The sequence below is a fragment of the Paenibacillus sp. J22R160 genome (assembly GCF_059692135.1).
In genome coordinates, this window is record NZ_JCAUAU010000004.1 from 460110 (window position 1) to 573753 (window position 113644).

The following is a 113644-nucleotide window of genomic DNA, read 5'->3' on the forward strand; positions in this document are numbered from 1 at the left end:
TCATGAAGTTAATCACTTCCGGCGTCGTTTTATCCGCCAGTGCGATAAAATCCCCTTCGTTCTCGCGATCTTCATCATCCACAGCGATAATTATTTTCCCTAAACTGAGATCCTTCAGTGCCTCTTCGATTGTACTGAATTTAATTTCTGTCATATTCACCTCTCCTAACCAAACTATCTTTGTAAGCTAGCCGCCATTACATAAAGCCATGATCCGCCAGAAAGCTCGCGGTAAGTGTGCTTTGCTTTTTACCGCCACCTTCTGAGGCATCAGCAGGACCGAACTTTAGCAGTCGTTCCATATATTTGCCCAGAACATCGCATTCCATGTTAATCGTATCTCCTGCTTTTTTATCATGCAGAACGGTTTGAGCCAGTGTATGCGGAATGATCGAAACGGCTAGGTCACGCTCTGTGACATCGACAACCGTTAGGGAGATCCCGTCAATGGTGATCGAACCGCCAGCTATGATATATCGGAAAATGTGTTTATCCTCTGGTTCGAACCGATAAACAACCGCATTTTCTTCTGGAATACGCGAAATGATCGTTGCTGTTGAATCCACATGTCCTTGCACAATGTGACCGCCGAAGCGGCCGTTCGCCGCCATCGCTCGCTCCAAATTCACGCGCGTGCCGGCTTGCAGCTTGCGCAAATTCGTCTTCCGGTACGTTTCCGGCATCACGTCTACGGAGAAAGATTCCTTATCAAACGAAATGACTGTCAGACAAACGCCATTCACCGAAATGCTGTCCCCCAGATGGACGTCCTCCAGGATTTTACTCGCACCAATCGTTAATACCATAGCTTGACCTACGCTATGAATGCGGCGCATGTGGCCGATTTCTTCAATAATGCCGGTAAACATGACAGCCCTCCACTCGTTAGCTCTGATAAATCGGATACCCGGTTAGGCATACATCCGGTCCGAACTGCTCGACCTTTAACCGGTCGAGCGTAATTGCATCATCCATCTTCGCGAAGCCTTCGAAGGTGATGTTCATGGGTGCTGCCTGCCCGCCGCCGATAATTTTCGGCGCAAACATCAGCACCAGCTTATCCAGCAGGCGCCGCTCCAGCATGGCGCCGCTAAGCTTGCCTCCACCCTCGAGGAGGATGGAGCCGATCTCGCGCTCGCCGAGCTGCCGCATGGCGAGCGTCAGGTCCACCTGCGGGCCGTCCCCGCAGGTGAGGACCGTGATGCCGCGCGCTTCCAGCGCGGCACGCCGCTCTGCGGGCGCCTGTGCGGTGGCGAGCAGGATCGTCGGCTGACGCTCCTGCTCGGTGAGCACCTGGGCGCCCAGCGGGACTCGCAAGCGCGAGTCCGCGACGATCCGTACCGGCTGCACAGCCGGTACGTCGCCGCGCGCGCTTAAGCGCGGGTCGTCGGCGATGACGGTATCGACGCCAACCATGATACCCTGATGCCGATGGCGCAGGGTATGCACGAATGCGCGCGATGCAGGCGACGTGATCCATTTGCTGTCGCCTGTTTTGGAGGCAATGCGGCCGTCGAGCGTGCTAGCCGTTTTCAGTGTCACGAAGGGCATACGCGTGACAATGTATTTATTGAAAGCCTCATTCATGGCTGAGGCTTCCTCTCCCAGTAGCCCAAAAGACACGTCTATGCCATGGGCACGCAGTTTGGCGATCCCCGTGCCCGCAACCTGCGGGTTCGGGTCGGTGCGCGCGACGACAACACGAGTAACACCGGCTTCAATGAGACGGTCGCTGCAGGGCGGCGTCTTACCGTAGTGGCTGCAAGGCTCGAGTGTGACATACGCCGTACTGCCCCTTGCTTCCTCGCCTGCCATCTGCAAGGCAAGAACCTCAGCATGGCCATGTCCGCGCTTTAGATGCGCCCCCATTCCCACGATACGTCCCTCTTTCACCAGCACGCATCCGACAACGGGATTAATCCCTGTTTGGCCAAGAGCACTCTCGGCCATTTGCAGAGCCAGCCTCATGTAAGCTTCATCATTCAAGACATGCATGTGTGTTCACTGCCTTTCCAAGCTAATTTGAAATAGAATGCAAAAAGACCCCTCCGTATATCGGATAGGGGCCAGAGATTGTTTAGGTAACACGAAGAAGCTTCATCCATTCACACTTGCTGCATTTTTGATCAAATCAAACAAGCACGACGTATCCATGCGAAAGCATAGACCTGCCGAATTTTTGTTCTCGTGAAAAAATGTACAAGCATGCATAGCGAATCTAATGTTCGCGTATTCCTTCTCCCATCCAGACTATACTGTCGGTCCCGGATTCTCACCGGGTCAGCCGTAGCGAAGCTGTATATCAGGTACCGCTAGCTTCAAAACGGGTCACGGACTAATCGTTAGCAGATAAATGATCCTGCCGTCGAATCACCGCCGGTGTGGAATTTCACCACGCCCCGAAGGTTTGCACACATATGAAAAGTAACTTATGAAAAATTTATCACTCAGTCATCGAAAAAGCAAGGCCTTTTTTGCCTCGCCCAACAAAAAACGACTCTTTTTGCACCTGTTCAACCCGATTTTGCCCTATAAGTAAACACCCCCCAAACCCTTTACAAGGCGGGAGGTGTTCAGTTCTTATAACCAAATTATAGCCCTACAGCTTTACCATCCAAGTTCCAAGATGGGTTAATTGGGATGCCCAGATGTTTAAGGGCCGTTATCATGACATCTGTTTGATTCGGTGCAGGCGAGATTAAGCCTGGAGTCGCTGCATTTCCGCTAACAATCACAAAAATCGTGCGCTCTTGAAGGCTATTGCCGCCATGGCTCGTTCCCAGACCGCCGTGATCCGTCGTCAAAATGATTATCCAGTCTTCTTGCGCGTACGTACTGCGGTTATGAATCGAATTAACAATCGCACCAATTCTTGCATCCGTCTGCTCGATAGCCGTCATGTACGGTGGTATCGTAGGTGAGAATCCATATGTATGCCCAGCATGGTCAACATCATCGAAGTGAATGAATGTTAAATCCGGACTGCCGTTTTGCATCAAACTAACGGTGTTGTCTCTCACTAAATCATCTGAGGTTACACTGAGTTCCGAGTCGATTCCAGCTATTATGTTGTCGTTAATTGGTGCCCAAGCAACAATGGAATTTGTAGATAGATTAGAGGCATATTGTTCGGCGCGCACCATCAGGGATGGATATTGCGTGAAGTTGCTTCCTGTGAAAGTATTGCTTGTTACGCCGTGTTTGTTCAGCCAAACACCCGTTTGAACCGTAGACCAGCCTGTCCCACTCCATGTATAGTTAGAATTGGCCATTGCGTTGAAACTGTAAGCGCCACTTGCGGTAAGTGCATCTATATTTGGTGTATTAGCTGCTTGCAGAGCGTCCGGACGGGTGCCGTCAATGCCAATTACAAGCACTTTTTTGCTACTGGAGCCTATTGCTGCCGATTGATACATATCTCTGATTTCATTTGCGCTAAGCGCCCTTTTGAAAATTTGAAGATGATCGAGATTTGCATTTAATTTACTTGGATAATTAAGCGTGCCATCTTGCGCAACAACAGTGGGGTAAGTCGTATTAATCGTAGTATTTTTTTGTGAGATATCAACAGAGGTTACTTCGACGCCATCCTTATAGAGTCGGGCCGAACCGTTCCGTTGATGAGATACGGTAATGAAGTGCCAACTGTTATCAGCCACTCCGGGTATGTAAGCGTCACTGCGAGTTTTGCCTTGAGGTGTGAAGTTCCATTTGATTCGCCCATCGGAGAGGAGGGAAACCATCCAACCCGTATTGGCACCGGTATTCCAATTTTTGTTACTAATAATCGATGGATCTCCTGTTACCCCGGAAGAGCGTATCCAGAAGGAAACGGTGAAATCGGCAGTTCCAAATGTCGTGGCGGGGGTACTGCCCAGATTTAAGTATTGCAAAGTTCCATTAAAGCCAATCCCTTGATTCATACGTCCGGCTGCAAAACTAGGAGAACCTTGCAAAGTGACTGGCACATTGTTCGGGGAAGTGTCTAATAGATTTCCATCAAGCTTGAGTTGAAGAGACGGATCGGTGGGCACAGAAGCACTTGCTGCAGGTACAAACGTAAGCACGCTTGTTAGCAGTGTAGCACTGAACAAAACCGACCTGATTTTACCTTTAAAAACACTTGCAAACATCATTAATTCACTCCATTGATCATAAATTCCAACAAAAACATAGGGTATAATGTATAAAGTGTTATGTGTTTAGTTTTTATTTGTTGGTAATTTCAGGTTAACATAGATAATCTCAGTTGTGTGTTAAGTTATTATGGAGCTTTGACAAGCAAAAAAAGAACCTGCTGATGGTTATCAGCAGGTTCTTCTCTATGCTTAGCTGTTTGAATTAAACTTCTACAACTTCTACTTTTTCCATCAAATCTCTGCCTTTGAAAGCATCGACTAATTCCATACCTTTGGATACTTTACCGAATACAGTATGTTGTCCATCAAGGTGAGGCTGCGGTTGGTAAGCGATGTAGAATTGGCTTCCACCTGTGTTTCTGCCTGCATGAGCCATAGCCAAGGAGCCGCGCTCATGTTTGTTAGGGTTGATTTCACAGTCAATTTGGTAGCCTGGGCCGCCAGTTCCTGTGCCGGATGGACAACCGCCTTGTGCGACGAATCCTGGAATTACACGATGAAAAACAAGTCCGTTGTAGAAACCGGAGTTTGCTAATTTTTCAAAGTTGGCAACGGTATTTGGCGCGTCTTTTTCGAAAAGATCGATAAGAACTTCGCCACCGCCTGCTAGTTTAATTTTTGCTTGTTTGGCCATTGTGGTCCACTCCTTTAGACAATAATATCTTATTCTACTATGAAACCATGCATTTCACAAACCTAGCTACATCTCGAGTATAATTCGGCCTTGGCCATGGCCGGTTTGACTGAAGATATGTGCATCCCGGACAGCATGAAGAGGGAAGGAATGGCCGATGACAGCTTTCCAATGCCCCTCCTCCATCCTCTGTGCGATTTCCACCATCGTCTCGGATGGCAGCAAGGCATTGGAAAATTCGGCTCGAATTCCAAGCTCCTGTGCCTTCTCCTGCGAGGGCTGCCCTGCAATAGAGAGGAGCAAGCCGCCTTTTTTTATTACAGCATATGAACGTTCTAGCGTTGTACCGCCAACGGTATCTAAGACGAGATCTACCTCACTGACGATATCTTCAAACTTACTCGAAGTATAATCAATGACCTCAGCAGCCCCAAAGGATTTAACCAGCTCAACATTGGCAGCGCTGCAGGTACCTATCACCTGGGCACCTGCCCAGACCGCCATCTGAACTGCAAATGAGCCTACTCCCCCTCCAGCCCCATGTATAAGCACTCGCTGTGCTCTCTGCAAGTTCCCGTGGTTAAACAATGCTTGCCAGGCTGCTGTCGCACCACCAGAAATCGTTGCCGCCTCTGCGAAGCTTACGCCAGACGGTTTGAGCGCTATACGCAGGACGTCTGTTGTGAGGTATTCGGCATACGCACCGTTGGAGCTGCGTCCAAACACGGCTTGCCCCTTCTGAAACTTCGTGACCCTTGCACCCACCACTTCAATCACCCCGGCAAAAGTCGATCCAGGCATATAAGGAAACTTCGTGGGGCGTATAGCTTTGAACAAACCTTGACGCCCCTTCCAATCAACTGGTAATACCCCAACCGCATGTACATGAACAAGCACTTCATCCTCCTTTGGCGAAGGACGATCCATCGTCTCTACCTGCAATACTTCAGGCCCTCCGTGCTGGTACACCGTTACCCCTGTCATCTTCAAGTTTTCCATCTATCGATCCCCTCTCTTCCGCTGAATTTGCTATCGCCCTCCCCTCATTGTAGAATGTATTTTACATAAAATAAAATATATCTAATGTCAATTATATATAACCTTGAGTATATGAATGATACGGAGGGACATCCTAAGATGGAGATGCTGCAGCTTCATTATTTTCAAGTGGTTGCCAAATTAGAACATATGACGAAAGCGGCTGAAATCCTGCGAATCGCGCAGCCAGCTCTTAGTAAGACGATTTCGCGGCTAGAAGCTGACTTGGGAGTTCCATTGTTTGATCGGCAGGGTAGACAGATTAAGCTGAATTCCTATGGCAAAGCCTTTTTAGTCAAAGTGAATGCCGCACTTGGTTTGTTGGAAGAAGGCAAGCGCGAAATTGCGGACTTGGCCGGTCTCGAGCATGGCCAGCTTTACATTGCAACTACCGCAATCAGCCGCTTTTCCGATCTGTTTGGCTCTTTTGCCGCTGAGCACCCCACGGTGAATTTCAAGCTAACTCAATCAACCTCGGAAGAGTCCAAAATGCATCTGCTCCTAAGTGGTGAAGTGGACTTCGCGATCACCTTCTGCTTGCCTTCTGATTTTGAAAACCAAGGAATCGCGAGTAGGCCATTTTTGACAGAACAAATATGGCTAGCTGTCCCACCCGGACACCGGTTAGTTGGTCGCGAAAGCATACATTTGCATGAAGCTGCTCAAGATTCGTTCATTGTTATGAAAGAGGGGCATCGCTTTCGTCAAAAAACGGATGCTTTATGCCAGCAAGCCGGCTTTTCGCCGAAAATCATCTGCGATGTGAATGACTTTTCCGCCATTAGCAGTCTCGTGCAAGCGGGAATGGGCGTATCCTTGGTCACTTCTTCACCTTCTGCCGTACAACGCAAAGACAATACTCCCCACCTGCTTCGCATCCATGAGCCGGTAAGCCAGCGCACCTTCCAGCTAGCGTGGCTGCGCAATCGATACTTATCCCAAGCGGCAGATGCTTTCCGCGACTATGTAACTTCCTATTTTCCGGATAAGAATCCCCGCAGCTAATAAAAAAACTATCCCTCAGGTCGTGAATGACCTAAGGGATAGCCCTTAATCAGCCTGGAATTCCAGGCTGTTTTCTATTTAAACAGTTTTACTCACTTGTTTCATTCTTGCAGGAATTAGATCGTTGCCGACAATATTGTCGAACGTTTCACGCTTCACGACAAGATCGCTTTGCCCCTCGCTCACGAAAACAACGCCTGGACGGCGAATACGATTATAGTTGCTTGCCATCGCGTAGTTATATGCGCCTGTGCAAGACACAGCAAGCACATCGCCCGAGTTCACTTTCGGAAGGTTCAAATCCCAGATCAACATATCGCCGCTCTCACAGCATTTGCCGGCAATGGATACGACCTCGGTCGGCTCCTCGGTAGCACGGTTCGCCAGCATAGCCTCATATACCGCCTCATACAAGGCAGGACGCGGATTATCCGTCATACCGCCATCAACGGAAACATATTTGCGCACACCAGGAATATCTTTCGTTGTTCCAACGGTGTACAGGGTCGTTCCTGCGTCGCCAACGATGCTGCGGCCTGGCTCTACCCAGATTTCGGGAAGCGGATATTCGTTGCGTCCAAAATTATCTTTAATCGCATCCGTAATAGCTTTCACATAGACGGAAACCGGAAGCGGAGTATCTTCATTCACATAACGGATCCCAAAGCCTCCGCCAAGGTTAATAACTTTGAAAGTAACGCCAATTTCTTGACGAACTTGAACGGCAAAGCTTGCCATTTTCTCAGCAGCCATGCGGAAGCCTTCCACTTCAAAAATTTGCGAGCCAATATGAGAATGAATGCCCAGCAGCTCCAAATGACTAAGCTTGGAAGACTCTTCTACCGCTTGGAATGCGGAACCATTGCCTAGATCGAAACCGAACTTGGAGTCCGTTTGGCCAGTGGAAATATATTCATGCGTATGTGCCTCAACGCCTGGCGTAATACGCAGTAAAATCTTCACTTTCTGACGCTTCTCACCAGCAATGGCGTTCAGCATTTGAAGCTCGATAAAGTTATCTACGACGAAACAGCCGATCTTCGCATCAATTGCCATTTCCATTTCATCAATTGTCTTGTTATTGCCATGAAAATGAATCCGCTCGGCTGGGAATCCAGCTTGAAGAGCCGTATACAGCTCGCCATCGGAGACAACGTCAAGGGACATTCCTTCTTCTTCAACAATACGGCACATCGCCATCACACAGAAGGCTTTACTCGCGTAAGCCACTTGGAATTTGAGACCTGACGCTTTGAAAGCATCTACAAACTCGCGGCAACGCTCGCGCACAAGAGCTTCGTCAAATACATATAAAGGTGTACCATATTCAGCAACCAGCTTCGTTGCATCGACACCACCGATTTCAAGGTGACCTTGACCGTTAATTTTACTTGTACCATGCAAATACATAGCTTCATTTCCCCCTCACCCTGAACCTGCTGCTACTCATATTCCGCTCAAACGGCCGAATGCGCATTACTATTTAAAGTAACATAGGAAAAGCGCATTTGACAATATCCTTCCTGCCCTAAATCGTAAAAAGGACAAGATGAAATCCCTTGTCCTTTTAGTTTATTACGGTTTGGGTTGACGTGTGCCATCGATCGGTTTTGTAAGGCTTAAGCGCGTTTTGGCTGCCAGCACAGGTCGGCGAAGAAGAATCGCAAAAAAGCTTTTCGCATTGAATGGAATGAGCGGCCACATGTAAGGGGCATTGTAGGACTTTCTTGTAGCGAGCCAGATCAGCCACACGGTCGATCCAACAACAAAACCCGGGACATGGAAGATAGCCACAGCAATGAGCAGTCCCAGCCGGACAACCCGGTTGGCAAGTCCCAACTCATAGCTAGGTGTAGCAAACATCCCAATAGATGCGAGGGCCAGATACAGGATCACTTCATTGATGAACAACCCCGTCTTAACGGCAATATCCCCCACCAGAATGGCGGCCACCAAGCCCATCGCAGTAGCGAGAGGAGACGGGGTATGCACCGCCGCCATCCGCATCAGATCGATCCCGATATCGGCAATTAGGAATTGAACAATCAGCGGCAGTGTTCCTTCTTTCTGTGGCCCAAGAAACTCTAGACCGGCAGGTTTTAAAGAGGGATCCATCACCATCATAAACCAAAGCGGAAGCAAGAAGATGGAGGACATAATGCCAGCAAACCGCACCCACCTTAAATAGGTGCCGATAAATGGCGTTTGTCGATATTCTTCAGCATGCTGGACATGATGAAAAAAGGTCGTTGGCAATATCATGACGCTTGGCGATGTATCGACAAACAAGCAGACGTGACCTTCTAGCAAATGGGCGGATACTACATCCGGACGCTCTGAATAGCGCACCATCGGATACGGGTTCCAGCCTTTATTAATAATAGCTTCCTCCAACTGCTTTTCAGCAAGGGGAAGACCATCAATCTTCAATTGGCTAATTTTCTCCTTAACAGCATCAACAAGATCCGCATTGGCAATATCATTAATATAACCGATGCAGACATCCGTTTTGGTTCGCTTGCCAATTTGCATAATTTCCAGCTTCAAACGCTCATCGCGGACTCTTCGTCTGACAAGTGTCACATTCATTAATAAGGTTTCTACGAAACCATCCCGAGACCCTCTGACTACCCGCTCCAAATCTGGCTCGCCAATCGAGCGGACAGGAAAGCTCTTGACATCGACGGCGATAGCAGCCGTCTCCCCTTCAATGAAGAAGGCAGTCCCGCCCATTAACACCTGTCCAACGATTTCGGACATTTTCTTGTAGGACTTCACTTGATTATGCGGGATTAGCTTATCCATGAAGGCTTCGAGCGTGTGGTGTGAAACACTTTCTTCACCGGCATAAGACAGACGTGTCAGAATATCGGTCAAAACGGTATCCTTAACGAACCCATTGCAGTAGAAGATCCCTACTCTTTTAGCACCGAACACCATTTCTCTGAGTACAAGATCGAAGCTTCGGTTGAGGCCAACGCGCTCCTCTAGAACTCGAGTTACATCCTTTAAATTATCTGGAATGTCCTCCTGAATTTTCAACTCCTTTTCCTCAGGAGTCATGTCCGTAATCGGATTATACTCAGATAAATTCCCTTCCTCATCAATCGCTAATTTGTCAGATTCTTCTCTAGATTCATTCTTATTCTCATGGTCATGGTCATGTTCGTTGTCATTCCCAGTTTTGACAATCACCTTCACGTCCTTACGCCTCCTTCAATGCTTAATAAAACAACCACTCAAACAAGGATCCAAACACTTTGCCGAAAATCATCGCCATGAGCAGCAATATCATATAGGAACCCATGCCCACCCGCTTGGCAAGGATTGGCAGCACGTTAATAATTTCAGTGAGCGCAGCTGCAAGCATACCAACAAAACAACCAGCGAATAGTCCTACAAAAGCAGTACTAATTGGAAATAGGGGGACCTTCATATCACTGAAATCTACCCAAGTAAACAAAAGAGAACCCAAAACAACCGCAACTTCATAGGCATGTATTTTTGAAAATGATCGTGTAATCTGCGCCAGCCTCGGGATAATGTCCAGAACCACAAGGAATGCCACCATACCGCTTCCAACGGCAATCCCTCCTGCTAAACCGATAAAAGCAATCAAAAGGACTTCCCCAAGGAGAGTCATCACTTCGACTCCCCTTCCTCATGAATTTTCATATACTCTTCGGTAATCACATAATGGTTTATATTTTCTTGGTACATAAACATTTCAACTTCAAGCGGACTTGGTTCTTCATTGAATTTCTTTTTAAACAAATGGTTGAAGAAAATAACCATCCCAACACCTATGCCCAAGGAATATGGAATTTGCAGAATGAGCGGGTGCTCTACCTTTTTGCCCGTCATCAGCTCGTAAATCCTTTGATGAACCTCCAACATGGAGACATCTGCATGGAAATTCATGATGGCCAGCCCTGAGCCAATGAACAAGAGAAGCCAAACCAATCCGATAAGTACTGGGCTTGCTTGTTTATTATCAGATAAAATCTCTAAGAGCACATGAGGTTCCCCGAAATGCTCAATTTGCAGCTCCGGGTACCGTTCTTTCACTTTTCGAACGATCAGCATCATATCAATCAGGACGCGATTGCCATCCTCCTGCTGCGGCCTATGAATAATAAGCTCGTTCAAGGCTGATTCATATTCAGGTTCCACAATAATTTGGGCGATATGCCGAAGCTGCACCACATTTCCCTTGCGAACATTCGCTTTCCGCCTGAGCCGGATATACAGATATGGAGCTCCATTATTAACCATGGTCTCACTCCCTTCACGACTTACGGGTATCATCCATGTATAGGAGTAGTATGCAAAATGTTTCCTCTCCATAATCGCCTGCTTGAATGGTAAATTCTCCAGGAATAAAGCCCTCCTCAATTTGGCATAGTAAGAATGAATAACGATAACTTATTCCATACAAAGAAGGTGATAACATGGCAAAACTAGCGTTAACACTAGTCATTATTGGTGCGCTGAATTGGCTTTTAGTTGGGCTCTTCGAATGGGATTTAGTTTCAGCTATACTGGGTGGGGATTCTCATCGGGAATCTTCGGCTTTAAGTCGAATCATCTATACCATCGTTGGCTTATGCGGAATTTACTGCGTAAGATTTTATTCCGACACCAGATATTCTGCACGATAGGCTTATAGGTGAATAAGAGAAAGCCGCCATACCCACTGGATCGACGGGTAAATAGCGGCTCTTTTCATGTTTTATGATAGTTGCATATTTCGCATGTTTAGCTTGCTTGTTTCACCAAAAGCTTGCTTTCTTCATTCAAACCCATGCAAATCACCGTCTTGCCCAGCTGTTCATATTTTGCAATCGTTTTGGCAATGGCGGTAACAGCGGAGTGATCCCATACGTGTGAGCTGCTGAAATCAATTGTTATCGTGTCGGGGTCATTTCTATAATCGAATAAATCAATAAAGTAGGTCATTGTGCCAAAAAATAACTGGCCGGATACACGATATATTTTGCCCCCATTAGAATCTATTGAGGTGAAGGCCTTAATCTTTGCCGATCTCCAACCAAAAATGAGAGCACTTAGCGCAACCCCGGATAAGACCCCAATTGCTAAGTTAGAAGTTGCAACAACGATGGCAACAGTAATCACCATGACCAAAGCATCGCTTCTTGGAATTTTGGCAATGTTTCTTAGGGATTTCCAATCGAAAGTGCCAATGGACACCATGAACATGACACCGACTAATGCCCCCATCGGAATTTGCTTAACGACATTGCCAAGAACCATAATCAAGAAAAGTAAAAAGACGCCTGACACAAAGGTGGATAGACGCGACCTTCCTCCTGATTTCACATTAATCACCGTTTGACCGATCATCGCACAGCCTGCCATCCCGCCAAAAAAACCAGAGAATACATTGGCAATCCCTTGCCCGCGAACTTCTTTGTTTTTATCACTTTTTGTTTCCGTCATTTCATCTACGATTGTAGCTGTCATTAAGGATTCGGTTATACCGACCACAGCCAATGCCAGGGAAATGGGTAGAATTACTCCGATCGCTTGCAGAGACAGGTGGAAGTCAGGGATATGGAAGAACGGCAGCGTCTGTGTAATTTCCCCCATATCTCCTACTGTGCGCACATCCAGATGCAGATTAATCGAAATGATTGTCATCACAATTATTGCGACTAGCGCAGAAGGAACGGCTTTGGTAATCCGCGGCAGTCCATATACGATGACCAATGTACCTGCTACCATGGCGTACATCTGCCAATTTGCACCTGCGAAACTAGGGAGTTGAGCCATGAAAATAATAATGGCGAGGGCATTTACAAACCCTATAACAACAGAATGCGGAATGAATGTGATAAATTTGCCGAATTTAAACACGCCCATGAGGTATTGGATGATACCTGTTAAAATGCTGGCAGCGAATAAATATTCAATGCCATATTTTGCTACCAAAGGCCCCATCAGAGAAGCCATTGCGCCTGTTGCTGCGGAAATCATCCCCATTCGCCCACCGGTAAATGAGATCACTAGTGCAATGATAAACGAAGCATACAAACCAACCATCGGGTCTACGCCAGCCAAAATGGAAAAAGCAATGGCCTCGGGAATTAATGCTAAAGCTACCGTTATGCCGGACAAAACATCCTTTCGAACATTAAAAAACCACGAATCCTTCCATTTCCCGTACAACAAGACTCACACTCCCTAACTGATAAAAGCATTGATTGATTTTCCACTTTCAGAAAAATCCATACCGTTATTGGCAGTACTTATTATACATAAATCTTGCAAATGTCTCTACCTACAAAAAATAACCGTCCCCCTAATGGAGAACGGTTATTTCTTTGATCGCACCCGTTATTGAGCAATCTGATCTTTGATCGATTGCAAGATCTTCTTTTCCAATCGCGATACTTGCACTTGGGAAATACCCAGTCTGCTTGCAACCTCCGACTGTGTTTGATCCCTGAAATAGCGGAGATAGACAATGAGCCGCTCCCTCTCAGAGAGCGTTCCGATTGCTTCGTTGAGCGCAAGCTTCTCGAACCACTTCTCACCGCTTTCGTCGGAGATTTGATCCATTAACGTAATGGGGTCACCATCGTTTTCAAAAACGGTCTCATGAATCGATGAAAGCGGCTTATTCGCTTCTTGCGCGAATACAACTTCCTCCGCCGTGATCATAAGCTCTTCTGCCACCTCTTTAATCGTAGGAAGCCTGCCAAGCCTTTTAGATAACTCGTCCTTCGTCTTGCGAATTTTATTAGCCAGTTCTTTGAGTGAACGGCTAACTTTGAGTGTTCCGTCATCCCGAAGGAAGCGCTGAATTTCGCCGATAATCATCGGCACCGCATAGGTTGAAAACTTCACATCATAGGACAGATCGAATTTGTCAACGGACTTGAGCAGTCCGATACAACCGATCTGGAACAAATCTTCGGCTTCGTATCCCCGGTTCAAAAAACGTTGAACCACAGACCAGACCAAGCGGATATTGCAGCTGACGAGTGTTTCTCTGGCGAGTCCATCTCCGGATTGGCTGAGGGCGATTAACCGTTTGACTTCCGAATCGTCTAAATAACTGTGAGAAGCATGCTTCAGATCGACATCCATAGATCAAACCCCTAATTGTATAAAGCTTTTTTAGATTCAATTCGCTTCAACATGTTTATTTTGGTTCCGATTCCGACGGCCGTCACAACTTCCACTTCGTCCATGAAATTTTCCATTATCGTGAATCCCATTCCGGAACGTTCAAGTTCTGGCTTGGATGTGTAGAGAGGCTGCTTCGCTTGTTCCAAATCATCAATGCCTGAACCCTGGTCCTCAATCGTAATTCGGACTACGTCATCATCAATTTTCGTTGTAATGGTGATTACACCATCCGGTTTATTGTTATACCCATGAATAATCGAATTCGTCACAGCTTCTGAAACAACCGTTTTGATATCGGTTAGTTCATTCAAGGTTGGATCCAATTGTGAAACGAAAGCAGCAACGGCGACACGCGCAAAGGCCTCATTCTCCGAACGACTGGCAAACTGCAGCGTCATAAAATTCTGTTCGCTCATAGTGCAACCTCCAGACTGGACATTGCATTACGCTCGTTATCCTGAATAGAAACGATCTTGAACATTCCGGAGAGCTCGAACAAGCGATAGACAGCAGGCGAAACATCACATACGACCATCTTGCCGCCTTTACTCGTGATTTGCTTATAGCGACCGAGAATGACGCCTAGACCTGAACTGTCCATGAAAGTTAGATCTTTCAAGCTCAGGATCAAGTGATGCGTATGCTCTTTGGCAATCGCTTCCTCCATCCTAGCTTTGACCACATCGGCAGTATGGTGATCCAGCTCGCCTTTCAGTCTAACAATCAGCGCTCTTCGGCCTTGCTCGAATTCAATTTGCAGGCTCAACCTGTTCACTCCCCTCAGCTGAGAGACTTTGAGCTACACTCAAAGATCCCTATATTAAGTCTTGAAACTTAAGTTTCTACAACTGAGTTGGGAACTCCTGCCCCCCCGACAAAACTAGAAGAAAAGCGCTAAAACTAGAAGAAAAGTCTGTTTATTCGCGAAATCTCATCATTTATCTGTATGGAACATGTGCGAGGTCGTCCGCTTGAAAAGCTTCCACCAGGACGCTTTATCCACAGCAACCGGTGACTCCAGAGGATACTCGGTCAGCACGTTATCCCCGCTGTACACGACAATTTTACCAATCGGTTGGCCCATCGTAATTGGCGCTCTCAAGTTTGGCTCCAGCTGCAGCTCATGTCGAATGTTATCTGTGGCGGTGCCCTTTTTCATTAAAATGCTATAATTTTGCTTCGCAACTAACGGTACTGTCGAAACCTGGCCTTTGTTTATCGTAAAATTCCCAAGACTATCTCCTGATTTGAATAAAGGATAGTTGGTATATTGGGCAAAAGCGTAGTCAAACAGCTTCGTGACCTCAGCATTCCGCGTTTTGGTGTTCGGTTCGCCGAGCACCACAGCCACGACGCGCAAATTATCCCGTTTGGCCGTTGCGGATAAACAGAATTTCGCTTCGCTGGTATAACCTGTTTTGAGGCCGTCTGCTCCGCTATAGAAGCGTACAAGCTTATTCGTATTTACCAACCAGAACGGGTTTGGCGTTTCTTTCCGCAGATAATCCTGATAAGCACCAGTGAACTTCGTAATCTCTTCATGCTTAAGCAGCTCTCTGGACATGACAGCAATATCATTGGCTGTTGTATAGTGATTGGCAACTGGCAGCCCATTGCAGTTTGAAAAATGCGTATTTTTCATTCCTAGCTGCTGCGCACGCTCGTTCATCATTTGCACAAAATTTTCTTCGGATCCTGCGATTTTCTCGGCCATAGCCACCGAGGCATCATTACCAGATGCCATTGCAATACCCTTCAGCATTTCCTGAACCATCATTTCTTCGCCTGGCTCCAGAAAGATTTGTGAGCCTCCCATAGAGGCTGCATACTCACTGACCCGGACTTTCTCATCCATTTTAATATTGCCTTTGTCAATAGCTTCCATAATGAGAAGCATCGTCATGATTTTCGTAATACTAGCTGGCGGAAGTTTGGTGTCTTTGTTTTTCTCCGCAATGACTGTACCCGTGTCTGCATCCATCAATACCGCGGACTGCGCATTCGGCGTTAAATCGACCGCAGGCGCTTTCTTCTCTTCCGCAAAAGCAACCGGTAAGATCAGCATCACACATAACTGTAAACAGATTAAACTTATTAGCCCTTTTTTTCGCATAGCCTTTGTACCCCTCCTGTGAGATTATGAAGTGAAAACCAGACACTTGCAGCTTGAATGACTGCTAATCAGTGTTGACGATTTTCCATCAAAATATTCCAAAGGAAGGAAAATAAGCATAAACAAAAAATACCTACCTGCTCTATATCCAAACCCACGCAGTCGGCAAAGAAGATGTAAAATGTACAGCAATTTTGTTGGGCTGACCTCCAGCCGGAACTTTACCTGTAAAACCTACATCAAATTTCCTGATTGTCATGAAAGTCGCGATATCGCGGATATTTCCTGTACTTTTTACATCAAAATGCTTCCAAACGACCTGTTTGCACTAAATTACCTGCACCTTTTACATCAAAAATCTCACCTATGCCATAATGCCCCTTACCATTGATCAGGTCTCTATAAAAAAAAGCTATCTCAAAGGTTTGAAAAACCTAAGAGATAGCCCCTTACGTGACCGTATGCTAGACAACTACATCATAAATCAAATGAACAGGAGCTGGCTGACCAGGCGCGATACGATAAGCCCCTTGAATCATCGTCGTGACTTCCTTCACGTCCTCCCGATTCGCGTGAATGGTGCAAATCGACTCCCCTGCCTGAACAGCGTCACCGATCTTCTTATTCAAGGTTAGACCAACAGCGTAGTCGATCTGATCCTCTTTCTTGGCGCGACCCGCCCCGAGCAGCATTGCGGCGATCCCGATTTGTTCCGCATCGATTTGATTCACATAGCCATCGCGCTCGGCAAGCACCTCAAAGTGATAACTCGCTGTCGGCAGCAGCTCTGGTTGATCCACCACCCTTGGATCTCCCCCTTGGCTCGCTACAAACCGTTTGAACGTGTCCAGTGCCTTCCCGTTCATTACAATGTCGCTTACGGCCTCTTGCGCCTCTTCAAAGCTCTCAAACACTTTACCTAGCAGCGACATATATGCGGCTACGGAAATCGCGACTTCGGTTAGCTCCTTGTCGCCAGTGCCGCGCAGCACTTCGATGGATTCGCGAATTTCATTGGCATTGCCGATTTCGCGGCCGAGCGGCTGCTCCATATCCGTGATCATCGCAATCGTATTGCGACCCAGTTTGACGCCGATATCAACCATCGTCCGGGCAAGGACTCTTGCGTCATCAACGGTTTTCATGAAGGCGCCTGAACCGATTTTCACATCAAGGACAATCGCGTCGGCGCCTGATGCAATCTTCTTACTCATGATGGAGCTGGCAATCAGCGGAATGGAATCAACTGTCGCTGTTACATCCCTCAGCGCGTACATCTTCTTATCGGCAGGAGCCAAGTTGCCGCTCTGGCCAACAATAGCAATTTTATTGGTATTGACTGCTGTAACAAAATCTTCCTTCGATAGTTCAATTTGGAAGCCTGGAATCGATTCCAGCTTATCCACAGTTCCGCCTGTATGGCCGAGACCCCTTCCTGACATCTTAGCGACCGGTACCCCGAGAGAAGCGACGATTGGCCCAACAATCAAACTAATTTTGTCCCCCACTCCGCCTGTCGAATGCTTATCTACTTTAATTCCGGCAATCTCCGACAGATCAATCATTTCTCCTGATCCAGCCATCGCCATCGTTAACGCAGAAATTTCCTCGCTTATCATGCCATTAAAGAAAATCGCCATCAACAGAGCTGACATCTGGTAATCCGGGATATCTCCTTTTGTGTAACCATGAACGATAAATGTGATTTCTTGTTCGGTTAACACCTCTCCGGACCGTTTCTTATGTATTAAATCAACCATTCTCATGCTAATTCCTCCTCCAATGATAAATCGAAAAAAGGGAGCTGCTTGAGCCCCCCTCTGTACTATTATTCTCTTTTATTGGACAACTAATTTGGATTTCATTTTGGCATGACCTTCACCACAAGGTAGTACGCACTCAATCTCATAAGTTCCTGGTTTGTCGAACGTAATTTCTTTTGAAGGGTTTTCTTTATCCAGCTTGATATCCAAACCTTTGATTTCAATCGCATGTACGCCTTCTTTTAGAGACAAGGAAACTTTCGTAGGTTCACCCTTTTTGATCGTGTAGTCCGTAGCGTCAAATTGCCAGTTAGAAGCTGCAATCTTAAGCTGTTGAATTTTGCTGCCGGCTTCCTCTGCCGCTTTCGCCTCTTGGCGATCAGAGATATCTTGAAAGAGGACTCCCAGCCCCAGTGCGCCCGCAAGTATAAATAACACAAAGAAAATCCACTTTTGCATGCATATCCCCCTCATAATGTGTTCACTTCATCTATTCTACCTAACATCGCGAGACAATCCCATACAGGTTTAGTGGCAAATCTTTGAATATTTTGTGACGGAATTGTGAATGGATCCTCGTAAAAACATCCCCCTTATCGGGGGATATTACCCTTACTATTTCCCATACGAATATAAATTACACACCATTCAGTCTGTCTCGAATTTGGAAGCCGCCGGACCATGTTGTTTGCTTCGTTTTCGATGCAGGTTGTAAGTTTTGTTGCTTTTCACCCAGCTCTTGAATGTCTCGGTTGATTCGGTAAGTACAATCCTGACAAAGCTTATGTTGACGAATCGGCTTCATGCAGGATCCACATGGATAGCTTAAATTTGGATAATCCGTGAGCATCAGCTTTCCTTCTTTGATCCATGCAAACATCTGCTCGCTAGTCATACCTACAGCAGCTACTAATTGCTCATTCGAAGAGCGATAATTTCGGCGTAAATAATCTAGACAGCTCTGAAGCTGGGAATCCAGACTCCTACTGCAATCTGTACATTGGTTTCGCAAGTTTTTCTGAAACACTTTTCCGCAGCGCGGACAGTTGGCTACCATTAATTGTTGGACTGACATGCTCCATCACATCCCCGGAACGGGTAACCTTACCTAGATCACCCTCATATATAGTTCTAATTAACTATATATTAACATGACTTCGGCCAGTTGTGTAGGTCCTAAGATGTGTATTTACATTAAAAATCAACAAAAAAACGATCCATTTTATCCCAATTGGACGTCGCGCACAAATGCTTTGACCAAAGCGATGAACTTCGGTTTCGTCCGATTGGCTACCGCTACAACCTGCTCATGCGTCAGAGGCTCAAGCTCTTCACCAACTGCCATGTCAGTAATACACGAAATACCAAGCACCTTAAGTCCTGCATGACGAGCCGCGATGACTTCACCTACAGTTGACATACCGATTGCATCGCCGCCAATACGAGCCAGCATCATTAGCTCAGCCGGTGTACAGTAGGTAGGTCCTGTTATCCCTGCGTATACACCCTCCTGGAGCTGCAGAGGCACGCCATCTTCCCCAACTACCGTTTGTGCCAGCTTATGCGCAAGTGCCCGATATTCGCGGCTATATGCCTCGGACATATCCGGGAAACGAACACCCAGATCGCTGTGATTAGGCCCGATTAACGGGTTATCGCCTGTCATGTTGAGATGATCGCTAATCACCATGAGATCACCGGCTTTGAAGCCGCGATTCATGCCGCCCGCCGCGTTCGTCATAACAACAGAATGAACGCCAATCGCTTTCATCACATACACAGGGAAGACAACCTTTTTCATATCATAACCTTCGTAATAATGAAAACGACCCTGCATCACGATAACTTGCTTACCTTCAAGCGTTCCTGCGACAAAACGACCTTCATGCCCTTCAACCGTTGAAACGGGGAAATGCGGCACTTCACTGTAATCGATCGCAATCGGATTCTCCACCTGATTCGCCATATCGCCAAGACCCGAGCCTAATACTAAACCGATAACGGGAGATACCTCACCTAATTTTTGCTTAATAAACGCTGCTGCCTCATTAATTTTCTCTATGTACGTCAATTCCATGTTGATCTCCTTATCTGATAAGTAGCCTCAATTTCTGATTAAATAGCCTCAATAATGCCCAGTACTAATTTCAAGAACTTAGGTTTAACTTTCTCCGTAGTTTCCATCACTTCTGCGTGGGAAAGCGGTTGATCCAAAATTCCGGAAGCCATATTGGAAATACAGGAGAAGCCAAGCACCTCAATGCCGGCATGACGGGCAACGATAACTTCAGGCACTGTAGACATACCTACGGAGTCACCGCCCAATGTACGGAACATGCGGATCTCAGCAGGGGTCTCATAGTTAGGACCAAGAAGTCCAACATAAACACCTTCCTGCAGTTTAAAATCTTGCGATGCCGCTACCTCATGCGCCAATTTACGCAGACGTTTGCTGTACGCTTCCGACATATCCGGGAAACGAACGCCTAGGGCAGCGTCATTGGGTCCGATCAATGGATTGCGGTATGTCAAATTCAAGTGATCGCTTATGACCATCAAATCGCCGACTTGATAAGACTCGTTAATGCCTCCAGCTGCATTCGTTACGATCAACGTTTCCACACCCAGCTCTTTCATAACGCGAACAGGGAAAGACACCGTTTCAGCACCATATCCTTCATAGGCATGGAAGCGCCCTTTCATGACTAGTACTTGCTTACCTTTAATCGTACCAACGACCAACTCTCCCGCGTGACCTTCTACTGTTGATACTGGAAAGTGCGGAATGCGCGAGTAGTCAACGACGGTCGGCTGCTCGATCAAATCTGCAAGTACGCCGAGCCCTGAGCCTAAAATAAGTCCGATTTGCGGTTTAATATTCGTTTCCTTCGAAATAAAGGCAGCAGCCTCTTGAATCTTTTGAATCATGGATGTTTCTGACATGTCATATTCCTCCTTGGCATTTTCAGTTCAGCAGTCGCTTTATTTGAGAAGATGCAGGAAACTCTCGCCCTGATCTATCGCTTTTACACCGAAATTATCGGCAATTGTAGCCCCTAGATCGGCAAATGTTCCGCGAATTCCCAGCGAAACAGGCGCCTCAAAGCTTGGGCTGTACAACAAAATAGGCACATACTCGCGCGTATGATCTGTTCCCGCATGCACGGGATCATTGCCGTGGTCTGCTGTCAGGATCAGCAGGTCTTTGGGACCTAGCTTCGCTTTAAGCTGTGGTACGAAGCTGTCGAATTCCTCCAACGCCCGTCCATAGCCCTCAGGGTCACGACGATGACCGTATAACGAGTCAAAATCAACAAGGTTTGTAAATGCCAACCCTTTGAACGGCTCGCCAAGCACTTCGATGGTCTTCTGAATGCCATCTAAATTACTCTTTGTGGATGTAGCTTTCGTAACGCCCTCGCCGTCAAAAATATCATTAATCTTCCCGATGGCGATCACGTCATATCCTGCATCCTTCAAGTGATTCATCACTGTCGGCTCCGGCGGCTTCACAGCATAATCATGCCGATTCGGCGTACGTTTGAAAGTTCCAGGCTCGCCTAAATAAGGTCTTGCAATGACTCGACCTACGGCAAATTCGCCTTGCGTTAAACGTCTGGCAATTTCACAAGCGCGATACAGCTCTTCCAGTGGAATCACATCTTCGTGAGCCGCTAATTGAAATACACTATCGGCTGACGTATAGACGATCCAAGCCCCTGTTCTCATCTGCTCTTCGCCAAGCTCATCCAAAATCTCTGTCCCTGAGGCTGGTTTATTGCCAATCACTTTGCGACCTGTCTCCTGCTCAAACTGTGAGATCAATGCTTCCGGAAATCCATCCGGATATACGTTAAACGGCGTAGAAATACGAAGCCCCATCAATTCCCAGTGCCCTGTCATCGTGTCTTTTCCAACGGATACCTCGGCCATTTTTCCATAATAAGCTTCTGGCGCTTCAACTGCCGGGATGCCTTTGATTTCAGCAATGCTGCCCAGACCCATACGCTGTAAATTAGGAAGCGAGAAGCCGCTCACCTTCTCAGCAATATGTCCAAGCGTGTGGCTGCCTGTGTCGCCAAACTCTTTGGCATCCGGTAATTCGCCGATGCCTACGCTATCCAATACGATTAAACCTATTCGTTCAAAGCGCACCCTTGTCCCTCCAAATTGTTCACAATGTTATCCACCCTTGATTATCGCACTTCCACTCTATGAATGCAAAACAGCAGCTTTCCCTCAAGGAAATCGCCGCTGTCATCGGTTACATATTCGCTCTCGGATGAGCGCGATTGTAAACATCCTTCATTTTGAGCTTGGTGACTTGAACATACAGCTGTGTGGACGAAATATCGGAATGCCCGAGCATCTCTTGGACGGATCTTAAATCTGCGCCGTTTTCAATCAGGTGCGCAGCAAAAGAGTGCCGCAAAGCATGAGGTGTGATATCACTTTCAATTTTCATCTCGCTGGCGTACCTTTTCAAAATTTTCCAAAAGCCCTGTCTCGTCATCCGAGTCCCTAAGTGTCCAATAAATAAAGCTTCTTCATCCGCCGACTTCTTCAGCATTTTCTTGCGATCCTTATGTATATAGGCGGTTAAGCATCGAATAGCAATTGAACTAAGCGGGATATTGCGTTCTTTATTCCCTTTCCCCATACAGCGAATGAAGCCGAGCTGCAAATGAACATCATCAACGTTCATCGAGATAAGTTCCGAGACGCGTATTCCCGTTGCATACAGCAGTTCAAGCATCGCTTTATCGCGCACGCCGCTTACAAGTTCAAGATGAGGCGCATCCAGCAATTTCCCAACCTCTTCGACGGAAAGTACCTTGGGCAGCTTCTTTTCGAGCTTAGGCGCTTCAATGAACAGGGTTGGGTCTGCATCCACCAAACGCTCTCGAACCAGATACTGATAGAAAGCACGTATCGAAACAAGATTGCGAGACAAGGTTGCTGCAGCTCTGCCCAGCAATTTCAACTGGGACAGGAAACCCGCAATGTTTGTTTTACTTGTTTCTTTCCAAGCTGTGATCCCCTGCTGATGTAAATAGTCAACAAATTGCTGCAGGTCTCTTTCGTAAGATTCCAGCGTATTCTTAGATAATCCGCGTTCTACAGACAAAAATCGGATGAAGGATTGCAAATCAACCATCATCATGCCATAAGCTCCTTCGTTAACATGCCATATTTCTAACTGTTAGCATTCAACGATACACCAAGGAACTCCTCTTTTATTCACCATACCAATAAAATAAACGCAGCCTGTCGCTCATTCTGCCCGACTCCGGAAGCGATGCATGCTCATGCTGTCCAAACACCTTAATGGAATTGCCTACTGGCGTGCGGTAACGATTCACAGGCTCTATCCAGCTGGAGAGCACTAACATCACTTGATACAAAACAACCGTCAACGTCATGAAAAGCAGTATAAAACGCAAACGAACCATTAATTTTCGATAGGAAAAAATCATAGGCCAGGTCCCCATTTCTGTCCCTTTCTTAGGACAGGATATGAGGCTCGGGCCCTGATTATGACAGATCGGACAACTTCACATAAGGCATTCCTAGCGCTTCTGCGACAGCTGGATGGGTTACACTGCCTTTGTACGTATTAACCCCTAATTGCAGAGCGTAATTAGCTGTTATCGCCTCTGTTAATCCCTTATTGGCAAGCTCCAAGGCATAGGGAAGTGTTACATTCGTTAAAGCAAGCGTCGAAGTTCGGGGAACTGCGCCAGGCATATTTGCTACCGCATAGTGAACAACGCCGTGTGTCTCATAAGTGGGGCTGCTGTGTGTGGTCACCCTATCGATCGTTTCGATCGAGCCTCCTTGATCCACAGCGACGTCCACAATGACAGCGCCTGGCTTCATCGTTCTGACCATCGCCTCTGTCACTAATCTTGGCGCTCTCGCTCCCGGAATAAGCACAGCCCCAATCAAGAGATCTGCTTTGGCAACCGCGCTTGCTATATTAAACGGATTCGACATTAAGGTATTCAGCCGCCCACCGAAAATATCATCCAAGGCACGCATCCGATCCGCGCTCCGTTCGATAATCGCGACGTTAGCTCCTAGACCAAGCGCCATCTTGGCGGCGTTTGTTCCAACAATCCCTCCGCCGAGGATAACCACATTAGCTGGCGGCACGCCTGGCACACCGCCCAGAAGAATTCCGCGCCCGCCATAAAATTTCTCCAGAAAATGAGCGCCAATTTGGACCGACATACGTCCAGCAACTTCACTCATTGGTGTTAGCAGAGGAAGCGACCCATTGGGAAGCTGAATGGTTTCATAAGCAACTCCTGTCACCTTCTTGTTCAGCAGGTGATCTGCCAGATCCCCCGCTGCAGCCAAATGCAAATAAGTGAAGAGAAGCTGTCCCTCTCGAAAATAGCCATACTCGGCAGGGAGCGGTTCTTTCACTTTCATGATCATGTCGCTGCGGGCCCATACTTCGGCGGCATCCGCGATAAGAACGGCGCCTTCCTTGGCATAATCTTCATCGCTAAACCCGCTGCCCACTCCGGCACCGGCTTCAACGAGCACCTTATGTCCTGCCATAATAAACGTCGTTGCTCCGCCTGGAGTCAATGCGACACGGTTTTCGTTATTTTTAATTTCCTTCGGGATGCCGATCACCATGGATTGTTCAGTCACTCTCGTCTACCTTCTTTCTCATGAACATTAGTCATAATGTACCCATGCTTCCAGTCCAATTATGTGGAAGGAGATTCTATTATCTAATATCCAGTATATGAGAAACACGCAAAAATGCCTGTACGCACAGCATGTGCTTACAGGCATTTTCTTTGTATGAACAGCTCTATTCCGTGCTGTTATTTTTGGATTTGTCCAATGAGTCCGGTTTCCCTCGTTCGTTACAGCGATAGCATATACCTTGAAAATCAAGTCGATGATCCAATACTTGAAAATGAAAATCCTTATCCAGCCTTTCTTCTAAAGGCCCGAGCCAGTCTTCCATAATTTCATCTACTGTCCCGCATTGGACACAGATTAAGTGATGGTGATGGTGACGTGTGCTGTCATCGCGCAAATCATAACGTGCTACGCCATCGCCAAAATTCATTTTCTCTAAGACATGCAGCTCACTCAGCAGCTCTAAAGTTCGGTAGACGGTTGCCAGACCGATTTCCGGAGCTTTATCCTTCACAAGCATAAACACGTCTTCGGCACTAAGATGATCTTGTTCATTTTCTAAAAGTACACGCACAGTCGCTTCCCGTTGAGGGGTAAGCTTGTACCCTTGGGATTGCAACTGCTGCTTAATTTTCTCAATCCTTGCTTCCATATGCCTCCCCCTCAGAAAGGTGGGCATCCAAGCCCAATTTTAGCCACTCTTTTCATTATAGGGGGAGCTTACTGACAAAGTCAAACAGAAACATGTTGGTTTCTGTCATCCATAGAGCGGAACCAGCATAGGTGTGACCCATTTCATCATTAATTGCGACACATAACCCTCCCAAAGCGCTGCTCCAAGAAGGAATACACCCATTAGAAGGGTCAGCGTAGTGAAACGCATGAAAGGCTGGTACATGTTGCCATTGCGGCTCATAAACCGATTTTTAATCATATAAATGGAAAAGGACATCGCTGCAACACTGCAGAAGAGAATTGCCGGAATGACGATCAAATTTTGCGGAGCTACAGAAACCAGCGCGAACAACATACCTTTCCAAGACATTTGACCGACCAGATAGCCTACTGTAAAACCAATCAGCACACCCTTGAGAAAATCCAAAACAAGAATGAGCGGAAGGCCAATCACGGACAGCCCAAACAACCAGATCAGTAAAATCCACTTCATGTGCATGCCAAAAGATTGAACGAACGACTGTCTGCTGTCAAACTCGGCACCATCATTAATTTCATGGAAGAAACTTCCTAAATGGCGCGTCATTTCCTGCTTTTGTTCTAATGAAAGCGCATTAACCATCACGGCGCCGAACACAACACCAATGAGAAAGAGCACGGAGACGAATATAAACAGCGGCAAATTGTCCTTCATATATTGTTTCATCGTTAGGTTCCTATTCACTCTCGCAGCTCCTCCCGTGTGTACAACCTCTACAGAGACAAGCTTATGAGCGAGACTTAGAAACTATGAATGATTTTTCACTTTACCATATCTTCCGCCTCCGCCAACCTCAAGCAAAAGCGTGCCTTCACGCGCGTGGGCAAGGTAAGCGGCTATTTCTTCGCCGACTTCACTTTCCAGCTCTTCCTGCGTCGTGCGATGCAGTACATTCATCTCCGTTCCAAAACGGTGAAGCAATTGATTCAATTTCTTAGGACCAAGCCCAGGGATAAATTCTAATGGAACTTGAAAATGGTAGGTCGGCCTATAAGAAGGCAGATGAGGCTCTTCTCGATCCGCCAAATCCATAATGCGATCCATAACGCCTCGAACGATTTTATTGCTGCCGCAATCCGCGCAGCGCTCGACCGTGCCCTCTTGCTCATCCAGAACCGCTTCACACAGGGAACAATAGGTGCGGTGATATTTGCCCAAGCGGGGATTCAGCCCGTAGTTGGCGACCACACCACGCCCTTCTAGGCGATGCAGCGCTTTAACGAGTTCATCGTAGGTAGGCGCAGCTAGCCGTATCTCATTATACTCGCGACCGATTTTACCCAATGAGTGCGCATCTGAATTGGTTACGAAGGTAAAAGGATCCAGTTCAGAAATCAGTCCTGCCATGTCCGAATCAGCGCTCAGTCCAAGCTCAACGGCCGAGATACCTTCCAAATCAAGCAGGTTTTCCATCCTGCTTGTTGCACTGCCATAGACGCTTTTGTGAGGTGTAAAAATGTGCGCGGGAACAAGGATTCCCCCTCTTCCGATCACCTCTTCCTGCAGGATTCGCGCAGGCACATAAATACGCTGCGAGCTAAGCTCCACATTTTTCATATGACCCTTCATCCAGTTAGTAAATCCCTGCATCACCTCTAGATTGGGCATATACGCTAACAAATGAGCTGGCCCCATGCCAGGTTCCCTGACTTCAATCTCACATCCCAACATGACGGTTGTATCCCGATACCCAATACCTCCGCCTTCCAATTCAACCATCTCACCACGGTCCAAATATGTCATGATGTCGTCTTGCACAGATGGCGAATGGCAGTCGATGATGCCGATGATCTCCATCCCTTTACGGACAGCCGCTTCATGGGCAATATTGAAAAAAGTAAGGTTATTCGCGGCACTGATCTTCACAGCTTGGCCGCTCTCTGTTCGACCAATGTGAATATGAAGGTCTGCGTAATAAGACTTCATGCTAGATCTGGCCCGTTAACTTATATAACTGCCAAATGTAGACAGCCATAATGGTTTTGGCATCGCTTATTCTTCCTTCATGCATATACTGCTGAGCTTGCTCCAGCGTTATGGCTTCACACTCCAGAAACTCATCCTCGTCTGGATTGGCGTTTCCTTTGACCAAATCTTCCGCGATATAGAGATGGATAATTTCATCAGCAAATCCTGGGGATGTATAAAAAGAACTAACTAACTTCACGTTGTCCGACCGATAGCCCGTTTCTTCCTCCAACTCGCGTAAAGCCGCTTTCAAAGGTGCCTCGCCTGCATCCAGCTTGCCCGCAGGGATTTCAACCTGGCTTTTCTCCAAGGGCTTTCGGTACTGCTCCACGACGATCATTTTGTCCCCAATTAATGGAATGACAGCCACCGCGCCAGGGTGCTTAACAATTTCTCTTGTTGCTGTTTCCCCGTTTGGCAGTGTAACTGTATCTACCTGAAGTGAAATAATTCTGCCTTTATAAATGGACTCCGTTTTAACAGTAACTTCTTCGAATTTCTTATGTACGGTCATCTGAGCACCTCATCGTTATCTAAATTGGAATAACTTGTCCTACTTTTGCATATCGATCATTATATCAAATTTCAACCGGAAAAGAGGAAGATCGATATGAAGAGCTATGTAGGGGAAAGACAAATTCGTCTGGTAGGAAAAGTCTGGGAAATCAAGCGTCAGCTTCAGCTCATGCTGCAGCAAGCCGGACCGACCATCACTTTGATTGATTATACAGCTGCATTGCACAATCCACAGCAGCGCAAACACTTTGGAAGTACACAGGGTCCTGCCATAAATCCCTTCCCATCGAGGTAATCGGCAACGGGTAGGGATGAAAGGACTCCGCGATTTGCTCCGCCTGTGCAGAGGGCATCATCCTTATTTGATGCGGCTCCAAACCGTTCGATTGCTCTTCAATTATCGCATGTTCCTCTCCCGTTAATATCGGCAAAGGTACGACAGCTGGACATCTCGCAGCAAGTCCTAGTGCTGTTAGCGTATGGTGGCTGATCCCGCGATGCCGTGGTCGCTCGTCTGCAAATGAGAGGCGCGGAATCACGACCGGAATCCCGCCTAGGGCGTATACCGCATTAATGAGCTCGCCGACTTCAATACCGGAATAGCCGTAACGTGTAGCTGTACCAACAATCCCTGGGCCCATCATTACTAGACAGAGGTCCGCTTTGGCGACATGCTTAGCAGCTATCAAGGCGCTAAATTTATTTACAGCCTCCAGTTTTCCACCATAGGCTTGACCATAGGTTATCGTGCTTTGAAGCCACGACATAGCCTCCAGTTGAGCCGTATGCTGACTCCAAGCAATTGGGAGTGCTCCCCCGTCCGTCATGATATAGGACACTTTCGACGCCGCTTGATTCGACTGCTGCTCGCGGTATCGAAGCCAACACAACGCCACAGGCAGCATACTGTGTAATTCCCCAAGTAAGACAGGCATCCCCTCCAGATTCTTCTCACTTTGAAAAATAGAATGAAACGTGCTGTTCTCTTCCTCCACAGCAAGCACACTCCGCTGTAACGGGGTATATTTGAGTTTCATAATATGTCCGCCGGATAGACGCTCAGCAGCAGGAAGATCGCTGTTCATTGTGTCAGCAGGTAGAACGATGTGATAGCCTCCCGAACCTAATCCGAGCTCCTCAGCCGTTACGTTCAGAACGACATCATCACCGGGACGAAGCAGGGGTGAACTATCGGTATAATGGACAGCGCGCTTCTCCTCGCCACTAGGCCGCATAATAACACTGACGACCTGCAACCCTTCCCTAACAGAAATAACAGTAAGGACCCTTCCTACTTCCCGTTTCAACATGCCGTTCCCCCTTCCAGACACCGCTACAGGAAGGATATGTGAAAAAGGACTGAATTACTCCAACTCCCTTAAACTTAAAAACCGACTAGCGCGCCAACAATTGGCATCGACTAATCGGTTTTGGTTTACATTGTTTAAACTTTTGCAGCTTCCTTCACAAGAGCAACGACCAATTCAGCGGTTTTGACCAGATCGCTAATGGCGATATGTTCTTTAGTCGTATGAATTTCGTGGTAGCCCACAGCAAGATTCACCGTTGGAATCCCCATGCCGTTAAAAATATTCGCATCGCTGCCGCCGCCGGAGTGGAACGTGCGAGCAGTCAATCCAAGCGTTGACAACGCTCTGGATGTTAGCTGCACGATCGGTGCAGAGTCATCATGCATGTAAGAGGCATAAACGATGTCTGCGTTAAACTCGCAGGTCGTTCCTGCATCTGCCGCTGCTGACTCACAAGCTTCTTTCATCGCAGCGATTTGCGCTTCCAGCTTGTGCTGTACGATGCTGCGAGCTTCCGCTTCCATCTTCACTTTATCGCATACAACGTTAAGAGGACCTACACCAGAGAAACTGCCGATATTCGCTGTTGTTTCGCTGTCAATCCGACCAAGCGACATGCGCGAAACAGCCTTGGAGGCAACTTGGATTGCACTGATGCCATCTTCCGGATTAACGCCGGCATGAGCTGATTTGCCATGGAAAATAATTTCAATTTCTGCACGGCCAGGCGCCGCGGTAGCAATATCTCCGATGCTGCCATTGGAGTCCAGCGCGAAGCCGAATTCAGCTTCCATCATTTTGCGATCCATGGCACGAGCGCCTTTCAGACCGCTTTCCTCGCCAGCCGTAATAACGAACTGAATACGTCCATGAGGAATGTTTTGCTCCTTAAGCACTTGAATACCTTCGAGCATGGCTGCGATGCCTGCTTTGTCGTCACTGCCAAGGATGGTAGTTCCGTCGCTGCGGATGTACCCATCTTCGCCAATTTGCGGCTTGATGCCTTTGCCAGGAGCTACTGTGTCCATATGCGATGTAAAGAAAATCGTCGGGATAGCGGCATTGCTGTCCGTCGCTTCCAGCGTACAAATCAAATTGCCTGATCCGTGACCGCTTTTTGCCATCGAATCATCTTCAACGACAGTTAAGCCTAAACGACTAAATTTCTCTTTCAATACAACACATATTTCTTGCTCAAAACGAGTTTCGCTATCTACTTGTACGAGCGAAATGAATTCTTCCACTAAACGGTTTTGCTGAATCATATACTTTCCTCCGATGCTCACTATGGGTTACAATAAAACGGTACAAGCTTTTACGATAAAGGAGTGACTCTTCGTGTTGCAGAATAGACGTTGGTTTAAAGTCGTGATTTACGTAATGCTCATCACCATGCTGCTATCTAGCCTATTGTTTACAGCCGGATTATTTTTTGATTCCTAAGTATTAATAAATTTTTGTATCGGCATTATAACTTTCCAAATTTTCTTTAACCCTCTGTAGGAACCTACCGCAGATAACACCATCCAGAATGCGGTGATCAAGCGACAGACACAGGTTAACCATAGAGCGGACTGCAATCATATCTTGAATAACAACAGGCTTCTTCACAATCGATTCGAAGGTCACAATGGCTGCTTGCGGGTAGTTAATGATCGGATAAGACAGAATCGAACCGAAGGAGCCTGTGTTGTTAACAGTGAACGTTCCGCCAACCATATCATTCAATGACAACTTGCCCGCACGCGTTTTCTTCGTCAATTCATCAATTTCTCTAGCTAATCCGGCGATATTCTTTTGATCCGCCTTTTTGATCACTGGCGTCATAACCGAATCTTCCGTCCCTACAGATAGGGAGATGTTAATGTCGCGTTTCACGATAATTTTATCTACAGCCCATACCGAGTTGATGATCGGATAATCTTTAATCGCATTAACGACTGCCTTCATCATGAAAGCCAAATACGTCAAGTTAATGCCCTCGCGGCGCATAAAGTCGTCCTTCACTTTATTCCGCAGAACTACGAGATTCGTAACATCCACTTCAATCATCGTCCATGCATGCGGAATTTCCGTTACACTTTGACGCATGCGTGTAGCAATGGCATTACGAATTGGTGTTACATCGATGAAGTGCTCATTACGCGAGTCCAGCGAGTGTCCTTCCGCTTCAATTAGCGGTGTTTGCGGATTCGCAGACAGATGGATGCCGGAACTGCGCACTGGCAGATTGGCAGGCTGCGCCTCTGCCTGTGGAGCTGGCGCGCTGCTTGCAACTGGCGCTGCTTGTTGATTCGTATGCACAGCCGCAGCTGCAGGAGCTGACTTGGAACCGCCGCCTGCGACGAACTGCTCGACATCCTTGCGTGTAATTCGTCCGCCAAGGCCCGTCCCTGGCACTCGTGATAAGTCTACGTTGTTCTCTTGGGCAAGACGGTGAACAGCTGGTGAATAACGACCGCGCATGCTTTGGTCGCTGTCTTCTTCCGGCACAAACACACCTGTGTTGCTAGCCAGCTCCGCAGAAGCTGCAGGCGAAACAGCCGATGCTCCCGCTCCCGCTGACTCCTCGATCAAACAAATGGCCTCTCCGACAGCCGCTGTTTCACCATCGCCTACAATAATTTTCACTAATGTGCCTTCAATCGGTGAAGGCATTTCTGTATTCACCTTCTCTGTGAAAAGCTCACAGAGTACGTCATATTGTTCGATATAATCGCCTGGCTTTTTCAGCCATTTGCCGATTGTAGCCGAAACGAGGCTTTCCGCCAAATGCGGAACCGTTACCTCAGTTAGCCGACCGTTCGTTTGGTTCATGGGTGTACCTCCTAAGTTCAGGAAATGATCAATGGCATGAAATCAGACCAAAGGAATTGTGAATCAATTAGAACATGGCAAGCTGGCGCATAGCTTCCTTCAGCTTATCGCTATTGAGCAAGAAGAACTTCTCCATCGGAGGATTGCTGCCCACAGCCGGCGCGTCCGGCCCGCACAGTCGAGCGATTGGTGCATCCAGTTCAAATAGCAGTTCTTCAGCGATGATGGCAGACACTTCGGCGCCAACGCCGCCTGTTTTGTTATCTTCATGCGTGATGAGCACCTTGCCCGTCTTTTTCACTGCTTCAAGTATCGCTTCTTTGTCCAAAGGCTGCAAAGTACGCAAGTCTAGCACGTGGCAAGAAATGCCTTCCTTCGCAAGCTCCTCAGCGGCTTGCAAAGCAAAGTTCACGACCATCCCGTAGGCGATAACCGTAATGTCCGTGCCCTGACGCTTCACGTCAGCTTTGCCGATCGGCACGATGTAATCCTCTTCCGGCACATCAGCAGTCAGCGCGAGGTACGCCTTCTTGTGCTCGAAGAACAGCACGGGATCCGCATCACGGATCGCAGCCTTGAGCAGCCCCTTCGCATCATACGGATTAGATGGCGCAACGATTTTCAAACCCGGCGTGCCGAAGAAAACCGATTCCGGACACTGGGAATGGTACAAGGCGCCTGCGCCGGTCGCCCCGTAAGGCGCACGAATCACAATCGGGCAAGACCAGTCGTTATTGGAGCGATAGCGAATTTTCGCCGCTTCGCTTAGAATTTGATTGGTCGCCGGGAAGATGAAATCGGCGAACTGAATTTCGGCAATCGGCTTCATGCCGTACATGGCCGCGCCGATGGCAACACCGACGATAGCGGATTCCGCAAGCGGCGTATCCAATACGCGATCTTCTCCAAACAGATCGCGAAGCCCTTTGGTGGTGTTCAAGACACCGCCTTTACCAACGTCTTCACCAAGGACGAAAACATTGTCGTCCCCTTGCATTTCCTCCTGCATCGCAGATCGGATAGCTTCCAAATAAGTAATGACTGCCATAAACTAGTGGTCATCTCCTTCTGCGTAAACGTGGCGAAGCGTATCTTCCGGCTTCGGAAATGGCGCCTGATCCGCATACTTCGTAGCTTCGTTAATCTCTTGCTTGAGCTCTTCCTGAAGCTCACGATCCTGCTCATCGCTCCAGAGACCGCATTCCATTAGATATTCTTTGAATTTGACAATACCGTCTTTTTGACGATTTTCCTCAACTTCCTCTTTCGTGCGATACAGCATATCATCATCGGAAGTGGAGTGCGGCATAAGACGATAGGACATCATTTCGATCAGGGTTGGGCCTTCTCCGCGAGCAGCGCGATCTCTGGCCTCCTTGGTAACACGATACATTTCCAAAACATCGCTGCCATCAACTTGAACACCTGGGAACCCGTACCCCAGAGCGCGATCTGAAATTTTACCAGCTACTTGTTTATGAAGCGGTACCGAAATTGCGTATTGATTATTTTCACATACAAAAATGACAGGCAGTTTATGTACACCAGCAAAGTTGCATCCCTCGTGGAAATCCCCTTGGTTGCTGGAGCCTTCACCGAAAGATACATAAGTAACCAAATCTTGCTTTTTCATTTTTGCGGCAAGCGCGATGCCTGCAGCATGTGGCACTTGTGTCGTTACAGGAGAAGATCCTGTTACGATATGATTTTTACGATCACCGAAATGCCCCGCCATCTGTCTGCCGCCGCTGTTAACGTCCTCTGCTTTGCAGAATACGGCAAGCATAAGATCCTTCACGGTCATACCCACCGCAAGAACAAACGCATAATCACGATAATAAGGCAGGAAATAATCTTTCTTCGCTTCCATTGCGAAAGCCATCCCTACTTGACCTGCATATTGCCCCATTCCGGAAACGTGGAAAGGAATTTTGCCCGCACGCTGAAGCATAAAGGCACGTTCATCATATTTAGCCGCAAGACTCATGACTCTATACATACGAATAACGACTTCGTCAGATAACCCTAATGTTCTATGCTTATAAAGCTGACCAATGGACATGGAGGTTGCCTCCTTAAAATAGTTTTACATACGGTTTTTTATTACCTGGTCCTAAGACTTGACTCTATTAGCTTATTATAAACGCAAACGCGTATGATTACAATTTTTTATCCGCTAATCGCAATTCCATCCACAGCAAGCATAGCTTCGCCTAGAGCTTCGGATAACGTAGGATGAGGATGGATCGTTTGTCCAACTTCCCAAGGCGTTGCGTTCAGCACCTGAGCCAAAGCCGCTTCAGAAATGGAATTGGTTACGTGTGGTCCAATCATATGCACACCAAGAATGTCATTTGTCTCACTGTCAGCGATCACTTTCACGAAGCCGTCGGTATCGCCGTAAACAAGTGCTTTCCCGATCCCTTTAAAGCTGAATTTGCCTACTTTTACTTGATGGCCAAGATCGATTGCCTGCTGTTCCGTGTACCCTACGCTAGCTATTTCAGGTCTTGTATAGGTACATTTTGGAACCAGATGCGCTTGAAGCTCATGCGGGGTTTGCCCTGCAATATGTTCGGAAGCTGCAATCCCTTCATGTCCAGCCATGTGCGCCAGCATTAATCCGCCAATCACATCACCGACCGCATAAATGTGGGATTCCGTTGTTTGCATATAACGATTCACACGAATGACGCCTTTATCTATTTTGATATCCGTATTTTCAAGTCCGATGCCTTCAACATTGGCTACTCGGCCGACAGAAACAAGCACTTTCTCCGCTTGAAGTTCAATCATCTCGCCTTGCTTGTCCGCTTGCAGAGTGACCGATCCCTCAGCTATCTTAACAGAGTCAGGCAGCACTTTTGCGCCAGTCACCAAGTTAATGCCGCGCTTTTTGAACAAGCGCTCAAGTTCCTTGGATATATCGCCATCTTCCAGGCTTACCAACTGTTTCTCATACTCAACCACTGTCACTTCAACACCGAAATCACGCAGCATGGAAGCCCACTCAACACCGATCACGCCGCCACCGATGATGATGATTGACTTCGGAAGCTCTTCCATCCGCAGGGCATCTTCGCTTGTCATAATATGTGTGCCATCAATCTCAAGTCCCGGTAAGCTGCGAGGTCTGGAGCCGGTAGCGATCACCAAGTTGCTCGAAAGCAAGGTTTCGATATCGCCGTCTTCCTTCTCAACAGACACGGCTCCGCTGCGCGGTGAGAAAATCGAAGGACCGATAATACGTCCATTTCCATAATGAACGGTAATTTTATTTTTCTTCATAAGGAATTGCAGCCCTTGATGCAGTTGATCAACAATACGCTGCTTGCGCGCCAGCACGCTATCGAACTTCAGTTCAAGTGAGCCTGACGTAATCCCGTACTCCTCACTTTTTTTCATTGTCGCATACACTTCGGCGCTTCGAAGCAGTGCTTTGCTTGGAATACAGCCCTGGTGCAAGCAAGTCCCTCCAAGCTTCTCCCTTTCAACAACAGCCACCGTTTTGCCCAGCTGAGCAGCCCGGATAGCAGCCGTGTAACCGCCAATCCCGCCGCCTAGCACAACAACATCATATCTATGTTCACTCATTATGTAATTCCTCCTATAGCACTAAGTACCTTCATATGTATACGCTAGTCTCTACTATATTACCCTTTTTTGGTTGCGAAATCATAGTCTTATTTGTGAATTAGACAGGCAAACCGTTTCAGAGTATGATGATAGAAATACCATGATACCTTGATGTAAGGAGCAGCTATGAAAGCACCATTTTACCGATTTATCGCCATTCTTCTACTCGTTATACCCGGTTTGACAGCAACTTATGGATTTCTCTCCATGAAAGACGCCTTTTTCGCTCAATTCGACACGGATAGCCACATGTTGTGGGGAAAATTTATTCTAGGCCTTATTCTTTTTCTATTGGGTGTTGCTTTTATTGGTGGGTGGACCTTTTTCCGCGACCGCAAACGCAATTATCTAGCTCCTAGATTTAAAGCCAAGCGACGCAAATAGACCGGACCCTCAACTTCTCAAGTCCGGCCTAGACGGTCTAGCCAATTTAAGAATCGGTTCCGCTCGATCAATGCGGTAATGGAGCTCACTTCAGCCTGCTTATGCAGCAAGATGAGCACGATAGCAATCAGACATTGAAACTCCCATGGAAGGGTCATGATGACGGTATATCCAAGCGTAAAACCAAGCAGGTTCGCTCCGGCATCCCCCAGCATGGCCCTCCCCCTAACATCCATACGATATACCCAATAACCGCCTAGGCATACTGGCCATATAGGAAATAATTTAGATATACTAACGCCAGCCAACATCATTGTGCTTACCAGCACAACAGTCACTACACCTGTGAAAAAAAACTTAAGCGAACGCCCTGGACGCACGTCAAGTAAATTCAATGTATTCGTCATCAACATAAGCAAAACCATTTGCCCCCCTATCCACCAGATAGGGGTTTGTTCATTTCGGGCTGAGAGCACCAGCCATCCAGATGCTGTGGCGATTCCCAGCGCCTTTACCGCTCCCATGGAGAAGATTTTCGTTTCTTTCCAGTAGCGATAATGGCCTTTTAAACCCTTCACAGCTTTGCTGCCGATTAAATCATCCGTCCAACCAAGCAAGAAAATGAGGGTGGCAGCAAAAGTAAATACCAGATGGTTCGTGTTCGTATCAAGCAATTCGATCATCGTCAACGAACCTATCTGCAAATACTGATTTACCCACTCACCCAGTTGTAAAATAAGCTCCTGAAGCCATAGAAGCAGCCATAGAAGCGCCCCCAACCCGCGCGGAACCACCTGACCGGCATAGTTGGTCTCGACTTGACCATGGCCCTCAAGGAACCTCTGAACGTGCGGCAGCAGCCATCGCCCTGCCGCTGCAATCACAATCAGATCGAAGATCGATCCGATGAGTACCATACATGCTTTCTCTCCTTCCAGCGAGAAAGCAACGCCAAGCTGACCGCGGCAAATTGCTTGCCGCGGTGCACAAACCCGTGCCAATCTCGCCCCGTCTCCCGATGCGAGATTGGCACGTCCAGCTCAACGATGCGCAGGCCGCGCCGCGCCGCATCGATGGTTAGCGCGACTTCCACGCCGAAGCCGCGTCGAAGTTCACCAAGCTCCCGCAGCCGATCCGCGCGCACAGCGCGCTGGCCGGACAAGGGAGCTTCGGTCTCATAGCCGCTGAGACGGCGGATGCCGCGGCGGGCTAAGCCCTTCACCAAGCCGAAGCCGGCCTTGGTGCGAGGCGGCGGCAGCTTCGCGATCGCCATGTCCGCTTCGTGCCGCAGCAGCGGCTCGATGAGAACGAGCGCCCTCCCGGCTGTTGACCGCAGGTCGGCGTCTAGAAAGAGCAGCAGATCGCCTCTGGCCTCGGCGACACCTGACTGCATAGCCGCCCCCTTCCCGCAGCGGCGTTTATGCTTAATCAGCTTGTCCGCCCACGGCCAAGCGGCTTCATACGTGTTATCGTGGCTGCCATCATCCACCACGATAATTTCAAATCTCATTGCCGGATTGTACAACAGGTCCGCTTGATCCTGCAGATGTCGAAGCGTGTGTTCAATGCTTCCCTCCTCATTCCAAGCAGGAATGATAATGGATATGTATGGTTTCATCCTTCACCTCCGAGTTTCCACACGACATGGGCTACCCGCTTCACAATCCAATGCAGTTGAAATAGACCCAATGCGATAAAAAAGAGCGAAAGAAACAAGGTAGAACTAGCCTCTTTCGTCCAACCGCGAGGCTTATATAAGATGCCTATACTCTTAATATCCACTAGCCGCGCTCCAACTTTCATTCTTACCAGGAGCGTGCTCCCCATGCCTGCTCTTCCTTTTTCCAGAAAATCAATCATATGCGTGCGCGCGCCTACAGTAACTAGCACTTCACACCTCTTCTCAAAGGCTAATAACAAGGCCATATCCTCGCTCGTACCAAAGCATGGAAGCACATGGGCAGACAGCCCCAACGCATTCGTGCGTGAAAGCCCAGGTGCTGTTCCATCCGAGTAGGCATGAACAACGATTTCTGCACCGCAGGAGAGCGCCTTGTCTGTGACACTGTCCATATCCCCAACAATTAAATGAGGCAAGTAACCACACTCCAGAAGAGCGTCCGCTCCGCCGTCCACCCCGATAAGCACCGGATTTACCTCGGCAATATAAGCTTTTGCTGCAAGCAGATCCTTTTTATACCCTTTTCCTCTAGAAACAATCAACACATGTTTATCTTCCAAATTCGTTTGGATAGCAATCTGCGGAAGCGGCTCCATAACCGCGTGTATCTCTCGCATGGCGTAGGTTAGCGTATTGTCAATGAAATGCTCCATCAGCTGCGTCGTCCGTTCATTCGCAAGCTGCTGCATGCTGAGCCATTTTTCACGCGTAAAAACGCTGCAAGGAATCTCCTGATCCTCCAGGAGGATCCGATCCTCATAGACCGTAATTTCCGCATTTGTCTGAAAGGCTTCGAATACAGCGGCATCCGCTTCCCAAACCGGAATCTGCTCTTGAAGCAACATGAGAGGACCATGAGTCGGGTACCTGCCGCTCATCGTTAGTTCACAATTAATAACAGCCTTTACCTTCTGATCGATAAGCGCTTGTGCGGCTACTTCATCGAGGTCACGATGCTGGAGCACAACGATGCGTCCAGGGGGTAAGTCACGAAGCAGTACTTTCGTGATCGCGCCTACGCTAATTTTCCCTTTGAAATGCGGCAGCGGCTTAGAAGAAAACAATGACAGCGAGGACCAATTCAAAATAGACACCGACTTTCCTTTCGTCTATAGATACTATTATTTTGTCCTCTGCCATGAAATTCTATGTATATTATGCCCAGTAAATGGTAAGCATTGAGGTTATATTCTTGAGGAAAGGAGGAAAACATCCATGGAGCTAAACATGAGTGCAGAGGAAGTGCTAGGCCATATTGTACAGCTTCACAGCACAGGGGAATCACTAGCTAAGAAAAATGTGAAGAAACTGCATCCTGATCTAATGAAAAACGCCCTGTATTACTACCCGAGCTGGGAACACGCCTTGCAAAAGACAGGAGTGGGCAATATTGTTCACTAAACATACATAGACACACATAGAAAAGCTCCGAGAGGCGGTTTGCCGCCCTCGGAGCTATTTTTTTACCTTATTCCTCGATAACTTCCCATTCCACCTGGATCATGCGGTCCACCCAAGTACGGATCTTGATTTCTATCGCACTCTCTATCTCTTCCTCCGTCATTTCTCCAAGCTTATGTTCAGCGATTTCCAACACATCTTGCTTCACCGTGTCGCCGGCCACAGCCAATTGAATGCTGATACGCAAATCACTCACCCTTTTCGACTCACCTATAATTTAATTACATGAAAACTTTCCATTGCGACTAGTCCCGTGAATATTTACAATGAAGAAGTGCTAGAAACATTCCACAACGAAAAGAGGAACGTCCTATGTCCAAATCGCAAGCACAAAAACTGCGGCAGCGCCATTTACGAGAAGGTAAACTCGATCCTGCCATTCATCGTCTACACTGGAACGGCGTGAATCCCGTATCTAAGAAAACCCCAAGCTTGAAGGAATTACAAGCCAAACAACAGCATAAGCACAAATCAAGGAATTTGAACCATAAGCATGGGGACGATTCCTTTTTTCATGAAATCGAAATACCCTGTTCAGCCGCATAGTGGATGAATGCTTCTTTCTCATCAGGACGAAAGGTGTACTTGCAATCAAACCCGTTAAAAAACAACTTCCACTCCGTAACGACGCCGTCATCATCCACCGCCAACTCAGCTACATATAAGGAATCAGGCTCATCTTCGAATTGCAGACCGATATGGAGCTGCACCTTGCCTTCCACGATTTCCTGTTCACAATAATCGATTATCACCAGCGTCAGGGCCTCCTATTGAAATAAAGCTTTTTTATTTATATAATATACTAATGCGCCCAAGCTAATAAAGATAAGGGCATGCTAGTAGGAGGAATTACTTATGGCTTATGATCCGCAAGTAGTAGACGCAACAATCGTTAGTGATAATAAAAAAAATGGTCTTTTCGAAGTGGTCGTTTCATTGAAAGACCGGAACAAATGCCGTTTATTCTTTGAAAGAGATTCCGAAACTGGAATCGGCAGAGTTACCGATTTGAATAGATTGATGAAAGAACCTTGCCCGATCTGCCGCAAAGATTACCTTTGCAACTGCCTAGACCGTTATAAAGAATCCATTGCAGATCAAGCTTTAACACTTATAAAATAATATTTGAAGCTACAAATGGTTGGACAGGAGGATTTCCTGACCAACCATTTTGCTTTATTTCGCCTTATATTGCTCACAGGCACGAATCCATCCTTGCACAATCCTCGGATTCGAAGCGAAATGCAAATGTGTGTAGCCGGCTACAAGATTGCCTTTGGCATACCCTTCTACTTTAATCCCAATACGTCCACTCGATTGAAATGCTGCCGGAATAACGGCACCCTCCGCCGCTTCAAACGTGGAATAGTGAAACTCATGACCACGTGCTTTTTCCTCAGATGAGAGTAAGTAGTTGTCTTCATTCATCCCCGTTACTTCTCGGTAGCCTAACGCAGCTAATTTCTTCTGCATGGTCACCTTCCCCGGAACAATTCCTACCATGTCATAAGCTTTTCCTGTCGTATCTACAATTTGCTCCGTTAAATACATGAAACCGCCGCATTCTGCCAACGTTGGGAGGCCTTCCGCAATGCATTTGCGGAAAGACGCCTTTACCTGCTCGTCAGCTCCTAAGCGCTCAGCAAATTCTTCAGGAAACCCGCCTCCAATATATAAGCCATCCGCATCCGATGGAACTCCTTCACCTGCAAGTGGCGAGAAGAAAACGCACTGAGCACCTCCCGCTTCCAGTAATTCGAGGTTTTCAGGGTAATAAAAGTGAAACGCAGCATCCTTGGCTACCGCAATTTTAACACGCTTCGGAGAGCTAGGATTAGCGCCAGCAAACAGCTGTGACCTACTTTCAACAGGCATGGCCAACGCTACTTCTAGTAGCTGGTCCAGATTCACATAAGCGGCTACCTGTTCAGCCAACTTGTCAAAAAAGGACTGCAACTCGCCCCTTTCGATCGATGGGACAAGCCCTAGGTGCCTTTCTGGGAGCTCAATACTCGCATCACGCGGCATGTAGCCAAGAACAGGAATTCCGCATTCCTGCTCAATCGCTTGTTTCACCATGTTGTAATGGCCTTCACTGCCGGCACGATTAGCAATGATTCCGACAATGTTGTCGCCTTGCCCAAATTGCTGAAAGCCTTTGACAATGGCTGCTGCACTTCTTGCCATGCTTGCAATATTCACAACGAGAATGACAGGAGCGTCTAGGATACGGCCAATGTCAGCGGTGCTTCCTTCGTCTCTTGATGGATCTTTTCCATCAAACATCCCCATGACCCCTTCGATAACTGAGATATCGCAGTCGCGGCTTCCGCGAACGAACAGTTCTTTCATACCCTCACGGCCTACCATCCATGAATCCAAGTTACGGGAAGGCCTGCCGGTTACAGCCGTATGATAGGTCGGATCAATATAATCAGGGCCGCATTTAAATCCTTGAACCGATAATCCTCGTTTTTGCAAAGCGGCCATGATACCAATCGACAACGTTGTTTTCCCCACGCCACTGCCCGTTCCGGCAATAACCAATCTACGTGTCACGCATTTATTCATAGATGGTCCGATATAGCCCTTCTAGTAAACTTTGATAGCTGCTCGCTTCGTAGGTTATTTCCGAGAATGAAACATGAATGACTTTGTTGCTCGTTTTGACAAGAAAAAAACTATCTTCTGCCCGTTCCGGGTCGATATAAGTATAGCATTCGAGCTGGCTGCTTCCTGTTTTTTGACGTAAAAACTCCGTAGCTTCCGCACTTGCATTCGCATATTTTGGCATGTTTGAATTCCTCTCAAACTAATAAAGTCATAATAAAGTCATGCTTACTAGTATAACTTATTTCTTTATGAAAAATCCAAACACCAAAAAACCCGGTGCAGCACCGGGTCTCTTTGAAAAAACCATATTCATTTTAATGGCGCTTTTTTCCTCTTCAGAGCCAGATAACCGCCTAACAGCGAAACCGGCACAATAGCGAAGAAGCCAATAAGCTCATACCATAAAGGGATACCGTTATTGCTCAGCATCGAATCAAACCCGATAGCTGCCCCAATGACACCAATACATGCAGCATTAACATATTCCGCACGTTTCGCTACCTTAGCTGCGACATACCCACCAAGAAACGACCAGAATAGGCCAATTACTAAAAACAACAGCAATAACATGACATTCGAATAAAATGTGCTTACATCCTGCTCGTTCACTGGGCTATTCCCGAAGTATAGGCTGCCGAATAAAACAGTTGATACCAAAGTCCCCAAATTATCAACCGCAACGCCTAGCAGTACACCCAGGAAATGAAATTTTCTTTCACTTTTTTGCTCAACCATAAATTATTCTACTCTCCTGATTACTTGTCTACATCCCACTCATCATACCATGCTGAGGACCTAGTATCCAGTTTCTTACCATCCCTTGCGACTAGCTTCGCATCTTCCACCAAGCAGCGGTCGGTAATTCTCCTGCATGTACGCTAACGGTTTGGCCGATTTTTGGCGTCGCAATACGGACGTGATTTTGATTAGCTGCCTTTACCGCCCGTTCCACGGGATCGAACCAATCATGCAACGCTAAGGTAAAAGCCCCCCAATGGATCGGAATGAGCAGCTTTCCTTTCACATCAATATGGGCTTGTACGGTCTCTTCAGGCAGCATGTGAATATCAGCCCAGCGTTTGTCGTATTGACCGCATTCCATTAACGTAACATCGAAAGGGCCATACTTCTGACCAATCGCTTTGAAATGATCGGAATACCCGCTATCCCCGCTGAAGAACACATTAGACTGCTCGCCTTTGATTACCCATGAGCACCAAAGCGTAGCCCCGCGGTCTGTCATGCTCCTTCCTGAAAAATGATTTGCCGGCGCACAAGCAAATGTCAGCCCATCATAGGTGAACTCATCCCACCAGTCGTACTCCGCGATTTTTTCCGGTGGAACACCCCACCTTTCCAAATGGCCTCCGACCCCAAGCGGGACCAGAAATTTATTTACTTTGTGTTTAATTTTCAGAATTGAACCATAATCCAAGTGATCATAGTGATCATGAGATAAAACAACAGCATCAATGACAGGGAGTTCCGCGACTTCAAATGGCAAACCGCCGCTGTATCTCCCTTTCCCGAACCAAGGAAAAGGCGAAGGTGCTCTGCCAAACATAGGATCGAGCAAAAGCGCCTTACCATCGATTGTAAGCAATGATGCTGAATGACCGAACCAAGTTACTTTCGTTTCAGCGTCCTTTTGCAGAATAGGGGCATCCATGACTAAGGGTATGGTTGGACGTCGATTTGGTGCACTTTTGGTAAATTCGCGCAAAATACCCAACGTCGTTTTTAAGTTCATCTCCATCATCGCTGGCACAGGATTTTGAAATTTCCCTTGAACAAATTGGGGGGACCGCGATAATTTCTGTACTTTTTCTTTGGACGGTCGGCGCCCAAAAACCGGATATCCGTACATAAATATAACAATTACAACAATAAGCCCCACTATAATCGCAAGTGTTGGTAACAAATTCTTCGCAGCCTCCAAGCTTTACCTTACGGTGATTAGTATGTTTTGACTTAGATGTATAACGTAAATATGCAAAGATTGGTTCCAAATTTTTTTTGTAATTCGGGACAATAGCACAATCAGTCAAGTTGCCCAAACATTATTGGAAAATAGTCATAAGCTATCTCGAAACACAAACCAAATCTCAGTTGGAGGTTGATTCGGATGAGTTGTGGAACTGGTGGGTACACTTCTTCAGCAGCAATCTTGGTTCTTTTCATTTTGCTCGTAATCATCACTAGCGCATTTGTTTGGTAATTAAACATTACAGAAAGGCTACCTACTTGCTAGGTAGTCTTTCTGGCATTCCCCCTAAAACATACATTTATTATTTAATTTACAGCGGGCTCGCTTGTGATTAATTCATATAGATCGCTTACTTCGCACCCTAAAGTATCAGCAATAGAAATTGCCGACTTCAGTGGCATGATTCGCTTGTTTTCCACGAAATCAGAGAGCTTCTCAGGCTTATAATGCAAAACTTGTGCTAATTCCCCCATCGACATACCTGAATCTTGCAGACGTTCACTTAGCAGACACCTGCCGAGTTCATATTTCATTGCCAAAAACGCCTCCGCTCCATCTTGTTGTAATAAAATAATAAAACCCAATAAACCAAAGTGGTTCATTGGGCCCTATATATGGTTATAAAGATTCTAACTGTCTCAAGAAACCTTATGCTCAATTCTGAGCTTATCTGCCACCATCGCGATAAATTCGCTATTCGTCGGCTTCGATTTCGAGATATTAATGGTGTAGCCAAAAATGAAGGAAATGCTGTCGATGTTGCCGCGCGTCCAAGCGACTTCAATCGCGTGGCGAATAGCGCGTTCAACGCGGCTAGGCGTTGTTTTGTACTTTTCAGCGATAGCCGGGTAAAGCGTTTTGGTGATCGCGCCTAGAATTTCGATGTTATTATAGACCATCGTAATCGCTTCGCGGAGATATTGATATCCTTTAATATGCGCAGGAACGCCGATTTCATGTATGATGCTTGTGATATTAGCGTCCAAATTTTTGCCTTTAGGCATATGTACGACATTTGCGCGCGGAGTTGAAGACGAAGAAGTTGTCGCATTTGTTTGAGTATTGCCAACAAGCTGGCGAATTCGATTCGTTAATGTTTCCATGTCAAAAGGCTTTAGTATGTAATAAGAGGCTCCAAGTTGTACAGCCTTTTGCGTAATGTTTTCCTGACCGAACGCTGTCAGCATGATGATTTTGGGTTGAGCAGGTAGATTCATTTCCCTCATTTTTTCGAGTACGCCCAAACCATCCAAATGAGGCATAATAATATCTAAAATGAGTACGTCAGGTAATTCACGTTGTTGCTCGAGAAAACGAAGAACTTCATTACCGTTATACGCGACCCCTACAATTTCCATATCCTCTTGCTCACCAATGAACTCAGATAATAAATGCGTAAACTCTCGGTTATCGTCGGCTAGTAATACTTGAATTTTTTGCAACGTAAAATCCTCCTTTAGCTACTGGGCAGGTTTGGTTATTTCTCTCTTAAGAAAGGTATTCGACACCCCAACTTAAATTCCTTCTGTCGAATATTATTTTTCTTTTCTTTTATTTCACTTTCTTATATAATAATATATTTATCTTCTGCATACTACATTTTTCGACAAATTCAAAGTAAAACGGATAATCCTCTGTAGAACCAGGTAAAAATATAATAAAGAATCAAAGGCTCTTAGCTCGCCTTTGATTCTTTGAAAGTCGCTCCGTTAGAAGGTCTAAGAATAATCCCTGAGTCTTGCAGCATCCACTCGATAAAACAGCCATAGCCGCTTGTAGGATCATTAACAAACACATGCGTGACGGCGCCTATGAGTTTCCCATTTTGAATAATTGGGCTGCCGCTCATCCCTTGCACGATCCCGCCAGTTTTATCTAACAAACGAGGATCTGTGATTTTGATGACCATGCCCTTCGTTCCAGGCGTGTCCTGTTTAGATACATGAACAACTTGAATATCGAACTTCTCAACTTTCTGGCCTTCTACTACGGTATATATTTGTGCTGGACCTTCCTTCACTTCCTCAGCGAAAGCAACAGGAATAGCTTCTTTATCCAAGCTATGGTCGGGAGCAGCATACATTTTCCCGAAGATACCGAAAGCAGTGTTTCGTTCGATATTGCCAATTACTTTACTGTCTTTGTAAAGCGTAGCATGCTTTTCGCCAGGATCGCCATTATGGCTTTTGGAAATTGAGGTCACATTTGAGTACACGATATCGCCGTCACCCACAATAATTGGCGTCTGAGTGTCCATATCCGTAATGACATGCCCTAGAGCTCCATACACACCCTGATCAGGCGCATAGAAGGTCAGAGTGCCAACGCCTGCCGCTGAGTCGCGAATATATAACCCTAGACGATAAGACTTGTCTACTACATCATAAACAGGTTGAAGTTTAACCGAAATCTCTTCATTGTTGCGAAGGATTTTGAGATCCAGAGGCGTTTTGCTTTCTCCGGATTTGGCAACCAGGTCCGCAACCTTACTGACATCCTTCGAATCCTTGCCATTGATTTTGGTAATCAAATCGCCGACTTGAATTTTTGCTTCTTCACCAGGCGAAACTTTTTGGTCTGGGGCAACAGTTACCAAGTGATGACCTACCACCAGAATACCGGCAGACTTAATCTTCACTCCAATAGTTTGACCACCGGGAATGACTTTCAAATCAGGTACGACATTCACTTTCACCGTTTTAATGGGGATTGCGCCGAACAGCTTGAGCTTCATTTCTGTTTGCCCAGAGTGATCGGATTGTAATGAAATGGGTTCGTTCAGATTAACTTGAAATGAGTGCTGAGCATTGCCATTTACTTTCACAATGTCCGTGTCTTTGACTGTCACTTGAGCGCTAACGGGCATCGTTAATTGTAGCTGCTTCCCTTGGCCGCTAAACAAGCGGAGTTCCTGGGGGAAGGAGGCAAAACTTTGAAAAGGCGGAGACAAACTTACCATACAAACGAAGAAGACGAGCAGGAGTCCGAACAATCTTTTCCTTTTGCTGGATTGCAATATCTTCACGCTCCCTCACACATCCTTAGGCCCTGACGAACTGCGTCGTCAAATGCGTACCTATAAGTTAACCCCACTCCCCTTGTTTTATAACTGAAAATGATGACTATCTATACTTTCATACCCTTGTTTTCTTATTTCTTGCCATGGCAAGCATTTCCCCTGCGTGATGCAGCGTCGTTTCCGTCACTTCTACACCACCGAGCATCCGGGCCAATTCTTCAATTCGTCCAGAATCCGGCATATCTTGGACGCGTGTGAACGTTCTGTCTTGATCGACTTCTTTGCGGATGTAGAAATGGACATCAGCGAAGCTTGCGACTTGTGGTAAATGGGTAATCGAGAAAACTTGACAGCTGCCTGACAAATTAGACATTTTCTCTGCGATCGCTTGAGCCGCACGTCCACTTACCCCTGTGTCAACTTCATCGAAGACGAGTACAGGGATCTGATCAATTCGCGCAAAAATGGTCTTCATGGCCAGCATAATCCGCGACAGCTCTCCGCCTGAAGCGATCTTGCTTAGACCGCGAAGCGGTTCACCTGGGTTGGGCGCCATCAGAAATTCGATATGATCAATCCCCTGACGCGAAAATTTCACTTTCGTTCCTTCGACTTCTATCCCGTTGCGCTCGTCAAGCACTTGCTCGACTTGGACGCGGAACTGGGTGCGTTCCATCTGCAGATCGCGAAGCTCGTGCTCAATCTGAATGGCCAGCTGCTGAGCGATCTCGCGGCGCAAATTAGAAAGATCAAGAGCAGCGACGCCCAATTGCTTTTCCAAGGCAGCAAGTTTCTCCTCAATTTTGCGGATATGCTCGTCCTTATTTTCAATGGTGTCGACTTCCGTTTTTATTTTATCCAAATAAGCAAGGATCTCTTTTATATTCTCTCCATATTTTCGGCGAAGAGACGTGATCGTATCCAATCTTTGTTCAATAAAATCCAAACGTGATGGGTTGAACTCAATACCTTCTCGATAATCGCGTAATTGGTAGGCGGCATCCTCAAGCTGATAGTAAGCAGATTGCGCTTGTTCTAGCAGTGGCGTGAGAATTGCCGGGTCCAATTGTACGATATCTTGAATTCTTGAAACCGCCTTACCGGCAGCATCTAAGCCGCGGTTCGTTGCATAAAGGAAATCATAAGCTTCGGACGTGCTCTGATACAACCTTTCCGCGTTCGAAAGCTTGCGCTTCTCTTCGGCCAGCGTTTCATCCTCGCCAATCTTCAGCTTTGCAGCAGATATCTCATCGATTTGGAAACGATATAAATCCAGCATCTGAAGCGCTTGTTTACTCGTTTCCTGAAGCTCCCTCAAATCTTTATGCAGCTTCATATATTCGTCATAAGTAGATTGATAGATTTTTTTTGCCGCAGCAATTTCCGCATCCCCGAACAAATCAAGAGAATGGATGTGCTCTTCATCGTTGAGCAGCGATTGATGCTCATGCTGTCCATGGATATTAACGAGCCATTCCCCCGTTTGGCGAAGCATCGTGAGGTTCACAAGCTGCCCGTTAATACGACTCGAGCTCTTCCCAGTTGCCGTGATCTCTCGGCGGATAAGCAAATGCTCGCTAGGATCAGCCTGAATACCGAGCTCTGTCAGCGTGTGCCAAACCGGATGAGTGGGCGGAAGCTCAAACATCGCTTCTATCTCTGCCTTGTCTGCTCCATAACGAACCAAATCAGAAGAGCCTCTTCCGCCAACAATGAGCGTTAACGCATCAATGATGATTGATTTCCCTGCGCCTGTTTCCCCCGTTAGGACATGAAACCCCATTTTAAATCGGATATGCACATGTTCAATAACCGCCAAATTACGAATCGATAATTCTGTAAGCATGTATTCCTCCTGGCTTTAAGATAATAAGGACATGACTTCGTTTACAAAAGTAACGCTTTTCTCTTTGCCGCGGCAAATCACAAGAATCGTATCATCACCGCAAATGGTTCCCATGACACCTTCCCACTCCAAATTATCAATCAGTGCACAGATGGTGTTCGCAGTACCCGGCAAGCATTTCATCACAACAAGATTATCGGTACTGTCAATGCTCACAAAATGGTCGCTAAGCGCTCTACGAAGCCTTTGCATAGGGTTAAAACGTTGATCTGCCGGCATGGAATATTTGTATCTCCCGTCGTCTAACGGGATTTTAATGAGGTGTAGCTCCTTAATATCTCGGGAAACCGTTGCCTGTGTAACATGAAAACCAGCTGCCCGCAGGGACTCCACTAACTCATCTTGTGTCTCAATTTCGTGATTCGTAATGATTTCCCTGATTTTTACATGCCTTTGACCTTTCATGCCTACACCTCTATATGGAATGTGATTTTTTTGATTTTATTCATGGCCATATCGACATAAAGCACCCCGTCAGCCTCCGGATAAATAAGACTGTAAGCCAGCAGCATATCGCGAATAGAGCTGCCTGTCATTTCAAGCGGTTTGCGATCCTTGGCTACTTTAACCAGATAAATGTGATCATCCTTCTGGACAAAATAGTCAATAAACAGCCTGCTTTCCAGCTGATCTTTGTCGTTCACGGTCATGGAGATTGGAATTTTGGTTTTACCGGCCAACACATCAAAACCAGCGCCTTCCAGCAGCTCAACAACTTCATCCTGAGGAATTTCTGAATGTCTTGGAATTCTGATTCGCTTTTTCGTTGGCCCGTCCAGCCACCTCTGAAATCGAAAAAAAAGAAAACCTATACCTACAATCAGGATCAACAAAATGACTGTGACATCGCCTCTCTCCATGCCCCTCACCTCGCCATAGTATTCGCGGATAGTGTCCGAAAATCCTTTTTATGAAGCAAGGATAAACGACTTCTTCGTCCTTTTTTGGACGAGCGCGTTTGTCAAGGTAGATGCGAAGCAAAAGTAAAAACTTATACTTTCTTATCTACTGAAAAAACCCATCTCTGGGCCGCAAAAAGGGTGCTCAAAGATGAGTTTATTTGCCATGCAATTTTTGTGCTTCTTTCACGGTAAGGGCAATGAGGTCTTTCAGCGAAGCAGCGTCAGCAAGCGTGGCATCATCATTCGAATCGCTTGACCAGTAAGCTAAAAATTCAATATTTCCTTCCCCACCTGTAATCGGTGAGTACGTTAATCCTTTCAATCGAAAACCAAGCTCTTCAGCAAAAGTGAGTACCGTGGTCAAAACTTCGATATGCACGTCAGGATCCCGTACAACACCTGATTTGCCCACTTTCTCGCGGCCTGCTTCAAACTGAGGTTTAATGAGCGCCACAACGGCTCCCTCGTTCAATAAGATTTCTTTAAGCGGAGGTAAAATAATGCGCAAGGAAATAAAAGAGACGTCAATACTGGCAAATGTAGGCCGCGGGCCTTTCAAATCTTCCATTGTAGTGTAACGGAAGTTCGTTCTCTCCATCACTTGGACGCGCTCATCATTACGAAGTGACCAGTCCAGTTGATTGTAGCCTACATCAACGGCGTAAACCATGGATGCGCCATTTTGCAGTGCACAATCCGTAAACCCGCCTGTGGATGCGCCAATATCCACCATCACAGCGCCAGCTAGATTGATCTCGAACTGCTTTAGCGCCTTTTCCAGCTTAAGGCCGCCTCTGCTTACATAAGGATGAAGCGCCCCTTTCACTTTCAACACAGCTTTTCGGCTGATCTTCATCCCCGCTTTATCTGCGGGTTCTTCATCAGCAAAAACAAGGCCTGCCATAATGGCGGCCTTTGCTTTTTCCCTACTTTCAAAATAGCCTTGCTCCAAAAGCAATAAATCCAATCGTTCTTTATCCGATGACATTGTGTTTGTCTTTACTCCTATTCGTAGCGTTGCAGCGTTTAGGCCCGCTGTCTTTTGCGAGGCACGAGCTTCTTCACTTCGGCAATTAAATTGTGTGCAGTAAGTCCGACCTCTTCACGTTGTTCCTTCACTGATCCATGCTCAACGAAGTAATCAGGAATTCCCATCACATTAACATGTAAACCTGTGAAATGATTAGCTGCAAAAAACTCCATGACAGCACTGCCAAACCCGCCTTGAATCGCGCCTTCTTCCATCGTGATGATCGGTATCGATTCGTTCGCCAACTGGCGTAAATACGCTTCATCCAGCGGTTTAATGAAGCGAGCGTTCACAACGCGAAGTTTGATTCCTTCTTTGGCTAATTGCTCGGAAGCCTCTTCGGCAACCTGAACCATCGGACCAACAGCCAGAACAGCAGCATAATCACCGTCACGCAGCGTTTCCCAAGTCCCGATCGGAATTGCTTTTGGCGCCTCATCAAGGCTTGCTCCGACTCCACTATTCCGAGGATAACGATACGCAATTGGGCCTTCGTCATATTCAAGCGCCGTCTGCATCATATCCTGTAATTCTTTCTCATCTTTCGGCATCATCAACACCATATTAGGCAACGAGCGAAGGAAAGCAATATCGTATACACCTTGATGAGTTTCGCCATCAGGTCCTACAAAACCGGCACGGTCAATGGCGAAAGCCACATTCAGCTTTGGACGGCAAATATCATGGACAACTTGATCGTATGCTCTTTGCAGGAAGGTGGAATACACAGCAAATACCGGCTTTAATCCTTCACTAGCTAAGCCTGCGCATAAAGTAGCCGCATGCTGCTCCGCAATCCCTACGTCGATCATGCGGCTCGGGAATTGCTTGGCGAACTTAAGCAAGCCTGATCCCCCTGGCATCGCAGGTGTTACTGCCACGATACGAGAATCCTGTTCAGCCATCTGGATCAATGTGTTACCAAAAACCTCGGTATACATCGGAGGTCCAACTGATTTAAGCACTTGGCCGGACTCAATTTTGTAAGGTCCCGGTCCATGCCAGCTATGAGAGTCTTGCTCAGCAGGCGTGTAACCCTTCCCTTTGGTTGTGACGACGTGCACAAGTACGGGTCCAACAACTTTCTCAGCTTGCTTCAAGGTATCCAATAAAACAGGCAAATTATGTCCATCTACTGGACCGATGTAGGTAAAGCCTAACTCTTCAAACCAAACTCCGTTCAAAACAAAATATTTGAGACTGTCCTTCAGCTTCTCCGCTGTTTTTGCCAACGTGCCGCCAATGGCAGGTATTTTCTTAAGTAAATGTTCGACTTCTTCTTTTGCCTTCAAATAATGACGATCCGAACGGATCTTGCTCAAATAATTATGAATCGCCCCGACGTTGGGCGCAATGGACATTTCATTGTCATTCAGAATGACCATAATATTTTTCTTCTCATGACCAATATGATTCATGGCTTCAAGCGCCATGCCGCCTGTAATAGCACCATCACCGATGATAGCAACGACTTTGTTGTGTTCGCCTTTCAAATCGCGCGCCATGGCCATACCCATCGCTGCGGATAAAGAGGTACTGCTGTGCCCGGCTTCCCAGACGTCATGTTCGCTTTCAGATCGTTTGATAAACCCACACAAGCCTTTGTACTTACGCAATGTATCAAACTTATCCTTGCGGCCTGTCAAAATTTTGTGTACATATGCCTGATGGCCCACATCAAAAAGCAATTTGTCATAGGGGCTGTGGAACAAGGTATGTAATGCGATGGTGAGCTCAACCACACCTAAGTTCGAGGACAGATGTCCACCTGTAACGGATAACTTTTCGATCAGAAATTGACGGATTTCACCAGCCAATACCTCAAGCTCCGCCATGGATAACCGTTTCAAATCCTCAGGTCGATTGATTTGTTCGAGCAGCACGCTTGTTTCCTCACTTTCAATGTGAAAATACTGAGATTCATTTCACCATTATATCATAGTTTTGGGCAAATCGTGAAAATCCACCCTCGGTAACAACAAAATATGTAAAATTAACCTTTAATGATCTCTTTGCATTAAATAATCTGCAAGCTGGAACAACCTCTCCGGATTCGTAAATCCGCCTTGCAGAAGCGCTTTCTTGGCTTGTTCGGTCAATTCCTTAACCTTCATCTCTGAAGCTTCGAGCCCTATAAAATAAGGGTAGGTCACCTTTTGTTGTTTCTCATCACTCTTCACCGGTTTGCCAAGCTTGGTCTCATCCCCGATAATATCCAAAATATCATCTTGAATTTGAAAAGCAAGTCCAATCGCATTCCCGAACTCACTTAATGCAGCTAGTTGCCCTGTTGTGGCCCCGGCAATATGAGCTCCCGCCCGCAAAGAAAATACGATGAGATCACTCGTTTTATGCAGATGGATGAACTCTAATTCCTCAAGCTTCGTTAAGCCTTGTTCTCCAAGCATATCAGCTGCCTGACCGCCAACCATTCCCCTTGCACCAGCATAAGCAGCGAGCTCTTCAGTAATTGCAAGCACTCGTTCCGCCGGAATACCGTGAACTTTGTGAGCTTGCGTGATGCTAAAGAAGGCGTGTGTCAGCAGCGCATCCCCTGCCAGAATGGCCATGGCTTCCCCATATACTTTGTGATTCGTCAGTTTACCTCTGCGGTAATCATCATTATCCATCGCAGGGAGATCATCATGAATCAATGAGTACGTATGCACCATTTCAATCGCCAGTGCTGCGGGCAATGCCGCTGCCTGAGAACCCCCAAGAGCTTCAGCAGCTGCCAGAACAAGAATAGGCCGCAGCCGTTTGCCGCCAGCCATTAGGGAATAGTTCATAGACTCACGCAGGGAGGTTGGAACATTCCACTGCGCTGGGAGTGCTTGTATTAAGGCTGCTTCGACCATTTCAGCATTCGAAGCAATATATTCACGAATAGTGGACATTGTCTTCAACCTAATTCCCCTTATCTTCCAAGACAGGTTGGAAAGGCTTCCTGCTTACAGTGCCTGTTTCCCCTTCAACCAGCATCTCAATTTTCTTCTCGACTTGCTCGAGCTTCACACCGCACAAGTGAGAGAGCCTCACACCTTCTTGATAAAGCTCAATCGCTTTCTCCAGGGGCACGTCACCGCTTTCTAATTGCGCCACAATACGCTCCAACTGCTCAATTGCCAGTTCAAAGCTTACTTCCGTTTCATTCGTTGACATTATGGTTCTCCTCCATCCCCGATACTTGGCAGTCCAATCTGCCGTCCTTGAGGCGAATCTTCACATGGTCCCCAACCTTCACTTGGGTAACGGATCGAATGAGGACTTGGTCCCCCTCGTCATACGCCAAGCTGTAGCCGCGCTGCATGACCTTCAGCGGGCTGAGGGCGTCCAGATGACGGACGCTAGCTTGCCACTCCTGCTTCTTCGTACGCAGGAGGGTCTGCATGGCCGTAAGCATCTGCCGCCCCGAGGTATCGAGGCGCCGCCTTGCGAACACGGCCTGCTCTTTGGGATTGAAGCTGGACAACGTACGCTCCAGCTTCATATGCCGCTCCGCCAGCCGCTGAACGCGCTGGCGCATCCGGTAACCGAGCTGCTCCGCCAGCCGGTCGAGTCTTTCAGCAGGCTGCATCAGCAGCTGCCTGCGGGGGTTCGTCAGGAAAGGGGAGCGCTTCGCGCGCTCCAGCCGTTCCTGCTTGCGGCGCAGCTGCTGGAGCAGCCCGTAATGCAGGCGCTGCGCCTGCTGCGATAGCTGCTGCTTGAGCTCGGCGCGGCTTGGCACGGCGAGCTCCGCCGCCGCCGTAGGCGTCGGCGCTCTCAGATCGGCGACGAAGTCCGCGATCGTGAAGTCCGTCTCGTGGCCGACCGCCGAGATGACAGGAATCGCGGAGGCTGCGATAGCCCGCGCCACAGCTTCCTCGTTGAACGCCCAGAGCTCCTCCAGTGAGCCGCCTCCGCGGCCCACGATGAGCACGTCGGCTTCACCGAGCCTGTTCATCGCTTCGATCGCTTTGACGATCGAAGGAGCAGCCCCTGTACCCTGTACCAGTACAGGGTACAGGAGGATCTGCACCGACGGAAAGCGCCGCTGAAGCGTGATGATAACATCACGGATTGCGGCCCCCGTCGGGGAGGTGATCACACCGATCGCGCGCGGAAACCGAGGAATCGGTTTTTTGCGCTCCGCCGCGAACAGCCCTTCCGTTTCGAGCTTCTTTTTCAGCTGCTCGAAAGCCAAATACAAACTGCCGATGCCATCCGGCTGCATCGCCGTCACATAGAACTGGTAAGCTCCGTCACGTTCATAAACGGAAATATTACCTCGGGCGATCACTTTCGTGCCCTCTTTCGGAATAAATCCTAGCCTCTGGTTATGAGAGGCGAACATGATGCTCTTCAGTCTGCCATCGGCATCCTTCAGCGTAAAATACATATGACCGCTGGAATGATGAGTGAAGTTGGAAATCTCCCCTCGCACCCATACATCTTGAAGACGGTTGTCGCCTTCAAGCAGCATTTTAATGTAACGGTTTAAATCCTTGACAGAAAAGATCTTCGTCTCGTTTCTACCCATAAGCTCAGTTAAACACTCACATTCACTTTAGCGGCGCGGCTTGCAGCATCCACCGTATTGCGAAGCAGCATCGTAATCGTCATCGGGCCTACACAGCCTGGCACCGGTGTGATCGCGCTTGCTATTTCTTTTACCGCTTCAAAATCAACATCTCCTGTCAACTTGCCGTCAGCAGGACGATTCATACCAACATCAATGACAACTGCGCCTGGTTTTACGTGATGTGCTTTAATTAAATGCGCTTTACCTACGGCAACAACGAGAATATCCGCTTGCTTCGTGATTTCCTCCATGTTCGGAGTGCGTGAATGAACAATAGAAACTGTAGCATGCTCGCGCAGCAGTAACATAGCCATTGGTTTACCGACAATATTGCTTCTTCCAACTACAACAGCGTGTTTACCAGCGATCTCTACCCCAGTACGTTTCAAAATTTCGATAACCCCATGAGGCGTACAAGGCTTCATGCCGTCTTTACCAATCATTAAATTACCAACATTCACTGGGTGAAAACAATCCACGTCTTTCAGCGGGTCGATTTCATCAACAACAGCTTCTTCATCAATATGTTTAGGCAGGGGTGATTGCACAAGAATACCATTAATTTTGTTGTCGCTATTAAATTTGTGAATGAGTGCAATTAATTCTTGCTGAGTTGTAGCTTCAGGCAGACGGTGTACTTCCGAATAAATGCCTACGTCGTCGCATGCTTTTGCTTTATTTCTAACATAGACTTGCGAAGCAGGATCTTCTCCCACGATTACAACTACAAGACCTGGTTGATAGCCATCCGCTGTTAGCGCTGCAGCATCCTCACGAATTTCCTCACGAATAGAACTTACCAATTCTTTTCCATTAATAACTTGTGCAGACATGTTTTTTCCCCCTAAAAATGTTGTGAACATCATCTTCGTAAGCTGTTAATTTAAGTTGGTGTAACCTTACTTTTCAAATCTTCGACTTCTTTGATCATTTTACCAAGAACACCGTTGACGAATTTACCGGACTCATCCGTGCCATAGTGCTTAGCCAAATCAATCGCTTCATTCACGACAACCTTCGGCGGAACATCGTCTCTGTACAGCATTTCGTATACAGCAAGACGCAGCACTTCACGATCAATACGTGACAGCCTGTCCATTGCCCAGCCTTTCAAATATTCCTCAAGCAGCTCATCGATTCTAACTTTGTTGCTATATGTCCCCTCAACCAGCTCCATGATGTAAGCTGAATTAATTTTTTCGCCTTTGATATCCAATTGTGTTTCGTTGTCATTTTCCGCTTCGTGAACAGCCGCTTGGACAGCTTCCTGAGGGGTGGCCTCATTCATCTGGATTTGGTATAAACTTTGTATAGCAATTTCTCGTGCAACTCTGCGTTTCATTTTGTTCCTCCTAAGAGTTTTGCTTTAGCAAAACTGTCTTCGTAAGCATAACTGTGAGTTTTGCTTTAGCAAAACTGTTTTCGTCCTTCTAAGCTCTTTTTGTTAGTATACGTCATAATGGAGCCAATCCAAACAAAAAAATCCATGGATGTACCAGGGATTTTAGCGAAACATTCTCCATTTTTGCGTGAGATAGCGCCAAATGTCTTCAAGCATGACGAAACTTTCCTTGCGATCCAATTTGTTTCCGATATAAAATCCGACCAGTACAATGAATCCAAAGATCAACATATCCCAAAATCCAAAAAACAAATAAATGAAGCCGAAGAAAATGCCTGCTGCCACTCCGATCACTTTGCCCCTATGGGACTCCCACAGTTCATTCCACATGAGTGGGTTCACCTCTATTCGACTCGGCTTTTAAACGTTGGGGCTGATTGCACGATATTTGCTACGAATACGGTTACGGAAGCTACAGGAATGCCAGTAATGTCCTCTATATAACTTTTTACAGTACTTTGCATCTCTTCCGTGAGTTCTGGAATCGAGCTTTCTCCATCCACGACGGTTCTGAGGGTAATTTCAAGACCTGATTGGTTCACTCTTACACGTGCGCGGAGATCTTTGGCACCTTTCGTACGACCAGCAGCTTTCAAAGATAGATTCTCGACCGTTTCAATGGAAATGCGAATATCACCAAAATCCGTGCGTTGGTCAATCGATGGAGCCTGAGCGCGGCCGCGGCGAAGCGTTAAAATGAGGAAACGAACAGAAATTAACAGCATAACCACGCTAATAATGATGGCCGGATATGCATAATTCTTCTCGAAATAGAAATTATGTAACGTTTGTCCTGCTTGTTCTAACGGGATCCAGCTTGATGCTGTGAACAATACAAGGATAGATGCAACGAAAATAATTAGGCTATAAAGAAGCAGCAAGAGCCTGTCCACAATTTTACCCACGTAAGCTTGTCCCCTTCCTATAGTTAGAGGAAACCCCCTGCATGCTGTAGGGGGTTTCAATGATCCATATGGATGCAGCAATTCCGCCTTATTTCACTCGACCAGCAGCTGCTGTTTCTTCTTCAACCGGTTTTTCTGCCTGTTTAAAATGAACATCATGAATATGAACATTAACTTCAACGACGCTAAGTCCTGTCATTGATTCAATTGCGTGCTTCACATTCTGTTGAATGCCGCTAGCAACCTCAGGAATGCGATTACCATATTCAATAATGATGGAGACGTCAATGGCAGCTTCACGTTGTCCGACTTCTACCTTTACGCCTTTGGACAAGTTCTTGCGTCCAAGCAACTCAGCAATGCCGCCAGCAAGTCCACCGCTCATCCCCGCTACTCCTTGCACTTCCACCGTTGCCAAACCGGCAATGATTTCGATAACCTCGGGGGCAATTTGGATGCTGCCCATGTCTGTTTTGACGTAATCCGGAGCGATTGTGCTCATTGTGGCACCTCCTAAGAATTTTTGGATAAGCCATCCTTAATTTATTACTATACCATTTTGCCAAAAATATGACAAATAATTATCTATGAATCTGCATCGTTCACATCGTGCTCTTCCAAGAATTTAATATCATGGTCACCTTTGATAAACTTCTTGTGTTCAAGCAGTTTCAGATGAAACGGAATCGTTGTGTTTACACCATCAACCGCAAACTCCGTGAGCGCTCTTTTCATACGGGCAATCGCTTCTTCGCGCGTGCTTCCCCAGACGATAAGTTTAGCGATCATAGAATCATAGTGTGGAGGAATCGTGTAACCCGGATAAACCGCACTGTCCACTCGAACACCGAATCCGCCAGGCGGCAAGTAGAATTTCACTTGACCTGCTGAAGGCATAAAGTTCCGGTTCGGATCTTCAGCGTTCACACGGCATTCAATCGCCCAACCATTGATACGAACATCGTCTTGTGTGAAGGACAACGGATTGCCTTCAGCAACGCGAATCATCTCTTGGATGATGTCGATGCCTGTAATCATTTCTGTAACAGGATGCTCGACTTGAATTCTCGTGTTCATTTCCATGAAGTAGAAATTACCGTCAGGTCCAAGTAGGAACTCTAATGTTCCTGCACCCGAATAATTAACAGCTTTGGCTGCGCGAACGGCTGCTTGACCCATCGCTGCACGCGTTTCTGGCGTTAGGATCGGACAAGGCGCTTCTTCTACGAGCTTCTGTCTGCGGCGCTGAACGGAACAGTCACGCTCGCCTAAGTGAACAACGTTGCCATGTTTGTCAGCTAAAATTTGAATCTCAACGTGCTTCATGCCCGTTAAATATTTCTCCAAATAAATCCCGGCGTTGCCGAAAGCATTTTGAGCTTCTTGTTGTGCAGCCGTAATTTGCGAGACAAGCGTATCTTCGTTCTCCGCAATACGAATCCCTTTACCGCCGCCGCCAGCTGTCGCTTTAATGATAACAGGGTAACCGATATCTCTTGCGATGACGATTGCGTCATCCACGTTGTCAACTAACCCATCAGACCCCGGAATGATTGGCACTCGCGCATCTTTCATCGTTTGTTTGGCAACCGCCTTGTCACCCATTCGGCTAATCGCGTCCGGTGAAGGACCTATGAACGTAATGTTGCAGCTTTCGCAAATTTCTGCGAAGTCGGCGTTTTCCGCTAAAAATCCATAACCAGGATGAATGGCATCACATTCTGTTAGTGTAGCTACACTCATCAGGTTTGTGAAGTTCAAGTAGCTGTCCTTAGACGCAGTTGGACCAATACAATAGGCTTCATCAGCAAGTCGCACATGCAGCGCTTCACGATCTGCTTCCGAATAAACGGCTACCGTATAAATGCCCATCTCACGGCAAGCTCGGATAATACGAACAGCTATTTCTCCTCGGTTCGCTATTAGGATTTTATGAAATTTCATTAATTTTCCTCCTAAGAGTTTTCCGTTAGCAAATACTAACTTACTCCGGTCTCACCAAAAATAAAGGTTGTCCGTACTCAACAAGTTGACCGTTATCAACGAGCACTTCAACGATTTCACCTTTGATTTCAGCTTCAATCTCATTCATTAATTTCATAGCTTCAACAATACACACCACGGTTTTATCGCCTACTTTTTGACCAACACTTGCGAAAGGAGCAGCGCCAGGAGAAGCAGACTGATAGAAAGTTCCTACCATCGGTGAGACGATCTTATGTAAAGATGAGTCCTCTTGCTTAGCATGTCCAGCAGTCGCAGGTACAGAAGTTTCCAAAGCTGCAGCAGGCGCTGCGTGAGGAACACTTGCTTGACCGATCGGAGCATATGTGTGTTGAATTGGTGCAGTTACGTATACAGGCTCTGATTTATTCGGCTTGCGAATAGACAGGCGAGCACCTTCATTTTCAATTTCAAGTTCTTGTAAAGAGGATTGATCGACGAGTTTGATTAACTCTTTGATTTCACTCAATTTGAACATTCATGTCACTCCTTCAAAGTTGGTGAACCAGTAAAAAATGCGGTTTCATAGCCGCAACGTATGTATTATACCCATAAACGCAAGAAATGGAAAGAGTCCAGTTTTACCTGGACCCTTTCCAGTGCCCTTCCTTGCAGGGTTGGCAGCTCTTTTAAACTATGGACGCACGTATTGAATTTTGATGTTTTCTGGAGCTGCACCAAGCTCTTTGACAACCATATCAACGATTGTAACCCCTTGGCTTTTCTCCAATTTATCGCTTTGAACCGTCACTTTCCATTTGTTGCCGTCTTGATTAACGATCGCTTGAGGGAAGTCTTTCATCAGCACATCTTGCAGATTTTCAACTTTTTCTTGAACATCCGTCAATTTGGATAAATCATTCGTTGCTTTTGCCACAGCTTCAGGTGTCTTTTTCGTATCAATGATGATTTCCATCAAATCGGAGGATGCTTTGGCGAAATATTCACTTTGTTTCATTTGCTCATTCGTGAAAAAGTCGCTGGCCGATGTTGTTTTGGCTTGTTCCTCCATTTGTTTCAGCACTTGATCGTCCGTTTTTACGTCTGTTTTTGCATCTGTTTTCACATCAGTTTTGGCATCTGCTTTAACATCTGTTTTCGCGTCTGTTTTGATGTCTGTTTTTGTTGAACTTTGCGGAGTTGCAGCTTTCGTGTCGACTTTTGCATCGGTGCCAGTTGTTGCTTTTACATCTGTTTTCGCAGCATTTGCAGTGTCAACCTGAGCCATATCAATTTTCACTTCTTGGGTCTGTTTCGTCGTTTCCGTCGATGCCAGATCGAGTTTATTCACATCCTCGGTGAACAAGTAATACGCGGAAAGCACCACCATCAAGCTGAGCATAGATACGAGCCAAATTGTTTGTCTTTTTGCGTTCATTTTATATTCCTCCTCAATTTTGATTACCTATTGGATTTATTGATTTATTCCCCCGTTTTCCGGGGTAAAATGGAGATACGATTCACTGGGACATCAAGTCCGCGCTCGACAGCTTCCGAAATCATTTTCTTCACCGTCAGATTCTCAGCGCCCTTCGCGACAACGATGACCCCTCTGATCTTAGGCTTGATATATTTGAGCACAAGCGGCTTCTGATCGCCTGACACTTGATAGATAACCACTTCACCGCTTCGCGTGACCTGGGATATATTCCGAGTCGCCCCGCCATTGTCGCGTTCTGTCGTCATTTGCTGGTTATCATTGTAATTTTTGTCGACGGTCATTTCCTCCGTTGACTCAATTGTGACCAGTACTTCAACATCGCCAACACCAACGATTTTTTGTAAAATTTCTTTGAGCTGCGACTGGTACGCCAGTTCATATTCGTGAAAGGTCGAGTTTTCCTTGGATGTATTATTGAGAAATGTTTCTTTACTGGGAGGCGGAGAGGCTCTGCCCGCAGTGATGGGATCAACCTCTTTTACAGTCATAAATGCATTCATAATCATCAGCGCCGCTCCCATGAGTCCGATCATTATGACCCATAAGAGTGTGTTCTTACGTTTCGGTCCTCCCGGACCTCCGCCGAATTTGTTCTCCATCCATTGCAGCAATGTTCCCATCGATTCACCTCGCAATCCTTCCATTCCTTTGTTCAACTTGAATATCAATGCGTGCAGGTTCAACCAGCCAATTGCGCGTAATGCCTTGTTTCAGTCGTTCAACCTCCTGCTCGTAAGGTACTGCAGTCTGAACCGATGCCGTTGTTTCTTTCTCATCCGCTTTAATCCTTATCGGATCAATGGGCTTAACCGGTTCCATGACAGCAATACTTTTGGATCCAGCAGCAGGACTTGACTTGTTTTTGACTTCTATATCATCAAGGGTGACCCTGACTTTCGTTATGGCAGGCTTCCCATTATTGTCAATTTGCGCGACGACCTGAACGTCTTGGACGGTGAGGTCTGTCTGTTTCTGAATGTCGTCTTTCATCAGTCCGGCGAGCTGCGTCTGGATCATCTGCTGTGATTGCTCTTGACCCGCTGCTTGGAGCTTCTGAGCATCCTTCGTAATCACATCGAGTGATTTCATCCAGGGACTTCCTGCGCTACCGCTTGCTAACATCGTCTTTTCGTTTTGCTGCTTTTCCGCTTGAGTTAGCAATTGATCCACATCCCAATTTTTCTGAAACAGCTGCAAGACGGGTGTTAAAAGAGTTAATAAGATGAACAAGCTCATGACTGTTTTTACATAGCGCTGCATGGTGTTGCTGGGGAGTAGAAGATCAACGAAGGTAGCCAGCATGATGACCATGATGACTGTTTTCAGCCATCCGCCTAACCAGTCCATAGCGAATCTCCTTTCACCGCATCATCACCGAGACGTTACTGATGGTAATCATGATCGTTAAAGCCAGAAAGAACATTAAACTGACAGCAGCTAGAGCGGCGAAAACGTAAATCAAGCTTTTTCCAATCGTCTGCAAGCAAGCAATGATCGGGCTGTCTCCCAAGGGCTGCATAACTGCTGCGGATAAGTTGTAGATAAAAGCTAAAGTCAAAATCTTGATCGCCGGGAACGCGCACAACATGATCAGAATGACAACTCCGACAAGTCCGATCGCATTTTTCACGAGCAAGGAAGCGCCTATGACTGTCTCCGTTGCGTCGGAGAATAAACGCCCTACCACGGGTACAAAGTTCCCTGTGATGTATTTGGCTGTTCGGATGGCGACTCCATCTCGCACCGCACCGGCAGTCCCTTGTATGGAAATCACGCCGAGGAAAACAGTGACGAAGACCCCGAGCATGCTAAGACTGATTGTGCGAAGCAGGTTCGCCAGCTGGGTGACTTTGTATTTATCACTTAGCGAGCTCACAATGTGGAGAACGGCCGAAAAGAACAACAACGGAAAAACAAACACATAAATCGCCGTGCCCACCGAGTGAATCATGAAAACGATGAGTGGGTGCAAAATGGCTACTGAGGTTACATTTCCCATGGAAGCTAGCAGCGTTAGCAGCAAAGGCATGATGGCAATCATGAACTCGATCATCGAGGTAATTGCCGTTTTGGCATACCCGATTGCTACGCTGAAAGAATTGATTGCGATAATAATTAAGACCATGTAGGTAATGGAGTAGCCGAGCCTACTTACCGTGTTTCTTTCAAACGAGCTTTGCAGCGTTTCGAGAATCATACTGAAAATCGTCAGAATCACAATTGAAGCGAGCAGCTTGCCGTTAATGATGATTTCATGAAACACGTAGCGTAAAAGTCCTTTAAATATGCTCTTCATGCTGATGCCCTTGGTGCCTAAGAGCAATTCCATGAAGGTTGGTGTCTTGCTTTCGGGAAAGTAGCCACCGTAATCTTTCATGAGCTTATCCCAATATTGTTCGACAGGCTCCGTATTCAAATGTTCAGCTTGCTCCTTGATGATGGCGTCTGTCGGCGATTCGGCGGTCGTGAAGTTAGACATTCCTAGCCATAATGCCATTGTCATGATGAATAAGATGATCCAGCGGTTGTTCAGCTTCTGGTGCGAATAAAGTAGGTTCATTTGAGTCACTCCTAAATGATCATCTAAGCAGGGAGCAGCTTAACGACTGTCTCAATGATGACGGTAATGATCGGGATCGCCATCACCATAATGAGCACTTTCCCAGAGAGTTCGATCTTGGAGGCGATGGATTCTTGTCCGGCATCTCGCACGATTTGTGCGCCGAATTCAGCAATGTAGGCAACACCGATGATTTTCAGGATCGTTTTGAGAAACACCATATTGATATTTGATTTTTGCGCTAAATCTTCAAGCACCTGGATGACACTGGAGATTTTACCGATCAGAAACAAGAAAATCATGATGCCTGTAAAGGCGGCCAGCAAGAACGCAAACATGGGTTTCTGCTCCTTGATGATGAGCGTAAGTATCGTAACGATGAGCCCCAAGCCTACTATCTGGATGATTTCCATACGGCGCACCTCATTGGAATAGGAAGATCGTTTTGATTTCTTTAAACAAATGATCGAGCATGCTGACAACCATGAAGAGCACGACCACGAAGCCAATGACCGTGACCCAGTGCGCCATATCCTCTTTCCCCATTTGCTTAAGCACCGAATGGATCATCGCGATGATGATGCCGATGCCGGCAATCTGGAAAATGGCATTCACATCTACGTTCATTCCAGGCACCTCACTCTGTTGACAAGGAACTTCTGCCATAGGGCAAGTCCCTTGCTTCCCTTAATACATCAAAATTACGATTAATGCTCCGATAAGGACACCTAGGCTTTTCCACATTTTCTCGTAACGCCGCTGATCTTCCCTTGACTCGGCTTCTTCTGTCTGAAGCTGAGAGATAGCGAGCCGCAAATGCTTGATTTGATCACTGCGATCCGTCACGCCTAGCACAGACCCAAGCTGCAGCACAACCTCTTGCTCGGCTTGCTTCATCGATGTTCTACCCCATACATCCTTAACACTTCTATGCCAAATCTCGCGAGTAGATGCCCCGTCATTCGCTGATAGCCTCTCCGATGTTAATCGAAACAAGGAGGAAAGAGGTTCAGCAACCTGCTTAGCAAGAGAGGAGAATGCTTCAGGCAGTGGTGTTAGGGCGTATGTGATTTCTGTCTCCATGCGTCCAAGCGCAGAGATCAGTAGCCGGATTTGTTTAGGCCGCCTAACATAATGAGCAGCTTGCAGAAAGCCATATATAGTGGCGGCACTGATAATGAGAACCCCGCCAACGAATTTCAGCATCTTTCATCATCCTTTACGTGCAGGATAGAGTTCCAATGGCTTACCCAACCTATCCAGTATTCGAAATGCAGCAGGCTCACCTTTTCTTCGTTGCAGGATGACATATCTCGTAAATACACCCTCTTCCAAAAGCTGCTTCAGAACAGGTCTCATGCGGACATCCTCATAATCGGCACCATGCGCGGTTGCAACAACGCGAATCCCCGTGTGGACAGCCTCATGGATCGCCCCTGCATCTTCTGGCCGCCCGATTTCATCGACGACCAGCACATCCGGCGATAAGGATCGGATCATCATCATCATGCCTTCCGCTTTTGGGCAACTATCCATGACGTCTGTTCTCGGCCCGAGATCGAATCTTGGCACGCCTTTGACACATGCCGCCAATTCTGATCGTTCATCGACTACGCCCACCTTCTTGCCTGCCGTGCCCAGTCCGTTCACGCCCCAGTCTCCGCGGCTGATGAGCCTAGCCATGTCCCGGATCAGGGTTGTCTTCCCTTGCTGGGGCGGTGAGATGACGAGTGTGTGATGGACACTTCTCAGGATAGGATCGTAGAGATGCGGCAGCACCTGCTTGCCAACCCCTTGAATCTCGCGAGCAATCCGAATGTTAAAAGAACTAACATCGCGAATCTGCTTGACATCCCCTTGATCTAACACCGTGCGCCCAGCTAGTCCTACTCGATGGCCGCCAGCGATGGTGATATAGCCTCTTCGCAGTTCTTCTTCATGGGTGTACATGGAATGGTTCGTTAGCATCTCCAGTAAGGTCAGACAATCTTGACGGGTTGGCTTGTACGCCCGTTCTTCCGCAGTCACCAATTGACCTCTTTCATCAACGAAAGCGTACCCGTCACCCCAGGTTAGCTCGAAGGGTCGTGATTCTCTCACCCTAATTTCCTCAACGCTAGCTTGTACGTCCGTCGGCAAACCGGAAAGTAGAATCCGAAGCGTTTGAGGAAGAATGTGCATGATCGTATCGTGCATAGAGAGACATCCCTCCAAGTTGTCCAGTCTTCTATATTCATTTCTATGCTTAATAGAAAGAAATATGACCGATTACTTTTTTAAAATACCAATGAATAGACAGCTTACTCCTGCAATGACCCAGAGCATCTTGCCGTAGGAAAGCTTCTCTGCTATCCCTACCAAACCTATTGTAGTAGTAGCTAGTAGTACTAGAGGACCTACTAGAGCGAGCGTAGAGTTCACTAGCAGCGCTTTCTCCACCGTCGCCAGTCTCAGCATCACGATGGCTGCGATGATCTCCATACTCCCTGACATCATCCTTAGCGATGCCATCGTTAGGACAATTTTGTTCATGTGCTTTCTACTCCTTTCGTAAAAAGAAACAGCTCTTTTGAACCTTGGAAAAAGTAACTCTGCGAAGCGATTTTATAAAAAGCCGGAAGAGCGACTTTTACAAATCTGTTCCAACCATCAAAGTAAATTCAAGAAGGAACAGATTTGCAATGGAGCCTGGAGGTTTTTATAAAATTGCGGAGCACTCTAGCGTAACTCAATCGGCCATAGGTTCAGCGGCAGCTCACTCTTTTTACCCTACCTTATGCGGGCTCGTCTGATTTTAGGCATAGTGGGCACCACCATTTGCCCAGATGCATATGCTGTACACATAATTGAACCTTCGAAGGACAGTGAGGAGAAATACCGATGGAAGTTACCTCTTATTTGAACTGGAATCCCGTTCTGGCCGACCCCACAGGACAAAGGCAGGCCAAACCTAGAACGCTGGGTAAAACAATGGTAATGGATAAAGGCTTAGGCCCAAATGCATTTGAAGATTTGCTTACCGTGGGCAGCAGTCATTTGGATATGATTAAACTCGGATTCGGCACATCTCCTCTGTATCCGCAGCATGTGCTGAAAAGTAAAATTAACTCCGCCAAAGAAAATGGCATTTGCATTTATCCGGGAGGCACCTTTCTCGAAGTTGCCATAACACAGCATGCTGTGAATTCCTATTTCGATATGATTGTTGCACTCGGATTTAACGCTGTTGAGATATCCAATGGAACCATTGATTTCGACCGCAAGCTCAGAAATGAGTTGATTGTCCGTGGGCTAGACGAAGGATTAGAGGTTATTACCGAATATGGGAAAAAGGGCTGGGGTTCTGCAATCGAATTAGAGGAATTAATCGAAACCGTCCTGTTAGACACAGAATTCGGAGCTTCACTAGTCACCATTGAAGCTCGTGAATCAGGCATGGGTGTTGGAATTTTTGATCATCAGGGGAAATGTAAGGATGAGGAAGTTGGGCAAGTGCTCTCCAACGTTCCCGGGCAGCAGCTTCTGTGGGAAGCGCCGCTCAAAAGTCAACAGGTGCATTTGATTAGCATGCTTGGATCCGATATCCATTTGGGCAATATCTCACCGGATGAGCTTATTGCTTTGGAAGCATTGCGCAGAGGACTGCGTTCCGATACGTTGTCCTTAGGTACCAGAAAGGAATGAAAGATGCATATCGAGGTTGTCGCCAACATCGGCGAAGCAAGAAGTGACGATTTTCTTCATAAAACCGTCATTGTCGTTGATGTTATCCGTGCAACTAGCACGATCATCACCGCATTGATTAACGGTTGCAAAGCCATCGTTCCAGTGGATACCGTTCTGAGAGCCAAAGAACTGCAACAAGAGGGTGACCTGCTTGGAGGGGAACGCTTTTGCAAGAAAATTCCCGGTTTCGATTTCGGTAATTCACCGTTGGAATATACCAAGGAAGCTGTGCTAGGCAAGCGCGTGATTCTAACTACAACCAACGGCACTAGAGGCATTCAAAAAGCGATAAAAGCTGATCAAGTGTTAGCAGGTTCATTTTTAAATAGCAAAGCTTGTGCAGCCGCCGCGATTGCCTTCAAGAGGGACACTGTCATTCTATGTGCAGGAACACAGGACGTCTTCTCCTTAGAAGATGGTCTTTGTGCCGGCCATATTCTTGAGGAGCTAGTCCTCGCTCTAGGCGAGAAACAGATAGCAACCAATGATTTCGGTTTAGCTATGCGAGGATGCTTTTTGCAAGCCCAAAATACGCTATACGATACACTGTTAACCTCCAGTAATGGGAAAAAAATGGGAAAGTCCGGATTCCAGGCGGATATCGAAGCATGTGCCAAAACCAATATTACGGATCAAGTTCCTATCCTCGAACGTGATCAAATGGTGTTGCTGAAGCACACTTCAGGACGTCCTGCGTTCTAAATACAAGCCCCACTCATAAACTTAAATGGAAAGTTATGAGGGCGAGGGGTTTTGATCATGAATGGCAATATAATCTTAGTTACGCTCATTGTTATTGGACTCATTGGCCGTTCTCCAATTATTACAACAGCTTCTTGTATGCTGCTTGCCATGAAACTAGTCGGATTAATGCGATTCTTTCCTGCCATGGAGCGAAGAGGCTTAGAGCTTGGGTTACTCTTTCTGACGATTGGTGTCCTTGTGCCATTTGCCAGCGAACGAATCTCTGTGAAAGATCTCATGGCAGTATTTACCTCTTGGCCGGGTATTATTGCTCTTCTTGGGGGAGCGATTGCAACGTATATGAATGGAAAAGGGCTGGAGCTATTAAAAATAGACCCACAATTAATTGTGGGTCTTGTCATTGGTTCCATTTTTGGCATTATCTTTTTGCGTGGCATCCCTGTCGGGCCTCTAATGGCAGCCGGAATTACAGCTTTTTTATTAAAAATCGCTTATTTTATATCCGATAAATTCAGTTAAATCTGAGATTATCTACGATCTTGAGGTCCGCCAACGAATGCTTGCTCAGTTGTGTCCAAGCCGTAAGCCGTGTGTAAAGACTGGATCACTTCTGTCAAGTTTGAGTTCTCGATAACACAAGATACTTTAATTTCGGACGTACTGACCAGAGAGATGGAGATGCCTAAGTCAGAAATCACTTTAAACATCGTAGCAGCAACCCCAGGCGTGCTAACCATGCCAGCGCCAACGATGGACACTTTCACCATGTTCACTTCGAAAGTTACTTCACGGAAGCCGATTTCACCGCGGATGGATTCAATCGCATCCAAGGCTTTTTCGCGGTCAGCAAGCGTCGTTGTGAAAGAGAAGTCCGCTGATCCATTGAGAACACCGCTTTGTACAATGATATCTACATCGACTTGAACCTCGGCAAGCGCCATGAATACTTTTGCCAGCTGACCCGGTTTCTCAGGTACACCTAGAATACTAACTCTTGCCACATTCTTGTCATAGGCGATGCCACGGACAACGATTCCTTGCTCCATCACTGCTTCCTCCTTCACGTTGGTACCTTCATTGTTAGTAAAACTGGAACGTACCACCAAGGTAACGTTATAGTTTTTGGCATATTCCACTGCTCTTGGATGAAGTACAGCAGCCCCCAGATTAGCAAGCTCCAGCATCTCATCGTAGGAAATTTCACTCAGCTTTCTCGCTACTTTCACAATACGCGGATCTGTTGAGTAGATACCATCTACGTCGGTATAAATCTCACAAAGATCTGCATGGATGGCAGCAGCAAGAGCAACAGCCGTCGTATCGGAACCGCCGCGGCCAAGCGTCGTAATTTCTCCGGCTTCAGTCATCCCTTGGAATCCAGCTACAATCACGACGTTGCCTTGTTCCAGCGCATTCAGAACGCGCTGCGGCTGAATATCGGTAATTCTCGCTTTCCCGTGTACTTCTTCCGTGAAAATCCCGCTCTGCCAACCGGTATAAGAAACCGCTTGTTCCCCTAAACTATGTATCGCCATCGATAAGAGGGCTACAGAAACCTGCTCTCCTGTCGTTAAGAGCATATCCATTTCCCGAGCCGGTGGGGCTCCATCGTAAATTTGCTTAGACAGGTCGATAAGATCGTCCGTTGTATCACCCATCGCAGATACGACAACAACGCAGCTGTGACCTGCTTGCTTTCGCTCAACGATTCTTTTTGCAACACGTTTCATTCGCTCCGCATCACCGACAGAGCTTCCGCCAAATTTCATCACTATTAGAGACAAAGCTGACCCACTCCTAACGCATACTAGTGCATAACAATTCAATATTATAGCATAAAATGTGGTTTTGTGTGAAAAAATGCACACACCAAACAAAAAAACTCCCTGACTTGTCAAAAGTCAGAGAGGCTTGTCCTAGTTGAAACTAAGCACGGGAGATATAACGGCCATCTTCGGTATCAACTGTAAGCACGTCGCCTTCGTTGATGAACAGTGGAACTTGAACAACAAGACCCGTTTCCACTTTCGCACCTTTAAGTGCGCCTTGCGCTGTGTTGCCTTTAACGCCTGGCTCTGTTTCTACAACTTTCAAATCAACGCTTTTCGGCAGATTGATCCCAAGAATTTCACCTTGGTAGCTCAAAATTTTGATGTTCATGTTCTCAAGAAGGAAGTTCAATTCCCATTTCAATTGCTCACGGGAAAGGCTGAACTGATCATACGTTTCTGTATCCATGAATGTGAACTCGTCGCCGCTAGCATACAGGTACTGCATTTCACGGTTTTCGATATGTGCGCGGCCCACGTTCTCGCCCGCACGGAAAGTACGCTCAACGGTGTTGCCGTTGCGCAGGTTTTTCAGCTTGGAGCGCACGAATGCAGCGCCTTTACCTGGTTTAACGTGTTGGAAATCTAGAACTGTAAAAATATCATGTTCTACTTCAATGGTAAGTCCTGTTTTGAAATCATTTACTGATATCACTTGTGAATCCCTCCGCTAGTCAATAATAAGAAAATCTTTTGTAGAATTTGTAAGTATTTTAATGCCGGTGTCAGTAATTACTGCGTCATCCTCAATTCGAACTCCCCCAAAACCAGGAAGATAAATGCCAGGTTCCACCGTAACCACCATACCAGGAGTTAAAATTGTATCCTCGGTTTTCGACAAGCGCGGAGATTCATGAACCTCCATGCCTAAACCATGTCCGGTACCGTGACCGAAATAATCGCCATAGCCATGCTTCACGATGATATCACGTGCAAATGCGTCGCCTTCTCTGCCCGTAATACCAGGTTTGAGATTGGCTAAACAGCCCAGTTGAGCTTCCAGCACAATGTCATAAATTTCTTTGTGCTTGTCTGTCGGCTTTCCTAGCATAACTGTTCTTGTGATATCAGAGCAATACCCTTTATAATACGCTCCAAAATCTAATTTGACAAATTCGTTTATTTGGAGCACGCGATCACTTGCTTTGCCGTGAGGCAGAGCGGAGCGTTCGCCGGAAGCCACGATCGTTTCGAACGAAGTCGATGTCCCGCCATTTTTACGGATAAACATTTCAATCTCAAGCGCAATATCAAGTTCCTTCACACCTGGCTTGATATAGGACAAAATGTGCGAGAATGTTTGGTCTGCCAAATCTGCAGCTTCCTGCATGATTTGCAATTCAGCCTCATCTTTGACCATTCGGATGACCTCGACGAGTTTCGCCGTCGGTAAAAGTTCGATACCCGGCAAATTCGCTTGATAGCTAAGGAAGTCGCCATAGGACACATCCCCTTGCTCGAAACCAAGCTGCGTAATCCCTTGCTGATTCAAAAGTTCTTTGACAGTTTCCATCACTTTAGCCTGATGCTCAACTACTTCAAAAAGCTTCGCTTGTTGAGGGGCTTGCGTCATATAACGAAAATCTGTCAAAAGGATTGCACGGTCTAACGTTATAAGAACATAGCCGGAAGAACCGGTGAAACCAGATACATATGTACGGTTATATGCGTTCGTGATGAGTACAGCCGGTAAATTTTGCTCTTGCATAACCTTGCGAAGACGTTCAATACGTTTCTCCTGCATCGAAATCACCATTCCTTCTTTTATTGCATATGGGTTAGTAGTGCTCTTAAACCTAGCTCATAGCTCTGCACGCCGAATCCACTAATCTGACCGATAACAACTGGCGCTGTGACGGAGTGATGACGAAACTCCTCGCGCTTATGAATGTTCGATAGATGAACTTCAACGGCAGGCAATTGAACGGAAGACAGCGCATCGCGAATGGCGTAGCTATAATGCGTAAATGCGCCGGGATTAATGAGAATACCGTCTTTCGTACCAAAGGCTTCATGAATTTTATCAATAATATGGCCTTCATGATTCGATTGGAAGCTCTCAATCTCAACCGAAAGATCTTCGGCTAATTCAGTCAAGCCTTGAATAATGACGGATAGGGAAACCGTCCCGTACACACCAGGTTCACGAATGCCCAGCATATTTAGGTTGGGCCCGTTAATGACTAGAACCTTTTTCACAGGAATCACTCCCCAGCATTTTTCAGTCGCACAGACTTTATCCGCCTATTTAACCTTTGATATTTTACCATAACTTTCATGTCTTGTGTATAGGTTGTCTTGTTCTTGTATCTGTGTACTCGATCGCAATTGAATAGCCAATAAACATTCCCCACACCAAGAACAAACATAGATCAGTCAGAACGCTATTGAGGTCCTGATCCTTAATCCAGTATGTCATTCCCGCTATTGGACCAATCAACAAATATATCGCTGCCCACCAGAGCGCACCATACCCAATTCCCCACCAAGCAGATTGCAGCTTCCACATCGTGACCATATAGATGAAGGCTGCGATAATAGAAAATACCGTAAAAAAGCCCCACCCAATGAGGACACCCTGCCAAGTCAACAAGAAATCATGTTTGAAAAATGGCTCTACCAGAAAGCCCACCACAATATTGGTAAATTTAAAATAGTGTTCAATTATTTTCATTGCTCCCCAAATGAAACCAGCGAAAAAGCCAATGTATATGACGAAAAGCCACCGATTTGTTTTCAATTCCCCCACATTTTTCTCACTCATCAGTTGTTCTCTTCCTTTCTCTACAGATATTGCACGCCATTCACAGGTAAGAATAGTATGTTCTACCGTTATCGGTAGCATTCAAACCCTGAATCCGTTACAATAGGAAAGTACGAAAAACCGAATACGAGAAGGATAAGAAGGTGGATCTCATGGCAGAACAAAACAGTATATACGGAGGACAAGCCGTCATAGAGGGCGTCATGTTCGCAGGAAAAAATGTGCATGTAACCGCCGTGCGCAAGAAAGATGGCTCACTTGATTTCTTAGAAGTCCCTAGGAAAGATATCCCTTGGGTACAAACGCTTAAGAAAATCCCGTTAATTAGAGGGATTGTCGGCATTATAGAATCCAGCGCCAAAGGTGCTCAGCATCTTAATTTCTCAGCGGAATCCTTCGCTGAACAAGAAGGTGAGGACAAGTCCTCAGCGATTAAAGATGAGAAGCCTGGCTTCTTCTCCAATATTTCAATGATTCTTGGTGTGGCGGTTGTAGGCGTGCTATCGTTCCTTTTTGGGAAATTCGTATTCACGCTAGTCCCGGCCGTCATTGAACAGTTTTTGTTTGGAAATGTATTTAGCAATCAAATTCTTCATAATCTAATAGAAGGTGTTATCAAGATCATTTTGCTTGTTGGATATATTTACTTCATATCCTTAACACCTATGATTCGTCGGCTTTTTCAGTATCACGGAGCTGAGCACAAAGTGATCAGCGCCTATGAAGCTGGCGTCGAGCTTACCGTCAGCAATGTACAGAAATTCAACACGCTGCACTACCGTTGCGGCAGCAGCTTCATTGTTTTTACCGTATTGATCGGTGTCGTTATCTACTCATTCCTTCACTATGATGGATATGTTGAACGAATCTTACAGCGTTTGATCCTGCTTCCAGTTGTCATTGGGGTTTCTTATGAAGTACTAAGATTCACGAACTCGCTTCGTGAAGTACCGGTTCTCCGCTACTTGGGATATCCGGGACTATGGCTTCAACTACTGACTACCAAAGAACCTGAAGACAGTCAGGTTGAGGTTTCCATCGCTTCTTTTAACCGGATGCGTGAAGCAGAAAAAAGAATAATGGAGGGACGGGCATGAGAAGAAGATTTTCGCCGGTCGAGATCGCCATCGGTGTGTTGATAGCGATTGGATTGTTGGTAAATTTGCCATCTTTTTTCATTCCAATTCTCGTATTAGGGCTTATATTTCTTCTATACAAATTCCCACCATCTCGTTGGAAAAAACCTTCCTTTGGCCGCGGGCCATCCAAGCCCAAAAGGAAAAACGCAAAGTTCCGCGTGATCAATGGAACCAAAGATTCAGACTCGGATGATCTTCCGAAATATCATTAATCTTGTATATCATTTAGATGGAATTCGAAGTACGTACTTCTCATAATTCTCTTCATAGGTTTGGGCGGACCATTTATTAAAGTAATCTTCGGATGCTTGGTATCCTGATTCGTACAGCGATAAACTCAATTCCTTAGACAAATTAAATTGTGTGTTCCCCACACCGAGCGTCGGGATTTTAACCGTACGGAACCGGTTTTTCATCTCAATGTATCGCTCATCATGAGCACTCAGCATCGTACCAAACAAGGCTTCAAGCATCGTGATTGGCCCTTTAATTGTGTGTGTAGGCGTTTCGCTTTTACCAACTAATTGGAAACCGATAACAGGGATGATATCTTCACGATCTGTATCCCGGTCGAACACCCATAAGGGGTAATTGCTTAACAACCCGCCATCTACGATATAATAAAACTGCTCTGCGAATGGCGCTGCCTTCGCAGAGCTTTTTATTTTCCGGCGGATCATGACCGGATCAAAAAAGTAGGGGATGCTTGTGCTCATCCGCACGGCTTTGGCGATAGAGAACTTCCGCGGATCAATCCCATATTGCGCGATATCCTCAGGCAAAACAAGCAGCTTGCCTTGCGTAATATCGGATGCAATAATTCTCAGCTGATTGTGCTTCAAATCACCAAAATGGCGGATGCCCTTGGCAATAAGCAGGCCCGACACCCATTGCTCCAAAGCTTCACCGGAGTATAGGCCTTTCTTGATCAGCAGCCGCACAGCCGACCCGATGATTTTGGTATTAAAAATCGGAGATCGCTGCATAAACGATTTGAATGGAGTCCTGAGGATAATTTCTCTCATCTCCTCTCCGGTATAGCCTGCCGCTAGTAAGGCCGCTACAATCGCTCCAGAGCTTGTACCTGCGACTTGATGGAACACATGCCCTTGCTTCATCGCTGCAGTGACTCCGCCAGCAAGCGCTATCCCCTTCACGCCGCCTCCTTCAAAAACGCCATTGATTAACATTCGACACCCCTCCCCGAAATCATACAAAAGGGCTTACTTTGTTATGTATGCGGGGGCAGTTTGTTTCTATGCACAATAAAAAGACAGAGTGCCGCGGGTTGCGGCCTCTGCCCTAATTATCAGCTTCTAATTCTTTACGAACATTCAAGAGTTCATCTGTCCGACCTGGATCCCTGCGGAAATATTCGACCAAAGTCTCGATACATGTGATGGAATCCCAGCTTAGATGATGCTCGATTCCCTCAACATCCTTATATATATTGTCCTCTTGGACGCCAATGATTGTTAAGAAATTTTCGAGCAGTTGATGACGTTCAACTAATCGCTTACCCATTTTCTTACCTTTTGGAGTTAACATAAGTCCGCGGTACTTCTCATAGATCAGATAATTGTCTTTGTCGAGCTTTTGAATCATTTTCGTCACGGAGGAGGGATGCACTTCAAGCCCTTCAGCAATGTCGGAGACACGAGCGTAACCTTTCTCGTCTATGAGTTTATATATTCTCTCCAGATAGTCTTCCATGCTAGGCGTAGCCATTGCTTTATTTCCCCCTGCTTTCCTTTATTTCCTGCCACTTGCTTACCTATCATAATCCATCAACCTAGATGCGGTCAAATATCCCATGGTTCATCTACTCTGTGCTTTGGCACACTATAGGGCAGGAACGAACTTCATCCCGATTGGCTGAAAGGAGATTTCGATGTCTACAGAATTACTCACTAGGCCTGTGCCTTGCACAACCGTTTTCGTACCAGAGCTTGTTTATTTTGAACCTGATGCGATGAATTATACCAAAGGCAGGCAAATCTATGAATGGGCCAAGCAGCAAGGGTTAGAGATTCATATGACAACCTCTCATAATCAAATACGCGATCTTCCAGGTGATACTGAACTTGAAAAATATCGCATTGCTAAACGTACTTTGGTCGTAGGTATTCGCAAAACACTCAAATTCGATACTTCAAAGCCATCTGCCGAATATGCCATCCCAATCGCCACAGGCTGTATGGGGCATTGCCATTACTGCTATCTCCAAACTACTTTAGGGGCAAAGCCCTACATTCGTATTTACGTCAATATGGACGATATTCTAGGCGCCGCTCAAAAATACATCGATGAACGGGCACCCGAAATTACCCGATTTGAAGCTGCATGTACCTCTGATCCTGTTGGTTTGGAACATATCTCCGGCTCCTTGAAAGAGCTCATCGAATTCATGGGACAGCAGGAGCACGGTCGATTGCGGTTTGTTACGAAATACCATCATGTTGAGCCGTTATTAGACGCCAAACACAATAAACATACTCGTTTTCGCTTTAGTGTGAACGCGGATTATGTGATTAAAAATTTTGAACCGGGTACTTCCAAATTTCACGAAAGAATTGAAGCTGCTGGTAAAGTGGCCAAAGCCGGATATCCGCTTGGTTTTATCATTGCTCCTATTATTTGGCACGAGGGCTGGGAGGAAGGTTATGCCACGCTTTTGGATCGGCTTCACAAGGAGCTCCCACCCGAAGCAACGTTAGATTTAACCTTTGAAATGATTCAACACAGATTTACTAGAACGGCCAAAAACGTCATCGAAAAACGATATCCGAAAACAAAACTTGAAATGGACGAAGAAAAACGAAAATACAAATGGGGCCGTTGGGGACAAGGTAAATATGTATATCCAGATGAACAAGCAAACGCGCTAAGGGAATTTATCACAGAACAAATCTTTGATAAATTCCCTCAAGCCAAAATTGAGTATTTCACTTAACCATTTGCACATTCTATATTTAAAACTTCAACCACTCTGGGGTTATGGTGTTTAACCAAAGTGTGATCTGCGTCATTTTACCTGTATAAAGTAAAACCGCAATCACAACCATTAAACCCCCTCCTATTTTCATGATCAGGTTGGAATAGCGCAAAATCCATTTGGTTGATCCAATAAAAAAGGAGAGTACAAAAAACGGAATCGCAAAACCTAACGAGTAGGCGGTTGTTAACTGAAACCACGTTCCTGGCTCTGTTGTCGCCAGAGCAAGAATTGCCGATAAGATGGGTCCTACACAAGGAGACCATCCGGCAGCAAAGCCCATCCCTACCAGCACCGAGCCGATGTAACCCGCGGGACGAAACTTGATTTGCAGCTTGCGTTCTTTCATTAACCATTGCGGTTGAAATACACCAAGCAGGAATAATCCCATAATAAAGATCAATAATGCAGCAATTTGCCGAAGCAAATCTCGATAATCGATGAAAAAATTACCTAAAAACCCAGCCGTTAAGCCTAACGCATAAAAAATGATTGAAAATCCAACGATAAAACTTAGCGTATGCAGCATGGTTTGCCTGCGCACCTGAGAGGATGTCTCACCCGATTTCAATTCACTTACTGAGATTCCAGTTATGTAGGAAAGATAAGAAGGATATAATGGCAAACAGCAAGGCGAAATGAAGGATGCGATCCCCGCCCATAAAGCAATCCATAAATTAACAGAATCCATGTTAAATCCTCAATCCTCTTTTTAGAATAATCCCGATCAACATTGCAATGAGTGTAAGCACAACAGTCCCACCCGGAGCGAGATCCCATACGCCAGCAACAACCAACCCAATGACAACGGCAATTTCTGAAAAAATAACAGCCAAAATAACGGAGTGTTTGAAGCTTCTTGCTATGAGCAAGCTACACGCGACTGGAATCGTCAACAAAGACGAAACAAGCAGTGCGCCTACAATCTTAATGGCAACCGAAATAACGAGTGCAGTAAGCATCGTAATCATCATATTATAATATTTAAGCGGAAGTCCACTTACACTAGCTGCATCCTCATCGAAAAACATGAGAAAGAACTCTTTAAAGTGTACAGCAATAACCCCGACAACAAGAACGGATACACCGAGAACAACCCATAGATCTTGACTATCGAGCGTATAGATGCTTCCGAACAAATAGCTCATAACATTCATATTAAAGCCTTTGCCTAGGGTAAAAAGAATCGTAGCTAGCGCAACGCCGCCTGACATAATGATAGCGATAGAGAGCTCTGCGTACGTTTTGTAGGCTTTGCGAAGACGTTCAATAGCGAACGAAGCTAACAAAGCAAAGACAAGCCCTACACCGAGCGGGTACACGTTGATGAGGAATCCAAGGGCGACCCCCGCAATGGAAACGTGGGCGAGTGTATCCCCGATCATCGATAATCGCCGAAGGACAAGAAAAACGCCCATTAATGGCGCTGTCAAGCCAATCAATATACCGCCAATTAAAGCGCGTTGAAAAAAATACTCCGTGAATATGTCCAAAATGCCCGCTCCTTACTGAACTCCGATCATCTCGCGAATCTGGCCGATCGAATGTGTCAAATTCGTTTCCCGGCAATCCTCGGGATCATGGGTATGCTTCACATGAAACTTTATGCCGCCGCTAACTTGCTGCGGCTCCGTACCTAAATAAGACTGCATCATGTCCATATCATGGGAGACCATGATGAACGTCATATGATGATGCTGATGCATGTGGCGGATCATCCGGAAAAATCCAAGCTGCGACTCCGCATCGATCCCAACGGTCGGCTCATCCAATATGAGCAGTTCCGGATTGTTCACAATCGCGCGCGCGAGGAAAGCGCGCTGCTGTTGTCCACCCGACAGCTGACCGATTTTGCGGTCAGCTAAGTCCTCGATGCGCATTGCAAGCATCGCGTCTTCGGCTTTTTGCAGGTCAGCTTTGGATAACCTGCGGTAGATCCGCTTCTTCGAGTACATCCCTGACAAAACAATTTCCCGCACAGTGGCCGGAAATAATGGATTGAAGGCATTTTTTTGCGGAACATAGCCAATACGTTCCCAATCTTTGAATTGGCTTAGTGGACTATTAAACAACCTAATCTCCCCGCTCGTAGGCTTGAGAAGTCCTACGAGCATTTTGAGTAGCGTTGTTTTACCAGCACCATTAGAGCCAATGACACCAACAAAATCTCGTTCAAGCACGTTAAAACGAAGCTTATCAATGACCTTCTTATGTTCGTAAGAGAAGGAAACATCATCAATAGACACGATACTTTGGTGGCAGAAATCTTTCTGGCTTATCTCCATTTTTATAACCCCTGATTCGTAATGAACTACCCTTCTATTGTAAGGCAGTCACTAAATTTTTCAAATTTTTGTCCATAATCGAAATATAATCCTCGCCTGCTTTAGCTTGTTCTTCCGTTAATCCTTCAAGCGGATTCAAAACCATTGTTTCTACCTTAGCATCCTTGGCTAGCGTCTTTGCCAGCTTGTCGGATACAAGCTCTTCAAAGAATATATATTTCAAGTTATGCACTTTGATGTATTCATTCATATTCTTAAGATCCTGAGCGGTTGGCTCAGCGTCAGGCGATAGTCCCATGATGGATAATTGCGTCAAGCCATAATCTCTGCATAAATAAGCAAATGCCTGATGAGAAACGGCAATTTCCTTTTTCGAAGTTTGCCCGAGCTCTTTTTTATACCGAGCATCTAGATCAGTTAATTTCGCAGCATAGTTCGCATAATTTTGCTCGAATGCATCTTTATGGGCCGGATCTGCACTAATGAGTGCCGTTTTAATATTATTAGCCATTTTCACAGCATTTAACGGGCTAAGCCATGCATGTGGGTCGAATTCCTCTTTATTTTGCGAAGTTTTTATTAAAGCTGCCCCATTACTTGCCTCTACTACTTTTAAAGTAGAGTCTGGTGATAGACTTCCCAGAAAATCTTTCACCCATCCCTCAAATCCCGCGCCTTGATACACGAAAACCTGTGCTTGCGTCATATTCTTGATGTCTCTGCTCTTCGGAGACCAATCATGGGGCTCAACGCCAGCAGGAACCAAGTTAATTGCATTCACATATTCTCCGCCAATTGCTCTAGTAAACTCAAATAAGGGATAAAAACTCGTAACAACATTGACTTTTCCTTCAACAAGCTTAGCTTTTGAACTTGCAGCACTACCGCATCCGGCTAATATAACAGTCAAAATGACCATAACGGTTATGGAAAGAAACCATTTCGAACGTAACATTATAATCACTCCACTCGCGTTCTAAATCGTAATATTTTTTATTAACGAATTGATTATACGAGTCCCCCTACTTGAAGTCAATACATCTAGGAGGCGAAATAAAAAAGACCAGCTGTGAATTGTCACAGCATGGCCTTAATTCAATTACCGCTTCCTTGGTCTTCTTTCTTCTTTGAGCTGTCAGAATCGCCTTTAGAGGAACTCTCATCTTCCTTTTCGGCCCCCTCTTCTGACTTGGAATCCGATTTTTTGTCGCTTTCCTCTTTCAATTTCTTAAATCGCTCTTCCGATTGCTTAAAAAGCTTATTCTCTTGTTTTACCTTATATTGAATAATCTCGTTGTACATCTGATATTGTTTTTTTAACTCTTGATTAATAATGCTATCATCTTCTTTTTTCGTGCTCGACGACTTAGATTTAGACTCTTTCTTTGCTTTCTCATCTTCTTTCTTTTTATCCGAACCTCCGCCGAAAATAGAACAAGACGTTAAAACAAGAACCATCACCGAAATACAGATCAACTTCAACAAATATCTCGCTCTCATCTATATCACTCCGTGGTTAGTTTCCTTTAGAGTACCCCACTCATAGGAACCCTCATACGATAAAAAAACACCCTCGCCCTATGAAAAAATAGGGAAAGGGTGTCGCTCTTGATTATTTCACTATCGCGCCGTTAGGCATAGAATCTGGAACCGTGGCAAGTGTCAGCTGGTCCCCGTGCGAAGCCGCAAGAATCATACCTTGAGACAGCTCACCGCGCAGCTTGGCTGGCTTGAGATTAGTGACGCAAATGACCTTGCGTCCAGCCAGTTCCTCGGGCGTATAAAACTTTGCGATGCCCGAAACAACCTGTCGCTGCTCGTATCCTAAATCGAGCTGCAGCTTTAGAAGCTTATCGGCACCTTTCACAGGCTCCGCCGATACTACCTGGGCTACGCGCAGCTCCACCCTAGCGAAATCGTCAATCGCGATTTCCTCCTTAGGCTCTGGCGCGGGCACTGTTGGAGCAGCAGCCGCAGGTGCTGCTTCTATTACTTCATTGTTGGCGTTTGCCGCTCCGCCACCCATAGCCTCGACGATGTACGCAACCTCAGCCGGTGCGTCCAATCTTGGGAACATCGGATCTCCCTTTTGGACGGTAGTACCCGATGGGAGATGCCCAAAGGACTGCACGCTTTCCCATGCGGTTAAGCGCGGCAGATCTTCGGCAGCTAAGCCCAGCTGCTGCCAAATCAGTTTCGGCGTCTTCGTCATGAACGGACGGAGCAGTACGGACGAAATGCGCTGGGATTCAGCCAGCACATACATGACGGAGCCAAGTGTTTCGCGCTTGGCTTCTTCCTTCACCATCGACCACGGCTGAGTCTCGTCGATGTATTTGTTCGTGCGGCTAATCAGCTGCCACACGGCGGAAAGCGCAATGGAAAACTCCATTTTTTCCATTGCTTCTTCATACTTCGCTACCGCCCCATGAACAGTCTCCAAGAGACTGTCGTCGAATTCGGTAGCCCCCGGCACATATGCGGGAATCGTGCCAGCAAAATACTTATCGATCATTACGATCGTACGGTTAAGCAGATTCCCCAGATCATTGGCGAGATCATGATTGACTCGCTCCACAAAGCTTTCCGGCGTGAACGTTCCGTCAGCCCCGAAAGGCACTTCGCGCATCAAATAATAACGAAGCGCGTCCAAACCATACCGATCGATCAACGTCACGGGGTCAACAACATTGCCTTTGGACTTCGACATTTTGCCATCTTTCATCAGCAGCCAGCCATGAGCAAATACTTTCTTAGGCAGCGGAAGATCAAGCGCCATCAACATAATCGGCCAATAGATCGTATGGAATCGGACAATTTCCTTACTCATCAAGTGAACATCGGCAGGCCAATACTTTTCAAAATTACTCGCATCATCCGAACCATAACCAAGTGCAGTAATATAGTTGGAAAGAGCATCAATCCATACATAAATTACATGCTTAGGATCCCCAGGGACTTTAATCCCCCAATCAAACGTCGTTCGAGAAACAGCCAAATCTTCAAGTCCTGGCTTAATAAAATTATTAAGCATCTCATTCTTACGAGATTCTGGCTGAATAAAATCCGGATTTTCTTCATAGTACTGCACCAAACGGTCAGCATACTTGCTCATGCGGAAGAAATAAGTTTGTTCCTTCATTTTCTCAACAGGACGTCCGCAGTCGGGACATTTCCCATCAACGAGCTTGCTCTCTGGGAAAAATGACTCATCCGGTATACAATACCAACCTTCGTATTCCCCTAAATAAATGTCACCTTGATCAAGCAGTCTTTGAAAAATCTTTCCAACCGCATCCTTATGACGAGTTTCCGTCGTACGGATGAAATCATCATACGAAATATCAAGTTTGCTCCATAGATCCTTAATTCCAGCAACAATACCATCTACAAACTCCTGTGGTGTTGTTCCTTTCTCTTGCGCTTTTCGTTCAATTTTTTGACCATGTTCGTCTGTCCCCGTTAAATACCTTACGTCAAAGCCGCGAAGTCTTTTGTAGCGCGCCATAGCGTCGCCTGCCACCGTTGAGTAGGCATGACCGATGTGCAGCTTATCGCTTGGATAATAGATGGGCGTCGTGATGTAAAACGTTTTCGAATTCGTTGGCATCCAAAATTCCTCCTAGCTAAAAGTAGAAAACACAAAAAACCCTCATCCATCTTGGGACGAGAGCTGAACTCACGCGGTACCACCCAGTTTCCCCCGCCTTTCACAAGCTCGGGGCTCAGTAAGTCTATAACGACTTGCCCATTAACGCTGGGTCACGAAGCCAGCTTACTCCCAGTCATCGTATTATCACTTCTAATACGCAGTCTGAGCCGCTCGAAGGCCTATTCTCCAGGACCATCTTCCAAACTTACTCCTATACCGGCTTTCACCTTACCCGGCTCTCTGTTCATAGGCCTCCGTCTGTACTTATCCGTTCATCGAATCCATATATAACATCATAAGGCAAATATATCGAAAAAAAGAGTCACATGTCAAGCTGACTGATCGTTATGAATTAATTTTTCCGGCCGCGGTGGTACGTGATCTACTCCACCTGGATGAAATGGATGGCATTTACAAATCCGCTTCATAGATAACCATGACCCTTTTAAAGGACCATGAACTTCAATAGCTTCTAATGCATACTGCGAACATGTGGGATAAAAACGGCAGGTCGGCGGCTTTAGCGGCGAAATGAATTTCCGATAGAAATGAATAGGAGCTTGCAGCGTCCTTTTCATATATGTCTCTCACCCTCCCCCTAAGTTAAATGAACATGACACTCTATCATCATGCCTGAAAAACAGAATGGGGTCAAATCGTAGATTATTTTTATTCAGGAATTTGAAAACACTTAAAAAATGTAGGATAAAAATAATTGGATACCGCCATTTGAACCACTTGATAAAACTTACACAATCATGTCTGCCATTGAACTGATCTTTGATATGACCATTTAATGTAGAATTACTGTAACGCTTATTATAGATCGTTAATTTAGTTTCTAGTCTCTCTAATTTAGATTCAAGATACGCATGTAGATCCCGAGTTGAAGAATTAATTGGAGTTTGCGCACATTGTTGAGGGTCTCCTGTGGGTGGAAATTTATCAGGTTTTTGTGATTCGAGGGCAGAAACTTCAAGTTTGTTTAGTAATTTAGTTCTATTCTGAGAATACTCATAGGCAAACTGAATTTTCTTCAACAATAATTGTGCGCTTCTATAATTAATCTCAAGAAGATGAGATAGTTTGCTCGTCGTACACTCTACTCCCTCTTTAACTAAAAATTGTATGGCTTGAAACCATAATAGTAATGGCAGCTTCGACTTGTGCATGATTGTCCCAGCAGTTAAAGAAACTTGCATCCTACACTCTTTACATTCGAGCAATTTACGAGTTCGAATCTTGAAAGCCTCATTATGATCGCAACGCGGACAACAAAACCCGTATGCCCATCGCATCTTCAATAAAAAATCCTCACATTCTTCTTCCGAACGAAATTCGTACGAGCTCAAATCCATAAAATGCTGCTCCATATGCTCACCTCGCAATCGAACGTTTGTTTCTATCCTTATTCTACCAAACATACGTTCTAATTGGAAGTTTTTTATTGTGATTCCCTATAGTCCTAGAATGATATGTCGGCAAACTATTTATTCTGTGGTATATGCAAAAGCAATAAAATTATAGTTAATAGGTTCTCAAATCCATTGCCATGAGTAGGTTACATCAAAGCGCGAAAATACTTTTTGTAGATACGACAGATTTTGCTAATCCAAGTTGTACTGAGCCGCCAGTGAGTACCGGGGTGCTGCAGACGATAGGATTAATGCAAAAAAGATGCCGTTGAACAAGTAGCGTTCGTTGGGCATCGTTTATGGAGAAGGATTTTCAATTTATCTGAATGAAACAAGATCTAGGATAATTCCAGCTGTTTCTTCGATTGCTTTGTTGGTGACGTTGATGACCGGGCAGTCGAGCTGCTTCATGATGGACTGGGCATAATCGAGTTCTTCTTGGATGCGGCGGTAGGTGGCGTATTGTGAACCATCCGGGAGGCCGACGGCTTTGAGACGTTCGAGACGAATTTGTAAGATTTGGTTGGCGTCCATGGTGAGGCCGATGATGCGTTTGCTAGGGATTTTGAAAAGCTCAGGTGGTAGCTTTATTTCTGGGATGATAGGAAGGTTAGCAGATTTAATTCCTTTGTGTGCTAGATAAATACTTAGTGGTGTCTTGGATGTGCGTGAGACACCGATTAGGACAACTTCGGCTTGAAGCATGCCGCGGTTATCTTTGCCATCGTCGTATTTGACAGCAAATTCGATCGCATCTACTCTTCTGAAATAATCGGCGTCCATTTCGTGCAGTAAGCCTGGTTTGCGCTTCGGTAAGTGTCCATACGTTTCTGAAAATGCTTCCAACATCGGCCCCATTATATCGACCGTTCGCACACCTAGACGATGCGCTTCATTTTTCATGGTTTCACGAAGCTCAGGTTGCACGAATGTATAGGCGACAAAGCCCCCGGCTGCAGCTGCTTCCTGCAGCATTTGAACGATTTCACTTTGTTGGCTGATATGACCGTAACGTTTAATTCTCATCTGTTCGGAATTAAATTGACGAACGGTGGCTCTGGCAACGGCATCGGCGGTTTCTCCAATTGAATCTGAGCAAATAAACAGCTGCTGTTGTTCGGTCACTCTGCACCTCCCCTTAGAACCTACTATACGTGAAATTATACCAAAAATGCAAAAAAACCTCTATCCTTTAAAGCGACAGAGGTTTTTCGTTAGACTGCTATTGTTTTTTAAGAATTCTAACTGCTTTTGCTGGAAGTGTGATGGTGTTTTCTATTTGTTGATTGGTTATGATGTTTATTGTTTTGAGAGTGCCCAAATCAACAGTCGCCTCACGTTCATTGTGATTCATAAGGAATATATAGGTGTCCGTATTTCGAGTTCTGGCGGATAGCTCCACACCTGGAACAGGTGCTACCGGAGCAATAATACCTTTGTCTTGGCACAAATTGCGAATGAGTCCTAGTAAGAATGAAGGTTCCGGACTAGAAGCAACATACCAAGCTTGCCCTGATCCATATGTGTTCACGGTAAGCGCTGGCATACCTGAATAAAAGTCACTGCCATAAACGGCTTTGACGTCTGCGCCTTCTGAATGGATTAGGTCACAAAGGACGCCACATTGATAGTCGCCTTTCAGTTCTCCCCACTGCTCACTCATGACGATTTGGTTGGACTGGTCAGGGAACAAGGCATCGATTTCTTCAGCCCAAACTCCGAGTACTTTACGTAATTCTCCAGGATAACCGCCTAAGGTAACGATATCATTCTCATTGACGATGCCGCTGAAGAATGTGGTGAGGAATGTTCCACCTGCATGTACAAAGTCTTCGACCCGCTTTGCGTAGCCTTTTTTAACCATATAGAGAACTGGTGCGATGACGATGTCATAGCTAGATAGATCGGTTTCAACACCTATCATATCTACTTGGATATTTTGCTGGAAAAGCGCGTCATAGTACTTGTGGACTTCATTCACATATTTGAGTGCAACAGTTGGCCCACTGGAAAGTTCGACTGCCCAACGATTTTCCCAATCAAATACGATGGCGACTTTCGCTTCGACTCTAGCATCTAGCAGTTTATCTGAAAGTATCTGCAATTCAGCCCCCAGTTCCGCGCACTCTTGAAATACTCGCGTGTTCTCATGACCAACATGCTCGATGACGGCTCCGTGGTATTTTTCACACGCCCCGACAGATCTGCGAAGCTGAAAGAACATGACTGTGTCCGCACCGCGGGCCACGGCCTGATAGCTCCAAAGTTTCATAACACCTGGACGCTTGAGTGAGTTATAGGGCTGCCAATTCTGCTGGCTCGGCGTCTGTTCCATCAGCATGAAGGGTTGTCCTTGTTTTAACCCCCTCATAAGATCATGAGTCATAGCCGTTAAGCTGATCGGCGTGTCCAAAGAAGGGTAGTTATCCCAAGAGATTACATCTAAGTATTTGGCCCATTTGAAGTAATCTATTTCTTTGTATAATCCCATTAAATTTGTTGTGATTGGAAGATCAGGCGTATGCTTTTTGATAGCGTAGTATTCAAGCTTATAGCACTCTAGCATGCTATCTGACATGTATCTGCGGTAGTCTAGAGAAATGCCTTGGAAGTTGGTGTTATCCACGCCCCATTCTTCAGACAAAGCATTTGGAGAAACAATTTCTTCCCACTCATAAAAGGTGTGGCCCCAGAAGCTTGTATTCCAGACTTTATTTAATGTTTCAAGTGTCGTATAGCGTTCTTGAAGCCAACCGCGGAATCCGTCCGCACATTGCTCGCAGTAACAATACCCGCCATATTCATTTGAAATGTGCCAAATTAAAATAGCAGGGTGGTCCTTATAACGTTCTGCCAGCTTCTCAGCAAGGAGCGAGGAGTATTTACGGTATGTAGGGCTGTTGGGACAGGAATTGTGTCTCCCGCCAAATTTTCTCTTCCTTCCCTCGAAATCAACACGAAGAACATCCGGATAGTTACGTGCCATCCAAGCAGGATGAGCCCCCGTGCTCGTAGCTAAGCAAGCATAAGTACCTTTCTCGTAAAGCTTGTTTATGATCTCATCTAACCATTCAAAGTCATAAGTGTCTTCATTCTTCTGCAATTTGGCCCACGAAAAAACATTAACGGTCGCTACATCAATTCCCGCAAGCTTAAACATGCGTAGATCTTCATCCATAATTTCTTTATCCCATTGCTCGGGATTGTAGTCTCCGCCGTACCAAATTTTGGGAAGTTTCTCATTGATCATGCTGCCACCTCATCATATTGGATAAAAATATAAGAATAAATCCATTGTATTGGATTATTTTTCATCTTAAAATATAATATTTTTACACACCTATATAATAAAATGGAACAGGTGAACCTACCCATGCACAAAAGATATGAATTAACTCCTTCAACTGCGCAACCGTTTCCAATCTTTATTGAGAGTATTGGTCATCATGAAGATCAAGAAAAGCTGGTAAGGCCCGAGGGCTTCCCCTGTTATCATTGGCTTCAAACCTATGCCGGTGAAGGGGAGTTCGTACTGGATGAAAAAAAATATGTATTGCCGGCAGGAACGGGTGTTTTAATGCTTCCGGGAGTTCCGCATTCGTATTATGCAGTTACGGACTTATGGTGCACGCAGTATGTCACCTTTGGCGGAGCTTGTATTGAAGCTATCCTAAGCACTTTAGATTTATTGAATTCTGCTGTTTACAAATGGGATTTGAATGGTCCGCTGCAAACGGTAATTGGTCAAATAATTAAAAGTATGGATGCCGGCTCCGAGTACTCTGGGTATGACGCCTCAGCTGATTTATATCATTTTTTCATCCAGCTTAAAAAGCATGGTCAGGTCAATAACCGCACCTCGATTCGCAATCAAATCGCCCATTTACAGCCTTTACTGATGTGGCTTGAAACACGTTATCATAAGCCCGATACAAGTCTTGAAGACATGGCAGAAGTCTTAGCCATAACTCCGCGTCATATGAACACGTTGTTTCAGCACGCTTTTGGACTCTCGCCTTACTCCTATCTAATTCGTATGAGGCTCCTAAAATCCAAAGAAATGCTGATTCACCAGCCTACGAAAACTGTCAAGGAAGTCGCTATGCACGCTGGGTTTCGTGATACGAGTCACTTTGTAGCCAGCTTTCGCAAGCACGTCGGACTAACACCGGAAAGGTTCAGACAGATGAATTAACTAACCTAATAAGATATAATAAAAATATAGTAACTATTTTTTCATCGAAGGAGTTTGAGTTATTTATGATCATAGAGATTTTTGAAGATATTGTGTGTCCTTGGTGCCGTATCGGCAAAAAGAATATGGAGGATGCGTTGGCCGATTTTACAGCGGAACCGGTTGAAATCCACTTTCGCGCGTTCCAATTAGATCCATCTACACCAATGGAAGGCTCTCCGTTCCGCGAGGTCATGCGCCAAAAGGTCCGCGCAGACGAGGATCGATTAAACGGCATGCTGCAGCAGGTCACTCAAGCAGGAGAAGCTTCCGGTTTGCATTTTGACTTCTCCAAGGTTGAGAAAATGCCGAATACGCTAAAAGCTCACCAGCTTATTGCTATTGCGCCTGAAGAGCTAAAAAAACCGCTCGTTGATGCGTTGTTCAAAGCTTATTTTGAAGATGGTAAAGACATTGGCAATTTGGAAGAGCTTCTGACCACAGCTGAACAGCTCGGTATGGATCGCGAGAAAACAGGTGCGCTCTTGAATGCGAAGGAGGGCTTGGAACAGGTTGAAGATGATTTCGAGTTTGCAAGGCAAGCTGGTGTCACCGGCGTTCCCTTCTTCGTGATTAACCGGAAATATGCACTTACTGGCGCGCAGCCCTCCGCAACATTCCTGCAAGCCTTACAGCAGATTAGTGCTGAGTAACAAAAAACCGACTCGCTTTTCTTTTAAGAAGAGCTGTCGGTTTTTTGTTTTTATTTGTGATTTAGGCTGCTGCTTCTGATGCTTCTGCTGATGCTTTTTTAGTGAATATTCGCAAGTAAAACAATCCACTTAGGATGACCACTGCCGCGAAAATGATGAGCAGATTACTGTACGGAACAGCTGCCAAAGAATTCAGAGCGGGATTCTCGTAAAACTCCATCATGCCGCCATCCAACAACTTGGCAACAAGAGCCGTGCCTACAGCACCTGAAATAAAGGTGATGAGGTTAAAGAGCCCCATCCCCACTCCGGTTTCACTCACTTTCAGCGTCAATGAGACACGGTTCGCCAGAGCCGTTTGCACGAAGGAGAAGCCTACATAAGTAGGAAGAAGTGCCGCTGAAATGAACCATGGTGAATGACCAACCATGAAAGCAATGGCCAAAAGGCTGATCACTAAAAGCCCAAGACCGATAAAGACAACAAAGTTATTCCCTTTTTTGTCCGCTAAATTTCCGCCAATCGTACCAAAAATAACGGCACATATGGCACCTGGGAACAGAATAAGCCCAATTGTGCTCGTGCTTAGATCATTCACTTTGGCTAACATGAGAGGAATGACAAACATAATCCCCATGACTGTGCAAAATACGAGGAACCCAACAATCAAACCGCCCCGAAGCAGTCTATTTCGGAATAACGATGGTTCAATAAAAGGATCATTGGCATTACGTATGTGAAAAATAAACCAAATGAACAGAGCTAAGCTCGCGGCCAAATAGTACCAATGAGGAAAAGATAAGTAGACGATAATACCAGCAACGAAAAATGCAACAAGTGCCGCACCTAAAATGTCTACACTGCCTTCTTTACGCTTTTCCTCAGGTAAAATCTGATTAAAAAATGGGATTGAAATCAGCGTGAACAAAGGAATGATGAACAAGTACGTCCAGTGGAGTGATGAGGAAACAAATCCGCCAACTACCGGCCCTACCGCGATGGCAAAGGAAACGGTGGAAGTTAAAAGCCCAAAAACTTTTCCTCGATCTGAAGGAGAAAAGTAACGCGCAACAACGACCATAACGAGCGCTGGAATGGCTGAAGCCCCTGCACCTTGCACGGCACGGGCAAAAATGACAGCCGGATACCAAGTCTGAAGCGCAAAGCCAAGCGCAGATCCAACACTATAAATGAGGACTCCGGCAACAATTAGCTTTTTCAGGGAAAAAATATCGGATAACCGTCCATAAATAACAGACCCAATCCCAAAAAAGATGATAAACGTGGTGAGCACCCAGCTAACTCCTGTCGGTGTAATCCCGTATTGCTTAGCGATCGCGGGTGTTGAAACGTTGAAAACTGTTTCGTTCAATACAGCAAAAAAGATAAGAAAAATAATCCATGGAACAGCCTTTTTGGCATCTATAACCTTCTCTTGTTCCACCTCTGTTGCAGAAGCAACGTGTTGCATGGTTTCACCTCCACTTTTCTCTAGTCATCTGTAATTTTTTTCATTACAATTAACTGTAATGATAATTGTTATAGTTTAATCTGTCAAGGGATATCTTCCCTCTTTCATCAAGATATAAGATAATGAACGAATGGATTTGCATAAATCGAACAGGAGTTACTTCAATGACCACTTTACTTCAATGGCTCAAACATCTGCCATCCCGTACTATGATTGTGATTTTGCCTTTTTTCCTGATGGTGATGGTGGAATATTTAGATCGCGGCTCGTACGAAGAACTCCATAAATGGGCGATGAACCACCCTCTTTCCATGGTTCTTGCCTACTTTGTTGTGGGAACTTTGTACCTCTTCCTGATTGCCCTTACTGGCAAAATCCGTTTGTCCTTCTGGTTGCTTTGCGCTGCACTTTTACCGCTTGGAGCAATTAGCGGCAGTAAATTAAAGGCAATAGGAGCTCCTTATTACCCGTGGGATCTTTATTTTAACAATCAAATTATCGCCTATATGTCATTTTTGAAAGGTTATCTCAATCTTCGAATACTCGGATTTGTCGTGCTCTTTCTCGTATTGCTCGCTTTGTTATTTCATCTGTCGCTGCGCCGCCATCGTATCCAGTTTACATGGATCGAACGCAGTATTTATGCCGTAATAGCCATCGTGATGGCGACGAGCCTTTATATGGACAAGCCTATTCCATTCATGAAACTTTACGGAATATACACGGTCCCCTGGGATCAAACAATAACCTATGATGAGAATGGATACCATTTTTCTTCTGTACAGATGTTAGGTTTTCTAAATGTAGCCAAGCCTGACGGTTACAGCAAAAAAGCGGTAAATGCCATTTTAGCTAAAATTCCGGAGAAGCCAGCAGCAAGTGATAAAAAACCAAATATCATTGTCGTGCTTGGTGAATCATTCTGGGATCCAACACTTATGAAAAACGTTACGTTTAGCCGTGATCCGATCCCTAACTTACACCAACTTCAAAAAACGTATACGAGCGGTTGGATGATGTCTCCTCAATTCGGAGGCAGTACAGCAAATGTAGAATTCGAAGTTCTGTCTGGCAATTCCATGCGGTTCTTCGGGAAATCTCCTGATAAAATACTGCCTTATATCCAATATATGAATCATGGTGTTGACTCATTAGCTAGTATCATGACTAGACAAGGGTACACTGCGACGTCTATCAACCCTTTCTTCAGCTATTTTTTTGACAGTCGAAAGGTGTATATGGATTTTGGATTCTCGCGTTTTATTTCCAGCGAATATTTCCCTAATGATTTTGAAGGGCCGAACTATGCGGATCGGGCTGTCGTGAAGAAGATTATTGAGGAAACTGAAAAAAGCGCGGGACCTGATTTTATTTTTGCAAATACGATGGAAAATCATCATCCTTACAAACCAGGAAAGTTCATCAAAAATACAATTGAAGTGACGGGGGATATTTCCTCAGAATCTAAGGGGATTTTGGAAACGTATGCTCAGGGGATATCTGGAACTGACAAAGCGCTTCAGTCATTGGTGGAGTATTACTCCAAAAAATCCGAGCCAACAATTCTGCTATTTTTCGGCGACCACTTTCCTTTCTTTGAAGAGGATTACAAAGTGTACCGCGATGCGAGGTATGTGCTTCCAAACGATCCTGATTTATATACAAAAACGCACTATACGCCATTCTTGATATGGAACAATTTCCTTCCTGCGGATCAAGAACAGTTGAATCTTAAGATGAGTCCTTCGTTCCTTGGTCCTAAGCTCCTTCATATGGCCGGCGTTAAAGGCAGTTACTACACCGATTACCTGTATGATCTATCGCAGAAGATTCCGGTGATACCGCCAAATGAGATGTGGGGCAAATATAACATTAAAGCAAGCGATCTTAGCGACTATATGAAACTGCAGTATGATAATTTATTTGGAGGTCGCTATGGATACGAGGCCAAAGGCTTCAAAGACACGATCGTTCAGCCAGATTATGTATTAGGCTATGGAAATCCGGTCATTACGAAATTAAATCGCAACGGTAATAAACTTCAGGTCGTGGGCAAGCCTTTTTATTCGTCCTGCAATGTATACATTGATGACAAGTTGTTTAATTCTAATTTTGACGGGGAAGATACCTTATTTGTAGATTTGTCGGATAAAGAGAACCCGATCCTCGAAAACGATAAGCCACATCAAGTCGAAGTGCGAGTCTACGATGATAAAAAGATGAAGATTGGTCAATCACCTCTATACCCGCTCCCGCAGTCATGACGTTAACCCTCTTGGAATAGGATGAACCATATCCTGCAGCCAAGGGGGTTTTAGGTTTGTCCAGTTATGTTCCGCCTGCTCATGTTCATTTTTTCAAGGTTATTTCATCCATGACCCTCGGTCATAATCATTTATTGCGTCTGTATACTTTCAATGTGAATGGCACTGCCTACGATGGCCATGTTCACCAATATCAAGGGATTACTGGCATCAGATACGGACATTACCATAACTACTTTGGTACGACCGGTCCTGCCATTGCGCTTCAAAACGGCTCTCATATCCATTTCTTAGAAGGTATTGTTGAACTTAACGCTTTTAACACATCAAGAGGCCATTCACTTGAAATCTCCGCTAAAAAAACAGGACTAATCAAAGAGTTGCATCAACATACCTATTCCGGGTATTCTACTGCTGGTTTAGGCTATGAGCCTTGGTGAAAAAAAGAGTCAAGATTGGAAGCTGCAGGGCCTCCTCTTGACTCTTTTATCCTATTATTATTCTAATGTCTTAATGTGAATGGACCACTCGAAAGTAAATGTCTCTCCTGCCGCTAACCCAAGCGCACCGGATATTTCGGGTGAAAAGGACTCGTTGAACACATTCATAATACTCGTGTAAGGCTCAAGAGACACGGCATTTGTCCAAGGCGCCGTGAACAGAACATGTATGGGAAACTTGTCTCCCATGTTGAACACGAGCTTCGTTCCGCGAGCTTCATACTGAATCTCGCAGGTTTGCGGACCTGGCTCGACGCTGAGCAGCTGTGAGCCGCCTGGATAGCTTGGCAGCTCCGTGACGAGCTCGCCTTGCTGCAGCGCCGCGGTCAGCGGCGAAGGCGCAGGCTCGCCCGCCGCATAGCCGTCAGCGCTTAGCGGCCACTCTGCCGCTGCGGGGATCACAACCTTCACGCGGCTCGCTTCGCCGTCCGCGTAAGCAAAGTACGGGTGAAAGCCAAGCGACAGCGGCATCGTATTGCCGCTCTTATTGGCGATTTCACCGCTGAGAGACAGCGTACCGTCCTTCAGGCGGTACGTGAAGCGAAAGCATGCGGCGTGCGGGAAATACGCCAGCATGTCCGGATGCTCCGCGAGATCGAACTCCGCGGAGACATAAGCCCCGCCAGCGCTATCCGCGCCGCTGGCAACGACCTTCCACGGCCGCTCGCGCAGCTCGCCGTGGGAGTGGTCGGGCTCCCGGTTCGCGGGGAGCCGGTATTCGCGGCCTTCGAAGGTGAAGGCCGCTTGCTTGACGCGCCCCGGCGGGAACAGAATGGGCACGCCGTAGCGCGAAGACTTGACGCGAAGCTCAGCGACGCTAGCTGGCTTCGCGATGTAAGCATGGTTCCGCACATCGAAGCGGAACAAGTGCAGTCCAACGGCCGGAATGACTTCGGCCGTTGCTTGGGCTTCGTGGTCGACGAGGCGAAGCGTCGACTCCCCGTCCCATTCACTATGGATAAGTTCATAACGTGACATTAGTAAATCCTCCTTTGTTTGTGCTTAAGTTAAGCTCGGTTTGTACATGCTTTTTCTTGCTATTTGCCCGTAATAGGTCATGACTAACAGTATGCCCACTACTAGAATTATCGTGGTGACCAAGCTCCCTTCTGCCCCAAAGCTGCCTCCAGAAAGAATCACGTTACCATGCGCTTCGGCTTTGAAAAATGAAGGCATAGGTGTGCCGGAGACTTGGAATCCGAAAATGCAGCCTTGAATGAAATTCCAGGACAAGTGCATGCCGACCGGCATCCACAAGCCTTTGGAAAGCTCACGGGACAACCCGAATAACAATCCCGCCAAAATCAAGTTCAAAAGCGGCATGGCGGTGCTCCACATTCCAGGATTGAACGAGTGCAGGAAGGCGAATACAAGCGTCGATACGGTTACCGCAACCTTGCTTCCAAACCGTTCTTTTACAAGTCCCTGCAGATAGCCGCGGGCGAATAATTCTTCATTAACAGCTACGCCAATGAATAGCAAGAACCCGCTTACTAATTCGAGCAGCATCGATTCGGTCCATGAATTGGACAGCATGCTAATGCCGCCCAGCAGCCAGATGCCTAAGCAGGAGAAAGTGATAAGGAGCGTCCCCGCTGCGAAGCCTTCGCCAAATCGTCTTCCAAAATGGTGAATTTGTATTCCCAGTGTCCATCCTTTGCGTCGTTCAAAGATCCCGTAAGACAGAAACACGCCGCTTACAAAACCAATAATCTGCGCCCACAATGCTGCCTTAATAAATAAGGGATCTCCTGCAACAGCGGCCATGCTTCTCTCCAGCTCCGGCTGCTTCAGAATCGCAATAACAGCTGCCACAATCGATAAAATAACCGTAATGACTACAATGAAAACAAGGGACAAGAGTACTTTGCCCAAAATGGTTAGAATGGATAAGGACACTCGCTTCTTCACATCAATGAGGCATCACTCCCTTCTCACCACTTATTCGAGAAGGAAGCCCTAAATCCTGCCAGTTCTACGGCAAAGGAACTCTTGTGCAATTGATGGCTCCGTGCCACAATAGAGGAAATATTGGATTTGTCTACGGAGGACTCATGCTGTTCGTTCTATTTGCTTTATGGATTATCGCGCTCGGTCTTGTTATGATCGATCCCCGGTCGAGCACCATGCGCTGGATGAGTGCCATTGCTTTTACTGGAGGCTTCGGTGCCCTTGCCGCCGTTTTATCCGAAACCTTCATTCCCTATATCCAGCAAAACGTGCCTAATCCTTCGATTAGCGCTCTGCTCTACAGCTTCATGGGAATTTGCTCGCTAATTTCTTATTACGGCTTGCCCTATTCGTTCGCTATGCTCTCGTTCAACTATAATACATATTGGCATAAACCTGCCTTACGCGCATGGCTGCCAATCGTACTACTGCTTCCTCCGATTGCATGCCTCCTGTTCACACCGGGGTATACCGAGGAAATGCCGATTACATTCCCCATTGTCGCGTTATGGGCAGTGCCTTATTTTTTCATTGGTGCCGCGCTAATAGTTATGAAAACAGAGCGGCTTCCCGCCTTCAGACGAACGCATTTGTTTACTTGCCTCGCGCTTTTGCCGCCTATCCTTTGTGTTGGTGTGCTGAACTATGTGATGCCTAGTTTCGGTTACTACCGGATGTGGGTGTACCACGTATGGATTCTTGCCTTTGTCGTCCCTTTTTTCGTTTATACATTTTTCAAGTACGGCTTCCTTGGCATGAGGCTTTTAATCGAACGTCGTAAGCTTGACTCGACACTGCGTGCTATCACCTCAGGTACCGCTATTTTAAATCATGCAATCAAGAATGATGTCGGTAAAATGCGGTTGTTTCTGGAAAAAATGAAGCAGCATGCCGAAGAGACCCACCAAGCGGAGCTTATGCAGGATATTGAGGTCGTCATGGGAGCTTCACAGCATATCCGCGATATGATTTCCCGGGTACATGAGCAAACACAGGAGCTTCCCCTGCGGGTCTCTCCTGTTCAGATTGAAGAGCTGCTGGAGGAGGTGCTTCTCCCCCTTCAGCCTTCTCTTTCGAAAATCGCCGTTCAGCTGAACATTCCTGAGCACTTAACGCTCCAAATAGACCGGATTCAAATGGGCGAAACATTAACGAATGTGCTGATGAACGCGATAGAAGCAATGCCGCAAGGCGGCGAGCTTATGATTCGGTCTTTGCATGCGAAGAAAAATATCGTCCTGGAAATCAAAGATAACGGCATGGGGATGGACAAAGATGTTTTGAAACAAGTTCTGGAACCTTTCTATACGACGAAAAGCGGAAGCCACAACAACTTCGGCCTTGGGCTAGCCTATTGCTACAGCGTCATGAAAAAGCATGGAGGAACGTTGGAACTTAGCAGTTCACCGGGGAAAGGTACGAGTGTGTTTCTTACATTTCCAAGCAGCCGAATACAGACTTAAGGGGGGGTTCATGTTGGAACCTATTCGTATATTCATTGTAGAGGATGACCTAGATTGGCTGCGCGGCCTGAAAGCGTATTTAGACCGGCAGCCTGATCTCCAAGTCATTCGTACCATCTCTACCGCGGAAGAAGCGAGAGCGCTCTTTATGGCGTCTGAATCGGATGCTGACGTTGTACTCATGGATATTATGCTGCAGGATGAACCCGCGGGGATCGGACTTGCCGAGCAGGCGCTTATGGCTTGGGGTGTGAAAGTCATCATGCTAACTTCTATGGAGGAAAAAGACTTCATTTTCCGTTCCTTCCAAGCTGGCGCCATCGACTACCAAATCAAATCTAGATTCGAGGAACTACCGGACATCATACGCGCTGCGCATGCTCGGAAGGCATCCATTAACGCTGCGGTAGCCGAGCAAATGCGGGAAGAGTTTCGCAGGCTCAAGCGGCTTGAGCAGCAATTCAAGGTCAAGGAAGCCCGGGATTTGATCACACCTACAGAGCTTCAGGTACTGGAGATGATCGATCAGGGACATACGCAAACGGAGATTGCAAACCGTTTTTTCATTTCGCTGCGAACAGTGAAAATTCATGTGGGCCATATATTGAAGAAACTAGGGAGTCCAAGCAGCAAGGATGCCGCCCAGAAAATGAGAGAATTAGGACTATTCGAGCGGGGAAACTCGACGCACAAGAGTGATAGCGATAAAGGTTAGTGAATATCCTTCTTTTTAAATCTTCCGCCTTTGACATCGTGGATATTGCCGACTGCGAGGAATGCCGATGGATCGAGTTCATCAACAATGGATTTCAGCTTCGCCTCCTCCAGTCGCGTGATGACACAGAATATAACCTTCTTATTATCTCCGGAGAAACCGCCTTCCCCTTCCAAATACGTAACACCGCGCCCCAGCCGGTCCAAAATGGCTTCTCCGATCTGTCTAAACTGATCACTGATGATCCAAACGGATTTGGACTCATCAAAACCTTCGATCGTCACATCAATCATTTTATAAGCAATAAAATAGGCAATTAATGAGTACATCGCGCGATCCCAACTGTATACAAAGCCTGCGCTGCCTAGAATAAAAACGTTGAAAAACATCACAATCTCGCCGACGGAAAATGGAATCTTTTTGGAAACCAAAATCGCAATGATTTCTGTTCCGTCAAGCGATCCCCCGAATCGGATAACCAGCCCCACGCCAATCCCGAGGATAATCCCTCCAAATACGGCAGCTAGTAATGGATCATTCGTCAGCTCATGAACCGGGTGAAGCAATGCTGTGCCAATCGACATCATCAAAATAGCGAATAATGTTGATAGCGCAAACGTTTTTCCGATCATTTTATAGCCGATAAACAGAAATGGAATATTCAATAAGGTTAGGAAAATCCCTACTTGAATGTGGGTCAAATACGACAAAATGATGGAAATACCGGTAATTCCACCATCAATAATTTTGTTCGGGACCAAGAAAATTTCGAGTCCGACAGCCATTAATGCTGCTCCGATAAATAGAAAGATACCCCGCCGCAATATGCTGCTCTTGGTCATTCTGCGATGCTGCGCTCGAATCGCTGCCCTCTTCTGTAATTGAATCTGTTCTTTAGCCATCGTTCATCCCCTTTCGTTTCTCCTACTTTCTACTCCCTATTTTCTCGACAGAACCAGCTTTTTCCTGCCAAACCATCATTTTTTCATCGTCATATTTCCTTAAAATTATTAGATAAACAACCATCGAATATTGCCGTTCCCCATGGTATAATGTCAGATGTCCTTTACAATTAATAAACATTCCATAGGAGCACATATGAAACTACACCTAGAACGTTTACTGCAGCTGTCCCGGCAGCGGCTGCCCTTTATTCTTATTGCTTTAATTCCTGTAGTTATCATGGAAATATTAAGCCGCGGGCAATATATAGAAATGTTTACTTGGAGCTATAAACATATCATTGAGTTGGTTTTTAATGAATGGATTGTTTTTAGCCTGCTTTTGCTGTTCATCGCCATCATTGGCCGAACTAGAGTAGCTTATTGGATCCTTTCAGGCATATTACTGATAATGGGGCTCATTAGCGGGATAAAACTCAAAATATTAGGTGTCCCTTTGACGCCTTGGGATATTGTTTTAGCCGGCGAAGCTTCCGATATGGTGCAATATATAAAGAATATTTTCACCCTCAAAATATTGTTTCTTATCGTGTTGTTCCTAGTGGCCAGCTATTTCTTGTTATACCGCACACAGTTATTTATGAAAAAAGTTCATATAAAAGAACGGGGAATTATCGCGGTGATTGCGCTCGGCATGTTGGCAGCCGTCTATTCTGATCTACCACTACCCGTTCAGAAATGGTGCGGAATTAAAGCTTCGGTATGGAATCAGGTTGAAAATACGCAAACAAACGGTTACGCGTTAGCCACTTTCCTAAATACAAAGTCGATGTTCAGCGATAAACGCGAAGGGTATGATGATAAAGCAGTCGAAGCCATTGTCAGCAATTCGCCTAAGCCGCCAATTAAAGCCGGTGATCCGAATGTTAAACCCAATGTGATTGTCGTATTGAGTGAATCATTCTGGGACCCTACTGTTATCAAAGGTGTAGAATTCAGCCGGGATCCAATCCCATTTTTTCATAAGTTACAGCAGACAGGAACCAGCGGTTCTATGCTTTCACCGCAGTACGGCGGGGGAACTGCTAACGTGGAGTTTGAGGTTTTGACAGGGAACTCTATGCGTTTCTTGCCGCAGGGATCGATTGCGTATAACCAATTCATAACGAATGAAGTGGATTCGTTGGCTAGTATTTATGCAAGACAAGGCTACACCTCTACAGCTGTTAGCCCTTTCTATAATTGGTATTTTAATAGTAATAGAATATATAAAGATTTCGGTTTCTCTAAGTATATTCCGATTGAATATTTTAAGCCTAACTATTCAGGTCCTTATATTGCGGATAGCGAGGTTGCTGCGAATATTATTCATGCGACGGATCTCAGTGACGGGCCCGATTTTGTTTTCGCGAATACGATGGAAAATCATTTCCATTATTTCCCGGGTAAGTTTCCGAAAAATACGTTTGATGTCACTGGTGATATGTCCCCTTCCTCTCAAGGTATGCTCGAAACGCTTGCTCAAGGCATTAATGCCTCTGATAATATGTTGAAAGAGCTTGTTGAATACTATGAGAAAAAAGGCGAGCCTACCATTATCGCATTCTGGGGCGACCACTTGCCAGCCTTGGGCGATGACTATGCTACTTACATTGACACCAAATATATTAGCGGTAAAGACGACCCGGATTTCTTGAAAAAAATGTACAGCGTTCCCCTTGTTGTCTGGAACAATTTCGACACGGAACGCAAAGATAAGCTCAATATTAGCCCATCATTCTTAGGTCCTTATTTGATTGAATTATCTAAGCAGCAAGGCAGCTATTATACGGATTTTTTGAATCAGCTTTCGAAAAAAATCCCTGTCATTCCGCCAAAAGATTATTTTGATGCGATGCACATTAATGGACAAGATTTAAAAGATTATGAGACATTGCAATATGACATTATGTTCGGTGATCGACATGCTTACAAAAATTACACGGTACCCATTATTAATTCGAAGTATATGCTAGGTTTTGGTCCCATACTCCTGGATAGGGTTGAGGCTGATACACAAGATATTTCTGGACACACCAGTGTAACACTCACTGTACGCGGCAATAATTTACCCCCTCTCAGCATAGTAACGCTGAATGGAAAAGCCCTTCCGACGACATGGCAGGATGAGCACATGGTCACAGCTAGGGTGGAAGGTAATTTGCTAAAACATGGAGTTTGGGACATTCAAGTGAGTGTGAGGGATTCGAAGGAAACCATTGTGGGTAAATCGAACTCAATTGCAATTGAGTTCGGCGGAAGATAATTCGTTTGCGTTTAGTTGGTACAAAAGGGCGGCGGTGCCGCCCATAAAGTAAGAGGCTGTCCCAAAAGGTAGATAAACCTTGAGGGCAGCCTCTTTTGTTATCGTTTTAAAATGTAATTAGAGCGTAATAATTTTGCCAGTTGCTTCGGATTCGAATGCAGCTAGGATAACTTCCAAGGAACGCTTGCCTTCTTCGCCGGAAATACGCGGTTTCGTACCGCTCACAATGCTTGCCACGAACTCGTCGATTACGCCGCTGACCGTTTGCTTCTCATTCGTCGCAACTTGACCAACTTTGTAACGTTCAACTGTGCCGTTGCGAAGCTCAACGATCACTTGATCGTTCGGATCTGTATCGATTTTGATAACTCCGTTCTCGCACCACAGAACCGTAGAGTTGTCTTGGCCTTTGTAGTAAGTCCAGCTTGCAACCAAGGAACCGGTAGCGCCGCTTTTCATGCGCAGCAAGCAAGTGGAGTTATCATCCACATCCGTACCTTCTTTGTGCAGTGTACCTACGAACGCTGCCACTTGTGCAACTTCATCATTCAGCAAATAGCGGATCAAATCCGATTTGTGTACGCCAAGGTCGCCCATCGCGCCCATGATCGCTTCTTCTTTGCGGAAGAACCAGCTCTCGCGGCCGTCAACGCTCCAGCCTTCCGGTCCAGGATGTCCGAAAGAAGTACGGAACGTCAGCACTTTACCCAGCTTGCCAGATTCCAAAATTTCTTTCGCTTTCACGTGCGGCGCCATCAGACGTTGGTTGTGGCCAACCATCAAGAACACGCCATTTTTCTTTGCAGCTTCGATCATGGCATCCGCTTCTTCAGCTGTAGCAGCCATTGGCTTCTCTACGAGAACGTGCGCCCCAGCGTTTGCTGCAGCAATGGAAACTTCTGCGTGAAGATAGTTTGGCGTACATACGCTAACTGCATCCACTTTTTCTTTCAACATTTCAGCATAGCTGCTATAAGCTTTTCCGCCATGAAGCTGAGCGTAGTGTTCAGCTCTTTCGATAATCGGGTCAACGAAAGCAACAAGCTCAACGTTCGGGTTCAAAGCGTATTCCGGGATATGTCTATGTTTGGAAATGGAGCCGCAACCAACGACGGCCACTTTAATTTTACTCATTTAATTGTACACTCCTCTGAATGATTAGTCATGAATTAGTTATGAACGTTGATGTAGTGCTCTTTAACCCAATTCAAACTGTTTTCAATGCTTACAAGCGGCGGCTTCTGGCAGTGATCCTGCTCAACAACAAGCCACTCCACGCCTGCTTGCTCTGCAGCTTTAATCACTTCCTCGAGTGGAACTTCGCCTAATCCTAACTCCAATGTAACCAGCTTGCCTTCCGCATCCTTGGAGAAATCTTTGAAGTGAAGCAGCGGCAGACGTCCTGCATACTTCGCGATATAAGCTAATGGATCTTGTCCTGCGTATTTAACCCAGCACACATCCATCTCTACTTGGATCGCATCTTTCCCTGCATACATCGCATCAAAGACGAATTCGCCGTCCACTTTGTGATGGAATTCGAAATCATGATTATGATATAAGAACTGCAAGCCTTGTTTGCCAACTTCAATGGCAAGTTGCTCACATTCAGCAATAAGCGCTCTCCATTGATCCGCATTTTCACGCTCTTCAGCACCTACATAAGGACAGATCGCGTATTTCGCGCCAATTGTGTGCAGGTAGTCGATTTCGCCTTGCAAATTATTGCGGAATCTCTCCAGACTTACATGGCTTCCAATTGCTTTCAGGCCAAGCTCATCTAGCAATTCTTTCATTTCGGCAGCAGGCTTGTCAAAATAACCCGCGAACTCTACGCCTTCATATCCTAGCTTAGCAACATGGCGAAGTGTGCCTTCCAAGTCTTGTGCCATATCATCACGAAGTGTATACAATTGAAGACCAATTCCTAAACGTCCCATATGTTTCCCTCTTTTCTTAGATTCCAATTTATGCATTTCTATCACCTATGTAGACAGTATACCGGAACATAGCTTATTATGACCATTCACGATATAATCAAAACATCTCTTATTTGGCTATGAAAGGTGATTAAATTGGATACAGAGTTGTTAACCTGCGGCTATTCTTTTCATATGGAACCGTTTAACGTGAGTACGAAATCCGGACTCAATACTTATCTTTTCCGTTTACAAACGGAGGGTACTTGTGAAATTCTCGTGGATGGCCAAATGATTCAAATTGAGTCCGGCCATTTGCTGTTATATAAGCCAGGTGATCCGTACGAGCTAAGGATCGAACCTGCGAAGGACAACCCCGGCGGCAAAATTGCCAGCGGAGATTATTATTTATTTTGCAAAGGCGCATGGATCGATGCATGGTGGAAACGCAGCCTCAAACAAACCTGCACGCGAATTGATCTTGATGCGCGGCTCATATCGCTTTGGCGCCAGCTTATTCTCGAGAAACGCAGAATGGAAGAGGAAAACCGTGAGCTTAGCGGTTACTTGCTGCAAGCGCTATGTCTATATGTGGAACGCGCAGCAACGGAAACTGTTTCCTTGCAAGGGCGGCCATTTACAGGCACTCGGATGAAACGATTTATTGAAGCGCATGCTACAGCCACCTTCAAAGTAGATGATGTTGCCGATCACGTTGGACTCAGCGTATCTCGCGCTGTTCATCTATTCAAGGAATGCTTCGGTAAAACCATGATTCAATACGCCTTGGAAGTCCGTTTATCCAGCGCCGTGGAACGGATGCACGATAGCTCCATGTCTTTGGAGCAAATCGCCCTTAGCTGCGGTTTCGGCAGTTATCCGTATTTTCATCGTGCCTTTAAACAGCGATTTGGGATCTCGCCTAAGCTGTATCGGCAAAAGGATTCGCAAAATTAAAGATAATTCACAAATTTTTCATGTAGTTTTTCATAGAGTATGGAACTTTTTTGCCTTCTGAATCGTATATTCTTTGACAACGGAAAAAGCTAGCAGATTGATGGCTCCAAAATGAGGAATTAATTTGAATAGTTTTAAAATATATCCATGAAATACATGTTTGTTTCAAAATTGTAAAACTATTTTAAGGTTAAATTAATAATCCTCATATATGCTTGATGTATATCCAATTCCTAGGATGGTGAAAATCTATGAAAATGTTTATTACGATTCATAACAAACCCGTGCCTGTCTACTCCGATGAGAAAAATAAAAAGAAATTCAACTTATTGAAATCCGCTCTTGAAGCGAAAGTTACGAAAGGCAGAGCCACGATTAAGAAATGTTTGGACTCGATCATAAGCATTGAAATCGTTGGCTGTGAAGCGATCCTGCATTCATTTAATGAACGTGATTCATTGGCATTATCGCTATATTAAAAAAAAGAGTTTGTCGAGGGCGTGCCCCTGACAAACTCTTTTTTTATAAATATCGTTCCTGCACAACGCTCAGATGGTGTTCAGCATGACCGGCAATCACATAAGCAAGCCCTCGCGCAGTAATATCTAACGTGTTGACGTTTCCTTGACGCGACCAAGCGGAATCTGCAATCGTTTGTAGAAGCGTTAAGGTAGACTGCCGAACCGCTTTGAAATCATGCAACAGATTCTCGATTGACAGTTCGTCGAACGAAGTGTTTGCAATAAAGACATCTTGATCAAACCCAGGCAGTATCGTCGTATCTCCGCGAGCTATACGCAGCATTCGGTAACTCATTACACGCTCCGTGTCCGTTATATGCCCCAATACTTCCTTCAAGCTCCATTTTCCTGGCGCATAGCGATAAAGTCCCTTTTCGTCATCGAAGTTGCCAAATAACGCAATGATTGCATCAAGTTGACGCTTTAAGAACACCTCGTAATCCTCGTCAGGCACTTTGCTGATGTAAGTTTCATAATATGGCGCGTATTCATCTTTCTCAGGACGCTTCAACATATTGCAGCAATCTCCCTTCCATGATCAGTCTATCTATGTAATAGACTAATCATAGCGGAAATTACGATCATTGAGAAGATGCCTGAAGCACCCATATTTTACTCTGGAAATCTCCATGCAAATCATTGACGGGAAGACCGGCGTAAAGCAAATGATCGCCAGGATACTCGCCTTCAAAGCCCGCGATACGGTAATCGAAATCAGGGCTGAGTCCTTTTAACCGCAGCGTTTGGAGTGGTGCGTTTGGTTCCGCTAGCACGCGGAAGTAGGCGACAAGGGCTTGCTTTTTATCCTCGGAGACAATCATCCAAGCCGTTTCGTTGCCCTCAAAGGGACTCAGCAGACGATACAAGTCGCCAAACTGGACGAGCGGACGGATTTCTTTATAGTCTGCAATTTGTTGTTTGACAATCTCTTTCTCCTCGTCAGTGAAACGGGTGAGATCCAACTCATAACCGAAGTTACCGGACATCGCCACATCACCGCGCATCTTCAGCGAGGTTTCGCGGTTCACTTGGTGATTCGGAACAGCGGATACGTGTGCTCCCATCGAGCTGATCGGGTAGACAATGCTTGTACCGTACTGAATTTTCAAGCGGGAAACGGCATCCGTGTTGTCGCTCGTCCACGTTTGCGGCATGTAATAGAGCATCCCTGGGTCGAAGCGGCCTCCCCCACCAGAGCAGCTTTCAAACAAAATATGCGGAAATTCTTTCGTTAACGATTCGAGAACGCGATAGAGCCCCAAGATATAACGATGAGCGGTTTCCCTCTGTCTTTCAGGAGGCAGCGCGGCAGAACCGATTTCCGTCATATTACGGTTCATGTCCCATTTGACATACGTAATCGGGCTACTACTCAGAATGTTGCGAATCATCCCCAAGATAGCCTCACATACATCCTCGCGAGAGAAGTCCAGTATTAATTGTTGACGTCCTTCCGTACGACGACGGTTCGGCACGTGCAAGCACCAATCCGGGTGCTTTCGATACAATTCGCTGTTCGGAGATATCATCTCCGGCTCAAACCAGAGGCCGAATTGAAGCCCCATGCCATTCACTCTGGCAACCAAATCTTCCAAACCATTTGGCAGCTTCGCTTTATCAACGAACCAGTCTCCTAGCGAGCTATTGTCGCTGTCTCTTTTGCCGAACCAGCCGTCGTCAAGTACGAACAGTTCGATGCCAAGATCTTTGCCTGCGCTGGCGATGCTCTCGATTTTGTCCGCGTTAAATTGGAAGTACGTTGCTTCCCAGTTATTCACGAGTACCGGTCTAGTACGGTCACGGAATTCTCCGCGACATAGGCGTGTCCGGTACAGCTTGTGATAGGACCTAGACATTTCCCCTAAGCCAGAGCTAGAGTAAACCATGACGGCTTCAGGCGTCTGAAATGCTTGTCCAGGCTCAAGCAGCCATGAGAAATCAAACGGATTAATCCCCATGGAAACGCGTGCATTCCCATACGGTTCTACTTCTGCATGAGCTGCAAAATTCCCGCTGTACACGAGGCTAAACCCGTATACATCCCCATGATCTTCGCCCGCGTCTTTAGCGAGCAGCGCAATAAATGGATTATGCTGATGGCTGCTGGATCCGCGGCGGCTTTCAACGGTCAATTTGCCGGGAGCAAGCGCCCTGCGTTCGATATGCCGCTCTCTCACCCAGCTCCCAGATAGCTGCAGCAAATCAAAATCGCTGTGCGAATAATCAAGACTCATACTGAGCGCGCGGAGCAGCTTCACATCAGCTGTACCTTCGTTCACGAAACGCACGGACCTCGTCAAGGCCGCATGCTGGTCAAATATCGTGTAGGAAAGAATGACCCGTAGACCAATCAAGGCATCTACTAACTCCAACTCAAGCGTTTGCGCTTCGTTCTCATGCTCTATATACGTAGCCGGCAAACCATCTAATGTAGGCTTTCCTGCGTAGATTCTATGCTTATCATAGATAAGTTCAGTAATCGTAGTCCCGTTTGGCAGCGCAACTTGATAAGCAGGCTCCCGGTAGTCGCTGGTTCCATATGCCGGATATTCCTGCGGTAACGTATCGAAGGAGATGCTCCGATCTTCCGGAGCCGGGTTAGGAGAAAACGAGCATCTTTCATGAAATTGTAAAATGGCACCCAATTGCCCGGATCGAATGAGGCGACCCCAGTAGACATGCGCCGGATAGGCGTTTTGGACAAGCTGAATCACATAACTCATCTGATTGTTTTTTAAATGGAAAATACCTTGTGTTTGTTCAAAAGTTATCTGCATAATATCCCTCCTGTTCCTTATTATCTTATTCTTTGTGAATTCGCACTATGGAGATTGTGCACATACATATGGAGAAATGTAGTTTACCTATAGTATTCCCTAAATCAAGCAAAAAAGGAGCAGCGGCTCAAAAGCCCTGCTCCTTTCGATAAACCCCATCCATTAACCAAATTTATACGTCATGCCGTAACCGCCTTTGGGGTAGACCCAATCGATGTTATGCGACGGGCAGGCAATTCGGCAAGTTCCGCATTCAATACAGTTCTCAAAGGCGACGGTCGTAATCTTGAGTTTCTTTTCCCACTCATATACATCGGAAGGACAGAAGTAGTTGCAATCCTTGGTCACACAACTCAGACAGGTCTGTTTGTCTTTGATGACAAGGTGTGATTTGTCGTCGCATTTGTAACGAATCGTAAACAGCTTATCAGAAATGTCGCTTTGACTCATCCGTTCATCGCCCTCCAACCCTTGTAGCCTAGCTTCATCAAGTTCACAGTGCCGCCTGCGGCGTTTTTGATCAGCTTCATCGCCATTTTCTGCTTATCCGCTTTGGCAATGCCGTCCACGAGGAACATGTTATAAGCAGCTTCGTTAAGCGCTCTAGGCAGCTTATCAAACAGGAGTTCAGGGTCCTGATCTTTCAGGAATTGATGCATGCCCTTATACTTTTGCAAATCTTTGTGTACAAAGGATTCGCGTATTTTTTGATCATAAGCTTTCAATGAAGCGGCGGTGTAATCCCCGCACCCTTTGGCCTCCACAATCGCTTCTCCAGCCAATCGGCCAGAGGTCATCGCCAAATTCGTGCCTTCCCGATGGACGAAGTTGATGAGCTGCGCGGCATCCCCGCAGACGCACCAGCCATTGCCCGAAAGCGGAGGGATCGAGTGAAAGCCGCCCTCGGGAATCAAATGCCCGGAGTACTCCTTCGTCTCTCCACCTTGTATCAGCTTGCGAATCATAGGATGCTGCTTCACGGCGTCTAAGACGGCATAGGGCTTCACTTTTTTATCACGCAAATGGTTAACCATCACGCCTACACCTAAGGAAATTGTTTCTTTATTCGTATAAAGGAAGCCCATTCCCGCCATGCCGAGCGAAGTCTCGCCCATAAATTCAATCGTCACGCCTTCGTCGCCTTCGAGTCCGAAGCGGTCCTCGATTTTCTCCTTGGGCAGCGCAATGACTTCTTTCACCGCAAGCGACACTTGGTCCGGCGTCCATTCCTTATGGATGCCCATGGCTTTTCCAAGCAAGGAATTAACACCGTCAGCAATGACGACAACATCCGCATACAAATCGCCATCATCCCGATCCGTCTTAACGCCAACAACCTTATCTCCTTCACGTATGACATCCAGCGCAACGGTTTCGTACACAGGGATGGCTCCAGCAGCAACCGCTTTATCGGCAAACCATTGGTCAAATTTGACACGCAAACCGGTAAAACAGTTGTATGGCTCCTTGTATGCCTCATTGCGGTGGCCGAATGTTACCATGGACTCTTTGCCCATCATCCAAATGCGCTGCTCCACAATGTAACGTTCCATCGGAAAATTCTTCTCGTTCCAGAACTCGGGAACGAGTTCCTCAATTTGCTTCCGGTAGAGGACGCCGCCGAAAATGTTTTTGGCACCGGGGAATTCCCCCCTCTCCAGGAGTACAACAGATAACCCGGCTCGTGCCATCGTTAGAGCTGCAGCAGAACCGGCTGGGCCTCCGCCAACGACGATCGCATCAAATTTTTCATTCATTTGGCCTCACTCCTTTCCAGCGTTGGCACGGAAGCGGTTATATCCGCAGCGGGCTTGCCAAACAACGTTCGGCGTTTTTTCACCTCTTGCGTAATCGCCGGAACCAGCTTAAACAGATCGCCTACCATTCCATAGTGAGCATATTGGAAAATAGGCGCTTTCTCGTCTTTGTTAATGGCGACGACAACGTCCGCATGGCTCATGCCGACGGTATGCTGCACAGCGCCCGAGATGCCGATGGCGAAGTAAAGCTTCGGCCGCACAGTCGCACCGGTTTGACCAACCTGGTGCTCATGCCCGATCCAACCCGCATCCACCGCCGCACGGGATGCGCCAACGACACCGCCGAGCGCCTCCGCCAGCTCAGCGAGCAGCCCGAAGGGCTCAGGGCCGCCTAGCCCGCGGCCCCCGGCTACAATAATCTCGGCGTCCTCGAGATTCAGCTTGCCGGTTTCGTGCAGGAAGTCGAGCACCTGCGCGGCAATTTCTTCCTCCCGCATCGCCGCCTCGATGGCGACGATCTCGCCTTGGCGCGCCGTGTCCTTAGGCAGCGCCTGAAACACCCCGGCCCGCGCCGTCGCCATCTGCGGCCGGTACTGCTTACAGAGGATGGTGGCCATCATCTTCTCCGAAAAAGCCGGCCGGCTGGCCAGCAGCAGCCGCGACGGGGGCGGCTCCACGTCGAGCTGCGTCGTGTCGGCCGTCAGCCCTGTTGGCAGGTGCGTCGCGATGGCGCCTGCCAGATCACGGCCCGTGGCTGTCGCGCCGAACAGCACGATCTCGGGCTTTGCTTCCTCGATGAGCTTCAAGCAGACCCGGCTGTAGGGCCGGGTTCTGTACGTGCGAAGCTCTGGCGCTTCGCAGATGAACACCCGGTCCGCGCCGTAGTGCACGGCTTCATCGGCGAGGTGCGCTACACCCTCGCCGATGACGAGCGCCATGAGCGGCGCGTCCAGCTTCGCTGCCAGCTTCTTGCCTTCGCCGAGCAGCTGCCAAGACACCTTTTTCGCTACCCCGTCCCGCTGCTCAACAACGATTAATACACCCCGATAAGCAGACCAATCGGGCATTGCCGCTTCGGCCTGGTCCGTCGTTTGATCACTAGCCATTGTGACTTCCCCCATTCATTACATGTCATTACATGCTCCATCTGCGTCTTGCGTCACGTCGAGATTCTTTCGTCTTTGCTTAAGTCCAGTCAAGCAGCGTCTGCATATCCTTAGTCATCAGCTGGTCAGCAAGCTGCGCGGCCGCTGCTTCCGGCGAATCATAGGCGATCATATTCGTTTTCACAGCTTTCACTTCAGGCACCCACGTTTTTGCAACGATCGTCGGGGAGCCTTTGAGTCCGATTTTCGCCCGTTCCAAGTCTGGAAAATCCGCCGTCGTCCACACAGTCGGCTTGTAACGTGCTGCTCGAATCATGCCTGGCAACGAAGCCCTTCGAACCTTATTCAGCTCCTTAAGCGCTGTAATCAACACAGGCATGCTTGTCTCAACAACTTCGATCCCGTCTTCCAAAAGGCGATGTACGCGAACCTTGCGATTTTCTTCATCGACATCCACCACTTTGTTCACATACGTAAGCTGCTCCAAATCCAATCGGCAAGCGACCCCTGGCCCGACCTGGCCCGTGTCGCCATCCAGTGTTTGCTTCCCGCAAAAAACCATATCCACCGGCCCCCACGTCTCGGCGATTTTGCGAATTGTCCGCGCAACCACATAGGAAGTAGCCAGCGTGTCCGCTCCAGCAAAACCACGGTCCGTAACCAGTACGGCATCGTCCGCACCTAGCGAGATGCACTCCTTCAAGCCTTTCTCCGCGGGAGGCGGCCCCATGGTAACAACGGTCACCCTTGCCCCCGTCTCATCCTTGATGCGGAGCGCCTCTTCCAGCCCATGCATATCGTAAAAATTCACAATGCTGGGAACACCTTGACGGATTAACGTGTTATTTTTCGGATCAATGCGAATTTCTCTAGAGTCAGGTACCTGCTTGATACACACTACGATATGCAGCATCTCTGCACCCTCCTGTTTCTTTGGGGAACTTGTATGACACCGTTTGACAAAACACCCGCAATGCTTGTCATCATTGTGAAAATTGTCACTTAAATGACGTGTAGAAATCGCTTTCAATGTAAATTTACTTATGCAGCAGCCTACAACAATATATGCAAAATGCTATCTAACATGACACTTACTTTTAACTTGGACTGCTAACTCTGCAGTCCAAGCCGCTGTGGGAACTAGGTGCAGCGATTAGTGGTCATTCGGTAGAAGGGGATGATCCATTAGGCCGCCTTAGCTGAAATAGATGGAAATGCTACCGTTATTCTGGGCTGCACTGTGGCGGGGCACGAAATAACAGTAGAAACTCCAGCTAAATCGTCAGTAGATACCCTAAATCCGCTAAATTCTGAGGAATTAGATGTATAATTTCCAGTTAATTGCACAAATGAAGATCAAATGTGGAAAATAGCAGGAGGAATCGGCGTTAAGGCTCTTTTTCGTCTAATAGCGTTTCCCAGTCCCCTCCTTTATTGTCGGAGCCTACTCCGCACAAAGAAAAAAAGGCTAGCCAGGATTACCTCCTGACCAACCTCTTAAAGGCTATGACTACTCATCTTCCGGCTCAACCTCATACGTGCACATAAACCGCTCAACACCTGGATATTTCTCGCCAAGACTGCGAATCACGAAGCCGATGCTCCGGTAAAATTGCACCGTATCCTCATCCGTCTCCGCCACGATTCTCAGTGGATGCATCTCTTCAATAATTTCGAGAATGATGCCGCGCCCGAACCCGGCTCCTCTACTGTGAGGATCAACCGCCAGATGATGAATGGTCATTTCCTGCTCATTGTTGATTCGAAACCCGATGATTCCGACAAGTATCCCTTCTGATTCATAGCCATAAAGCCACATATTCGAATCCGTCTCATATCGCTTAATCGCCTCTTCCAATACATCTGGATCTGGAAAGACGCTGTAACTGAGCAGCTCCTGAATAAGGTTCTCCTGAAGGCGGGATTTAACGTCGATTAACACTTACGATCACTTCTTTCTCTTGTTCATCTGTCATCTATACATAATCTAACAGACTTATCAGCTTGTCAATGTGAGCTGCTGGCTTAACGCCTTTTGCCACCATCAACGGCACCCCATTGCCATAACTTATAAAAGGAATCCCTGCTTCCCTAGCTGCTTGACCGTCAATCCACGAATCACCAACGGAAATCCACTTATTCGCTTCAATTTCAGAAAAATGCCCCAGCACAAACAAATTACCCGAAGGCGAGGGCTTCATCCCCTCCATCTGATCTCTTCCGACAATCAAATCAAATCGAGCTTTGATTCCTGTGGTCTGTAGTGCTTTAACGGCAGCAGCGTAGGAGTTATTGGTTACGAGCGCTAATGTATAAGTTCCCTGCAGCTTATCCAAAAGCTCTTGCGCACCCGCCTCAAGACCTGCTCCCTCCATACCTGTAAGCTCATATCCCTCAGCAATCTGCAAGGCGGCAGCCAGCATTTCATCGGATGCTCCCTTCTCTTTGACGTAGGCAAGAATTGTCGATGTTGTGTGCGACTCTATCGAAAACTCGCGAGGTAGAACCTCCTCTCTGATCAAAAAGTGAGCAATCGCCTGTTTCATTGCTGAAAAATCAATATGGGAATGAAGAAGCGTATTATCCATATCAAAAATAATGCCACGAATCGGGTTCTCTTTATTCAATAGCGCTTCCACTCCCTATATCAAGATTTAGTGTATTTCGACACAATTCGATGTTAACTAACATTAACCGCTATATACACGTCATTGACTGACAACTATAATAAAACCACCAAAGACTAGCACACCATCAATCCATGAGAGGAAACGGATATGCATCTTGCAGAAACTCATCGGTATAGTTTATACCTCATCCTTCTAGCATTCGTCATTATTCTGTTAGCTTCCTACACAAGTCTGAAATTGGCAAAAAGGATTGCTGATTCTAGCCCCTGGCAACAAAAGTTATGGATCACGAGCAGTGCCTCAACCTTAGCCGTGGGCATCTGGTCCATGCATTTCATTGCGATATTAGCCTGTCCATATCCAGTAGTTAAGAGCTTCGATATTGCGACCTTATTTACCTCTCTGGCCATCGCAGTCATTGGCTCCATCATCGGCTTTATCGTCATGCACTTCGCTACATTCGAAATCCCTAAATTTCTGCTCGGCGGAACATTTATGGGATTATCGATATCCGGTATGCATTTCATGAGCATGAGCGCCCTAAATCAAGTGGAAATTCACTATACGCCTATTCCATTTATCATTTCTATTCTAATAGCAATCCTAGCGTCCATCATAACTTTGTACCTGTCCACCTATACAAAACAAAAAGTGGTCTCCAGCGGTTTCGTCATCAGCTTAACCCTTACTTGCATGCATTATATGGGGATGTCAGCGGGTAAAATGACTTATCCAGATAACAATATGCTTTCTGAGCATTATCCTGCGAGTACAGATGGTTACGTACTCGCCCTATTGATTGCTTTTGGGACGATCATCTTTCTAACGATAAACTTGCTCTATTCCATGAAAATCGATCAGAGGCTAGCTGAACAATTTGCCCTCAAAGCTTCACTACTGGATACAAGTGTCGACTGCATCATGGTGTTTAACAGCCGGGGTTGGATCATTGAGTGCAATTCAGCTGTGTCAGCTGTGTTTGGTTATACTCGCAAACAAGCTTTGACCTTAACCATGTTTGACTTTCTATTTCCTTTTGATCGAAATGGCGAAGCAGCCGCTTCTTTGTTTCAGCAGCTATCACGGCAAGATGCTGCTTTGATCGGCAAGCGAATCGAAATGGCTGCCTACCGTGCAGACCGTTCCGAATTTCCGGGTGAGATCACAATCACAGGGTTTCAGTTTAAAGGAAAGTTGATGTTTGCGGCAACGATCAGGGACTTAACGAAGCAGAATCGCTCAGCTTCTGCTTCTGCTTCTGCTTCCTAGATAGTCCTTTCATCACAAAGAACCTGAGGCGCTGCCTCAGGTTCTTTGGTCATTCTCGTAATCACCGGCTTAAGCCGCTTGTTTGGAAGTGGAATGAATCATAAATGGGATGAACATGGAGACTAAACTGACAATGAAGCCAAATACGAACATGCCATGGAAGCCGGTGTAAAAAACAGTCGCTTTCGTTAAAATCGCCCCCATGATGGTCACGCTCACAGCCGTGCCAATATTACGGGCGAACAGCTGCAGCGAAGTAGATATCCCTTTCTGGTGCGCCTCGACAAGCTGCTGTGAACCAATGGTTGAAACCGTAAAGATCAGTCCAAAGGCTAGTCCCAGCATCGTCATCGTCGCAAAAGAGTACCAGAAGGCTGTTTTTTCGCCCATAAAATAAAGCATGATTG

The 113644-nt window shown here is 46.3% G+C and carries 126 protein-coding genes, 1 pseudogene and 1 riboswitch (2 of these 128 only partly in view); of the genes and pseudogenes, 25 read left to right on the top strand and 102 right to left on the bottom strand.

From position 1 onward, the window contains the following. The 6 genes from AC58UW_RS12885 to AC58UW_RS12910 all read right to left on the bottom strand — a co-directional run. Positions 1 to 154, bottom strand: partial view of a bifunctional 3,4-dihydroxy-2-butanone-4-phosphate synthase/GTP cyclohydrolase II gene (locus AC58UW_RS12885; RefSeq protein ID WP_497421040.1) — the beginning only. Its footprint begins 1073 nt before the window's first position; 154 of the gene's 1227 nt are visible here — the first part of the coding sequence; it begins with the start codon at positions 152 to 154; its stop codon lies beyond the left edge, outside the window. Between the two features lie 43 nt (positions 155 to 197). Beyond that, positions 198 to 869 carry a riboflavin synthase gene (ribE, locus tag AC58UW_RS12890; protein WP_497421041.1) on the bottom strand — a complete coding sequence of 224 codons (672 nt, stop codon included), beginning with the start codon at positions 867 to 869 and terminating at the stop codon, positions 198 to 200. Positions 870 to 885: 16 nt separating this feature from the next. Beyond that, on the bottom strand, positions 886 to 1995 hold the full coding sequence (gene ribD, locus AC58UW_RS12895) for a bifunctional diaminohydroxyphosphoribosylaminopyrimidine deaminase/5-amino-6-(5-phosphoribosylamino)uracil reductase RibD (RefSeq protein ID WP_497421042.1): 1110 nt from the start codon (positions 1993 to 1995) through the stop codon (positions 886 to 888). A gap of 234 nt (positions 1996 to 2229) precedes the next feature. Then, positions 2230 to 2411, bottom strand: a riboswitch (FMN riboswitch). Between the two features lie 180 nt (positions 2412 to 2591). Continuing rightward, positions 2592 to 4133: a LamG-like jellyroll fold domain-containing protein gene (locus AC58UW_RS12900; RefSeq protein ID WP_497421043.1), complete on the bottom strand. Its 1542-nt coding sequence runs from the start codon at positions 4131 to 4133 to the stop codon at positions 2592 to 2594. 208 nt (positions 4134 to 4341) lie between these two features. Further along, on the bottom strand, positions 4342 to 4773 hold the full coding sequence (locus AC58UW_RS12905) for a peptidylprolyl isomerase (RefSeq protein WP_497421044.1): 432 nt from the start codon (positions 4771 to 4773) through the stop codon (positions 4342 to 4344). A 66-nt stretch (positions 4774 to 4839) separates the two neighbouring features. Then, complete coding sequence (locus tag AC58UW_RS12910) at positions 4840 to 5772, bottom strand: NADP-dependent oxidoreductase (RefSeq protein ID WP_497421045.1); 933 nt, start codon at positions 5770 to 5772, stop codon at positions 4840 to 4842. 111 nt (positions 5773 to 5883) lie between these two features. Here AC58UW_RS12910 and AC58UW_RS12915 point away from each other — a divergent pair, with 111 nt between their 5' ends. After that, positions 5884 to 6816: a LysR family transcriptional regulator gene (locus tag AC58UW_RS12915; protein WP_497421046.1), complete on the top strand. Its 933-nt coding sequence runs from the start codon at positions 5884 to 5886 to the stop codon at positions 6814 to 6816. Between the two features lie 78 nt (positions 6817 to 6894). Here AC58UW_RS12915 and lysA read toward each other — a convergent pair whose 3' ends face one another. The 4 genes from lysA to AC58UW_RS12935 form a co-directional block, all read right to left on the bottom strand. Continuing rightward, positions 6895 to 8226, bottom strand: a complete 1332-nt coding sequence (lysA, locus tag AC58UW_RS12920) for a diaminopimelate decarboxylase (RefSeq protein ID WP_497421047.1) — start codon at positions 8224 to 8226, stop codon at positions 6895 to 6897. Between the two features lie 165 nt (positions 8227 to 8391). Beyond that, on the bottom strand, positions 8392 to 10017 hold the full coding sequence (locus AC58UW_RS12925; protein WP_497421048.1) for a spore germination protein: 1626 nt from the start codon (positions 10015 to 10017) through the stop codon (positions 8392 to 8394). Between the two features lie 22 nt (positions 10018 to 10039). Next, positions 10040 to 10459 carry a stage V sporulation protein AB gene (locus AC58UW_RS12930; protein ID WP_497421049.1) on the bottom strand — a complete coding sequence of 140 codons (420 nt, stop codon included), beginning with the start codon at positions 10457 to 10459 and terminating at the stop codon, positions 10040 to 10042. Beyond that, positions 10459 to 11091 carry a stage V sporulation protein AA gene (locus AC58UW_RS12935; protein ID WP_497421050.1) on the bottom strand — a complete coding sequence of 211 codons (633 nt, stop codon included), beginning with the start codon at positions 11089 to 11091 and terminating at the stop codon, positions 10459 to 10461. Before AC58UW_RS12935 ends, AC58UW_RS12930 begins: the two co-directional genes overlap by 1 nt. 176 nt (positions 11092 to 11267) lie before the next feature. Between AC58UW_RS12935 and AC58UW_RS12940 the strand changes: the two genes are divergently transcribed. Next, positions 11268 to 11477 (top strand): DUF378 domain-containing protein, encoded by a 210-nt coding sequence (locus AC58UW_RS12940; protein WP_497421051.1) that lies wholly within the window; start codon positions 11268 to 11270, stop codon positions 11475 to 11477. Positions 11478 to 11574: 97 nt separating this feature from the next. On the opposite strand, the gene AC58UW_RS12945 is transcribed toward AC58UW_RS12940, so the two are convergent. From AC58UW_RS12945 to AC58UW_RS13030, 18 genes are all read right to left on the bottom strand, one after another. Continuing rightward, a complete protein-coding gene (locus tag AC58UW_RS12945) occupies positions 11575 to 13005 on the bottom strand; it encodes a SulP family inorganic anion transporter (protein ID WP_497421202.1) in 1431 nt (476 codons plus the stop codon). A gap of 168 nt (positions 13006 to 13173) precedes the next feature. Further along, a complete protein-coding gene (gene sigF, locus AC58UW_RS12950) occupies positions 13174 to 13929 on the bottom strand; it encodes an RNA polymerase sporulation sigma factor SigF (RefSeq protein WP_029192952.1) in 756 nt (251 codons plus the stop codon). An 11-nt stretch (positions 13930 to 13940) separates the two neighbouring features. Further along, entirely contained in the window at positions 13941 to 14387 is a 447-nt protein-coding gene (spoIIAB, locus tag AC58UW_RS12955; protein ID WP_497421052.1) for an anti-sigma F factor, read from the bottom strand. Further along, the gene (gene spoIIAA, locus AC58UW_RS12960) at positions 14384 to 14737 is read right to left on the bottom strand and encodes an anti-sigma F factor antagonist (RefSeq protein WP_127458238.1); all 354 of its coding nucleotides are present in this window, start codon (positions 14735 to 14737) and stop codon (positions 14384 to 14386) included. Before spoIIAA ends, spoIIAB begins: the two co-directional genes overlap by 4 nt. Positions 14738 to 14905: 168 nt before the next feature. Next, positions 14906 to 16084 carry a D-alanyl-D-alanine carboxypeptidase family protein gene (locus AC58UW_RS12965; protein ID WP_497421053.1) on the bottom strand — a complete coding sequence of 393 codons (1179 nt, stop codon included), beginning with the start codon at positions 16082 to 16084 and terminating at the stop codon, positions 14906 to 14908. 464 nt (positions 16085 to 16548) lie between these two features. Beyond that, a complete protein-coding gene (locus AC58UW_RS12970) occupies positions 16549 to 17850 on the bottom strand; it encodes a pyrimidine-nucleoside phosphorylase (RefSeq protein WP_497421054.1) in 1302 nt (433 codons plus the stop codon). A 72-nt stretch (positions 17851 to 17922) separates the two neighbouring features. Next, the gene (locus tag AC58UW_RS12975) at positions 17923 to 18306 is read right to left on the bottom strand and encodes a cupredoxin domain-containing protein (protein WP_145655378.1); all 384 of its coding nucleotides are present in this window, start codon (positions 18304 to 18306) and stop codon (positions 17923 to 17925) included. A gap of 178 nt (positions 18307 to 18484) precedes the next feature. After that, complete coding sequence (locus AC58UW_RS12980) at positions 18485 to 18922, bottom strand: flagellar protein (protein ID WP_497421055.1); 438 nt, start codon at positions 18920 to 18922, stop codon at positions 18485 to 18487. Between the two features lie 147 nt (positions 18923 to 19069). Beyond that, a complete protein-coding gene (locus AC58UW_RS12985; protein WP_497421056.1) occupies positions 19070 to 19924 on the bottom strand; it encodes a purine-nucleoside phosphorylase in 855 nt (284 codons plus the stop codon). Positions 19925 to 19962: 38 nt separating this feature from the next. After that, a complete protein-coding gene (locus tag AC58UW_RS12990) occupies positions 19963 to 20790 on the bottom strand; it encodes a purine-nucleoside phosphorylase (RefSeq protein ID WP_497421057.1) in 828 nt (275 codons plus the stop codon). Positions 20791 to 20829: 39 nt separating this feature from the next. Next, positions 20830 to 22002 (bottom strand): phosphopentomutase, encoded by a 1173-nt coding sequence (gene deoB / locus AC58UW_RS12995; RefSeq protein ID WP_497421058.1) that lies wholly within the window; start codon positions 22000 to 22002, stop codon positions 20830 to 20832. A gap of 109 nt (positions 22003 to 22111) precedes the next feature. Continuing rightward, positions 22112 to 23008, bottom strand: a complete 897-nt coding sequence (gene xerD, locus AC58UW_RS13000; protein ID WP_497421203.1) for a site-specific tyrosine recombinase XerD — start codon at positions 23006 to 23008, stop codon at positions 22112 to 22114. A gap of 76 nt (positions 23009 to 23084) precedes the next feature. Then, complete coding sequence (locus AC58UW_RS13005; RefSeq protein ID WP_497421059.1) at positions 23085 to 23324, bottom strand: DUF4227 family protein; 240 nt, start codon at positions 23322 to 23324, stop codon at positions 23085 to 23087. Between the two features lie 58 nt (positions 23325 to 23382). Then, positions 23383 to 24498: an alanine dehydrogenase gene (gene ald / locus AC58UW_RS13010; RefSeq protein ID WP_497421204.1), complete on the bottom strand. Its 1116-nt coding sequence runs from the start codon at positions 24496 to 24498 to the stop codon at positions 23383 to 23385. A 181-nt stretch (positions 24499 to 24679) separates the two neighbouring features. After that, positions 24680 to 25165, bottom strand: a complete 486-nt coding sequence (gene fur, locus AC58UW_RS13015) for a ferric iron uptake transcriptional regulator (RefSeq protein WP_315949174.1) — start codon at positions 25163 to 25165, stop codon at positions 24680 to 24682. Between the two features lie 105 nt (positions 25166 to 25270). Then, entirely contained in the window at positions 25271 to 25912 is a 642-nt protein-coding gene (gene spoIIM, locus AC58UW_RS13020) for a stage II sporulation protein M (protein ID WP_497421060.1), read from the bottom strand. Positions 25913 to 25975: 63 nt separating this feature from the next. After that, complete coding sequence (locus AC58UW_RS13025; RefSeq protein ID WP_497421061.1) at positions 25976 to 27154, bottom strand: endonuclease Q family protein; 1179 nt, start codon at positions 27152 to 27154, stop codon at positions 25976 to 25978. A gap of 1 nt (position 27155) precedes the next feature. Then, the gene (locus AC58UW_RS13030; protein ID WP_497421062.1) at positions 27156 to 27710 is read right to left on the bottom strand and encodes an NUDIX hydrolase; all 555 of its coding nucleotides are present in this window, start codon (positions 27708 to 27710) and stop codon (positions 27156 to 27158) included. A 96-nt stretch (positions 27711 to 27806) separates the two neighbouring features. On the opposite strand from AC58UW_RS13030, the pseudogene mciZ reads away from it, so the two are divergent. After that, positions 27807 to 27872, top strand: a pseudogene (gene mciZ / locus AC58UW_RS13035) (Z-ring formation inhibitor MciZ); the annotation flags it as partial. A gap of 34 nt (positions 27873 to 27906) precedes the next feature. Here mciZ and AC58UW_RS13040 read toward each other — a convergent pair. Both AC58UW_RS13040 and AC58UW_RS13045 read right to left on the bottom strand, forming a co-directional pair. Then, complete coding sequence (locus AC58UW_RS13040; protein WP_497421063.1) at positions 27907 to 29022, bottom strand: DUF3866 family protein; 1116 nt, start codon at positions 29020 to 29022, stop codon at positions 27907 to 27909. Between the two features lie 134 nt (positions 29023 to 29156). Further along, a complete protein-coding gene (locus tag AC58UW_RS13045) occupies positions 29157 to 30287 on the bottom strand; it encodes a M20/M25/M40 family metallo-hydrolase (protein ID WP_497421064.1) in 1131 nt (376 codons plus the stop codon). A 73-nt stretch (positions 30288 to 30360) separates the two neighbouring features. Between AC58UW_RS13045 and prli42 the strand changes: the two genes are divergently transcribed. Continuing rightward, complete coding sequence (gene prli42, locus AC58UW_RS13050) at positions 30361 to 30465, top strand: stressosome-associated protein Prli42 (protein WP_167053655.1); 105 nt, start codon at positions 30361 to 30363, stop codon at positions 30463 to 30465. Positions 30466 to 30468: 3 nt separating this feature from the next. On the opposite strand, the gene AC58UW_RS13055 is transcribed toward prli42, so the two are convergent. From AC58UW_RS13055 to lpdA, 4 genes are all read right to left on the bottom strand, one after another. Then, positions 30469 to 31839 (bottom strand): dihydrolipoamide acetyltransferase family protein, encoded by a 1371-nt coding sequence (locus AC58UW_RS13055; RefSeq protein ID WP_497421065.1) that lies wholly within the window; start codon positions 31837 to 31839, stop codon positions 30469 to 30471. Between the two features lie 67 nt (positions 31840 to 31906). Further along, positions 31907 to 32887, bottom strand: coding sequence for an alpha-ketoacid dehydrogenase subunit beta (locus tag AC58UW_RS13060; RefSeq protein WP_497421066.1), 981 nt, complete (start codon positions 32885 to 32887; stop codon positions 31907 to 31909). A 3-nt stretch (positions 32888 to 32890) separates the two neighbouring features. Further along, positions 32891 to 33901, bottom strand: a complete 1011-nt coding sequence (locus tag AC58UW_RS13065; RefSeq protein WP_497421067.1) for a thiamine pyrophosphate-dependent dehydrogenase E1 component subunit alpha — start codon at positions 33899 to 33901, stop codon at positions 32891 to 32893. A gap of 107 nt (positions 33902 to 34008) precedes the next feature. Then, entirely contained in the window at positions 34009 to 35433 is a 1425-nt protein-coding gene (lpdA, locus tag AC58UW_RS13070) for a dihydrolipoyl dehydrogenase (RefSeq protein ID WP_497421068.1), read from the bottom strand. Between the two features lie 168 nt (positions 35434 to 35601). Here lpdA and AC58UW_RS13075 point away from each other — a divergent pair, with 168 nt between their 5' ends. Next, complete coding sequence (locus AC58UW_RS13075) at positions 35602 to 35859, top strand: DUF2627 domain-containing protein (RefSeq protein ID WP_445559643.1); 258 nt, start codon at positions 35602 to 35604, stop codon at positions 35857 to 35859. Between the two features lie 17 nt (positions 35860 to 35876). Here AC58UW_RS13075 and AC58UW_RS13080 read toward each other — a convergent pair whose 3' ends face one another. From AC58UW_RS13080 to steA, 3 genes are read right to left on the bottom strand one after another with little or no spacing between them, the layout of a single operon-like run. Then, the gene (locus AC58UW_RS13080; RefSeq protein WP_497421069.1) at positions 35877 to 36776 is read right to left on the bottom strand and encodes an MraY family glycosyltransferase; all 900 of its coding nucleotides are present in this window, start codon (positions 36774 to 36776) and stop codon (positions 35877 to 35879) included. Beyond that, positions 36746 to 37477, bottom strand: a complete 732-nt coding sequence (locus tag AC58UW_RS13085; protein WP_497421070.1) for a glycosyltransferase family 2 protein — start codon at positions 37475 to 37477, stop codon at positions 36746 to 36748. The genes AC58UW_RS13080 and AC58UW_RS13085 overlap by 31 nt, the downstream gene beginning before the upstream one ends. Further along, positions 37474 to 38604, bottom strand: coding sequence for a putative cytokinetic ring protein SteA (steA, locus tag AC58UW_RS13090; RefSeq protein WP_497421071.1), 1131 nt, complete (start codon positions 38602 to 38604; stop codon positions 37474 to 37476). Before steA ends, AC58UW_RS13085 begins: the two co-directional genes overlap by 4 nt. 151 nt (positions 38605 to 38755) lie before the next feature. Here steA and AC58UW_RS13095 point away from each other — a divergent pair, with 151 nt between their 5' ends. Beyond that, positions 38756 to 38941: a hypothetical protein gene (locus AC58UW_RS13095; RefSeq protein WP_157319941.1), complete on the top strand. Its 186-nt coding sequence runs from the start codon at positions 38756 to 38758 to the stop codon at positions 38939 to 38941. 67 nt (positions 38942 to 39008) lie between these two features. On the opposite strand, the gene AC58UW_RS13100 is transcribed toward AC58UW_RS13095, so the two are convergent. Further along, the gene (locus tag AC58UW_RS13100; protein ID WP_497421072.1) at positions 39009 to 39197 is read right to left on the bottom strand and encodes a hypothetical protein; all 189 of its coding nucleotides are present in this window, start codon (positions 39195 to 39197) and stop codon (positions 39009 to 39011) included. Positions 39198 to 39313: 116 nt separating this feature from the next. Between AC58UW_RS13100 and brfA the strand changes: the two genes are divergently transcribed. Further along, positions 39314 to 39547: a ribosome rescue factor BrfA gene (gene brfA, locus AC58UW_RS13105; RefSeq protein ID WP_497421073.1), complete on the top strand. Its 234-nt coding sequence runs from the start codon at positions 39314 to 39316 to the stop codon at positions 39545 to 39547. Here brfA and AC58UW_RS13110 read toward each other — a convergent pair. Beyond that, positions 39514 to 39753, bottom strand: coding sequence for a hypothetical protein (locus tag AC58UW_RS13110; protein WP_497421074.1), 240 nt, complete (start codon positions 39751 to 39753; stop codon positions 39514 to 39516). The genes brfA and AC58UW_RS13110 overlap by 34 nt on opposite strands. A 103-nt stretch (positions 39754 to 39856) precedes the next feature. Between AC58UW_RS13110 and AC58UW_RS13115 the strand changes: the two genes are divergently transcribed. Beyond that, positions 39857 to 40123 carry a hypothetical protein gene (locus AC58UW_RS13115; RefSeq protein ID WP_127449685.1) on the top strand — a complete coding sequence of 89 codons (267 nt, stop codon included), beginning with the start codon at positions 39857 to 39859 and terminating at the stop codon, positions 40121 to 40123. A gap of 54 nt (positions 40124 to 40177) precedes the next feature. Here AC58UW_RS13115 and AC58UW_RS13120 read toward each other — a convergent pair whose 3' ends face one another. From AC58UW_RS13120 to AC58UW_RS13135, 4 genes are all read right to left on the bottom strand, one after another. Then, the gene (locus AC58UW_RS13120; RefSeq protein WP_497421075.1) at positions 40178 to 41560 is read right to left on the bottom strand and encodes a cobyrinic acid a,c-diamide synthase CobB; all 1383 of its coding nucleotides are present in this window, start codon (positions 41558 to 41560) and stop codon (positions 40178 to 40180) included. Between the two features lie 4 nt (positions 41561 to 41564). Beyond that, complete coding sequence (locus tag AC58UW_RS13125; protein ID WP_497421076.1) at positions 41565 to 41795, bottom strand: hypothetical protein; 231 nt, start codon at positions 41793 to 41795, stop codon at positions 41565 to 41567. A 128-nt stretch (positions 41796 to 41923) separates the two neighbouring features. Continuing rightward, entirely contained in the window at positions 41924 to 42349 is a 426-nt protein-coding gene (locus tag AC58UW_RS13130) for a hypothetical protein (RefSeq protein WP_497421077.1), read from the bottom strand. Positions 42350 to 42440: 91 nt separating this feature from the next. Next, positions 42441 to 43535 carry an MBL fold metallo-hydrolase gene (locus AC58UW_RS13135; protein WP_497421078.1) on the bottom strand — a complete coding sequence of 365 codons (1095 nt, stop codon included), beginning with the start codon at positions 43533 to 43535 and terminating at the stop codon, positions 42441 to 42443. A 204-nt stretch (positions 43536 to 43739) separates the two neighbouring features. Between AC58UW_RS13135 and AC58UW_RS13140 the strand changes: the two genes are divergently transcribed. Continuing rightward, the gene (locus AC58UW_RS13140; RefSeq protein WP_167053606.1) at positions 43740 to 43832 is read left to right on the top strand and encodes a YjcZ family sporulation protein; all 93 of its coding nucleotides are present in this window, start codon (positions 43740 to 43742) and stop codon (positions 43830 to 43832) included. 74 nt (positions 43833 to 43906) lie between these two features. On the opposite strand, the gene AC58UW_RS13145 is transcribed toward AC58UW_RS13140, so the two are convergent. From AC58UW_RS13145 to AC58UW_RS13275, 27 genes are all read right to left on the bottom strand, one after another. Beyond that, positions 43907 to 44203 carry a helix-turn-helix domain-containing protein gene (locus tag AC58UW_RS13145; protein ID WP_497421079.1) on the bottom strand — a complete coding sequence of 99 codons (297 nt, stop codon included), beginning with the start codon at positions 44201 to 44203 and terminating at the stop codon, positions 43907 to 43909. A gap of 36 nt (positions 44204 to 44239) precedes the next feature. Then, positions 44240 to 45043, bottom strand: coding sequence for a sporulation transcription factor Spo0A (spo0A, locus tag AC58UW_RS13150; RefSeq protein WP_497421080.1), 804 nt, complete (start codon positions 45041 to 45043; stop codon positions 44240 to 44242). 233 nt (positions 45044 to 45276) lie between these two features. Beyond that, a complete protein-coding gene (gene spoIVB / locus AC58UW_RS13155) occupies positions 45277 to 46617 on the bottom strand; it encodes a SpoIVB peptidase (RefSeq protein WP_186456210.1) in 1341 nt (446 codons plus the stop codon). 118 nt (positions 46618 to 46735) lie between these two features. Further along, positions 46736 to 48466: a DNA repair protein RecN gene (gene recN, locus AC58UW_RS13160; protein ID WP_497421081.1), complete on the bottom strand. Its 1731-nt coding sequence runs from the start codon at positions 48464 to 48466 to the stop codon at positions 46736 to 46738. A gap of 15 nt (positions 48467 to 48481) precedes the next feature. After that, on the bottom strand, positions 48482 to 48931 hold the full coding sequence (gene ahrC / locus AC58UW_RS13165; RefSeq protein ID WP_145655440.1) for a transcriptional regulator AhrC/ArgR: 450 nt from the start codon (positions 48929 to 48931) through the stop codon (positions 48482 to 48484). Positions 48932 to 48933: 2 nt separating this feature from the next. Then, the gene (locus AC58UW_RS13170) at positions 48934 to 49386 is read right to left on the bottom strand and encodes a hypothetical protein (protein ID WP_497421082.1); all 453 of its coding nucleotides are present in this window, start codon (positions 49384 to 49386) and stop codon (positions 48934 to 48936) included. A gap of 196 nt (positions 49387 to 49582) precedes the next feature. Further along, positions 49583 to 50416 carry a TlyA family RNA methyltransferase gene (locus tag AC58UW_RS13175; RefSeq protein ID WP_497421083.1) on the bottom strand — a complete coding sequence of 278 codons (834 nt, stop codon included), beginning with the start codon at positions 50414 to 50416 and terminating at the stop codon, positions 49583 to 49585. A 38-nt stretch (positions 50417 to 50454) separates the two neighbouring features. Next, complete coding sequence (gene dxs, locus AC58UW_RS13180; RefSeq protein ID WP_497421084.1) at positions 50455 to 52341, bottom strand: 1-deoxy-D-xylulose-5-phosphate synthase; 1887 nt, start codon at positions 52339 to 52341, stop codon at positions 50455 to 50457. A 117-nt stretch (positions 52342 to 52458) separates the two neighbouring features. After that, positions 52459 to 53355 (bottom strand): polyprenyl synthetase family protein, encoded by an 897-nt coding sequence (locus AC58UW_RS13185; protein ID WP_497421205.1) that lies wholly within the window; start codon positions 53353 to 53355, stop codon positions 52459 to 52461. A gap of 10 nt (positions 53356 to 53365) precedes the next feature. Next, complete coding sequence (xseB, locus tag AC58UW_RS13190) at positions 53366 to 53620, bottom strand: exodeoxyribonuclease VII small subunit (protein ID WP_497367382.1); 255 nt, start codon at positions 53618 to 53620, stop codon at positions 53366 to 53368. Further along, positions 53607 to 54977, bottom strand: coding sequence for an exodeoxyribonuclease VII large subunit (gene xseA, locus AC58UW_RS13195; protein ID WP_497421085.1), 1371 nt, complete (start codon positions 54975 to 54977; stop codon positions 53607 to 53609). Before xseA ends, xseB begins: the two co-directional genes overlap by 14 nt. Before the next feature lie 8 nt (positions 54978 to 54985). Then, a complete protein-coding gene (folD, locus tag AC58UW_RS13200; protein ID WP_497421086.1) occupies positions 54986 to 55852 on the bottom strand; it encodes a bifunctional methylenetetrahydrofolate dehydrogenase/methenyltetrahydrofolate cyclohydrolase FolD in 867 nt (288 codons plus the stop codon). A 50-nt stretch (positions 55853 to 55902) separates the two neighbouring features. Next, positions 55903 to 56361: a transcription antitermination factor NusB gene (nusB, locus tag AC58UW_RS13205; protein ID WP_497421087.1), complete on the bottom strand. Its 459-nt coding sequence runs from the start codon at positions 56359 to 56361 to the stop codon at positions 55903 to 55905. A gap of 162 nt (positions 56362 to 56523) precedes the next feature. Continuing rightward, complete coding sequence (locus AC58UW_RS13210) at positions 56524 to 56751, bottom strand: DUF2273 domain-containing protein (protein ID WP_127449651.1); 228 nt, start codon at positions 56749 to 56751, stop codon at positions 56524 to 56526. Between the two features lie 14 nt (positions 56752 to 56765). Beyond that, positions 56766 to 57326 carry an alkaline shock response membrane anchor protein AmaP gene (gene amaP / locus AC58UW_RS13215; RefSeq protein ID WP_497421088.1) on the bottom strand — a complete coding sequence of 187 codons (561 nt, stop codon included), beginning with the start codon at positions 57324 to 57326 and terminating at the stop codon, positions 56766 to 56768. 88 nt (positions 57327 to 57414) lie between these two features. Further along, positions 57415 to 57828: an Asp23/Gls24 family envelope stress response protein gene (locus AC58UW_RS13220; RefSeq protein WP_497421089.1), complete on the bottom strand. Its 414-nt coding sequence runs from the start codon at positions 57826 to 57828 to the stop codon at positions 57415 to 57417. Between the two features lie 83 nt (positions 57829 to 57911). Next, complete coding sequence (gene accC / locus AC58UW_RS13225; protein ID WP_497421090.1) at positions 57912 to 59270, bottom strand: acetyl-CoA carboxylase biotin carboxylase subunit; 1359 nt, start codon at positions 59268 to 59270, stop codon at positions 57912 to 57914. A gap of 40 nt (positions 59271 to 59310) precedes the next feature. After that, the gene (gene accB / locus AC58UW_RS13230; protein ID WP_497421091.1) at positions 59311 to 59808 is read right to left on the bottom strand and encodes an acetyl-CoA carboxylase biotin carboxyl carrier protein; all 498 of its coding nucleotides are present in this window, start codon (positions 59806 to 59808) and stop codon (positions 59311 to 59313) included. 156 nt (positions 59809 to 59964) lie between these two features. After that, positions 59965 to 60708: a SpoIIIAH-like family protein gene (locus AC58UW_RS13235; protein WP_497421092.1), complete on the bottom strand. Its 744-nt coding sequence runs from the start codon at positions 60706 to 60708 to the stop codon at positions 59965 to 59967. Between the two features lie 44 nt (positions 60709 to 60752). Then, positions 60753 to 61415 (bottom strand): stage III sporulation protein AG, encoded by a 663-nt coding sequence (gene spoIIIAG / locus AC58UW_RS13240; protein ID WP_497367391.1) that lies wholly within the window; start codon positions 61413 to 61415, stop codon positions 60753 to 60755. After that, a complete protein-coding gene (gene spoIIIAF, locus AC58UW_RS13245; RefSeq protein WP_497421093.1) occupies positions 61396 to 62118 on the bottom strand; it encodes a stage III sporulation protein AF in 723 nt (240 codons plus the stop codon). Before spoIIIAF ends, spoIIIAG begins: the two co-directional genes overlap by 20 nt. Positions 62119 to 62131: 13 nt before the next feature. Continuing rightward, positions 62132 to 63331 (bottom strand): stage III sporulation protein AE, encoded by a 1200-nt coding sequence (spoIIIAE, locus tag AC58UW_RS13250; RefSeq protein ID WP_497421094.1) that lies wholly within the window; start codon positions 63329 to 63331, stop codon positions 62132 to 62134. A 23-nt stretch (positions 63332 to 63354) separates the two neighbouring features. Next, positions 63355 to 63744, bottom strand: a complete 390-nt coding sequence (spoIIIAD, locus tag AC58UW_RS13255; RefSeq protein ID WP_127449633.1) for a stage III sporulation protein AD — start codon at positions 63742 to 63744, stop codon at positions 63355 to 63357. Positions 63745 to 63754: 10 nt separating this feature from the next. Then, positions 63755 to 63958, bottom strand: a complete 204-nt coding sequence (gene spoIIIAC / locus AC58UW_RS13260) for a stage III sporulation protein AC (RefSeq protein ID WP_029197158.1) — start codon at positions 63956 to 63958, stop codon at positions 63755 to 63757. Between the two features lie 60 nt (positions 63959 to 64018). Beyond that, complete coding sequence (gene spoIIIAB / locus AC58UW_RS13265; protein WP_497421095.1) at positions 64019 to 64537, bottom strand: stage III sporulation protein SpoIIIAB; 519 nt, start codon at positions 64535 to 64537, stop codon at positions 64019 to 64021. A 6-nt stretch (positions 64538 to 64543) separates the two neighbouring features. Beyond that, positions 64544 to 65527, bottom strand: a complete 984-nt coding sequence (gene spoIIIAA, locus AC58UW_RS13270; protein ID WP_497421096.1) for a stage III sporulation protein AA — start codon at positions 65525 to 65527, stop codon at positions 64544 to 64546. A 72-nt stretch (positions 65528 to 65599) separates the two neighbouring features. Further along, positions 65600 to 65863, bottom strand: a complete 264-nt coding sequence (locus AC58UW_RS13275; protein WP_161408395.1) for a YqhV family protein — start codon at positions 65861 to 65863, stop codon at positions 65600 to 65602. 348 nt (positions 65864 to 66211) lie between these two features. On the opposite strand from AC58UW_RS13275, the gene comA reads away from it, so the two are divergent. From comA to AC58UW_RS13290, 3 genes are read left to right on the top strand one after another with little or no spacing between them, the layout of a single operon-like run. Beyond that, positions 66212 to 67015 carry a phosphosulfolactate synthase gene (gene comA, locus AC58UW_RS13280; RefSeq protein ID WP_497421097.1) on the top strand — a complete coding sequence of 268 codons (804 nt, stop codon included), beginning with the start codon at positions 66212 to 66214 and terminating at the stop codon, positions 67013 to 67015. Positions 67016 to 67018: 3 nt separating this feature from the next. Further along, complete coding sequence (locus AC58UW_RS13285; RefSeq protein ID WP_497421098.1) at positions 67019 to 67759, top strand: 2-phosphosulfolactate phosphatase; 741 nt, start codon at positions 67019 to 67021, stop codon at positions 67757 to 67759. Between the two features lie 57 nt (positions 67760 to 67816). After that, positions 67817 to 68281: a DUF441 domain-containing protein gene (locus AC58UW_RS13290; protein WP_497421099.1), complete on the top strand. Its 465-nt coding sequence runs from the start codon at positions 67817 to 67819 to the stop codon at positions 68279 to 68281. A gap of 8 nt (positions 68282 to 68289) precedes the next feature. Here AC58UW_RS13290 and AC58UW_RS13295 read toward each other — a convergent pair whose 3' ends face one another. The 5 genes from AC58UW_RS13295 to AC58UW_RS13315 all read right to left on the bottom strand — a co-directional run bounded on the left by AC58UW_RS13295 (position 68290) and on the right by AC58UW_RS13315 (position 72355). Beyond that, positions 68290 to 69546 carry an aspartate kinase gene (locus AC58UW_RS13295; protein ID WP_497421100.1) on the bottom strand — a complete coding sequence of 419 codons (1257 nt, stop codon included), beginning with the start codon at positions 69544 to 69546 and terminating at the stop codon, positions 68290 to 68292. 142 nt (positions 69547 to 69688) lie between these two features. Beyond that, entirely contained in the window at positions 69689 to 70246 is a 558-nt protein-coding gene (efp, locus tag AC58UW_RS13300; protein ID WP_161408391.1) for an elongation factor P, read from the bottom strand. Between the two features lie 15 nt (positions 70247 to 70261). After that, entirely contained in the window at positions 70262 to 71335 is a 1074-nt protein-coding gene (locus AC58UW_RS13305; protein WP_497421101.1) for a M24 family metallopeptidase, read from the bottom strand. Between the two features lie 20 nt (positions 71336 to 71355). After that, on the bottom strand, positions 71356 to 71790 hold the full coding sequence (aroQ, locus tag AC58UW_RS13310) for a type II 3-dehydroquinate dehydratase (protein WP_497421102.1): 435 nt from the start codon (positions 71788 to 71790) through the stop codon (positions 71356 to 71358). Between the two features lie 76 nt (positions 71791 to 71866). Next, positions 71867 to 72355 (bottom strand): YqhR family membrane protein, encoded by a 489-nt coding sequence (locus AC58UW_RS13315; protein WP_497421103.1) that lies wholly within the window; start codon positions 72353 to 72355, stop codon positions 71867 to 71869. A 152-nt stretch (positions 72356 to 72507) separates the two neighbouring features. Here AC58UW_RS13315 and AC58UW_RS13320 point away from each other — a divergent pair, with 152 nt between their 5' ends. Together AC58UW_RS13320 and AC58UW_RS13325 are read left to right on the top strand one after the other, a co-directional pair. Beyond that, complete coding sequence (locus AC58UW_RS13320; RefSeq protein ID WP_497421104.1) at positions 72508 to 73452, top strand: DUF1385 domain-containing protein; 945 nt, start codon at positions 72508 to 72510, stop codon at positions 73450 to 73452. Further along, positions 73449 to 73706 (top strand): hypothetical protein, encoded by a 258-nt coding sequence (locus AC58UW_RS13325; protein ID WP_497421105.1) that lies wholly within the window; start codon positions 73449 to 73451, stop codon positions 73704 to 73706. Before AC58UW_RS13320 ends, AC58UW_RS13325 begins: the two co-directional genes overlap by 4 nt. A gap of 9 nt (positions 73707 to 73715) precedes the next feature. On the opposite strand, the gene AC58UW_RS13330 is transcribed toward AC58UW_RS13325, so the two are convergent. Both AC58UW_RS13330 and mntR read right to left on the bottom strand, forming a co-directional pair. Then, complete coding sequence (locus AC58UW_RS13330; RefSeq protein WP_497421106.1) at positions 73716 to 74684, bottom strand: patatin-like phospholipase family protein; 969 nt, start codon at positions 74682 to 74684, stop codon at positions 73716 to 73718. A 112-nt stretch (positions 74685 to 74796) separates the two neighbouring features. After that, positions 74797 to 75222, bottom strand: coding sequence for a transcriptional regulator MntR (gene mntR, locus AC58UW_RS13335; protein WP_127449606.1), 426 nt, complete (start codon positions 75220 to 75222; stop codon positions 74797 to 74799). A 163-nt stretch (positions 75223 to 75385) separates the two neighbouring features. Here mntR and splB point away from each other — a divergent pair, with 163 nt between their 5' ends. Next, positions 75386 to 76447, top strand: a complete 1062-nt coding sequence (gene splB / locus AC58UW_RS13340; protein WP_497421107.1) for a spore photoproduct lyase — start codon at positions 75386 to 75388, stop codon at positions 76445 to 76447. Between the two features lie 19 nt (positions 76448 to 76466). Here the strand turns inward: splB and AC58UW_RS13345 are convergent, their stop codons facing one another. The 10 genes from AC58UW_RS13345 to AC58UW_RS13390 all read right to left on the bottom strand — a co-directional run bounded on the left by AC58UW_RS13345 (position 76467) and on the right by AC58UW_RS13390 (position 87091). After that, on the bottom strand, positions 76467 to 77180 hold the full coding sequence (locus tag AC58UW_RS13345; RefSeq protein WP_497421108.1) for a cytochrome c biogenesis CcdA family protein: 714 nt from the start codon (positions 77178 to 77180) through the stop codon (positions 76467 to 76469). A 1-nt stretch (position 77181) separates the two neighbouring features. Further along, positions 77182 to 77982: a metal ABC transporter permease gene (locus tag AC58UW_RS13350; protein ID WP_497421109.1), complete on the bottom strand. Its 801-nt coding sequence runs from the start codon at positions 77980 to 77982 to the stop codon at positions 77182 to 77184. 12 nt (positions 77983 to 77994) lie between these two features. After that, entirely contained in the window at positions 77995 to 78774 is a 780-nt protein-coding gene (locus AC58UW_RS13355) for a metal ABC transporter ATP-binding protein (protein ID WP_497421110.1), read from the bottom strand. 34 nt (positions 78775 to 78808) lie between these two features. Continuing rightward, the gene (locus AC58UW_RS13360) at positions 78809 to 79729 is read right to left on the bottom strand and encodes a metal ABC transporter solute-binding protein, Zn/Mn family (protein WP_497421111.1); all 921 of its coding nucleotides are present in this window, start codon (positions 79727 to 79729) and stop codon (positions 78809 to 78811) included. 140 nt (positions 79730 to 79869) lie between these two features. Beyond that, a complete protein-coding gene (locus AC58UW_RS13365) occupies positions 79870 to 80274 on the bottom strand; it encodes a hypothetical protein (protein WP_497421112.1) in 405 nt (134 codons plus the stop codon). Positions 80275 to 80386: 112 nt separating this feature from the next. Next, the gene (gene metG, locus AC58UW_RS13370) at positions 80387 to 82384 is read right to left on the bottom strand and encodes a methionine--tRNA ligase (protein ID WP_497421113.1); all 1998 of its coding nucleotides are present in this window, start codon (positions 82382 to 82384) and stop codon (positions 80387 to 80389) included. A 371-nt stretch (positions 82385 to 82755) separates the two neighbouring features. Further along, a complete protein-coding gene (gene yidD, locus AC58UW_RS13375) occupies positions 82756 to 83004 on the bottom strand; it encodes a membrane protein insertion efficiency factor YidD (RefSeq protein ID WP_497421114.1) in 249 nt (82 codons plus the stop codon). Between the two features lie 9 nt (positions 83005 to 83013). Next, a complete protein-coding gene (locus AC58UW_RS13380; RefSeq protein WP_497421115.1) occupies positions 83014 to 83850 on the bottom strand; it encodes a transposase in 837 nt (278 codons plus the stop codon). A gap of 309 nt (positions 83851 to 84159) precedes the next feature. Next, complete coding sequence (locus tag AC58UW_RS13385; protein ID WP_497421116.1) at positions 84160 to 84966, bottom strand: pyruvate, water dikinase regulatory protein; 807 nt, start codon at positions 84964 to 84966, stop codon at positions 84160 to 84162. Between the two features lie 97 nt (positions 84967 to 85063). Continuing rightward, complete coding sequence (locus AC58UW_RS13390) at positions 85064 to 87091, bottom strand: beta-galactosidase (RefSeq protein WP_497421117.1); 2028 nt, start codon at positions 87089 to 87091, stop codon at positions 85064 to 85066. A 123-nt stretch (positions 87092 to 87214) separates the two neighbouring features. Here AC58UW_RS13390 and AC58UW_RS13395 point away from each other — a divergent pair, with 123 nt between their 5' ends. Beyond that, entirely contained in the window at positions 87215 to 88036 is an 822-nt protein-coding gene (locus tag AC58UW_RS13395; protein WP_497421118.1) for an AraC family transcriptional regulator, read from the top strand. 65 nt (positions 88037 to 88101) lie between these two features. Next, positions 88102 to 88728 carry a DsbA family oxidoreductase gene (locus AC58UW_RS13400; RefSeq protein ID WP_497421119.1) on the top strand — a complete coding sequence of 209 codons (627 nt, stop codon included), beginning with the start codon at positions 88102 to 88104 and terminating at the stop codon, positions 88726 to 88728. Between the two features lie 61 nt (positions 88729 to 88789). Here the strand turns inward: AC58UW_RS13400 and AC58UW_RS13405 are convergent, their stop codons facing one another. Continuing rightward, entirely contained in the window at positions 88790 to 90199 is a 1410-nt protein-coding gene (locus AC58UW_RS13405) for an MFS transporter (protein ID WP_497421120.1), read from the bottom strand. A gap of 164 nt (positions 90200 to 90363) precedes the next feature. Between AC58UW_RS13405 and AC58UW_RS13410 the strand changes: the two genes are divergently transcribed. Both AC58UW_RS13410 and AC58UW_RS13415 read left to right on the top strand, forming a co-directional pair. Then, complete coding sequence (locus AC58UW_RS13410; protein WP_497421121.1) at positions 90364 to 92463, top strand: LTA synthase family protein; 2100 nt, start codon at positions 90364 to 90366, stop codon at positions 92461 to 92463. 56 nt (positions 92464 to 92519) lie between these two features. Continuing rightward, positions 92520 to 92903 carry a YmaF family protein gene (locus AC58UW_RS13415; RefSeq protein WP_497421122.1) on the top strand — a complete coding sequence of 128 codons (384 nt, stop codon included), beginning with the start codon at positions 92520 to 92522 and terminating at the stop codon, positions 92901 to 92903. A gap of 57 nt (positions 92904 to 92960) precedes the next feature. Here AC58UW_RS13415 and AC58UW_RS13420 read toward each other — a convergent pair whose 3' ends face one another. Both AC58UW_RS13420 and AC58UW_RS13425 read right to left on the bottom strand, forming a co-directional pair. Next, complete coding sequence (locus tag AC58UW_RS13420; RefSeq protein WP_497421123.1) at positions 92961 to 93941, bottom strand: aldose 1-epimerase; 981 nt, start codon at positions 93939 to 93941, stop codon at positions 92961 to 92963. Positions 93942 to 93965: 24 nt separating this feature from the next. Then, entirely contained in the window at positions 93966 to 94874 is a 909-nt protein-coding gene (locus tag AC58UW_RS13425; protein WP_497421124.1) for a CPBP family intramembrane glutamic endopeptidase, read from the bottom strand. Between the two features lie 143 nt (positions 94875 to 95017). Between AC58UW_RS13425 and AC58UW_RS13430 the strand changes: the two genes are divergently transcribed. Both AC58UW_RS13430 and AC58UW_RS13435 read left to right on the top strand, forming a co-directional pair. Beyond that, on the top strand, positions 95018 to 96376 hold the full coding sequence (locus tag AC58UW_RS13430) for a sensor histidine kinase (RefSeq protein WP_497421125.1): 1359 nt from the start codon (positions 95018 to 95020) through the stop codon (positions 96374 to 96376). Positions 96377 to 96386: 10 nt separating this feature from the next. Further along, positions 96387 to 97091 (top strand): LuxR C-terminal-related transcriptional regulator, encoded by a 705-nt coding sequence (locus tag AC58UW_RS13435; protein WP_497421126.1) that lies wholly within the window; start codon positions 96387 to 96389, stop codon positions 97089 to 97091. Here AC58UW_RS13435 and AC58UW_RS13440 read toward each other — a convergent pair. Then, complete coding sequence (locus AC58UW_RS13440; protein ID WP_497421206.1) at positions 97088 to 97933, bottom strand: YitT family protein; 846 nt, start codon at positions 97931 to 97933, stop codon at positions 97088 to 97090. The genes AC58UW_RS13435 and AC58UW_RS13440 overlap by 4 nt on opposite strands. A gap of 256 nt (positions 97934 to 98189) precedes the next feature. On the opposite strand from AC58UW_RS13440, the gene AC58UW_RS13445 reads away from it, so the two are divergent. Next, positions 98190 to 100298 (top strand): LTA synthase family protein, encoded by a 2109-nt coding sequence (locus AC58UW_RS13445; RefSeq protein WP_497421127.1) that lies wholly within the window; start codon positions 98190 to 98192, stop codon positions 100296 to 100298. 117 nt (positions 100299 to 100415) lie between these two features. On the opposite strand, the gene AC58UW_RS13450 is transcribed toward AC58UW_RS13445, so the two are convergent. Both AC58UW_RS13450 and AC58UW_RS13455 read right to left on the bottom strand, forming a co-directional pair. After that, positions 100416 to 101432, bottom strand: coding sequence for a Gfo/Idh/MocA family protein (locus AC58UW_RS13450; protein ID WP_497421128.1), 1017 nt, complete (start codon positions 101430 to 101432; stop codon positions 100416 to 100418). Between the two features lie 35 nt (positions 101433 to 101467). Beyond that, positions 101468 to 102238, bottom strand: a complete 771-nt coding sequence (locus AC58UW_RS13455; protein WP_497421129.1) for a sugar phosphate isomerase/epimerase family protein — start codon at positions 102236 to 102238, stop codon at positions 101468 to 101470. A 126-nt stretch (positions 102239 to 102364) separates the two neighbouring features. Here AC58UW_RS13455 and AC58UW_RS13460 point away from each other — a divergent pair, with 126 nt between their 5' ends. Both AC58UW_RS13460 and AC58UW_RS13465 read left to right on the top strand, forming a co-directional pair. Continuing rightward, positions 102365 to 103174 carry an AraC family transcriptional regulator gene (locus tag AC58UW_RS13460; RefSeq protein ID WP_497421130.1) on the top strand — a complete coding sequence of 270 codons (810 nt, stop codon included), beginning with the start codon at positions 102365 to 102367 and terminating at the stop codon, positions 103172 to 103174. Positions 103175 to 103425: 251 nt separating this feature from the next. Then, complete coding sequence (locus AC58UW_RS13465; RefSeq protein ID WP_029198041.1) at positions 103426 to 103653, top strand: hypothetical protein; 228 nt, start codon at positions 103426 to 103428, stop codon at positions 103651 to 103653. Between the two features lie 43 nt (positions 103654 to 103696). On the opposite strand, the gene AC58UW_RS13470 is transcribed toward AC58UW_RS13465, so the two are convergent. The 8 genes from AC58UW_RS13470 to AC58UW_RS13505 all read right to left on the bottom strand — a co-directional run bounded on the left by AC58UW_RS13470 (position 103697) and on the right by AC58UW_RS13505 (position 111965). Continuing rightward, the gene (locus tag AC58UW_RS13470; RefSeq protein ID WP_497421131.1) at positions 103697 to 104209 is read right to left on the bottom strand and encodes a DinB family protein; all 513 of its coding nucleotides are present in this window, start codon (positions 104207 to 104209) and stop codon (positions 103697 to 103699) included. A gap of 67 nt (positions 104210 to 104276) precedes the next feature. Further along, positions 104277 to 106472 (bottom strand): alpha-galactosidase, encoded by a 2196-nt coding sequence (locus AC58UW_RS13475; RefSeq protein ID WP_497421132.1) that lies wholly within the window; start codon positions 106470 to 106472, stop codon positions 104277 to 104279. A gap of 162 nt (positions 106473 to 106634) precedes the next feature. Continuing rightward, positions 106635 to 106922 carry a ferredoxin family protein gene (locus AC58UW_RS13480; protein WP_407872060.1) on the bottom strand — a complete coding sequence of 96 codons (288 nt, stop codon included), beginning with the start codon at positions 106920 to 106922 and terminating at the stop codon, positions 106635 to 106637. Then, a complete protein-coding gene (locus AC58UW_RS13485) occupies positions 106919 to 108229 on the bottom strand; it encodes an FAD-dependent oxidoreductase (RefSeq protein ID WP_497421133.1) in 1311 nt (436 codons plus the stop codon). The genes AC58UW_RS13480 and AC58UW_RS13485 overlap by 4 nt, the downstream gene beginning before the upstream one ends. Continuing rightward, entirely contained in the window at positions 108226 to 109338 is a 1113-nt protein-coding gene (locus tag AC58UW_RS13490) for an electron transfer flavoprotein subunit alpha/FixB family protein (protein WP_497421134.1), read from the bottom strand. The genes AC58UW_RS13485 and AC58UW_RS13490 overlap by 4 nt, the downstream gene beginning before the upstream one ends. Positions 109339 to 109417: 79 nt before the next feature. Continuing rightward, a complete protein-coding gene (locus AC58UW_RS13495) occupies positions 109418 to 110251 on the bottom strand; it encodes an electron transfer flavoprotein subunit beta/FixA family protein (RefSeq protein WP_497421135.1) in 834 nt (277 codons plus the stop codon). Between the two features lie 597 nt (positions 110252 to 110848). After that, positions 110849 to 111280, bottom strand: a complete 432-nt coding sequence (locus AC58UW_RS13500; protein ID WP_497421136.1) for a GNAT family N-acetyltransferase — start codon at positions 111278 to 111280, stop codon at positions 110849 to 110851. Between the two features lie 34 nt (positions 111281 to 111314). Further along, positions 111315 to 111965, bottom strand: coding sequence for an HAD family hydrolase (locus AC58UW_RS13505; protein ID WP_497421137.1), 651 nt, complete (start codon positions 111963 to 111965; stop codon positions 111315 to 111317). 150 nt (positions 111966 to 112115) lie between these two features. Between AC58UW_RS13505 and AC58UW_RS13510 the strand changes: the two genes are divergently transcribed. Continuing rightward, positions 112116 to 113237, top strand: a complete 1122-nt coding sequence (locus tag AC58UW_RS13510) for an MHYT domain-containing protein (RefSeq protein WP_497421138.1) — start codon at positions 112116 to 112118, stop codon at positions 113235 to 113237. 69 nt (positions 113238 to 113306) lie between these two features. On the opposite strand, the gene AC58UW_RS13515 is transcribed toward AC58UW_RS13510, so the two are convergent. After that, positions 113307 to 113644 carry the 3' end of an MFS transporter gene (locus AC58UW_RS13515; protein ID WP_497421139.1) on the bottom strand. Its footprint extends 997 nt past the window's final position, so only the last 338 of its 1335 coding nucleotides appear in the window; its start codon lies off the right edge, out of view; it ends in the stop codon at positions 113307 to 113309.

What these genes read in the sequence shown, in the direction of transcription:
- ribE (WP_497421041.1), bottom strand. Translation starts at nt 869, where the DNA reads ATGTTTACCGGCATTATTGAAGAAATCGGCCACATGCGCCGCATTCAT.
- ribD (WP_497421042.1), bottom strand. Translation starts at nt 1,995, where the DNA reads ATGCATGTCTTGAATGATGAAGCTTACATGAGGCTGGCTCTGCAAATG.
- AC58UW_RS12900 (WP_497421043.1), bottom strand. Translation starts at nt 4,133, where the DNA reads ATGTTTGCAAGTGTTTTTAAAGGTAAAATCAGGTCGGTTTTGTTCAGT.
- AC58UW_RS12905 (WP_497421044.1), bottom strand. Translation starts at nt 4,773, where the DNA reads ATGGCCAAACAAGCAAAAATTAAACTAGCAGGCGGTGGCGAAGTTCTT.
- AC58UW_RS12910 (WP_497421045.1), bottom strand. Translation starts at nt 5,772, where the DNA reads ATGGAAAACTTGAAGATGACAGGGGTAACGGTGTACCAGCACGGAGGG.
- AC58UW_RS12915 (WP_497421046.1), top strand. Translation starts at nt 5,884, where the DNA reads ATGAATGATACGGAGGGACATCCTAAGATGGAGATGCTGCAGCTTCAT.
- lysA (WP_497421047.1), bottom strand. Translation starts at nt 8,226, where the DNA reads ATGTATTTGCATGGTACAAGTAAAATTAACGGTCAAGGTCACCTTGAA.
- AC58UW_RS12930 (WP_497421049.1), bottom strand. Translation starts at nt 10,459, where the DNA reads ATGACTCTCCTTGGGGAAGTCCTTTTGATTGCTTTTATCGGTTTAGCA.
- AC58UW_RS12935 (WP_497421050.1), bottom strand. Translation starts at nt 11,091, where the DNA reads ATGGTTAATAATGGAGCTCCATATCTGTATATCCGGCTCAGGCGGAAA.
- AC58UW_RS12940 (WP_497421051.1), top strand. Translation starts at nt 11,268, where the DNA reads ATGGCAAAACTAGCGTTAACACTAGTCATTATTGGTGCGCTGAATTGG.
- sigF (WP_029192952.1), bottom strand. Translation starts at nt 13,929, where the DNA reads ATGGATGTCGATCTGAAGCATGCTTCTCACAGTTATTTAGACGATTCG.
- spoIIAB (WP_497421052.1), bottom strand. Translation starts at nt 14,387, where the DNA reads ATGAGCGAACAGAATTTTATGACGCTGCAGTTTGCCAGTCGTTCGGAG.
- AC58UW_RS12965 (WP_497421053.1), bottom strand. Translation starts at nt 16,084, where the DNA reads ATGCGAAAAAAAGGGCTAATAAGTTTAATCTGTTTACAGTTATGTGTG.
- AC58UW_RS12970 (WP_497421054.1), bottom strand. Translation starts at nt 17,850, where the DNA reads ATGAGAATGGTTGATTTAATACATAAGAAACGGTCCGGAGAGGTGTTA.
- AC58UW_RS12975 (WP_145655378.1), bottom strand. Translation starts at nt 18,306, where the DNA reads ATGCAAAAGTGGATTTTCTTTGTGTTATTTATACTTGCGGGCGCACTG.
- AC58UW_RS12980 (WP_497421055.1), bottom strand. Translation starts at nt 18,922, where the DNA reads ATGTCAGTCCAACAATTAATGGTAGCCAACTGTCCGCGCTGCGGAAAA.
- AC58UW_RS12985 (WP_497421056.1), bottom strand. Translation starts at nt 19,924, where the DNA reads ATGGAATTGACGTACATAGAGAAAATTAATGAGGCAGCAGCGTTTATT.
- AC58UW_RS12990 (WP_497421057.1), bottom strand. Translation starts at nt 20,790, where the DNA reads ATGTCAGAAACATCCATGATTCAAAAGATTCAAGAGGCTGCTGCCTTT.
- xerD (WP_497421203.1), bottom strand. Translation starts at nt 23,008, where the DNA reads ATGATGGTTGATTTGCAATCCTTCATCCGATTTTTGTCTGTAGAACGC.
- AC58UW_RS13005 (WP_497421059.1), bottom strand. Translation starts at nt 23,324, where the DNA reads ATGATTTTTTCCTATCGAAAATTAATGGTTCGTTTGCGTTTTATACTG.
- ald (WP_497421204.1), bottom strand. Translation starts at nt 24,498, where the DNA reads ATGGTGATCGGCATCCCGAAGGAAATTAAAAATAACGAAAACCGTGTC.
- fur (WP_315949174.1), bottom strand. Translation starts at nt 25,165, where the DNA reads ATGGAAGCAAGGATTGAGAAAATTAAGCAGCAGTTGCAATCCCAAGGG.
- AC58UW_RS13025 (WP_497421061.1), bottom strand. Translation starts at nt 27,154, where the DNA reads ATGAAGTCTTATTACGCAGACCTTCATATTCACATTGGTCGAACAGAG.
- AC58UW_RS13030 (WP_497421062.1), bottom strand. Translation starts at nt 27,710, where the DNA reads ATGACCGTACATAAGAAATTCGAAGAAGTTACTGTTAAAACGGAGTCC.
- AC58UW_RS13040 (WP_497421063.1), bottom strand. Translation starts at nt 29,022, where the DNA reads ATGTTGAAACGGGAAGTAGGAAGGGTCCTTACTGTTATTTCTGTTAGG.
- AC58UW_RS13045 (WP_497421064.1), bottom strand. Translation starts at nt 30,287, where the DNA reads ATGATTCAGCAAAACCGTTTAGTGGAAGAATTCATTTCGCTCGTACAA.
- AC58UW_RS13055 (WP_497421065.1), bottom strand. Translation starts at nt 31,839, where the DNA reads ATGAACCAAACGAACGGTCGGCTAACTGAGGTAACGGTTCCGCATTTG.
- AC58UW_RS13060 (WP_497421066.1), bottom strand. Translation starts at nt 32,887, where the DNA reads ATGGCAGTCATTACTTATTTGGAAGCTATCCGATCTGCGATGCAGGAG.
- AC58UW_RS13065 (WP_497421067.1), bottom strand. Translation starts at nt 33,901, where the DNA reads ATGTCCATTGGTCAGCTTTATAAGCATAGAACATTAGGGTTATCTGAC.
- lpdA (WP_497421068.1), bottom strand. Translation starts at nt 35,433, where the DNA reads ATGAGTGAACATAGATATGATGTTGTTGTGCTAGGCGGCGGGATTGGC.
- AC58UW_RS13075 (WP_445559643.1), top strand. Translation starts at nt 35,602, where the DNA reads ATGAAAGCACCATTTTACCGATTTATCGCCATTCTTCTACTCGTTATA.
- AC58UW_RS13080 (WP_497421069.1), bottom strand. Translation starts at nt 36,776, where the DNA reads ATGGTACTCATCGGATCGATCTTCGATCTGATTGTGATTGCAGCGGCA.
- AC58UW_RS13085 (WP_497421070.1), bottom strand. Translation starts at nt 37,477, where the DNA reads ATGAAACCATACATATCCATTATCATTCCTGCTTGGAATGAGGAGGGA.
- AC58UW_RS13095 (WP_157319941.1), top strand. Translation starts at nt 38,756, where the DNA reads ATGGAGCTAAACATGAGTGCAGAGGAAGTGCTAGGCCATATTGTACAG.
- brfA (WP_497421073.1), top strand. Translation starts at nt 39,314, where the DNA reads ATGTCCAAATCGCAAGCACAAAAACTGCGGCAGCGCCATTTACGAGAA.
- AC58UW_RS13115 (WP_127449685.1), top strand. Translation starts at nt 39,857, where the DNA reads ATGGCTTATGATCCGCAAGTAGTAGACGCAACAATCGTTAGTGATAAT.
- AC58UW_RS13125 (WP_497421076.1), bottom strand. Translation starts at nt 41,795, where the DNA reads ATGCCAAAATATGCGAATGCAAGTGCGGAAGCTACGGAGTTTTTACGT.
- AC58UW_RS13130 (WP_497421077.1), bottom strand. Translation starts at nt 42,349, where the DNA reads ATGGTTGAGCAAAAAAGTGAAAGAAAATTTCATTTCCTGGGTGTACTG.
- AC58UW_RS13140 (WP_167053606.1), top strand. Translation starts at nt 43,740, where the DNA reads ATGAGTTGTGGAACTGGTGGGTACACTTCTTCAGCAGCAATCTTGGTT.
- AC58UW_RS13145 (WP_497421079.1), bottom strand. Translation starts at nt 44,203, where the DNA reads ATGAACCACTTTGGTTTATTGGGTTTTATTATTTTATTACAACAAGAT.
- recN (WP_497421081.1), bottom strand. Translation starts at nt 48,466, where the DNA reads ATGCTTACAGAATTATCGATTCGTAATTTGGCGGTTATTGAACATGTG.
- ahrC (WP_145655440.1), bottom strand. Translation starts at nt 48,931, where the DNA reads ATGAAAGGTCAAAGGCATGTAAAAATCAGGGAAATCATTACGAATCAC.
- AC58UW_RS13170 (WP_497421082.1), bottom strand. Translation starts at nt 49,386, where the DNA reads ATGGAGAGAGGCGATGTCACAGTCATTTTGTTGATCCTGATTGTAGGT.
- AC58UW_RS13175 (WP_497421083.1), bottom strand. Translation starts at nt 50,416, where the DNA reads ATGTCATCGGATAAAGAACGATTGGATTTATTGCTTTTGGAGCAAGGC.
- AC58UW_RS13185 (WP_497421205.1), bottom strand. Translation starts at nt 53,355, where the DNA reads ATGTCCACTATTCGTGAATATATTGCTTCGAATGCTGAAATGGTCGAA.
- xseB (WP_497367382.1), bottom strand. Translation starts at nt 53,620, where the DNA reads ATGTCAACGAATGAAACGGAAGTAAGCTTTGAACTGGCAATTGAGCAG.
- xseA (WP_497421085.1), bottom strand. Translation starts at nt 54,977, where the DNA reads ATGGGTAGAAACGAGACGAAGATCTTTTCTGTCAAGGATTTAAACCGT.
- folD (WP_497421086.1), bottom strand. Translation starts at nt 55,852, where the DNA reads ATGTCTGCACAAGTTATTAATGGAAAAGAATTGGTAAGTTCTATTCGT.
- nusB (WP_497421087.1), bottom strand. Translation starts at nt 56,361, where the DNA reads ATGAAACGCAGAGTTGCACGAGAAATTGCTATACAAAGTTTATACCAA.
- AC58UW_RS13210 (WP_127449651.1), bottom strand. Translation starts at nt 56,751, where the DNA reads ATGTGGAATGAACTGTGGGAGTCCCATAGGGGCAAAGTGATCGGAGTG.
- AC58UW_RS13220 (WP_497421089.1), bottom strand. Translation starts at nt 57,828, where the DNA reads ATGAGCACAATCGCTCCGGATTACGTCAAAACAGACATGGGCAGCATC.
- accC (WP_497421090.1), bottom strand. Translation starts at nt 59,270, where the DNA reads ATGAAATTTCATAAAATCCTAATAGCGAACCGAGGAGAAATAGCTGTT.
- accB (WP_497421091.1), bottom strand. Translation starts at nt 59,808, where the DNA reads ATGTTCAAATTGAGTGAAATCAAAGAGTTAATCAAACTCGTCGATCAA.
- AC58UW_RS13235 (WP_497421092.1), bottom strand. Translation starts at nt 60,708, where the DNA reads ATGAACGCAAAAAGACAAACAATTTGGCTCGTATCTATGCTCAGCTTG.
- spoIIIAG (WP_497367391.1), bottom strand. Translation starts at nt 61,415, where the DNA reads ATGGAAGGATTGCGAGGTGAATCGATGGGAACATTGCTGCAATGGATG.
- spoIIIAF (WP_497421093.1), bottom strand. Translation starts at nt 62,118, where the DNA reads ATGGACTGGTTAGGCGGATGGCTGAAAACAGTCATCATGGTCATCATG.
- spoIIIAE (WP_497421094.1), bottom strand. Translation starts at nt 63,331, where the DNA reads ATGAACCTACTTTATTCGCACCAGAAGCTGAACAACCGCTGGATCATC.
- spoIIIAD (WP_127449633.1), bottom strand. Translation starts at nt 63,744, where the DNA reads ATGGAAATCATCCAGATAGTAGGCTTGGGGCTCATCGTTACGATACTT.
- spoIIIAC (WP_029197158.1), bottom strand. Translation starts at nt 63,958, where the DNA reads ATGAACGTAGATGTGAATGCCATTTTCCAGATTGCCGGCATCGGCATC.
- spoIIIAB (WP_497421095.1), bottom strand. Translation starts at nt 64,537, where the DNA reads ATGCTGAAATTCGTTGGCGGGGTTCTCATTATCAGTGCCGCCACTATA.
- spoIIIAA (WP_497421096.1), bottom strand. Translation starts at nt 65,527, where the DNA reads ATGCACGATACGATCATGCACATTCTTCCTCAAACGCTTCGGATTCTA.
- AC58UW_RS13275 (WP_161408395.1), bottom strand. Translation starts at nt 65,863, where the DNA reads ATGAACAAAATTGTCCTAACGATGGCATCGCTAAGGATGATGTCAGGG.
- comA (WP_497421097.1), top strand. Translation starts at nt 66,212, where the DNA reads ATGGAAGTTACCTCTTATTTGAACTGGAATCCCGTTCTGGCCGACCCC.
- AC58UW_RS13285 (WP_497421098.1), top strand. Translation starts at nt 67,019, where the DNA reads ATGCATATCGAGGTTGTCGCCAACATCGGCGAAGCAAGAAGTGACGAT.
- AC58UW_RS13290 (WP_497421099.1), top strand. Translation starts at nt 67,817, where the DNA reads ATGAATGGCAATATAATCTTAGTTACGCTCATTGTTATTGGACTCATT.
- AC58UW_RS13305 (WP_497421101.1), bottom strand. Translation starts at nt 71,335, where the DNA reads ATGCAGGAGAAACGTATTGAACGTCTTCGCAAGGTTATGCAAGAGCAA.
- AC58UW_RS13315 (WP_497421103.1), bottom strand. Translation starts at nt 72,355, where the DNA reads ATGAGTGAGAAAAATGTGGGGGAATTGAAAACAAATCGGTGGCTTTTC.
- AC58UW_RS13320 (WP_497421104.1), top strand. Translation starts at nt 72,508, where the DNA reads ATGGCAGAACAAAACAGTATATACGGAGGACAAGCCGTCATAGAGGGC.
- AC58UW_RS13325 (WP_497421105.1), top strand. Translation starts at nt 73,449, where the DNA reads ATGAGAAGAAGATTTTCGCCGGTCGAGATCGCCATCGGTGTGTTGATA.
- AC58UW_RS13330 (WP_497421106.1), bottom strand. Translation starts at nt 74,684, where the DNA reads ATGTTAATCAATGGCGTTTTTGAAGGAGGCGGCGTGAAGGGGATAGCG.
- mntR (WP_127449606.1), bottom strand. Translation starts at nt 75,222, where the DNA reads ATGGCTACGCCTAGCATGGAAGACTATCTGGAGAGAATATATAAACTC.
- splB (WP_497421107.1), top strand. Translation starts at nt 75,386, where the DNA reads ATGTCTACAGAATTACTCACTAGGCCTGTGCCTTGCACAACCGTTTTC.
- AC58UW_RS13345 (WP_497421108.1), bottom strand. Translation starts at nt 77,180, where the DNA reads ATGGATTCTGTTAATTTATGGATTGCTTTATGGGCGGGGATCGCATCC.
- AC58UW_RS13355 (WP_497421110.1), bottom strand. Translation starts at nt 78,774, where the DNA reads ATGGAGATAAGCCAGAAAGATTTCTGCCACCAAAGTATCGTGTCTATT.
- AC58UW_RS13360 (WP_497421111.1), bottom strand. Translation starts at nt 79,729, where the DNA reads ATGTTACGTTCGAAATGGTTTCTTTCCATAACCGTTATGGTCATTTTG.
- AC58UW_RS13365 (WP_497421112.1), bottom strand. Translation starts at nt 80,274, where the DNA reads ATGAGAGCGAGATATTTGTTGAAGTTGATCTGTATTTCGGTGATGGTT.
- metG (WP_497421113.1), bottom strand. Translation starts at nt 82,384, where the DNA reads ATGCCAACGAATTCGAAAACGTTTTACATCACGACGCCCATCTATTAT.
- yidD (WP_497421114.1), bottom strand. Translation starts at nt 83,004, where the DNA reads ATGAAAAGGACGCTGCAAGCTCCTATTCATTTCTATCGGAAATTCATT.
- AC58UW_RS13380 (WP_497421115.1), bottom strand. Translation starts at nt 83,850, where the DNA reads ATGTTTGGTAGAATAAGGATAGAAACAAACGTTCGATTGCGAGGTGAG.
- AC58UW_RS13390 (WP_497421117.1), bottom strand. Translation starts at nt 87,091, where the DNA reads ATGATCAATGAGAAACTTCCCAAAATTTGGTACGGCGGAGACTACAAT.
- AC58UW_RS13395 (WP_497421118.1), top strand. Translation starts at nt 87,215, where the DNA reads ATGCACAAAAGATATGAATTAACTCCTTCAACTGCGCAACCGTTTCCA.
- AC58UW_RS13400 (WP_497421119.1), top strand. Translation starts at nt 88,102, where the DNA reads ATGATCATAGAGATTTTTGAAGATATTGTGTGTCCTTGGTGCCGTATC.
- AC58UW_RS13405 (WP_497421120.1), bottom strand. Translation starts at nt 90,199, where the DNA reads ATGCAACACGTTGCTTCTGCAACAGAGGTGGAACAAGAGAAGGTTATA.
- AC58UW_RS13410 (WP_497421121.1), top strand. Translation starts at nt 90,364, where the DNA reads ATGACCACTTTACTTCAATGGCTCAAACATCTGCCATCCCGTACTATG.
- AC58UW_RS13420 (WP_497421123.1), bottom strand. Translation starts at nt 93,941, where the DNA reads ATGTCACGTTATGAACTTATCCATAGTGAATGGGACGGGGAGTCGACG.
- AC58UW_RS13430 (WP_497421125.1), top strand. Translation starts at nt 95,018, where the DNA reads ATGCTGTTCGTTCTATTTGCTTTATGGATTATCGCGCTCGGTCTTGTT.
- AC58UW_RS13435 (WP_497421126.1), top strand. Translation starts at nt 96,387, where the DNA reads ATGTTGGAACCTATTCGTATATTCATTGTAGAGGATGACCTAGATTGG.
- AC58UW_RS13440 (WP_497421206.1), bottom strand. Translation starts at nt 97,933, where the DNA reads ATGACCAAGAGCAGCATATTGCGGCGGGGTATCTTTCTATTTATCGGA.
- AC58UW_RS13445 (WP_497421127.1), top strand. Translation starts at nt 98,190, where the DNA reads ATGAAACTACACCTAGAACGTTTACTGCAGCTGTCCCGGCAGCGGCTG.
- AC58UW_RS13450 (WP_497421128.1), bottom strand. Translation starts at nt 101,432, where the DNA reads ATGAGTAAAATTAAAGTGGCCGTCGTTGGTTGCGGCTCCATTTCCAAA.
- AC58UW_RS13455 (WP_497421129.1), bottom strand. Translation starts at nt 102,238, where the DNA reads ATGGGACGTTTAGGAATTGGTCTTCAATTGTATACACTTCGTGATGAT.
- AC58UW_RS13465 (WP_029198041.1), top strand. Translation starts at nt 103,426, where the DNA reads ATGAAAATGTTTATTACGATTCATAACAAACCCGTGCCTGTCTACTCC.
- AC58UW_RS13470 (WP_497421131.1), bottom strand. Translation starts at nt 104,209, where the DNA reads ATGTTGAAGCGTCCTGAGAAAGATGAATACGCGCCATATTATGAAACT.
- AC58UW_RS13475 (WP_497421132.1), bottom strand. Translation starts at nt 106,472, where the DNA reads ATGCAGATAACTTTTGAACAAACACAAGGTATTTTCCATTTAAAAAAC.
- AC58UW_RS13480 (WP_407872060.1), bottom strand. Translation starts at nt 106,922, where the DNA reads ATGAGTCAAAGCGACATTTCTGATAAGCTGTTTACGATTCGTTACAAA.
- AC58UW_RS13485 (WP_497421133.1), bottom strand. Translation starts at nt 108,229, where the DNA reads ATGAATGAAAAATTTGATGCGATCGTCGTTGGCGGAGGCCCAGCCGGT.
- AC58UW_RS13490 (WP_497421134.1), bottom strand. Translation starts at nt 109,338, where the DNA reads ATGGCTAGTGATCAAACGACGGACCAGGCCGAAGCGGCAATGCCCGAT.
- AC58UW_RS13495 (WP_497421135.1), bottom strand. Translation starts at nt 110,251, where the DNA reads ATGCTGCATATCGTAGTGTGTATCAAGCAGGTACCTGACTCTAGAGAA.
- AC58UW_RS13510 (WP_497421138.1), top strand. Translation starts at nt 112,116, where the DNA reads ATGCATCTTGCAGAAACTCATCGGTATAGTTTATACCTCATCCTTCTA.